Origin of the sequence: Streptomyces endocoffeicus (assembly GCF_016741935.1) — a bacterium.
GTDB classification, from domain to species: Bacteria; Actinomycetota; Actinomycetes; order Streptomycetales; family Streptomycetaceae; genus Streptomyces; species Streptomyces endocoffeicus.
The window spans coordinates 57,672-173,014 of record NZ_JAERRG010000013.1; the positions used below are offsets into that span (position 1 = coordinate 57,672).

Genomic DNA, 115,343 nt, shown 5'->3' on the forward strand with positions numbered 1-115,343 from the left:
TCTCCTACCGGCTGGGCCTGCGCACCTTCTCCGCCGACGAGAGCCGCACCGTCCTGGACACCACCGACGCCTTCCACCTGCCGCCGCTGCCCGGCTTCGGCTACCTCAAGGTCGACACCACGGCGTACGAGCGGTTCAAGGCCGGGTACGTCTCCGGCCCGTACCGGGGCCCGGTACCGCGCACCGTGGAGGACACCGGGCCCGCCGTCCACCCGTATCCCGCGTACAACACGCTCGCCGGGCCGGAGGAGTCCGCGACCGCCGGGGACGACGCGCCCGGCGTGGGCAAGCGCACCCGGGACCCCGGGCCGACCGTGATGTCCGTGATGGTCGACCGGATCAGGGGCGCCGCCGACCCGGCGCGCCGCATCTGGCTGCCGCCGCTGCCCGCCGCGCTCGCGCTGGACGCCGTGGCGGGGCCGGTGGAGGTCGACGCGGCCCGCGGTATGCAGTTCGCCCGGCGCCCGGGGACGATGCGGGTGCCGCTGGGGCTGCTGGACGACCCCGGGCGGCAGTGGCAGGGGCAGTGGGTCCTCGACCTCACCCTCGCCGGCGGTCACGCCGCCGTGATCGGCGGCCCGCAGTCCGGCAAGACCACGCTGTTGCGCTCCCTCGCGCTCTCGCTCGCCCTCACCCACACCCCGCGTGAGGTCGGGATCTACGGTCTCGACCTGGTCGGCGGCGGTCTGCAGGCGCTCGCCGCGCTGCCGCACGTCGGTGGCGTCGCCGGGCGGGCCGACCGGGAGCGGGCCACCCGCACGGTCGAGGAGGTGCGCGGCATGCTGGACGCCCGCGAGGAGCTCTTCCGCGAGCACGGCATCGACTCGATGGAGCGGCTGCGGGCCCTGCGCGCCGCCGGATCCCTGCCCGAGTTGGCGTCCACCGACATCGTGCTGCTCATCGACGGGTTCGGGGCGCTGCGCGACGACTTCGAGTCCCTGGACGACGCCGTGGGCGACCTGCTCAAGCGCGGCGGCGGGTACGGCATCCACGTGGTGGCCGCGATGCTGCGCTGGAACGACGTGCGCATCGGCCACCAGTCCACCTTCGGCACCCATATCGAGCTGCGGCTGAACGACGCGGGCGACAGCAGCGTCGACCGCAGGCTCGCCGAGACCCTCACCCCCGACGACGCCGGGCGCGCCCTGACCGACCGCAAGCTGTTCGCGCAGACCGCCCTCCCGCGTCTGGACGGCCGCGCCGCCACCGCCGATCTGGGCGCTGCCGTCGAGCAGACGGCCCGGTCCATCGGCGCGGCCTGGCCGGGGGAGACGGCGCAGCGGGTGCGGGTGCTGCCCGCGCGGCTGCCCGCCCGGTCGCTGCCGTCGGCCACGTCCCAGCCGCGCCGGGTGCCGATCGGGGTCGACCAGACCGCGCTCGCGCCGGTGCTGCTCGACCTGTTCGACCGCGACCAGCATCTGCTGATCCTCGGGGACAACGAGTGCGGCAAGACCAATCTGCTGCGGCTGATCGCCGAGGGCCTGGCCGCGCGCCACTCCGACGAGGAGCTGGTCTTCGGGATCATGGATCCGCGGCGCGGGCTGCGCGAGGTGGTGCCCGAGGCGTACCAGGGCGGCTATGCGTACAACTCCCGGATCTGCGAGGGGCTCGCCGCGGGCATCGCGGGCGAGCTGGCCAAGCGCATGCCGGACGAGACCACCGGGGCCCCACCGCCCTCGGCGGGCCCGGCGTACGACGGGCCCCGCATCGTCATCCTCGTCGACGACTACGACATCCTCACCACCGCGGGGCAGCAGCCGCTTCAGCCCTTCCTGCCGTATGTGCCGCACGCGCCCGACATCGGGCTGCACTTCGTGATCACCCGGCGAGTGGCGGGCAGCTCCCGGGCCCTGTACGAGCCGTTCCTGATGACCCTGCGGGAGAGCGGCACATCGGCCCTGGTGATGACGGGCGACCGGATGGAGGGCCAGCTGTTCCCGGGCGTGTACGCGTCCGTACAGCCGCCCGGACGCGGGCTGCTGGTCCGGCGCGGTGAGCCCGACCGCCTGATCCAGACGGGCTGGGTGGAGCGGGAGCGGAACCCGGAGGAGGACGGCCGATGACCAAGGACGTGATCGCGCTCACCGAGCGGATGCCCGACGTCTGGAGCCTCGTCGCCGGGCTGTTCGCCGGGGGTCCCGACCTCGATGTGCGCTCGGCCGGCGAGGGCGCGGTGATCCAGATGTGCGACGAGGCGGGCCGCCCGCTGGTGTCCGTGGAGGCGCCGCAACTGGTGCGGGTCGCGGGCGAGGCGGCGCGGCTGCTGGGCCCCGAGGCCGGGGGCACCGGCGTGCCCGTGTGGTGGACCGAGGCCAGGGCCGCCACCGGAGTGGAGCGTGCCGAGCTGCTGGCGGCGTCCTTCGCCCGGCGTCTCGCCCGGCTGTGCGGCGGCTCGGTCTGGCCGCCGGAGGCTGCGGCTGACCCCGAGGCCGTACAGCCCGGTGCCGGTGCCGGTGCCGGTGCCGGTGCCGCGTCCGCCGCCCCGGCCGCGGCCCAGCCCGCCGTCGACGTGCTCACCGAGCGTACGGCGGTGGTGCTCCAGGACCGGCCCGTGGTGGCCATGACGGCCTGGCTGTCGGACGCGATCCGGGCCGCCGCCGCGAGCGACCGCGCCGTCCAGATCGTGACCCCCGCGACCTCCCGACTCAGCCTGCCCACGCGCCTGTCGCTCACCGGGCTGCCGTCCCGCTGGGTGGTGCGCGACGAGGAGGGCGGTGGCTACTACGACGGGCTGTCGGGCGCCCTGCTGCGCTGGCACGACGGGGGGTTCACCCCGGTAGAGGCGGAACCGGAGCGGACCCCGGTGGCCCGGGCCTTCCTCGAGGGCGCGGAGGGCGCGGAGGGCACCGGGGGCACCGGGGGCACCGGGGGCACCGGTGAGCGTCAACTCACCCTGTCCTTCCGTACGGTGCACGCGGCGGAGGAGCGGCTCGTCCTCGGCGGGCCGCTCGAGGCGGCCTGGACCGCCGTCACCGGCGGGCCACCCGAGGGCTGGAGCACCGCCGAGCCCGTCAATCTGCCCTGGTCGTGCGAGGCGCTGACGGCCCTTGCCCGCGACCGTGCCCCGGAGAGCACCTGGGTGGTCGCGGTGGGCCGTGCCGACCGGCCCGCGATCGCCACGCTGCGCGTGGCGCGGACCGCCCGGGGCGTCGAACAGGACGTGACGCTGGCCTTCGGCTACGGCCCCGGCGAGAAGCCGCCGCTGGACGTCCTGCCCGATCTCGCGGCCACGCTGGTGACCGAGCACCGGCTCCAGTCGCTGCTGGTCCAACTGCGGGCCGCCCGCCGCGACCTGAGCCTGCCCGCCCGCTTCGAACCGCCCGCCGTCCCGGTCGGCTTCGCGCTCGGAGCCGACGAGGCGCAGGAAGTCGGCCTCACCTTCGCCCGGCGCACACCGCTGCCCGCCCGGCCCGTGCCGCTGGGGCCCGAGGCCCGTCCGGGCTTCTACTATCCGCTCGGGGACGGGGGTTCGCCCTCGAGCTGGGCGCTGTTCGAGCAGCTCATGCGCCATCTGAGGCAGCCGGACTGAGGCGCCGCCGGGCACCCGAGGCGTACCCGTGCGCGCCTTACTTTGTCCTGAGACAGGAGAAAGTCGGAGCCAATTGCGACGCAAGTTCTTCCCACTCCCGACAACCGCTGCTACGTTCCCCGTGAAAGCCCGGCCACATGGATGCCGATGACGGCGGGAGGGGCAGCGTGAGGCGCATGACGGCACGACCGGCGAACGCGCATCAGGCGCGATTGCTTCGCCTGCTGCGCGACGGCGGCCCCAACTCCCGTGCTCAGCTGGGCGATGAGATCGACCTGTCGCGTTCGAAGCTGGCCGTGGAGATCGACCGGCTGCTGGAGACGGGGCTGGTGGTCGCGGACGGGCTGGCGGCCTCGCGGGGCGGCCGGCGTTCGCACAACATCCGGCTCGCGCCCGGGCTGCGGCTGCTCGGTGTGGACATCGGCGCCACCTCCGTGGACGTCGCCGTGACCAATGCCGAACTGGAGATTCTCGGCCACCTCAACCAGCCCATGGATGTGCGCGAAGGGCCCGTCGCGGTCTTCGAGCAGGTGCTGGACATGGCCGCGAAGCTCCGGGCGTCCGGGGTGGCCGAGGGGTTCGACGGGGCGGGCATCGGAGTGCCCGGCCCGGTGCGGTTCCCCGAGGGCGTGCCCGTGGCGCCGCCGATCATGCCGGGTTGGGACGGCTTCCCGGTACGGGAGGCGCTCAGCCAGGAGCTCGGCTGCCCGGTCATGGTCGACAACGATGTGAACCTCATGGCGATGGGCGAGCAGCACGCGGGAGTCGCCCGTTCCGTCAAGGACTTCCTCTGCGTGAAGATCGGCACCGGTATCGGCTGCGGGATCGTCGTCGGCGGTGAGGTCTACCGCGGGACGACGGGCAGCGCGGGCGACATCGGCCACATCCAGGCCGAACCCGACGGCCGCCCCTGCGCCTGCGGCAACCACGGCTGTCTGGAGGCGTACTTCGGCGGTGCGGCGCTGGCCCGTGACGCCGAGGAGGCCGCCCGTGACGGCCGGTCCCCCGAACTCGCCGCCCGGCTGGAGGAAGTGGGCAGCCTCGCCGCTACCGACGTCGCCGCGGCGGCCTCGGCCGGCGACGCGACCGCGCTCGACCTCATCAGGGACGGCGGCACCCGTACGGGCCAGGTCATCGCCGGGCTCGTCAGCTTCTTCAACCCCGGTCTGGTGGTCATCGGCGGCGGTGTCACCGGGCTCGGCCATACGCTGCTCGCCGCCATACGGACCCAGGTCTACCGCCAGTCCCTGCCCCTGGCCACCGGCAACCTCCCCATCGTGCTGGGCGAACTCGGCCCGGCCGCCGGGGTCACCGGCGCCGCCCGCCTGATCAGCGACCACCTCTTCTCACCGGCCTGACCGCTTGATGGCCACGACCGCCTGACCGCCTGACCGCATGACCGCCTGACCCCGCCCGGCCACGGCGGGCCGTACCTCGGCACAGCGCAGCAGCAGCAGCACGGCATCAGCACCGCACCGCATCGCACCGCCCCTCGGCGTACGCCACGTCGAGGCACGAGCCGCACCACCGAGCCGCACTACCGGCACCACCGAGCCGCACCACCGGCACCCCACACCCACCGGGGCCGCGCCGCTACCCCGTCGCGCCCCGCCACCCCATCACGGCACCACCACATCACCGCCACGTCGCGCACCCGCACGCCCAGCGCCCCGCACACCCAAGCGTTCCGCACGCCCAGCGACCGCACCGCATACGAGCGACCGCACCGCATACGAGCGACCCCGCCGAGGAGGCCCGCCATGGCACCGGCACCACCCGACCCGCGCCCACTCCTCACCATGTCCGCGATCACCAAGTCCTTCCCCGGCGTACGGGCCCTGGACGGCGTCGACCTCGATGTCGAAGCGGGCGAAGTGCACTGTCTGCTCGGCCAGAACGGCGCGGGCAAGTCCACCCTCATCAAGGTGGTCGCCGGGGCGCATCAGCCCGACAGCGGCGAGATCCTCTGGCGCGGCGAACCGGTCGCCCTCAAATCGCCCATCGCCGCCATGCGCCTCGGCATCGCCACCATCTACCAGGAACTCGACCTGGTGGAGGGGCTGTCCGTCGCCGAGAACGTCTTCCTCGGCCATGAGATGGCCACCGGCGGATTCGTCCGCTCCGGCGCGGCCCGCACCGCCACCGCCGCCCTCCTCACCCGGCTCGGGCACCCCGAGATCGACCCGGGGCGGCTGGTGGGGGACCTCTCCGCGGCCGGGCAGCAGATCGTCTCGATGGCCCGCGCGCTCTCCCATGACGTCCAGCTGATCGTGATGGACGAGCCGTCCGCGGCCCTCGACCCGGACGAGGTGGACAACCTCTTCCGCATCGTCGGCGATCTCACCGCCGCCGGGGTCGCCGTCGTGTACATCTCGCACCGGCTGGAGGAGATCCGCCGGATCGGCGACCGCGTCACCGTGCTCAAGGACGGCCGCGCCGCGGCCCGCGGGCTGCCCGCGCGCACCACCCCGACCCGCGAGGTCGTGGCGCTGATGACGGGCCGGGACGTGGAGTACGCGTTCCCGCGCCGCACCTCGCCGCCTCCGGCCGCCGCCGCCACGCCGGTGCTGCGGCTGGAGAACCTCGGCAGGGCGGGGGAGTTCGAGCCGATCGACCTCGAGGTGGCGCCCGGCGAGATCGTCGGGCTGGCCGGGCTCGTCGGCTCCGGGCGGTCCGAGATCCTGGAGACCGTCTACGGCGCCCGCCGCCCCACCTCGGGCCGGGTCGTGGTGGACGGCCGCCCGCTGCGCCCCGGCAGTGTGACCGCCGCCGTGCGCGCCGGGCTCGGTCTCGCCCCCGAGGAGCGCAAGGCGCAGGCGCTGCTGATGCTGGAGTCCGTCACCCGCAATGTCTCGGTCTCCTCGCTGACCCGCTTCTCCCGCGCCGGATGGGTGGACCGCGGCGCGGAGCGGGCGGCGGCCCGCCGGTGCGTCCGCGATCTGTCGCTGCACCCCGACGACCCGGAGCGGCCGGTGCGCACCCTGTCCGGCGGCAACCAGCAGAAGGCCGTACTGGCCCGCTGGCTGCTGCGCGGCTGCCGGGTGCTGCTGCTGGACGAGCCGACGCGCGGGGTGGACGTCGGCGCCCGCGCCGAGCTGTACGCCGTGATCCGCCGACTCGCCGACGACGGCATGGCCGTCCTCCTCGTCTCCAGCGAACTGCCCGAAGTCCTGGGCCTCGCCGACCGGGTGCTGGTGCTCCGCGAGGGCCGTGTCGTCCATACGGCGCCCGCGCGGGAGCTGGACGAGCACCGCGTCCTCGATCTCGTCATGGAAGGGAGCCCGTCGTGAATTCACCCGGGAGCAGGCCGGCGTCCCCGCCTCCGGCCGACCCCGCCCCGGTACCGGGCGCGGGCGCCACGCTGACGGCCGGTCCGGTCGGCAAACCGCCGGCCGGCCGTACCGACACCGATCCGCTGAGCAGGCTGCGGCGCCTGGCCGACCTGCGCAACCTCTCCCTCGTCGGGGTGCTGGCGGTGCTGATCGCCGTCGGCGGCTTCACCAAGCCCGATGAGTTCCTCAGCACCGACAACCTCCAGCTCGTGCTCACCCAGGCGTCCGTCATCGGCGTCGTCACCGTCGGCGTGACCTTCGTCATCACCAGCGGCGGCATCGATCTGTCGGTCGGCGCGATGGTCGCGCTGGCCTCGGTGTGGGCCACCACGCTCGCCACCCAGGACTACGGGCTCGGCGGCATCCTGCTGTGCGCGGTCCTGGTGGGACTCGGCTGCGGACTGGTCAACGGGGTGCTCATCGCGTACGGCGGGATGGTCCCGTTCATCGCCACGCTGGCGATGCTCGCCTCGGCCCGCGGTCTCGCCCTGCAGATCAGCGACGGCAAGACCCAGGTCGTCACCGTCAACCAGGTCCTGGACCTCGGGCTCCCGGACGCCTATGTCCTCGGCATACCGCCGCTGGTGATCATCTTCGCCGCGGTGACCGTGGTGGGCTGGCTGGTGCTCAACCGCACCACCTTCGGCCGGCGCACGGTCGCCATCGGCGGCAACGCGGAGGCGGCCCGGCTCGCGGGCATCGACGTCAAACGGCAGCGGCTGCTGCTGTATCTGCTCTCCGGACTGTGCTGCGGTGTCGCCGCCTTCATGCTGGTCGTCCTCACCGGCTCCGGCCAGAACACCAACGGCAACCTCTACGAACTCGACGCCATCGCCGCCGCGATCATCGGTGGCACGCTGCTCAGCGGCGGCCGCGGCACCATCACCGGCTCCGTCCTCGGCGTCCTCGTCTTCACCACCATCACCAATCTGTTCGCCCTGAACAACCTTCAGAGCGATGTCCAGCAGATCGCCAAGGGCGCGATCATCGTCGCCGCCGTCCTGGTACAGAAGGGTCGTTCGACGCCATGAGGTATGCCAAGAGCTCCTCCGCCACCACCAGTCGCAGAAACCTCCTCCTGGGCACCGCCGCGGCGGGCGCGATGTTCGCCGCCGGATGCACCAGCAACGAGAACAACGACGACGGCGACAACGCCAAGCAGGCCGCGAACACCGCCAATGACAAGCCCGGTAAGGCGGTCACCATCGGCTTCGCCGGGCCCCAGGCCGACCACGGCTGGCTCAACGCCATCAACGAGCAGGCAAAGCGGCGCGCCAAGGAGTACAAGGACGTCACCCTGGAGGCCACCGAGGGCTCCAACGACACCGCCCAGCAGATCGGCCAGATCGAGACCCTCATCAACAAGAAGGTCGATGTCCTGGTCATCCTGCCCGCCGACGGTAAGGCGCTCACCCAGGTCGGGCTGAAGGCCATGCGGGCGGGCATCCCGGTGGTCAACCTCGACCGGATCTTCGCCTCCCCGCAGGCGTACCGCTGCTGGATCGGCGGCGACAACTACGGCATGGGCCTCAACGCCGGGCGCTACATCGGCGAGCAGCTCAAGGGCAAGAAGAACGCCAAGGTCATCGAGCTGGCCGGGATCGACAACCTGGAGCTGACCCGGCAGCGCACCGAGGGCTTCAACGACGGTCTGAAGAACTACCCCAACATCAAGAAGGTCGGCCGCCAGGCCGCGGAGTTCACGGTCGAGTCGGGCCAGGCGAAGATGGCCCAGCTGCTCCAGGCCCACTCCGACTTCGACGCCCTGTGGAACCACGACGACGACCAGGGCGTCGGCGCCGAGCGCGCCATCAAGCAGGCCGGGCGCGATGACTTCCTCATGGTCGGCGGCGCGGGTGCCAAGCACGCCATGGATGCCATCAAGGCCGACAACAGCGTGCTGAAGGCCACCGTGCTCTACCCGCCCACCATGGCCGCCTCCGCCATCGACCTCGCCCGCGCACTCGGCCAGGGCAAGGGCGTCGGCGGTCTCGCGGAGCTGGAGATCCCGGCTTCTCTCACTCTCTACTCCGCCGTCGTCACCAAGGACAACGTGGACGAATACCTCCCCACGGGATTCAGCTGAGCCCGATAGAGGGCCAGACCCCCCACCTCGCGTCGGTTTGCGATCGTCAGAAGGAGTCCCATGGAAAATCCTGAAGCGAAGACACTCGGCGTCGGCATGGTCGGCTACGCCTTCATGGGCGCGGCCCACTCCCAGGGCTGGCGCACCGTCGGCCGTGTCTTCGACCTCCCCGCCCGCCCCGCGATGACCGCCGTCTGCGGGCGCGACGCGGACGCCGTACGGGCCGCCGCTGACCGGCACGGCTGGGCCGCCGCCGAAACCGACTGGCGGGCACTGATCGCCCGGGACGATGTGCAGGTGGTCGACGTCTGCACCCCCGGCGACAGCCATGCCGAGATCGCCATCGCGGCCCTGGAGGCGGGCAAGCACGTGCTGTGCGAGAAGCCGCTCGCCAACTCCGTGGCCGAGGCGGAGGCCATGGTGGAGGCGGCGCGGCGGGCGCGGGAGCGCGGTCAGGTGGCGATGGTGGGCTTCAACTACCGCCGCGCGCCCGCGATCGCGTACGCCCGCCGGATGGTGGCGGACGGGCGGATCGGCGTGCTGCGCCACGTCCGGGTCACCTATCTCCAGGACTGGATCGTCGACCCGGAGTTCCCCCTGGTGTGGCGGCTGCGGCGGGAGTACGCGGGCTCCGGCGCCCTCGGCGACCTGGGCTCGCACATCGTCGACCTGGCGCAGCATCTGGCGGGGGAGCGGCTGATCGGCGTCTCGGCGCTCACCGAGACGTTCATCCGGGAGCGGCCGCTGCCCGCCGGCGCGGTGGCCGGGCTCGGCGGCGCCGGGGCGGGCGGGGCGGCGCGCGGACCGGTGACGGTCGATGACGCGGCGCTGTTCACCGGGCGGTTCGGCTCCGGTGCGGTGGCGTCGTTCGAGGCCAGCAGGTTCGCCGCGGGCCGTAAGAACTCGCTCAGGATCGAGCTCAACGGCGATCGCGGTTCGCTCGCCTTCGATCTGGAACGCCTCAATGAGCTGTCCTTCCACGACCACACCGAGCCCGCCGTCGACTCCGGCTTCCGCCGGATCCTGGTGACCGAGCCCGAGCACCCCTACCTCGAGGGGTGGTGGCCGCCGGGCCACGCCCTCGGCTATGAGCACACCTTCGTCCACCAGGCGCGGGACATGGTGTTCGCGATCGCCGACGGAACCGGCCCCGAGCCGTCCTTCGAGGACGGGCTGCAGGTGCAGCGGGTGCTGGCCGCCGTGGAGGAGAGCGCGGAGAAGAACTGCGTCTACACCCCCGTACCCGTCTGAGGAGGAGGCCGGAATGCCCAGACCCTTCACGCTCTTCACCGGCCAGTGGGCCGACCTTCCCCTGGAGGAGGTCTGCCGGCTGGCCCGTGACTTCGGTTACGACGGCCTGGAACTCGCCTGCTGGGGAGACCACTTCGAGGTGGACCGGGCGCTCGGCGAGTCCGGTTATCTGGACGGGCGGCGCGAGCTGCTGGAGAAGTACGGCCTCAAGTGCTGGGCCGTCTCCAACCACCTGGTCGGCCAGGCCGTGTGCGACTCGCCCATCGACGAGCGCCACAAGGCCATCCTGCCCGCCCGGATCTGGGGCGACGGCGACGCGGAGGGCGTCCGGCGGCGGGCCGCCGCCGAGATGGCGGACACCGCGCGCGCCGCGGCCGCCTTCGGGGTGCGCACCGTCATCGGCTTCACCGGCTCCTCCATCTGGCATCTGGTGGCGATGTTCCCGCCGGTGGTGCCGGGGATGATCGAGCGGGGCTACGAGGACTTCGCCGAGCGCTGGAACCCGGTCCTCGACGTCTTCGACGCCGAGGGGGTGCGCTTCGCCCACGAGGTGCACCCCAGCGAGATCGCCTATGACTACTGGACCACCCACCAGGCCCTGGAGGCCGTCGGCCACCGCCCCGCCTTCGGGCTCAACTTCGACCCCAGCCACTTCGTCTGGCAGGACCTGGACCCGGTGGGCTTCCTGTGGGACTTCCGGGACCGGATCTACCACGTGGACTGCAAGGAGGCCCGGAAGCGGCTGGACGGCCGCAACGGCCGCCTCGGCTCCCATCTGCCCTGGGGCGATCCCCGCCGCGGCTGGGACTTCGTCTCCGCCGGCCATGGCGATGTGCCGTGGGAGGACGTGTTCCGGATGCTCCGCTCGATCGGATACGACGGTCCGGTGTCGGTCGAGTGGGAGGACGCCGGGATGGACCGGCTCACCGGCGCCCCGGAGGCGCTGGCCCGGCTGAAGCACTTCGACTTCGACCCGCCGACGGCGTCGTTCGACGCGGCCTTCGGCGGCGGCGACAAGTAGCGACGAGGACCCGCCCGAAGGCCCCTGGGTGGGGGACCGCACACCGCGCCCCCACCCAGCTTTGTCCTGCCTGTGGATGAAGCGGCAGCTGTTTTGCGTCAAAGGGGTTTCCGGACCGGACAAACCCCGCTACGGTCCTTGAGATGTACCGGTCACATAGGGGCCCCTCGCCCCGGACCGGTCATCCCGGCGCGACGGCGCGCGCCTGTGCCAGTCACGGCGGCCTGACGGCCCGCCCGTACCCCCCTCTTTTCACGGAGGATCAGCGTGCACAGGAAAAGGCTTCGACTGCGCGGGCCCCTCGCGCTCGTCACGAGCGCACTGCTCGTCGGCGCGGGGCTCGCCTTCACCGCTCCGCCGGCGGGCGCGGATCAACCCGCCCCGGCAGCCGAGCAGTTCCAGCAGGTCACCCTCGCCAAGGGCGTGGAGGAGACCGGTGAGCCCATGACGCTCGCCGTGCTCCCCGACCGCTCCGTGCTGCACACCTCGCGCGACGGCACCCTGTGGCTGACCGACGCCACGGGCGAGACCAAGGTGTCCGGCAAGCTGCCCGTCTACTCGCACGACGAAGAAGGGCTGCAGGGCGTCGGCATCGACCCCGGCTTCGCCGACAACCGCGCCATCTACCTCTACTACGCGCCCCCGCTCGACACGCCCGCCGGTGACGCCCCCAACGAGGGCACGGCCGCCGACTTCGCCAAGTTCGACGGCGTCAACCGTCTCTCCCGCTTCACCCTCGACGCCGACGGCACCCTGAACACCGGCAGTGAGAAGAAGGTCCTGGACGTCCCCGCGTCCCGCGGCATCTGCTGCCATGTGGGCGGAGACATCGACTTCGACGCCGACGGCAACCTGTACCTGTCCACCGGCGACGACAGCAACCCGTTCGCCTCCGACGGCTTCACCCCCATCGACGAGCGGGAGAACCGCAACCCCGCCTATGACGCCCGGCGCTCCGCGGGCAACAGCAACGACCTGCGCGGCAAGGTCCTCCGCATCAAGGTGGCCGACGACGGCTCGTACACCGTCCCGGACGGCAACCTCTTCGCGCCCGGCACCGAGAAGACCCGGCCCGAGATCTACGCGATGGGCTTCCGCAACCCGTTCCGGATCAGTGTCGACAAGCCGACCGGCACGGTCTACGTCGGCGACTACGGACCGGACGCCGGTGCCGCCAATCCCGAGCGCGGACCGGGCGGCGCCGTCGAGTTCGCCCGGGTGACCAAGGCCGGCAACTACGGCTGGCCGTACTGCATCGCCGACAACAAGCCGTACCGCGACTACGACTTCGCCACCGGCACCTCCGGCCCGGCCTTCGACTGCGCCGCGCCCAAGAACACCTCGCGGTACAACACCGGGCTCACCGATCTGCCGCCCGCCCAGCCCGCCTGGATCCCGTACGACAACGACTCCGTGCCCGAGTTCGGCTCCGGCTCCGAGTCGCCCATGGCCGGGCCGGTCTACCGCTACGACGCCTCGCTCGACTCCCCGGTGAAGTTCCCCGAGTCCTACAACGGGAACTTCTTCGCGGGGGAGTTCGGCCGCCAGTGGATCAAGCGGATCGAGCAGGGCGCCGACGGGGCCGTGCAGAAGATCAACGACTTCCCGTGGTCCGGCACCCAGGTCATGGACACGGCCTTCGGCCCGGACGGCGCGCTGTACGTCCTCGACTACGGCCTCGGCTACTTCAACGGTGACGAGCACTCCGCGCTCTACCGGATCGAGAACGCCACCGACGGCCACTCGCCCATCGCCGAGGCCAGCGCCGACCGCACCTCCGGCAAGGCGCCCATGAAGGTCGCCTTCTCCTCGGCGGGCACCTCGGACGCCGACGGCGACACCCTCACCTACAACTGGGACTTCGGCGACGGAACGACCTCCGCCGCCACCAACCCCACCCATACGTACAAGAAGAACGGCACCTTCACCGCGACCCTCACCGTCAAGGACCCCACCGGCCGCTCCGCCAGCGCCAATGTGCACCTCACGGTCGGCAACACCGCGCCCAAGGTGACGCTGCAACTGCCCGGCGACGGCCAGCTGTTCACCTTCGGCGACGAGATCCCGTTCAAGGTCAAGGTGACCGACCCGGAGGACGGCACCGTCGACTGCGCCAAGGTCAAGGTCACCTACATTCTCGGCCATGACAGCCACGGCCACCCCGTCACCACGGCGAACGGCTGCTCCGGCACCATCAAGACCAACGCCGACGGGGAGCACGACCCCAACGCCAACATCTTCGGGGTCTTCGACGCCGAGTACACCGACGGCGGCGGTGGCGGCCAGCCGCCGCTGACCACCCACGACCAGTCCATCGTCCAGCCCAAGCACCGGCAGGCCGAGCACTACGACGACAGCCAGGGCGTCTCGGTGATCAACCACACCCCGGCCAACGGCGGCAAGACGGTCGGCAACATCGAGAACGGGGACTGGATCTCCTTCAAGCCGTATGTGCTGGGCAACGCCAAGGACTTCACGGCACGGGTCTCCTCGGCGGGCGCCGGCGGCACGCTGGAGATCCGCAGCGGCTCCCCGACCGGGCGGCTGCTCGGCACCGTCACCGTGCCGGTGACCGGCGACTGGGAGACCTTCCAGGACGTCAAGACGACACTGACGAAGCCCCCGACCGGCACCACCACGCTGTCCCTCGTCTTCAAGGGCGGTGCGGGAGCGCTCTTCGACGTGGACGACTTCACGATCGGCACCGGCTGACGAGCGAGGCGCTGACGCGCTGACGATCGGGTCCCGGGGCGGCGGCCGTACGCGGCCGCCGCCCCGGGCCCGGGAGGAAGGAGCACGACGGATATGCACCCGCACACCTCTCCGCATTCCAGATCCGACTCCAGATCCGACTCCGGAACCCGCTCCCGGTGGGGGGCGCGGCTCGCCGCCGCCGGGGCCACGCTGCTGCTCGCCCTGACCGCCCTGCCCGCCGCCGCGTCCGGGGCCGCCACATCCGGCGCCGCCGACGACCGGGTCCTGGTCTTCTCCAAGACGGCCGGCTTCCGCCACGACTCGATCCCCGACGGCATCGCCGCCATCAAGGAACTCGGCACGCAGAGCGGCTTCGCCGTCGACGCCACCGAGGACGGCGCCGCCTTCACCCCCGACAACCTCGCCCGCTACGACGCCGTCGTCTTCCTCTCCACGACCGGCGACGTCCTCGACACCGCCCAGCAGTCCGCGTTCGAGGGCTATGTGCGGGCGGGCGGCGGCTACGTCGGCGTCCACGCGGCGGCCGACACCGAATACGACTGGCCCTTCTACGAGGGCCTGGCCGGGGCGTACTTCCAGTCCCACCCCGCGATCCAGCAGGCCACCGTGGACGTCGAGGACCGGGGCAACCCCGCGACCGCGCATCTGGCGCCGACGTGGGAGCGGACGGATGAGTGGTACAACTACCGCACCAACCCGAGGGAGCGGGTGAAGGTCCTCGCCACACTCGACGAATCCTCGTACCAGGGCGGCGCGATGGGGGAGGACCACCCCATCTCGTGGTGCCAGGAGTACCGGGGCGGCCGCGCCTTCTACACCGGCTTCGGCCACACCAAGGAGTCCTACGCCGACCCCGCCTTCCGGCAGCACCTGCTCGGCGGCCTCCGCTACGCCACCGGCGCCGCCCACGCCGACTGCCGCCCGGAGCAGGGCTACCGCCCGCTCTTCGACGGCACCTCGACGGACGGCTGGAAGCAGGCGGGCCCCGGGAGCTTCACCCTCGACACCGCGTCCGGGACCCTCACCTCGACCGGCGGCATGGGCATGCTCTGGTACGGGGCCCGTGAGCTGGGCTCGTACTCGCTCAAGCTGGACTGGAAGATGGCGGGCGACGACAACTCCGGCGTCTTCGTCGGCTTCCCGGCCTCCGACGACCCCTGGTCGGCGGTCAACAACGGCTACGAGGTGCAGATCGACGCCACGGACACCCCCGATCACACCACCGGCTCGGTCTACGGCTTCCAGTCCGCGGACCTCGCCAAGCGGGACGCGGCGCTGAACCCGCCGGGGGAGTGGAACACCTACGAGATCCGTGTGCAGGGCGAACGGCTGCGGATCTGGCTCAACGGCGTGAAGATCAACGACTTCACCAACCGGGACCCGGCGCGCAGCCTGCGGCAGGGCTACGTCGGCATCCAGAACCACGGGGAGGGGGACGAGGTCTCCTTCCGCGACATCCGCGTCAAGGACCTGCCGGCGAAGGGCGGCGGCCACCACCAGCGCCACCACGACGGCTAGGCGCCCCCGAATCGCCGTCCCGACGGCCCGAGGGGAGCCGTGGGGACGGCGTGGCGGCGGGCAGGAGTACGCCGCCTCCTCCCGCCGCCACCCCCACCACCTGTCCAGCGCCGGCACCCCGACGGCCCCGGGTCACCCACCCGGCGGCTCCCGGCCGCCCCGCCCCGGCCCCGACTCCCGGGCGCGGGGCGGCCTTGGCCACGCCCGCCCGACCACAACACCCCCGCGCCACGACCGGACCGGCGCCGCCAACTCGGATCCGCGCCACCCCGAACCATCTGCGCAACCCACGCCCAGCCCCCGGGAGGCAGCCAGTGACCACCCGTCCCGACGACATCACCCCACTCCGCGACGCACCCCGTACGGGGGTCTGGCTCATCGGCGCCCGCGGTTCCGTCGCCACCACCGCCGTGGCGGGCTGTGCCGCCGTCGCCGGGGGGCTGCAGCCGGCGACCGGAATGGTCACCGAGACCGCGGCGTTCGCGGACAGCGGCCTGCCCGCGCTCGCCGGCCTCGTCTTCGGCGGCCATGACACCGCCGCCACCCCGCTGCCCAAGCGGGCCGAGGCGCTGGCCGCCGACGGGGTGCTGCCGCATGGGCTGCCCGCCGCCGTACGCGGCGAACTCGCCGCCGCCGACGCGGCCGTCCGTCCGGGCGGGCCACAGCCCGGCGACGGCCGTGGCGAGGAGGAGCTGATCGCCGCCTTCGCGGCCGACCTCACCGAGTTCGTCCGTACGCACGAGCTCGCCCGCGCCGTCGTCGTCAACGTCGCCTCCACCGAAGCCGCCCCGGAGGACGCCGGGACGCTGCCGCCCAGCTCCCTCTACGCGGCCGCCGCACTGCGCGCCGGATGCCCGTACGTCAACTTCACGCCCTCCACCGGGCTCCACCACCCCCGCGTGCGCGAGCGGGCCGAGCGCTCCGGGCTGCCGTACGCGGGGCGCGACGGCAAGACCGGGCAGACGCTGCTGCGGTCCGTCCTCGCGCCGATGTTCGCCCAGCGGGCGCTGGCCGTACGGAGCTGGTCCGGTACGAACCTCCTCGGCGGCGGCGACGGCGCCGCCCTCGCCGACCCGGGCGCCGCGGCGGCCAAGAACGCGGGGAAGGCGCGGGTCCTCTCCGACACCCTCGGCGAACTCCCCGACGGCGAGCTGCACATCGACAACGTGCCCGCGCTCGGCGACTGGAAGACCGCCTGGGACCACGTCTCCTTCGAGGGCTTCCTCGGCTCGCGGATGGTCCTGCAGACCATCTGGCAGGGCTGCGACTCGGCCCTCGCCGCACCGCTCGTCCTCGATCTGGCCCGGCTGACCGCCCGCGCCCATGAGGTCGGCCTCACCGGGCCGCTCCCCGAACTCGGCTTCTACTTCAAGGACCCGGACGGCGGCCCGGCGGCCCTCGCCGACCAGTACGCGGCGCTCATCGGCTTCGCCGGGCGGCTGCGGGGCCGGTCGTGACGGGGGCCACGAGCACGTGGGGGAAGTGGGGGGACTGGGCCGAACTGCTCAGGATCTCGGCCCTGTTCACCGTGCCCGGTGACGCCCTGGCGGGCGCGGCCGCGGCCCGGCGCGGCCCCAACCGGGGCACGGCGCTCGCCGTCTGCGCCTCGCTGTGCCTGTACGAGGCGGGCATGGCGCTCAACGACTGGGCCGACCGGGACATCGACGCCGTGGAGCGCCCCGGCCGCCCGCTGCCTTCGGGCCGTATCGCCCCCGCCGCGGCGCTGACCGCCGCGACCGGGCTGACCGCCGCCGGGCTCCTGTGCGCCGCCGCCGCGGGCCGCCCGGCCCTCGCCACGGCGACGGCCCTGGCGGGCACGGTATGGGCGTACGACCTGGGGCTGAAGAACACGCCCGCGGGCCCGCCCGCCATGGCCGCCGCCCGCGCGCTGGACCTCCTCCTCGGCGCCACGGCCTCCGCCGGGCACATCCGCCCCGCCCTCCGCCCGGCCGCCCTCCTGGGCGCCCACACCCTCGCGGTGACCACGGTCTCCCGCCGCGAGGCGACCGGCGGCTCCTCGACGGCCCCCCTCGGCGCCCTCGCGGTGGGAGCGGCGATCGCCTGGTCCACCACCAGACGCCCGGCCCCCGCTTCGGGGCTCGGCCCTGAAGCGGGCCGCGCGGTGGCGGCCAAGGCCGCCGCGTCCGCCCCGGCTGCCGCCCCCGGGGCCGTGGCCCAGGTGCTCGCCCAGGTGCGGGGCAAGGGCGTAGCCGCGCGGCGCGGCGCCCCGGCGGCGCGACTCGTCGCGGCGGCTGCGGCCGCCACCGGAGACGCCGCCCCGCCGGGCGGCACGCGGGCCGGGGCCGCGGTGCCCCGGCACGGCGGGGCCGGCCCCTCGCGCGGCGCGGCGGTCAGCCGCTTCGCGGGTGTTGCCCTCGCGGGCGGGTACGTGGCCACGGTCGCCCGGCCGTTGGCGCATGCCGCGCTCAACCCGTCCCCGTACCTCCTCCAGCGTGCCGTCGGCAGCGGCATCCGCGCGATGATCCCGCTTCAGGCCGTGCTCGCCTCCCGCGCCGGGGCGCACCGTACGGCCGCGGGGCTGCTCGCGCTGATGCCCGTCGCCCGCCGGCTGTCGAGAAAGGTCAGCGCGACATGAGCCGCACCGGCGACCCCAGCCGCCCCACCCCGGAATCCCTCCGCTTCGCCTACGGCACCAACGGTCTGACCGACCTCCGCCTGAGCGACGCCCTCGCGCTCCTCGCCGACCTCGGCTACGACGGCGTCTCGCTGACCCTCGACCATATGCACCTCGACCCGCTCGCCCCGGACCTCGCCGCCCGTACCCGCCGCGTCGCCCGCGACCTCGAGCGGCTCGGTCTCGGTGTCGCGATCGAGACCGGTGCCCGGTATGTGCTCGACGCCCGGCGCAAGCATCACCCCACCCTGCTCGACCCGGACCCCGAGGCCCGTGGCGCCCGGGTCGATCTGCTGCTGCGGGCCGTGCGGGTGGCCGGGGACCTCGGGGCCCCGGCCGTGCACTGCTTCAGCGGGGTGCTGCCGCCCGGTGAGTCCGGGGAGACGGCGTGGCGGCGGCTGGCGGACGCCCTCGGGCCGGTGGTAGTGGCCGCCGGGGCGGTGGGCGTCTCCCTCGCGATCGAGCCGGAGCCGGGGCATCTCCTCGCCGACCTCGCCGGTTTTCACCGGCTGCGCACGGCGCTCGGCGATCCGGCCGCCCTCGGCCTCACCCTCGACATCGGCCACTGCCAGTGCCTGGAACCCGACCCGCCCGCCGAGTGCGTCCGCGCGGCGGCGCCCTGGGTGCGGCATGCGCAGATCGAGGACATGCGGCGCGGAGTGCATGAGCATCTGCCGTTCGGCGAGGGGGAGATCGACTTCCCGCCGGTGCTGGCGGCGCTGCGCGCGGCGGGGTACCGGGGTCTCGTCGGCGTCGAGCTGCCCCGTCACTCCCACGCCGGTCCCGAACTGGCCCGCGCCTCCCTGCGGTTCCTCAAGGACGCCGAACGGGCCGCGAGCGAGGGAGGCGTCCGATGCTGACCGTGACCGAGCTCCGCGCCGCCGTGGAGCGGCGCCTGGACGAGGCGGGACGCGCCTGGCTGGACGGCGCGCTGACGGACGCGGCGAAATCCGGGCCGCGCCCGGACGCTCCCGGCCCCGCCCGCTGGGAGCTGGACTTCGCCTCCGCGGGCCGCCACGTCCGTAACCCCCGGCCCGCCGCCGCCGACCTGACCCCCCACGACCTCCCCGACACCCCCCACGACCTCCCCGACGCCGCCCGCATCCTCATCCTCCACGCCGCGCGCGCGGACGCGCCGACCGTCGCGAGGCTGTACGCGCACGGCACGGGCGCCGAGCGCCGGGCCGTTCTGCGGGCGCTTCCGCATCTCGGGCTGTTCGCCGGGGCCGACGCCGTGCCGCTCGTCGAGGACGCCCTGCGGACCAATGACACCCGGCTCGTGGCCGCCGCCGTCGGGCCGTACGCCGCTCGGCATCTCTCGCCGCACAGCTGGCGGCAGGCCGTGCTCAAGTGCCTGTTCACGGGCGTGCCCCTCACCGCCGTCGCCGACTGGGAACGGCGGGCGCACGGGGACGGCGAGCTGGGCCGCATGCTCGGCGACTACGCCCAAGAGCGCACCGCCGCCGGGCGCCCCGTGCCCGGCGATCTCGACCGCGTACTGGCCATGACCCGCGCCCTGCCCGGCGCGCCCCGCGCCCTGACCCGCGAGGAGTCCTGATGCGCATCTTCGATCCCCACATCCATATGACCTCCCGCACCACCGACGACTACGAGGCCATGTACGCCGCGGGGGTGCGCGCCCTCGTCGAGCCGTCCTTCTGGCTCGGGCAGCCCCGCACCTCGCCCGCCAGCTTCTACGACTACTTCGACTCCCTCCTCGGCTGGGAGCCCTTCCGGGCCGCCCAGCACGGGATCGCCCACCACTGCACCCTCGCGCTCAACCCCAAGGAGGCCAACGACCCGCGCTGCACCCCGGTCCTGGACGAGCTGCCGCGCTATCTCGTCAAGGACGGCGTCGTGGCCGTGGGCGAGATCGGCTATGACTCGATGACCCCCGCCGAGGACACCGCCCTCGCCACCCAGCTGCAGCTCGCCGCCGACCACGGGCTGCCCGCCCTCGTCCACACCCCGCACCGCGACAAGCTGGCCGGACTGCGCCGCACCCTCGACGTCGTCGGGGAGTCCGCGCTGCCCCCGGACCGCGTCCTCGTCGACCACCTCAACGAGACCACCGTCAAGGAGGCCAAGGACAGCGGCTGCTGGCTGGGCTTCTCGGTCTACCCCGACACCAAGATGGACGAGGAGCGGATGGTCGCGATCCTGCGCGCGTACGGGCCCGAGAAGGTCCTGGTCAACTCGGCCGCCGACTGGGGGAGAAGCGACCCGCTCAAGACCCGCGCGGTCGGCGAGCTGATGCGCGCCGAGGGGTTCACCGAGGACGACGTCGACCTCGTGCTGTGGCGCAACCCGGTGGCGTTCTACGGGCTCAGCGGCCGCCTGGACCTGGACCTCGACATCGACGACACCACGGCCACCGCCACCCACGAGGGCAACTCCATCCTGCGCGGCGGCGCCCCGGCCGCCGCGCCGACGGAACGGTGAGGAGGACCCCATGCGCTTCCGCCACCCCGACGGCTCCACCGTCCACCTCGCCTACTGCACCAACGTCCACCCCGCCGAAGACCTCGACGGCGTCGTGGAGCAGCTCCGGCTGCACTGCGAACCGGTCCGCCGCCGCCTCGGCCGCGACCGGCTCGGCATCGGCCTGTGGCTGGCCCGCGACGCCGCCCGCACCCTGAGCGCCGACCCCGCCGAACTGCGCAGGCTGCGCACCGCGCTGGACACCCGCGGTCTGGAGGTGGTCACCCTCAACGGCTTCCCGTACGAGGGGTTCGGCGCCCAGGAGGTCAAGTACCGGGTCTACAAGCCCGACTGGACCGATCCGGAGCGGCTGGAGCACACCACCCATCTGGCCCGGCTGCTGGCCGCGCTGCTCCCGGACGACATCACCGACGGCTCCGTCTCCACCCTGCCGCTCGCCTGGCGCGCCCCCTTCGACGCCGACGCCGCCCGCGCCGCCCGCCGCCACCTCACCACCCTCGCCCAGCGGCTCGACGCCATCCAGGAGCTCACCGGCCGGTCCGTCCGCATCGGCCTGGAGCCCGAGCCGGGCTGCACCGTGGAGACCACCGCGCAGGCCATCGAGGCGCTCACCGCGCCCGGCGGCCCGCCCCTGGACCGCATCGGCGTCTGCCTGGACACCTGCCATCTGGCGACGCAGTTCGAGGATCCGCACACGGCCGTCGACGCGCTCACCGCCGCCGGGGTCCCGGTGGTCAAGGCGCAGCTGTCCGCCGCGCTGCACGCCGAGGACCCGGGGCGGCCCGCCGTACGGGAGGCCCTCGCGGCCTTCGCCGAGCCCCGCTTCCTCCACCAGACCCGCACCCGGGCCCCCGAGGGCGGCGTCACCGGCACCGACGACCTCGACCAGGCGCTCGCCGGCGGTCTCGCGGACACCGCGCCCTGGCGGTCCCACTTCCACGTCCCGCTGCACGCCCCGCCCGAGCCCCCGCTGACCTCCACCCTCCCGGTGCTCGCCGACGCCCTGGCCCGTCTCGTCGGCGGGCCCGCCCCGCTGACCCGCCACCTCGAAGTGGAGACCTACACCTGGCAGGCGCTCCCGCCCGAGCTGCGCCCCCGCACCCGCGACCGGCTCGCCGACGGCATCGCCGCCGAACTCGCCCTCGCCCGCGACCTGCTGACCGACCTCGGCCTCAAGGAGCTGCCATGAGCGACCCGAGCCACCGGAGCGACCCGAGCCACCGGAGCGACAGGGGCGACAGGGGCGACAGGGGCGACCGGACCGGCCCCACCCCCCTCCTCGTCCTCGACGTCGTCGGGCTCACCCCCCGGCTGCTGGACCACATGCCCCGCCTCAAGGCCCTCGCCCGCTCCGGCTCCCGCGCCGCGCTGGGCACCGTGCTGCCCGCCGTCACCTGCGCCGCCCAGTCGACGTTCCTCACCGGCACCACCCCCGCCGAGCACGGCATCGTCGGCAACGGCTGGTACTTCCGCGAGATGGGCGAGGTGCTGCTGTGGCGGCAGCACAACGGCCTGGTAGGCGGCGACAAGCTGTGGGACGCCGCCCGCCGGGCCCACCCGGGCTACACCGTGGCCAACATCTGCTGGTGGTACGCGATGGGCTCGGACACCGACATCACCGTCACCCCGCGCCCCGTCTACTACGCCGACGGCCGCAAGGAGCCGGACTGCTACACCCGGCCCCCCGCGCTGCACGACGAACTCACCGCGGAGCTCGGCACCTTCCCCCTCTTCCACTTCTGGGGGCCGGGCGCCGATCTGGTCTCCTCGCAGTGGATCATCGACGCCACCCGCCACATCCTGCGCACCAGCCCCACCGATCTGGTGCTCACCTACCTTCCGCACCTGGACTACGACCTCCAGCGGTACGGCCCCGACGACCCCCGCGCCCACTCCGCCGCCGCCGAGCTCGACACCGCCCTCGGCCCGCTGCTCGACGACGCCACCGCCCGCGGCCGCACCGTCGTGGCGCTGTCCGAGTACGGCATCACCCCGGTGTCCCGGCCGGTGGACATCAACCGGGCGCTGCGCCGGGCCGGACTGCTGGAGGTGCACACCCAGGACGGCATGGAGTACCTCGACCCCGGCGCCTCCCGCGCCTTCGCGGTCGCCGACCACCAGCTCGCCCATGTGTATGTGCGCCGCGCGGAGGACCTGGACGCCACCCGCGCCGCCCTGGCCGGACTGCCCGGTATCGCCGAACTCCTCGACGACGAGGGCAAGAAGGCCCACGGCCTGGACCATCCCCGCTCCGGGGAGCTGGTCGCGGTGGCCGCGCCGGACGCCTGGTTCACGTACTACTACTGGCTCGACGACGCCCGCGCCCCCGACTTCGCCCAGCTGGTGGAGATCCACCGCAAGCCCGGCTATGACCCGGCCGAGCTGTTCATGGACCCCAAGGACCCCTATGTGCGGGTGCGGGCCGCCACCGCGCTGGCCCGCAAGAAGACGGGGATGCGCTACCGCATGGCCGTCGTCCCGCTCGATCCGTCCCCGGTGCGCGGCAGCCACGGCCGCCTCCCGGACCGCGAGGAGGACGGCCCCGTCCTCCTCTGCTCCCAGCCCGGCGTGGTGAGCGGACAGGTGGCCGCCACCGACGTCAAGAACCTGCTCCTCCGCCTCGCCGGTCTGACGAACGCAACCGAAGGAGACACCCTGTGAAGAGGGCCCAGGACAACCCCGAACTCGCCGAGACCCTCCGCCGCCGCAGATTCCTCGGCGTCGCCGCGGGTGCCACGGCCGCCGGACTGCTCGGCACCGGCACCGCCGCGGCCGCCCAGACGGGCGGCAACACCGCCGCGTCGGCCCAGAACGGCCGGGGCGGCCCGCTGGTGCCCCGCGGCCACCTCGGCATCCAGCTCTACACCCTCCGCGACCAGGTGCAGTCCATCGGCTTCGCCGGTGTCTTCGAGGAACTGGCCCGGTACGGCTACGACCAGGTGGAGTTCGCCGGCTACACCCAGGGCACCGGCGACATCACCCTCAAGCAGCTCAAGCGGCTGATGCGGGACAACGGGCTGCGCGGTATCGGCAGCCACGTCGGCTACTACTCCGACGACCCGAAGGCGTACACCTTCGCCACCAACCTCACCCAGGTGCTCGACGACGCCGAGGCGCTCGGCCTGCCGCATGTGGGCACCGCCTCCGGGCCCTGGCGCTACGGCTCCACGGTCGACGGCTGGAAGCGCTGCGCGGAGGAGTTCAACACCTACGGCGCGGCGGCCAAGGCGCGCGGGATGAAGTTCTACCAGCACAACCACGCCGAGGAGTTCTCCTTCGCCACCGACCGGCCGGACGTCCGCCTCTACGATGTGCTGCTCGCCGAGACCGATCCCGAGCTGGTCCATCTGGAGATGGACATCTACTGGGCGTATGTGGCCCAGTACCGGTTCGGCAAGAAGGCCGACGGCTCCCCGGCGCCCTTCGAGCCGCTGACCTACGTCCTGCGGGCCCCGCACCGCTATCCGCTCTTCCACGTCAAGGACGGGGAGCACGACGAAACCGTCCCCGACGGCTACCGGATGGTGGACGTCGGGGACGGTGACATCGACTACCGCCGCTTCCTGAGCGCGGTCGGCAAGACCCATGGCGGGCGGCGTGACCACCACTGGATGGTGGAGCACGACCAGCCCGCCGATTCGCTCACCACCGCCCGCCGCTCCGCCCGCTATCTGCGGTCGTTGCGTTGCGGCGGACGGGGCTGAGCGAGGGTCCCCCGCGGAGCTAGACGACCTCGCGGCTGATCGGCTGCGGGTTCGGGGCGATGCCCCGGATCCGCGGCCGGCCGGGCTGCCGCAGCAGCAGGGCCACCGCGGCCGCCAGCATGGAGATGCCGCCGGCGAGCGCGTACGCGCCGTCGTAGCCCCAGGAGTCGACCACCATCGAGCCGAGGCCGCCGCCGAACAGCCCGCTGACCAGCTTTCCGCTGTACACCAGGCCGTAGTTGGTGGCGTTGTAGTTCTCCCCGAAGTAGTCCGGGGTCAGCGCCGCGAACATCGGGTAGAAGGCGCCGCCGCCGAACCCGGAGAGGAAGGCGAAGAAGAGGAACAGCACCTCGTTGTGGATGTTACCGGCCCAGATCACCCCGAACTGGGCGAGGCCCAGCACCACGATGACGAACACCAGCGTCGTCTTCCGCCCCCACAGGTCCGAGAGCCAGCCGACCACCCCGCGTCCGACACCGTTGACGACGGACATGATGCCCATGGACGAGGCCGCCACCAGCGGGCCGAAGCCCACCTCCTTGGCGTAGTCGACCTGGAAGGAGATCCCGAAGATGGACACTCCCGCGGTGAGCACCAGGGACACCCACATCAGCGGCAGCATCCCGGACTTGATGGCCTCCTTGGGCGTGTACTGCCGCACCGCCGGCGGGTTCTTCGCCAGGCTCGCCGCGCTCTTGGCGTTGCCGGCGTAGCTCAGCGGGTCGATGTCGGCGGGCCACCAGTTCTTCGGCGGGTCCTTGAAGAACCAGGCGCAGATCGCCACGGCGATCAGCACATAGACCCCGATGAGGTCCAGGACCTCGTCGAAGTTCCCGGTGTCGAACCAGTAGTTGAAGATGAAGATGAACGGCAGCGCGCCGTAGGCGAACCCTCCGTTGACGAACCCCGTCTTCGCCCCGCGCCGCTCCGGGAACCACTTGCCCACCATGTTGATGCAGGTGGCGTAGACGAACCCGGAGCCGAGACCCCCGACGACACCGAAGCCGACGATCGCCGCGAAGACGTTGTCGAGGTGGGAGAGGGCCAGGAACCCGATCAGACAGAGCCCCGACCCCAGGTACATCGCCTTGCGGGCGGTCAGGATCCCCTTCTCCCGCAGCCATCCGGCCGGGAAGGCGATGCCCGCCTGGAAGAACACCCAGACGCTGAGGATCCAGAAGGTGTTGCTCTGGGTCCAGCCGTGCGCCTCCGAGAGCGTGTCCTCCGCCGAGCCGTACGCGTACTCGGACACGCTGATGGCCATCATCGCGATCCACGGCAGATAGACCATCAGCTTCCGGCTGTGGCCCAGGATGTCGCGGTCGGTCTCGCCGATGCGATACGTACGTCCCTTGCTGTCCTGCACTTCACGGAAGGGGAGGACCCCTTCCGGCTGTTCTGCTGTGCTCATGTCGTCCCCTTGGCTTCGAAGGAACCCGGCCAGCGCCCCCTGTCCAAACTCTTCGTGCTCCGGGAAACGGGGGTGGCTTAAGTGAGCAACCCCGCCGACCTGGCCCACCGGTACTTGGCACCCAGGACGGCCACCGGCTTCTCGGTGGTGTACGGATAGGCCACGACCCCGCGCTCGAAGAGGTACGCGCACGCCTCCTCGACCTCGGTGTCGCCCGCGAGCGAGGCCACCACCGGTTTGGCGATGCCCCGGGCGCGGAACTCCTCGACGACCCGCGCGGTCAGCTCGGCGAACACCATCGGCGGGGTGACGATGGTGTGCCAGTAGCCCAGGACCAGGGCGTGGATCCGCGGATCCTCCAGGCCCAGCCGGATGGTCGCCTCGTAGGTGGACGGCGGTTCGCCGCCGGTGATGTCCACCGGGTTCCCGGCCGCGCCGAACGGCGGGATGAAGCGGCGGAAGGCGGCGTCCAGGTCGTCCGGGATCTCCATCAGGGACAGCCCGTTGTCGACGATCGCGTCCGACAGCAGCACGCCCGAGCCCCCGGCGCCGGTGATGATGACGACGTTGTCACCCTGGGGTGCTGGCAGCACGGGCAGCGCCCGCGCGTACTCCAGCATCTCGTTGAGGCCCGGCGCCCGGATCACCCCGGCCTGCCGCAGGATGTCGTCGTAGACCGCGTCGTCCCCGGCCAGCGCGCCGGTGTGGGACCCGGCCGCCTTGGCACCCGCGGCCGTACGGCCCGCCTTGAGGACCACCACCGGCTTCCTGGGGACGGTGGCCCGCGCCGCCTCCACGAAGGCCCGGCCGTCCTTGAGGTCCTCCAGGTGCATCGCGATGCACTGGGTGCGGTCGTCCTCACCGAACCAGGTGAGCAGGTCGTCCTCGTCCAGGTCCGACTTGTTGCCGAGGCCGACGATGGCCGAGACCCCGGTCTTGGTCGTCCGGGCGAAGCCGAGGATGGCCATCCCGATGCCACCGGACTGCGAGGTGAGCGCCACCGGCCCCTTGACGTCGTACGGGGTGCAGAAGGTGGCGCACAGGTCCTGCCAGGTGGAGTAGTAGCCGTAGATGTTGGGCCCCAGCAGCCGCACCCCGTGCTCCTCGGCGATGGCCACGATCCGGTCCTGGAGCTCGTGCTCACCGGTCTCGGCGAAGCCGGACGGGATCAGCACCGCGTTCGGGATGCCCTTGCGGCCGACCTCCTCCAGCGCGGCGGGCACGAACTTCGCGGGGATCGCGAAGACCGCCACATCCACCTCGCCGGGGACGTCCGTGACGGTCTTGTACGCCTTGCGGCCCAGGATGTCGTCGGCCTTGGGGTTCACCGGGTGGATCTCGCCGGGGAAGCCGCCGTCGATGAGGTTGCGCATCACCGAATTGCCGATCTTCCCCTGCTCGTTGGAGGCGCCCACCACCGCCACCGAGCGCGGCTGCATCAGCCGGCGCATCGAGCCCAGGATCTCCTCGCGCGAGTAGCGGCGGCGCGTCCGCGGGGCCGGATCCCCGATCAGCAGCCGCACATCGGCGGCGAGCACCCCGCTCGCGGTGGCGAACACCGGGTTGAGATCGACCTCGGTGATCTCGGGGAAGTCCGCCACCAGCCGGGAGACCCGCACGATCAGATCGGCGAGCGCCGCGCGGTCCACCGCCTCGCCACCGCGCACCCCGCGCAGCACCTCGGCGGCGCGGATCCCGTCCAGCATCGACAGCGCCTCGTCCTCGGTGGCCGGGGCCAGCCGGAAGGTGATGTCCTTCAACACCTCCACCAGCACCCCGCCGAGCCCGAACGCCACCACCTTCCCGAAGGTGGGGTCGGTGACGGCGCCGACGATGACCTCCTGCCCGCCGTCCGGGACCATCTGCTGCACCTGGACGCCCTGGATCCGGGCCTTCGCGTCATAGCCACGGGCGTTGTCGACGATCGTGGTGAACGCGCTCCGCACCTCGGCGCAGGACGCCAGCCCCACCCGGACCCCGCCCGCGTCGGTCTTGTGCAGGATGTCCGGGGACACGATCTTGAGGACGACGGGGAAGCCGATCCGGTCGGCGAGCGCCACCGCCTCGTCCGCGGTCTCCGCGAGCCCCTCGGCCGGGGTCGGGATACCGTACGCGTCGGTGATCCGTTTCCCCTCGGGGGCGGTCAGCGCCGTGCGCCCCTCGGCGCGGGCGGCGTCCAGCACCGCCCGCACGGCATCGTTGTCATACGTCACCGTCAGATCACTCCGTTCGTCTTGAGCAGCCGCACTTCCTCGTCGCCGAGCCCCAGCTCCCCGACGTACACCTCTTCGTTGTGCTCACCCAGCAGCGGGGAGCGCTCGACCCGGACCGGGGAGTCGGAGAGCTTCAGCGGGGAGCCGACCGTGGTGAAGGCGCCGCGCTCGGGGTGGTCGACCTCGACGATCATCTCGTTGGCCGCGAGCGACGCGTCCTCGACGATCTCCTTGGTGGAAAGGATCGGCCCGCACGGGATGTTGTGCGCCGTGAGCTGCTCCAGCACCTCCCACTTCGGCAGCGTGCTGGACCACTCCTCGATCAGCTGGAACATCTTCGCCAGCTTCGGCAGCCGCGCCTCGGGGGCGGCCCACTCCGGGTCCTCGGCCAGCTCGGGGCGGCCGATCAGCCGGGTGATCGGCTCCCAGCCGACCGGCTGCACGATGACGTAGACGTAGTCGTTGGGGCCGCCGGGCGCGCACTTGACCGCCCAGCCGGGCTGGCCGCCGCCGCTGGCGTTGCCACTGCGCGGCACCTCGTCGGCCTCAGACGTGTTTTCCGCGTTTGGGTACTCCGCCAGCGGACCGTGCGTCAGCCGCTGCTGGTCGCGCAGCTTCACCCGGCACAGATTGAGCACCGCGTGCTGCATCGCCACATTGACCCGCTGGCCGCGTCCGGTGTGGGTGCGCTGGTAGAGCGCGGCGAGGATGCCCGCCACACAGTGCACCCCGGTGCCGGAGTCGCCGATCTGGGCGCCGGTGGCCAGCGGCGGACCGTCCTCGAAGCCGGTCGTGGACATCGAGCCGCCCATGGCCTGCGCGACCACCTCGTACGCCTTGAACTTGGTGTACGGGCCGTCGCCGAACCCCTTGATCGAGGCGTAGACCAGCCGGGGGTTGATCTCCTGGATGCGCTCCCAGGAGAACCCCATGCGGTCCACCGCGCCCGGACCGAAGTTCTCCACCAGGACGTCGCTGCGGCTGATCAGCTCGGTCAGCAGCTCCTTGCCGCGCTCGGTCTTGGTGTTCAGCGTGATGCTCCGCTTGTTGCAGTTGAGCATCGTGAAGTAGAGCGAGTCCACGTCCGGGAGGTCGCGCAGCTGCTTGCGGGTGATGTCGCCGGTGACGTTCTCCAGCTTGATCACATCCGCGCCGAGCCAGGCGAGCAGCTGAGTGGCGGAGGGACCGGACTGCACATGCGTCATGTCGAGGACGCGAATGCCCGACAGAGCCTGATTGGCCTCGAGAGCCTGGGACATGGTGGCGCCTCCCTACTTGTACATGGTCTGGTTCATGGTTCCGGGGGCATACGCGTCCGGGTCCACCCAGACGTTGATCAGCGACGGCTTGCCGGACTCCCGGGCGCGGCGCAGCGCCGGGCCGATGTCCGCCGGGTCACGGACCTCCTCGCCGTGGCCGCCGAGCATCCGCGCGAACTGGTCGTAGGGCACATCGCCGAGAGTGTTGCCGACCCGCTCGCGCTCCTCGCCGTACTTGGCCTTCTGGCCGTAACGGATCTGGTTCATCGAGGAGTTGTTGCCGACGATGCCGACGAACGGCAGGTCGAAGCGGACCAGCGTCTCGAAGTCCCAGCCGGTCAGGGAGAACGCGCCGTCGCCGAAGAGCGCCACCACCTCCTTGTCGGGGCGGGCCTGCTTGGCGGCCATCACGAACGGCACCCCGACGCCGAGCGTCCCCAGCGGACCCGGGTCCATCCAGTGGCCCGGCGACTTGGGCTGGACCACCTGGCCGGAGAAGGTGACGATGTCGCCGCCGTCGCCGATGTAGATCGAGTCCTCGGTGAGGAAGTCGTTGATCTCGCTGACCAGGCGGTAGGGGTGGATGGGGGAGGTGTCGGAGCGGAGGTTGGGCAGCCGCTTCTCGATCGCCACCTGCTCGGCGGCGCGCAGCTCGTCCAGCCACTCCTTGCGCTTGCCCGCGCCCCCGTTGATGCGGCCGGAGGCGGCCTGGGTGACGGCGGCGAGGACCAGCCCGGCGTCGCCCACGATGCCGAGGTCGATGTCCCGGTTCTTGCCGACCGTGCGGTAGTCGAGGTCGATCTGGACCACGGTGGCGTCGGGGGAGAGCCGCTTGCCGTAGCCCATCCGGAAGTCGAAGGGCGTGCCGACGATGACGATGAGGTCGGCGCCTGCGAAGGCGTAGCGGCGGGAGAGCTGGAAGTGGTGCGGATCGCCGGGTGGCAGGGTGCCGCGCCCCGCGCCGTTCATGTACGCGGGCACATTGAGGGTGCGCACCAGCTCGGTGGCCGCGCCGGTGGCCCGGGTGGTCCACACCTGGCTGCCCAGCAGGATCGCCGGCTTCTCGGCCTGGACCAGCAGATCGGCCAGCTTCTGGACGGACTCGGGGTCGCCTGCGTTGCGGGTGGAGGCGCGGTACTGCCCGGCCCGCGGGACACGCGCCTTGTCCACCGGCACCTTGGCGTCCAGTACGTCGCGCGGGATCTCCAGGAAGGAGGGGCCGGGGGCGCCGTGGAAGCACTCGCGGAAGGCCATGGAGACCATGTCGGCGGCGCGGGCGGTGTCCGGGACGGTGGCGGCGAACTTGGTGATCGGCGCCATCATGTCCACATGTGGAAGGTCTTGCAGGGAGCCCATCTTGTGCTGGTTGTGGGCGCCCTGGCCGCCGATGAGCAGCATGGGTGACTCGGCGCGGAAGGCGTTGGCGACGCCGGTGACCGCGTCGGTGGTGCCGGGGCCGGCGGTGACGACGGCGCAGCCGGGCTTGCCGGTGATCCGGGCGTAGCCGTCGGCGGCGTGGGCGGCGACCTGTTCGTGGCGCACGTCGATGACATCGATGCCCTCGTCGACGCAGCCGTCGTAGATGTCGATGATGTGGCCGCCGCAGAGGGTGTAGATGACGTCGACACCTTCTGCCTTGAGTGCTTTGGCGACCAAGTGCCCGCCGGAGATGAGGTCCTGGCTGTCGTCGGGCATGGCGAATCGCGTCCCTTCGTAGGGGTTGGTGCGGCCTCGCGGATGTCGTGCGTGGATTGCATACAGTCGACGTTATCCTGTATGAACTTTGTTATCCCACCATCGGCCGAGCGATGTCCAGGGGGCGTGCGCCACTCGTTCGAACCAGCGCTGGATCAGGCGCTGTTGACGGGCCAACAGGGAGTCGGCAATGGACCTGTACGAACATCAGGCACGGGAACTCCTCCATGACAGCGGTGTCTTGGTGCCCCGGGCGGAGGTCGTGGACACGGCCGAAGCCGCCCGCGCGGCCGCCGAACGGCTCGGCGGACGCGTCGTCATCAAGGCCCAGGTGAAGACCGGAGGCCGGGGCAAGGCGGGCGGGGTGAAGCTCGCCGACGACCCGGCCGCTGCCGAACTGACCGCACGCCGGATCCTCGGCATGGACATCAAGGGCCACACCGTCCACCGGGTGATGGTCGCCGAACCCGTCGAGGTGGCGCGGGAGATGTACCTCGGCTTCGCCCTGGACCGGGCCGCGGGCCGCTTCCTCGCCATCGCCTCCGCCGAGGGCGGTGTGGAGATCGAGGAGGTCGCGGCGCGCCGCCCCGAGGCGGTGGCCCGGATCGCCGTCGACCCGGCCGAGGGGGTGACCGAGGCCAAGGCCGCCGAGATCGCCGTCGCCGGGGGACTGCCGGGCGAGACGACCGAGACCATCCGCCGGCTGTGGACCGTCCTGACCGCGCACGACGCCCTCCTCGTCGAGGTCAACCCGCTGGTGGTGATCCACGACGGCGCGATCGTGGCCCTGGACGGAAAGGTCACCCTGGACGACAACGCCCGCTTCCGGCAGCCGTCATGGGACGCCGCCGAGGACCGCGCCCGGGACCCGCTGGAGGCCCGGGCCGCGGCCGCCGGGCTCGGCTATGTGAAGCTGGACGGCCAGGTGGGCGTCATCGGCAACGGCGCCGGCCTGGTGATGTCCACGCTGGACGTCGTCGCGGGCTGCGGCGCCCGCCCCGCCGACTTCCTCGACATCGGCGGCGGCGCCTCGGCCCAGGTGATGGCCGACGGTCTCTCCCTCGTCCTCGACGACCCGGATGTGCGCTCCGTCCTGGTCAACGTCTTCGGCGGCATCACCGCCTGTGACGCGGTGGCCGACGGCATCGTGCGCGCCCTGGACACCGTGACCCTCACCAAACCGCTCGTGGTCCGGCTCGACGGCAACAACGCCGCACGTGGTCGGGCCATCCTTGGCAAATTGGCTCATCCACTCGTCTACCAGGCCGACACCATGGACGGCGCCGCCGCGCGCGCCGCCGAACTCGCCGCGTCCGCTACCACCGCCGGGTCTGACACGTCCGCCGGGTCTGACACGTCCGCCGCGTCCGACACGACCGCCGCATAAGGGGGCTCCTCGCATGGCCATCTTCCTCACCAAGGACAGCAAGGTCATCGTCCAGGGCATGACCGGCGCGGAAGGCATGAAGCACACCCGGCGGATGCTCGCCGCGGGCGCCGATGTCGTCGGCGGCGTCAATCCGCGCAAGGCCGGGACCCGGGTCGACATCGACGCCCGTACGGTCCCCGTCTTCGGCTCCGTACGCGAGGCCATGGACACCACCGGCGCCGATGTGAGCGTCGTCTTCGTCCCGCCGCCCCACGCCAAGGCGGCCGTCACCGAGGCCGCCGACGCCCGGATCCCGCTCGCCGTCGTCATCACCGAGGGCATCCCGGTCCATGACGCGGTCGCCTTCCAGGCGTACGCCCGGGCCCGCGCCACCAGGGTCATCGGCCCGAATTGCCCCGGGCTGATCTCCCCGGGGCAGTCCAACGCCGGGATCATCCCCGCCGACATCACCAAGCCGGGCCGGATCGGGCTGGTGTCCAAGTCCGGCACCCTCACCTACCAACTCATGTACGAGCTGCGCGACATCGGCTTCTCGACCTGCGTGGGCATCGGCGGCGACCCGGTCATCGGCACCACCCACATCGACGCCCTCGCCGCCTTCGAGGACGACCCCGACACCGACCTGATCGTGATGATCGGGGAGATCGGCGGCGACGCGGAGGAGCGTGCCGCGCGGTACATCGCCGACCGCGTCACCAAACCGGTCGTCGGCTACATCGCGGGCTTCACCGCCCCCGAGGGCAGGACGATGGGCCACGCGGGCGCCATCGTCTCCGGCTCCTCGGGCACCGCGGCGGCCAAGAAGGCGGCGCTGGAGGCTGCGGGCGTGAGCGTGGGAGCGACCCCCACCGAGACCGCCGGGCTGGTATTGGCCCGTCTGGCCGAAACACCCGGCAACCTCGCGTGATGTAAGCCATACCCGGTCCGCGACCGGGGCACGGTCACGCTCCGTGCCACTACCTTCCTCCCCGTACGCACACCCATGCCGTACGGGCGTCGTACGCACACCCACCCATGCCGTACGGGCGTCCCTGCCGTACGGACCGCCACATCCCGCCCCGCCTGTGCAACGAGAGCGGAGATCACCGATGGCACCCACCCTCACCCTCAAGCCCGGAACCGCCTGGAGCGACGCCTGGCAGCGCTGTCTGGCCGTCGCCCCCGAGGCGTTCCAGGACGACCGAGTCCTCAACCTCTGGGACGGCACCTGGCACCGCGACGGCCGGGCTCTCCCCGCCACCACCCCCGTGGACGGCACCCCCATCGCGGGCCCGCCACGACTGGACGCCACCACCGCCCACCAGGCCGTACGCGCCTCCCTCGACCAGCACCGCCGCTGGCGCCACATCGCACTCCCCGAGCGCCGGGCGCGGGTGTCCGCCACCCTCGACGCGCTCTGCGAGCACCGCGAGCTGCTCGCCCTGCTCCTGGTCTGGGAGATCGGCAAGCCCTGGCGGCTGGCCCAGGCCGATGTGGACCGGGCCATCGACGGCGTCCGCTGGTACGTCGACGAGATCGACCGCATGGCCGAGGGCCGCACCCCGCTGCCCGGCCCGGTCTCCAACATCGCCAGCTGGAACTACCCGATGAGCGTCCTCGCCCACGCCATGCTCGTCCAGGCGCTGGCCGGCAACGCCGTCATCGCCAAGACACCCACCGACGGCGGACTGTCCTGCCTCACCCTCGCCTGCGCGCTCGCCGCCCGCGAGGGCATCCCGGTCACCCTCCTCAGCGGCAGCGGCGGCGAGCTCTCCGAGGCCCTCGTCCGCTCGCCCGAGATCGGCTGCGTATCCTTCGTCGGCGGCCGCGACACCGGCGCCCGGGTCGCCACCGCTGTCGCCGACCTCGGCAAGCGCCACATCCTCGAGCAGGAGGGCCTCAACGCCTGGGGCATCTGGAACTTCACCGACTGGGACGCCCTCGCCCCGCTGATCCGCAAGACCTTCGACTACGGCAAGCAGCGCTGCACCGCCTATCCGCGCTTCGTCGTCCAGCGCTCGTCCTTCGACGCCTTCCTCTCCGTCTACCTCCCCGCGGTGCGCTCCATCCGCGTCGGCCACCCCCTCGCGGTGGGGAACCCCTCCGACAACCTCCCCGACCTGGACTTCGGCCCCCTGATCAACGCGGCCAAGGCCAAGGAGCTCGCCGACCAGGTGGCCGAGGCCATCGACCGCGGCGCCGTCCCCCTCCACCGCGGCGACCTCGCCGACGGCCACTTCCTCCCCGGCCAGGACCTCTCCGCCTACGCGGCCCCCGTCACCCTCCTCAACCCGCCCTCGACCTCCCCGCTCCACCACGCCGAGCCCTTCGGACCGGTCGACACCCTCGTCCTGGTCGACACCGAGGCCGAACTGCTCGCCGCCATGAACGCCAGCAACGGCGCCCTCGTCGCCACCCTCTCCTGCGACGACCCCGCCACCTACGACCGCCTGGCCCCCCAGATCCGCGCCTTCAAGACCGGCCACGGCAAGCCCCGCTCCCGCGGCGACCGCGACGAGCTCTTCGGCGGCTTCGGCGCCTCCTGGCGCGGCGCCTTCGTCGGCGGCGACCTCCTGATCCGCGCCGTCACCGAGGGCCCGGACCCCGAACGCCTCCCCGGCAACTTCCCCGACTACCACCTGATGCCCGCCTGACCACCCTCCGTGCCCACCCCCGCGTCCCCCCAGGTCGGCGCGGGGGCGGGCGCCCGGCATACGCAGGTGAAACGCACTCCGAAACCTTGGTATCGTGGTCCATGTCGCCGCGGCCGAGCCGCGGAGCGCACCTGGTCCGGGTGGCGGAATGGCAGACGCGCTAGCTTGAGGTGCTAGTGCCCTTTATCGGGCGTGGGGGTTCAAGTCCCCCCTCGGACACCAGCAAACCAGCAAGAACGGCCCCTCATCAGGGGCTTTCTTCATTTCTGGGCAGTGGCGTGACCAACCACGTGACCAACGGCCCAGCGAATCCCCAGGTCAGACCAGGGACGACAGGCCGAGTCGGCCCGCGCCGGAGGCGGCCAGTCGGCGCGCTCCGTCCTTACGAGAGTGGCCGTACCGGGCCATGGTGTAGCCCGGCGAGTGGTGCCGGACGTTGGCGGAGACCTCTACGGGGTTCTCCCCGGCCTCCAGATCGTTCGTGACTTTGCTGTGCCGCCAGTCGTGAATGCGGAAGTCCTCTGGCAGCTTTAAACGGGTACGCAGAGTGCGCCAGCGTGCCGAGACCTTCTCAGGGTCCTGCGGCCCGCCAGCCTCGCCCCGGTACAGCTTGAAGTCGTCACGGGCGAACACAAGGTCATGGTCCACCCACGCGGAGCCGAGCCGTTCACGCTCCGCGTCCTGGCGCTGCTTCTGCCACTTCAGGACGGTCATCACGGACTGATCCACATAGATGACGGCGTTGTCGTCGCCATCCTTGGTCAGCTTCCGCAGACGGTAGGCGTTGCCCTCCTCGACCACGACCCAGCCCAGTTCGATGGCCCCCTCTTCCCAGCGGATGAGGGACCACTTCATGCCCAGGGCCTCACTGCGCCGGACACCCGTGGCCGCGTAGACGGTCCACAGCGGAGCGTCCCGAAGACAGTGGTGGGTCAGACCTCCGTCACAGGCCCGGTTGCCACACGGCTCCCACACCGTTCCCAGGAACCGGCCCGTCTGGTCGTCGTCCAGCGTCGGGTACTGAATCTGGAGAACGAGGAAGCGAGCGCGCCCACAGTCGTCCCGGCCGAGCGGCCAGGCCTCCGGCTGGTTGCTGACGCCCAGGCTGCCCGGCCGGTGAAGCGGCCGACCCCTTCCCGCCGATTCAACAATCCCTTCCGCGATCGCCTCTAACCAACCAAAGAAAGCGCCCCGACCGGAGTCATCCGGCCGGGGCACGCGCATTTCTCAGACCAGTAGCGAGGCAGGCATAACCATTCGCGCACGGTCATTTAGGTCGTGAGCAGCGTGGTTCTTCAGGTGCGGTTTGATTAGCTGAAGCATGCTTTGCATTCGCTGATCAGCCCTCCCTGATTGGACTAGCGGGTAATCGTCAAGTGCGCTGTGCCAAGTAGCGCATGCTGCCTCAACATGCCCGATGGCGATTTGTCGTTCCGCCAGAATGGCGCGTTCCTTGACGCGAGTGCGCCGATAAACGTCATACCTCAATCGGTCTGACTGCTTCATTGCTTCGACTGCACCAGTCACATCACCAAGTTCAAAGCGAACCTGGCTGGTGTGATAATTCAAGGCCGCCGGATCATACGATCCAAATGCTTTCTGCTGAGACTCGGCCTTGTCCATAGCGATTTCGGCTTCCCGAAGGTACATGAGAGCCTTGGCCTTTTCGCCAATCTGTGCAGAAGCGTGTGCCTGTTGGCCAGCAAGAAATGCCCGCATCCTGGGACCGGCCTTGGGGGATGCGGCAGCAGCTGCATCGGCAAGCCGCATCGCGGCCCTGCCATGCCCTAGATCAACTGCCTGAACGCTCATCCCTCGCAGCGTGGTGCAGTAGGTTAGGTGATCCTCTGAGGCTCCAGCCAACTCCAAGGCCTTCAAGTAATACTGCTGAGCCAGTCCGTGCACCCCTTCATCCACGGCCATATAGCCGGTGAGGTAACACAGATCCGAAGCAGCCGACATCATCGCTTTACAGACTTCTTCTGTGGCATCGGCCCGAAGGTACGGAGCCACCGTATTGACAAGGAATGCTGCGGCCATGGGGCGTGCGTGTCGGCCACCGAACTGATCATCAAGCTCTGAGATCCGTTCGGTCATAGCCACAACCGTATGGACATCAGGCATCCCTATGCGCTGCACCTGCCCTGTCTGAATGGCTTCCAAGCGGCCTACAACGTCCGGCCAGTTGGGCACAGTCAACGCGACAGAGAAGAGGCTCACGCCAAGGATGCTGCGGCGCGAGGGGTCCATGTCCTGCCTCCCCAAGTCGATCAACGCCTCAACGGTACCCAGGCGTGCGTTCGACTCGTCGGCAGGCAGGGGAAACCCTGCCTCAGCGTGCGTGATCGGTCGGCCCAGCTTCCGAGCGAACGCCTCCAGGATCAGCGGCCGGGCAGCCTCTTTGGGCATGTGCCCCTGAAGCCACTGATGGGCAGACGGCTCCCGGTACTTCTGTGGCGTTCCGCGTTCGGTGCCGATGCGGTTGACCTCCTGGACGAGTTGCCGCAGCGTCCACCTGGTCTCTCGGAACAGCCGTTCCAGGCCCTCGTTCGGCTCCCGCTCACTCACTCGGCGCTCAACTCCTCAGCTAAAGCAGGCGCTTAAAGCTCTTAAAAACCGCCGCTCTTGCCACGGTACCGCGATGCGTAGCGGAGCGGTTGCCTAGAGCGAGCAGGACCCCCGCGACCGTGCGACCGGTCCGGGGGCGTGGTCAACGCTGTAGAGGAGCGTCAACATGAGAGAGCGTATCGCCCGATCCATGGAACGGTGGCTGTGGAGGTTATTCCCCGCCTCTGGCCGCCATCGGACAGTCGATGCCTCCAAGCCCACACCGGCCCCGGCCTGTGTGGCCGTACCGTTCCCGACCTGTGTGCCTACCTGTCAGGAAGACTCGCCCACGCTTCAGCTCCCGCGCATCCCGGCCGGAGAACGCTTCCCGATCGCATGGGACACCGACCCTGTGCCGTTGTACGTCCTCCGGAGCGAGCAGCAGCGAGCGCTGGGGGCAGTGCGGTGAGTGGGAACACGCCTCCGGCCCAGCCGCAGGAGACGCAGCAGGGTTCCAGCCAGCGCCCGACTCCTGACGATTTGGAGCAGCGCGCGGAGACCTTGAAAAAGGAGATCGACAAGCACCTTGGGCAGGGGAGGCACGTTCGATGAGGTCATGTCCAGTGTGCGCCAGCCTCAAGCAGCAGAAGGCTGACGCCATCGAAGCCCGTGACTATCGGCTTGCCGCTGATCTCGAGCTGAAGATCCGGCACCACCCGGACGGTCACAAGATGCCTCCGTTCGGGCCTCGCTGGGGGTGGATCGCATGACCGAGCCGACGCCGTACAAGGGCCCTCAGCCGGGCCAGGAAGCCTACGACGCTGCCGCAGAGCGCACGGGCATCCTCCAAGCCATTTGTGACGTCGATGAACTCGCCTTCGACCACCGCATGCCGGGCCCGCTCGTTGCGTTCCTCCGCCCCGAGAAGGGTGGACAGGAGTGGGCGACTGACTCCGGGAACGTGAAGTTCCCTGAGGAAGCGAAATCGCACACCCATCACGAAGGCCCCTGACTCCACCCGTCAGGCGTGGCGGCTTCCGTCTGACGATTGGGTAAGACCCCGCCCCGATCATTCGCAACAGGGTCGGGACGGTTAGCAAGTGCCGTGCACTACTCCAACCAGGGAGGGAACACTGCAATGACAGCAGTAGCGAATGACCAGAGGACCGGCCGGTCACTGGTCAGTGAAGAGCTGTTCGGCAGCCTCGCTCACTTCGTGACCACCCACAACGCGCAGACCCCGGAGCGCGCCGAGCGCATCACCGACCAGGCGGTTGCGTTCCTCGCGACCGTAGCCACCGCCACCGTGCCCATGGTCCCGTCGGATGACGTGGACCTCGGCTTACACGCGTTCATCCTGCACACCAAGGAGTACGTGGAGTTCTGCCGCGAGCACGCCGGGCGCTTCCTGCACCACAATCCCGCCCCCGGTGGTGGCGGGCGCACCCTGGAAGCGGTCACAACCAGCGCGCACGCCATGAAGGCAGCGGGCTTCATGGTCTTCGATGACCTGTGGACCGTGAACGGCGAGAATGCCGCGCAGTGCGATTCCGACTGCGGACGGCCGTACGGACAGGCGGAGTAACCTCCCGCTGATGATGTGAGACAGGGCCGACCCCCGGCATAGGCCGAGGGTCGGCCCGCGCTCTTGGAGAGGACCTGAATTCATGGCCGACGCAGCGCCGTACGAGATCCCCACCAGCGTCTTAGAGACGCTGGCGCCCTCAGCGAGGCGGCTCGTACTCAACCGGCGCGGATCAACGGTTTGGGAGGTCGAGACGCAGCAGGGCCGGTATGCCGTCAAGCTCGGCTATCCAATCAAAGCAACAAGCGAATGGGAGGCCCAGGAGTGGACTGCCCTGGCCCCCGGCCGTGAGGGCGCGATCTTGCAGCACCTCAACCGGGACCACGTCAGTTATGGCGACTGGGACCAGGGCACCTGGAACGTCCAGCCGTGGCACCCGGGCGACAGCCTGTACGACCTTTGGCAGCCGCACCGCGCCGAAGGGGCCTCATCAGAGCCCGACCTAGGTGAAGCGCTGTCGTGTGCGGAAGCCGTAGCCGCGTTGCACGCCACAGGGTGGGCGCACGGGGACATCCAGCCCGCGCACCTGATCATCAGCGATGAGGGAACAGCGCTCATTGATCTCGCACTGGCCCAGGGCGGAGACATCCCCGCCGCGTACGACTTCAGCTATCGGGGCTGTCTCGTCCACTACGAGAGCCCCGAGATCTCCCGGAGCGTGCTGGAGACCGGTACGGCCACCCCGACCATGACAGCGGACGTCTACGCCCTTGGTGCCTCGCTCTTCATCAGCGCTGCCGGACAGCGCCACGTCGCGTATCCCGACGACGCCAGCCGCAAGGATCAGCGGCAAGCCATCGTGGACGGACCGCACCGCCCGGTGAACGTGCCCGGAGTGCTCGGCAAGCTCATCGAAGTCATGCTCAGCCCCGATCCGGCCGACCGGCCCACGAGTGCCGAAGTCTGTAAGGAACTGAGCAGCAGGCGCTGAGCCCCCTTGATCGCCCCGCGCATCTGACCTACCCCGGGACGGATGGGCGGGGCTCACTGCTGTTCAGGCTGCGTTGGTCACGTGACCAACGCATGACCAACAGCGGCCAGGAACGGGCAGAAACACCAGGTGAGCATGACCAACCCTCACGGGCCCGAAAGAGGCCAGAAGGGGATGTCTTCGCAGGTCAGCTAACTAATGGGCTGGTGCCCGAGTGGAGAGTTCAAGTCCCCCCTCGGACACGTTCTTACGTACACGGATGATGCGAGTTGTGACTCAACGGTCACGACCCGCTTCTTCATGTTGTAGGTGAGGGTGAGGCCGAAAGCCTGGTAGAGAGGGGCTTTGCGGTCGGCGGGGGCGGTGAGAAGCCGGTCGGTGAGGTCACCGAGGTCTTTGACCATGCCGTGGATCTATTCGTCGGTGAGGACGGTGCGCCGGGCGGCGTTGGCGGCGATGAGCTGTTGCTGTGCGGCGGATTTGTCGGCCTCGGCCTGGCTGATCCATGCGGCGACGGTTGCGGGGTTGGCTCCGGCGTCGAGTGCTGCGTGGTATTGGTTCAGCCGCCGGTCGCAGTCGGCGATGGTGCGGCGGGCGGCCTTGAGGCCGGGCAAGGCGGGGCCGTGGTTGAAGGTGCCCTGCATCTTGCGGTCGCACAGGGAGCAGCGGATGAGTCCGGGCAGGGCGTAGGTGCGTGGTGTGGTGCGGGGCTGCGTTCTGCGGGGTGGTGCTGGCGGCGGTCATGTCTCCCGGCTTGGGCGCGGGTGAAGGTGGTCTTGCTGATCAGGGGTTCGTGGACGGGCTTGGCGGACCAGACGTGGGTTGACCGGTCCCGGGTGAGCGAGGCTGGTGCGCGGGCGACATCGCCAGGGTCGCCCGCGCACCGCGCGCTCAGTCCTTTTCCTGGAACAGCTCCCTGGCTCGGGCCGTGACCAGCGGGCCGGCCTTCACCACGCTGCCCGCGTCGAAGGGCGGCTGCGGGTCGTACTCCACCATCAGCTGCATGGCCTGCGCTGTCACCTGGTCGGTGAGCAGCTCTGCCAAGCGCAGAGCCATGTCGATCCCGGAGGAGACGCCAGCGGCAATGATGGTCCGCTGCTCCAGGTGCTCGACCACTCGGGTGGAGGCCGGAACGGCACCGAGCTCGGTCAGCTTGTCCATGAAGGCCCAGTGCGTGGTCGCTTCGAGACCGGGCAGCAGTCCTGCGGCCGCCAGGAGCAGAGATCCGGTGCAGACCGAGGTGGTGAAGCGGCTGGTGGCGTGGACCGACCGCAGCCAGTCGAGCAGGACCTTGTCCTCCAGCAAGTCGAGAACGCCGATCCCACCGGGCACGATGACCACATCCGGCGCGACGACCTCGTCGAAGGTCTTGTCGACGGTCAGGCCGAGGTAGCCGTTTTCGGTCCGGACCTCTCCACGCTGATGGCCCACGAAGGTCACCGTGGTGTCAGGCAGTCGCTGCAACGTTTCGTAGGGCCCCACTGCGTCCAGGGCGGTGAGGCGAGGGAATAAGACGACGGCGATGTTCATTTGGGGATTCTTTCGTGTTCGGCCGGATCGATGTCGGCAGCTGTCAGGTGACGTACTCGAAGGCCCGGAACTGGCGCGGGGCAACGCTTGTCCCGCGGTCGCAGGGGCTGCGAGCGCGCGAGAGGACAAAGTTGTACGATGCGCTTCGTAGTACGACGGGGACCGTACCACGAATGGGCTAGGTAGAGTTGACGTCATGCGAACGCTGCCTCATCCCGCGACGGAAGCGGTCCGGCTTGACACGGTCCTCGCCGCGCTCGCCGACCCCTTGCGCCGACGCATCGTGCGTCAGCTTTCCGAAGGGGACGAGGCGCAAGCTTGTGGTGCGTTCGACCTGCCGGTCACCAAATCGACGTCGACCCATCACTTCCGGGTGCTCCGCGAGGCGGGCGTCATCACGCAGTACTACCGCGGCAACAAGATCCTCAACCAGATGCGTGCAGACGACTTGGAAGCCCGCTTCCCGGGCCTGTTGCAAGCGATCCTGGCCGCAGAGTAGGTGACGAGTCAGGGATCGGTGCAAGGGTGCCGGCGCAAGGCGGATTCCGCCGCCGGTCCGGATGCGCACCGGCCGGGGTGACGCCTGGACCGGTTCGGGCCGGTACTCGGGCCGTGTGCTGGTGGGTGCGACGACGACGCGTTCGGCCGGCGGACGGGCCGGTTGATGACCGAGCGGTCTTTCCGCGCTCGCGACGCGACCTCTGTGATCGTCGTGTCGGAGGAGCGGGCCAACACGATCGCGTCCCGCGTGCACTCCTCCGAATACCGCCTCGACTACTGACTGCCCACCTGGCACTACTTCCTCTGGAACCTCACGTCCCCGTGGCGGCCTTTCCGTCGAGAACACCCATGCTCAGACCTCCTCGTCCGTAGCGTTCTTGGCCGCATTGATGAGGTGCGTGACAGTGGCGACGTCGAAGTACTCTTCGATTCGCGTGATCTTCCGGTCGTTGACCGCGATGTACATCGCCGCGTCGAGCCCCACCTGTTCCCCGTCGGGCAACTGCCCCCGCAGGACGTGCTGTTGGAAGACACCGGCGCCGACATCGGCCCGCCGGGTAACGTCGAAGCGCATGCCGTGAATGGCTCCACCGAGCAAGCCCAGTACGACGAGATTGTCCTCGAGCCCCTGATCGCCGGCGCCGTCGTTGTGCCAGATCGCGACGTCCGAGGCGTAGATGCCGCGGACGGCGTCGACGTCGCCGCGCTCCACAGCTCGGAAGAAGTTGTCGACGACGGTGATGTTCGTACTGCTTTCAGGCATGAGTGTCTCCAGGAGATGGACCCAGGGATGGGCGAATTGTGTGTCAGCAGGCAATGGCCGGTGCGCGACCAGCGAAGACGGCGGACTCAGTCCCCCATGGCCGCGAGGATGAGATCGAGCACGGATTGGTCGGGGCAGGGTGGGACCGGTGCCTCAGCCAGCGAGCCGAGGATTTCGCAGGCTTCGTCGACGCGATTGGCGTGGATGGGAGGGCTGTGGCCGGTGAGAACGACGCTCGGGTCGAGCCTCTGGAGCGTGGTGACATTGGCGGCGAAGCGGCACGGGTCCGCCATGCTGACCCAAGGCGCCAGGCCGTGGATCCCGAACAGGGTCATCCCGTCGCGCCAGGCCTGCTGGTCGAGTTCGCGGACGTCCTGCGTCAGCGCACTGCCTGGTGTTCCGGGGATGGCGGTGGCGAACGTGTCGGTGGCCCACATCATTCGGCTACGCGTATCGAAGACGGACAATGTGGACGGTGAGTCGAAGATCGGCGGCCGGAGCACGGCCAGTTGCCGGTCGCCGATGTCGACGGTGTCTCCGTCGGCCACCCACCTGCAGCGGTGCAGCGGGAAATCGTAGACACAGCTGAACCGTTCGACCAGTGCCCAGCTGCACAGCAGTGTCGCGTTGGGACAACGCGCCATAACCGTTTCCAGGTTGCCCGTGTGGTCGGCGTCCTCGTGCGAGACGAACACCCAGCGAACGTCCTCCGGCTCCACAATGGAGAAGACGTCGTCGAGCCACTGCCGGCGGTTGCGAGGCGAGCCGGTGTCGATGATGACGGGCTCCTGGCCGGTCAGCACGGCGGAGTTGATGGGAACGCAGAGGGGCTGGCCGAGCGCGAACTGTACGTCCTGGATGAGGTGCACATCCGGTCCGATGCGCTGGAACGGGTGGTGCTCGAACCTGAGTTCTTCGGCAGGCATCGTTGCCTCCTGATCTGCGGAACGATCCCTCAAACCGTCGGCGCGACCTCGGTCATCAGGGTCTCCATCTTCCCGATGAGCTCCTTGACCGAGCGGAAGACCGGCTTCATCTCGATCACGCTGACCCCGGCGTCGCGATACTCCCGGCACCGTGCGGCGATCTCGTCCGGTGTGCCGACCAGGTTGCGGACCGGCAAGTGGTCGCCGAAGGCGTTCTCCAGGGTGCCCCGGCAGGCCGCCCGCGCTGCCGCGGCGGTGTCGTCCATGCGCCAGAACAGGTCGAGTACGCACTCCGGTGGCCGGTGCCCCGATTCGGCGAGCGCGGCCAGGCCGCCGGCGACCTCATCGGGGGTGGCGTGGTTGGGCAGCCACAAGTGGCCGCCCCGGGCCGTACGCCGCAATGCGGCGGGCGAGTTACCGGCGATCAGGATCGGCGGCCCCCCGGCCTGTGCCGGCTTGGGGAATACCTCGATGTCCTTGAAGTGGACCAACTCCCCATCGTAGGAAGCGCGGTCGTCGGTCCAAATGCGCCTGAGCGCCGCGAGTTGCTCGTCGGCGAGCCGGCCACGTTTTGTCACGTCCACGCCGAGCGCGGCCATCTCCACCGTGGCATTGCGGGAGAGCGCTTTGAGGACCTGCGGGTCACGGTCGGTGCCGGACAGCCCGACACCGATTCCCAGGAGCATCCGCCCGCCGGAGAGCTGGTCGAGCGTGGCGATCTGTTTGGCCGCGAGGATGGTCTCGCGCACCGGCAGCAGCATGACGCTGGTCAGCAGCCGGATCGTGGAGGTGATCCCGGCGACGTAGCCGAACGTGGTGAGCGGCTCGAACACGGTTCGACGGTCATTTCGGCCATCGTCGTCCTCGGCACCGCAGCCGAGCCACACGCCATCGAAGACGATGTGGTCCTGCATCGACACGGCCCAGAACCCGAGTTCCTCGGCGGCCTGGGCGACATCGCGGATCGCGGCAGTGTCCCCGACGCGGTTGGACTGTGGTAGTGCCACTGCGAATTTCACGGTCTCGTCCTCCAAGTTGTGGATTGGCAAAGAGAATCGTTCAGTTCTGCGGCAGCCAGGACGGAGTCATGCCGCTCGCACGCAGCACGTGGTCACGGGAGCGCTCCGCGTCGGCCCGGAGCCGGGCGAGGTCGACCCCGACGAGCTTGCCGGCCCGCTTGCGGATCTCGCCGCGGACGATCACCGTGTCGACATTGGCCGTGTCGGCACTGGTCACCACGGTGGCGACGGGGTCGACCAAGGGCATCGTGTTGATGTCATCCGCCCGGATCAAGACGATGTCCGCGTCCTTACCGGGAGCCAGGGTCCCGATGCGATCGGCCAGTCCACAGGCCTGGGCACCGGCACGTGTCGCGAAGCCGAGCACGTCCGCATGGGTGAGTGCCGGCGCGAATGCGACATCGACATCGTCGCCGAACGAGGAGATGCGGCCCTGGGCGAGCGCGGTCCGCATCTGGGTGAACATATCGCCGGGGACCGAGGTGGCGACGTCGATGCTCAGCGAGGGCGTCACCCCTTGCTCCAGCATTCGCGTGATCGGTGGATGGCCGTGCCCCATGAGCATCTCGACGTACGGAGCGACCGAGGCGGAACCACCGGTGCGTTTGATCATCGCGAGCTCGTCGTCGGTACTGGTGTTGGCGTGGACGTAGGTGGTGTCCGGGCCGAGCAACCCCGCGCGGTCGAGCTCGGCGATCGCCTGTCCGTGCACGCCCGTGATCCGCATCCCGACGTGGACGGAGATCCTGGCTTCCAACTCGCGAGCAAGCCGCCAGTCATGCACGCACACCTCGGGGCGGCTCACTCCTGGCCCGCGGACGGCAAGGGCGAAGGTAAGGAGATCGTCCTCCGATGAGAAGTACTGCTCGCGGATACGGCGGGCGTCCGCTGGATGGCCGAGTTCGCTGTAGGCCCACCACTCGCCACCCGCCGGCGTCCCGTGGGCGTACATCGCACGGATACCGGCCGCGCGCAACGCTGTGATGCCGGCGTCCGCGTGCTCGGGCGTGTTGTTGCAATGCGACCAGTCCACGATCGTGGTGATGCCCGCGTTGAGGGCCTCGAGCGCGCCGAGCAGGTTCCCGGTGTAGACGTCCTCGGAGCGGTAGGCGGGGCCGATGGCACCGATCACCTGGGCGAGGTATCCGTCCAGCGTGCACGCCGGCAGTACGCCGCGCAGCACGGTCTCCCACATGTGCCGATGGGTGTCGACGAACCCCGGGACGACGACAGTTCCCGCGGCGTCGAGGGTTTCCGCGTCTGTCACGGGGAGATCCGGACCGATCTGAGCGATCTTCCCGTCCTCGACGAGTACGTCAGCGCGGGGCAGATCGCCCAGTGCCGGGTCGAGGGTCAGGACGAATCCGTTCTTGAGCAGCAGTCTTGACGGCATTGTTCAGCCTCCGTTGTTCGGTGTGCAGAGGGGCAACAGGGTTCCGGCGTCGGCCGATCGCCGCTGAAGCGTTCTGCCACAGCTGGATTTGTTTATAATAACTAGCTAGTAGCATGTCAATGATACTTTCGAAAATAGCTCCGCGGCGAGCACAGGGGGTATCCAGGGCGGCACGGGGACGGGGCGGGCGCCACGGTGGCTCCCCAGTCCGGGGTGACCCGGGCGTCACCACCGGCTACGGGCCGGAGCCGCTCGTTTGACAGACCCGGCTGGTAAGGGGCAGTTCGCGCATGTTCGATCGCAGAGCTGTGGAGTACGGACCGACGCCCAAGCTCAGCGCCGCACCCAGGTCCATCGGTGTGTCAACGTCCAGTCGGGCGCCGGGAACGTTGGCGATGATGAGTTCGTGGGCCCCCGTGACAGCGTGCTGGGTGCGGGAGGCACCCTCGAAGCGAGGCAGGAGCATGCGCGGTGTGCTCGCTGTCAAGATCGTGGTGCCAGAGCCTGTGTGGTCGGTGAGGAAGGCTCGGGGGTGATGCCGCGCGTCAGTCAAGACCCGCATGAGTTCCTCAGACCGCAGGGCCGGTAGGTCCGCGGTCAAGACCGCCACGGGGCCCGCTGTGGCGCTGATCGCAGCGTGGGCGGCGCCACGGTGGACAGCGGCGTTGAGGCCACGGACAGGGGTGTCGTCGGCGACCTTCGCTCCGGCCCGGGCAGCCAGAACGTGTGCCTCGCTGTCGGCCGTCACGACGATGACCTGTCGCACCAGCGGGGTATGCGAGATCGCGTCCAGGGTGTCCAAGTAAAAGGCCCGCGCCCATTCCGCCCGGCTCGCACCAGCCCAGATCGCCAGGCGGCTCTTGCCCAGGGCGAACGGTTTGACCGGTAGCAGCACGGTCCAGCGGGTGCTGTCAGTGTGGGGCACGATCACCCTTCCAGGACGGGCAGCAGCTCGGGCAGGTGCCCGTCGGACGCCGCCGCGGCCCGCTGCCGTTCCTCCGGCACCTCGCCGTACAGCGTCGTACGCGGCCTCGCGGGCCGGCCGGCCGCCCCCGCCACCGCGATCAGGTCCCGCACCGACTTGTAGGAGCCGTAGGAGGAGCCCGCCATCCGGGAGATGGTCTCCTCCATGAGGGTGCCGCCCAGGTCGTTGGCGCCGGAGCGGAGCATCTCCGCCGCGCCCTGGGTGCCCAGCTTCACCCAGCTCGTCTGGATGTTGGGGATGTGCGGGTGCAACAGCAGCCGCGCCATCGCCGTAACCGCCCGGTTGTCCCGCATCGTCGGGCCCGGGCGGGCGATGCCCGCCAGGTAGACCGGCGCGTTGGTGTGGATGAAGGGCAGGGTCACGAACTCCGTGAAACCGCCGGTGCGTCGCTGGACACCGGCCAGCGTGCGCAGGTGGCCGAGCCAGTGGCGGGGCTGGTCGACATGGCCGTACATCATCGTCGACGACGAGCGGATGCCCAGCTCGTGCGCCGTCGTGACCACCTCGATCCAGGTGGCCGTGGGCAGTTTCCCCTTGGTCAGGACCCAGCGGACCTCGTCGTCGAGGATCTCCGCCGCCGTGCCGGGGATGGAGTCCAGGCCCGCCTCCTTGGCGGCGCTCAGCCACTCGCGGACGGACATCCCGGTGCGGGTCGCGCCGTTGATGACCTCCATCGGGGAGAAGGCGTGCACATGCATCCCCGGCACGCGCTCCTTGACCGCCCTGGCGATGTCGAAGTACGCCGTGCCCGGCAGGTCCGGGTGGATGCCGCCCTGCATGCACACCTCCACCGCGCCCACGTCCCAGGCCTGCTGGGCGCGGTCGGCGACCTGGTCCAGGGAGAGGGTGTAGGCGTCGGCGTCGGTGCGGCGCTGGGCGAAGGCGCAGAAGCGGCAGCCGGTGTAGCAGACATTGGTGAAGTTGATGTTGCGCGTGACGATATACGTGACGTCGTCGCCGGCCACCGACTTGCGCACTTCGTCCGCCACCTGGCACAGCGCGTCCAGCGCCGGGCCGTCCGCGTGCAGCAGGGCCAGGGCCTCGGCGTCGGTGAGCCGGGTGGGGTCGTCGGCCGCCGTCGCCAGGGCCTGGCGGACGTCGGTGTCGATGCGCTCGGGGACCATGCCGGGGGCGGCCGCGGCGCGCAGTTCGGCCCAGTCGCCGTAGACCTCGTCGAAGTCGTCGCGGCGGTCGGAGGTGCGGCCCTCGGTGTCGATCGCGGTGTGCAGATCCGTACGGCCGGAGGGCACGAACACCTCCTCCGGCTCCTGCCAGGGGTGGCCCTCGACCACCGCGTCCGGGCGGGCGAGGCCGGTCTGCGCGTCGGCCAGGGCACTCACGTGCGGGCGCAGCCGCGGGTCCAGCCAGGGCTCGCCGCGCCGCACGAACTCCGGGTAGACGCACAGGCGTTCACGCAGCTCGAAGCCGGCCGCCGCGGACCTCGCCGCCAGCTCCTCGATCTGCGGCCAGGGCCGCTCGGGGTTGACGTGGTCGATGGTCAGCGGGGAGACCCCGCCCCAGTCGTCGATGCCGGCGCCGATCAGCCGCTCGTACTCGGCGTCGACGAGGTTGGGCGGGGCCTGTAGGCATGCGCTCGGGCCCATGATGTGCCGGGCGACGGCCACCGTGGCCACCAGCTCGTCCAGTTCGGCGTCCGGCATGCCGCGCATCGCGGTGCCGGGCTTGGCGCGGAAGTTCTGGATGATCAGTTCCTGCACGCCGTGGTACGCCCGCGCCACCTTGCGCAGCGCGAACAGCGACTCCGCCCGCTCCTCGCAGGTCTCCCCGATGCCGATGAGGATGCCGGTGGTGAAGGGGACGGAGGAGCGGCCCGCGTCCTCCAGCACCCGCAGCCGGACGGCCGGTTCCTTGTCCGGGGAGCCGTGGTGCGGGCCGCCGGGCTCGGACCACAGCCGGGTCGCGGTCGTCTCCAGCATCATGCCCATCGAGGGCGCGACCGGCTTCAGGCGCTGGAAGTCCGTCCACGACATGACGCCCGGGTTGAGGTGGGGGAGCAGGCCCGTCTCCTCCAGGATGCGGACGGAGATGGCGCGGACGTAGGCGATGGTGTCGTCGTAGCCGTGCGCGTCGAGCCACTCGCGCGCCTCCGGCCAGCGCTCCTCGGGCTTGTCGCCGAGGGTGATCAGGGCTTCCTTGCAACCGAGGGCGGCGCCCTCGCGGGCGGTGTCGAGGACCTCGTCCGGCGACATGAACATCCCGTGCCCAGCGCGGCGCAGCTTGCCGGGCACGGTGACGAAGGTGCAGTAATGGCACTTGTCCCGGCACAGCCGGGTCAGCGGGATGAAGACGCTCTTCGAGTACGTGATCACGCCGGGGCGGCCCGCCGCGTCGAGGCCCGCGTCGCGGACCCGGGCGGCGGACTCCGCGAGGCCGGTGAGGGCCTCGCCGCGCGCCTGGAGCAGGACGGCGGCCTCGGTGACGTCCAGGGCGACGCCGTCCCGGGCGCGTTTGAGAGCGCGACGCATGGAGTTCTCGGTGAGGACCACTGGTATTTCTCCAGATTGCGATCATGTCTGCTGTGAAGGGCCCTGGCCGCGGGCGGGCTGTCCAGCTGTGCCGCGGACGACCTGGATGTCCAGCTCGACGCGGATGGTGGTGCCGATGGCCGCGACGCGGTGGGCGAGCGTCTTCTGCCAGGTGAGAGCACATACGGGTGGGCGTCCACGTCGAGGAGGTCCCGGCAGAGCAGATTGACCGGCGTGGTTTCAGGCGTTTAGGGGGCCCGGTCGTGCTGAGGTATTTCCCCGTGGCGTCACCGAATGATCTGGCGGTCTGCCAGGTGCGTCTCCTGACGGAGTTGCCTTTTGACAATCTTTCCGGTGGCGTTCTTTGGCAGATCGTCGACGAAGACAACCGACCTCGGCTTCTTGAACGAAGCGAGGTGCGCTTTGCAGAGCTCGACGAGCTCAGCTGCGCCCAGTGTTTGGTCCGCTACGACGAAAGCGACGACGGACTCTCCCCACTCGCTGTCCGGAACTCCGACAACCGCGACTTCACGCACTGCCGGATGGGTGAGCAGGACCTCTTCGACCTCGCGCGGATAGACATTGGATCCGCCCGTGATGATGACGTCCTTCGCACGGTCGGTCAGGTAGAGGTACCCGTCATCCGGGTCGAGATGACCGATGTCACCGGTGTGCAGCCAACCGTCCACGAGAGTCTCCGCGGTGGCTTTCGGGTTCTTCCAGTAGCCGTTCATGACCACGGCGCCCCGGACGATGACCTCACCGTCACTTCCATCGGGGACGGGAGAACCGTTCTGCGCGACGATGCGGAGGTCTATTCCGCCGAAGGGGCGGCCACAGGAGCCGGGGTGAGCGAGGGCGTCCCCAGGGGGCATCACCGTGATGGTCATGGGAGCCTCTCCCTGACCGTACATCTGGGTGATGATGGGTCCGAAAGCGTTCACCGCGGCGCGCAAGTCCTCCTGGTAGAGGGGGGCGCCGCCGACGACGATGCTCCGCAGGCCCGACAAGTCGTACGTTGCGAACTGAGGGTCGCGCACGATCCTGTTCAACATGGTCGGCGCGAGGAACGCCGCGTGTGTGATCTTGTGCCTCTCGATCTGCCCGAGATAGTCGCCCGGCGAGAAGCTGCCGGAAGGCGAGATCACGTTCGTCGCCCCGCGGCCGATCGCGGGGAGGAGGTAGAGGCCGCTGCCGTGGGTGAGCGGGGCAGCGTGCAGGAAGGAACTGCCGGGAGCAACCGGATCTATATCGGCGTGGTAGGTGGCGGTCATCGCAGCCAGGTTGCGGTGACTCAACGTGGCACCCTTGGGCCTGCCGGTGGTGCCGGAGGTGTAGAACAGCCATGCTGAGTCCGCGTCGTCGACGGCCGCCATGTCGAGCGGCCGAGCGGCGGGTACGGCTGAATACGCGGTGCCCGCGTTCGTCCCCTCGGCGGCCTCGGCGGCCGTGGCGGCCGGGGCGCGAATGATCCGGACCTGCGGCGGAAGCGTGTCCGCCGCGGCGGAAGTCTCCGCCGAGACGAGGATCGCCGCGGCGCCGCTTTGCTCCACCACGTAGGCGATCTCGTCGGGGTGGAGGTGCCAGTTCAGCGGGACCGCGACGAATCCGCCCCAGAAACACGCCCAGAGCATCTCGACGAGTTCGGGCCGGTTGGGCAGGAGCAGCGCGACCCGATCACCGGGTCGCAGACCGAGCCGGCGCAATCCGGCCGCCACTCTCGCTACCCGATCGACAAGTTCGGGGTAACTGGTCCTGCGGCCCCCGAAGACGAGGGCGTCGGCGCCGCCGGCGCGGCGGCTGCCGTCGACGAGCAGGTGGGCGACGTTCAAGGCGTTCTCCGTGGTTTCCCTGTGTGATAGCTGAATGGATCGCCGTCAGGCCGGCGAGCCGTCAGGCCGGCGAGCCCTCAGGCCGGCGAGCCCTCAGGCTCGAGGGCTCGCCCAGAGCAGTCAGCTCGACGAGATAACTGGCAATTTCGCCCTGAAGGCGGAGAGCGGCTGAACGGGTGACGGAGCCGATCTCACCACTGCCCGTGGTGCGGGCCGTCGGGGAAGTCGGTGACGACAGATCCTTCAGGAATGTCGTCGACATCGCGGGGACCGCGGAACTCCCGGGACATCTCGTATGCGATCTCCCGCGCGATCCGGCCACCGCGCATCTCGAAGCAGTGAACGAGGCGCATGCTCACCCGGTCACCGGGCTTGAACCCGAGGTTCGGCATTCCGTCCCCGACCACGGTGAGGTCGCAGATCTGGTCGTCGAAGACGTAGTCCTCGGTGGCGAAGCGGCGAAGCGTCGTGGTCCGGTTGAAATGCACTGTCTCGAAAATCGCCAGGTAGGCTTCTTTCACGGTGGCAGCGTCTTTGTACACCTGACCACGGAACGGTGCTTCCCAAACGATGTCATCGGTGTAAAGCGCGATCGCTTTGTCGACACTTTCCGGGTTCTCGTTGTGGAAATGTGCCTCGACGACCCGGAGATTGTGCGCAATGAGCTCCTCGCGGCTCAGAGTCGATACATCGACCTTGAGAAGGTTGTCGGTGTCGGCGGTGTGTTCGCTCGTCGTCATGGTCTTTCCTCCTTGCGATGCGGTGTGGGCAGTTCAGCGATCGGCGGTGAAGACCTGACGGATCTCGCCGATGCCTTCGACCCAGCTACGGAGTTCCTCGCCGGGCTGGAGGTAACGCTGCGGTTGACGGGCGAGGCCGACTCCCGCGGGTGTGCCGGTGAAGATCAGATCGCCGGGATAGAGGGTCACGCCCTGCGACAGCGATGAGATCAGCTCCGGCACGTCGAAGATCAGGTCACTGGTGCGGCCTCGCTGGACCACGTCGCCGTCGATCGCGCAGCCGAGCTCGAGGTCGTCCGGATCGGACAGCTCGTCCGGCGTGACCATCCACGGGCCGACCGGTGCGAAACCCGCGTACGACTTGCCGAAGCTGAACTGCGGTGCGGGTCCCTGCAGTTGAGAGATTCGTTCCGAGATGTCCTGTCCGACGGCGAGTCCCGCAACGCTGCCCCAGGCTTCGGCCTTACCGACCCCCCTGGTCTCCCGCCCGATCACGACGACGAGTTCCACTTCCCAGTCCGTGTTCCCGCCGGCTGGAAGCGTGACGGTCGTGTCGGGTCCGGTCAGCGACGACTGGAACTTGGTGAAGACCGGGGGCAGTCGGTCCGGGAGGTCGAACCCGGACTCCGCGGCGTGGTCGCGGTAGTTCAGGCCGATCGCGAAGATCTGCCGAGGCTCCGGGGAGGGGGCTCCCAGGCGCGACCGATGGAGTGTCAGGACGCTGTCCGTGGGGTTCACAGTGGCTGCCCAGTCGACGAACACGTCCCAGACGCCGTAGACCGAAGCGGGGTTGGACCCGAACTTGCCCTTGCTGGCCGATTCGACGTCGATGCCCGTGGTGTCGTTCAGGACGATGGTCGCTCGGCCATCGTGGTTGGCGAAACGCATGGATCTCCGATCATTTGGTGCCGGTGCCGACGGTGTCGGCCCCGGTTGGACCGTGGGGAAGCAGAACCGGCCGTCCGCGTACGCCACGCTCGGCCGCGGCGAACGCCTGTGCTACCTCTCCCAGGGAGTAGGTGGCGTGGACAGGCGTTGGCCGAAGGCTGCCGTCCCCGAAACCGGGGGCGAGTTCGCGCAGCCGGGCGGTTGCCGACGCCGGAGTCAGTCGGCCGGTGTTCAGGCCGAGCAGGTGCAGTTCCTTGCGGTAGAAATCCAGCAGATCGATGGCGGCGACTGAGTCCTGCGGCGGGCTGCTGAGCAGGCAGATCTTGCCGCGCGCACCCATGGCGCGGGTGATGTCCGCCGTCAGGGGGCCACCCACGACGTCGACGGCGGATGTGGCGCCTGTCGGTCCTGCGGCGTCCACAAGACGATCTCCCAGCGACAGATCAGCGTCGATCACCCTGTCGATTCCGGCGGCAACTGCCAGGCTGAGTTCGTCGGCCCCTTTGACGACGCCGATCACGCGTCGTGCGCCGAGCCAGCGGGCCATATCAGCGGCGGCCGCTCCGACTCCTCCCACGGCACCGGTCACGATCACCGTCGACTCGCGTCCGACCGGACCAGCCAGCCGTAGCGCGGCAGCGGCAGTGAGGTAGGACAGCGCGGAGGCCGCGGCCTCGGCGAATGACAGCCCTGCCGGCATCGGGGTCACCGCTGTTCTCGACGTCGCGAGGTACTGGGCGTAGGCGCCGTCGCAGGACAGGCCGATCTCGCCACCCGCTCCCCAGACGGAACGGCCCCGGAGCTCGCGCGTGCCCGCGACGACAACGCCGGCGAAGGCTCGCCCGAGAACGCGGGGGAACGGCCCCGGCAGGATTCCGCGGCAGGCGAGTGCGTCGCTTCGATTCACCGCGGCGGCACGAACTTCGATCAGTACTTGGTCCGGACCGTCGATGCTCGGTACCGGGATGTCCTCGACCTGGAGCAACGCCGGCTCCATCGAGGAAACCGCTCTGACTCCGAGCATCACACCGGCGCGCGTCCCGGCCGAGGGAGCCTGGTCCGCACCGGAAGCACGGGCGGCCTGCCGTCTCATCGTCAACTGCTTCTCCCGTCGTTGGGAGAGCGGCGGCTCCGCTCTACTAATATATTCATATGCTTCGCATGCAGGCATGTCAATGTGATTTTCGAAAGTTACGGCGGGTCTGTCACCGCTGGGTGAGCCGGGTGGCGCTCGCGGGCGACGGGCCGGCCGCCGGGCCCGGGAACTGCTCCAGCGCCGGTACGAAGTCGCCGGAGGGCAGGCCGTGCGGGTGGAGCGGCGGCGGCACCTCGCTGATCTTGGGGGACTCGCGGCACCGGGGCGGCAGGATCGCCGGGGAGAACCGTTGACCCGCGACCTGGACGTAGGTGCCGGTTGCGCGGCCAACCACACGTGATGGCCCGCCGAGGGGTGCGCCGGGTCCTCGGCGGACAGGCGAGCCTGAGTGCGGCGACGCGGGAACGTGCTTATGTGTCCCCATTTAGTCGATATGCGCTAGGGTTTCGAAAGTTGCCGCAGCTTGCCCATAAGCCGGGTAAAATGATGGACCATGGCGAAAGAAGGTCGATCGGCGACACGCGCGGCCGCTGTGCATCAGAGGCTGAGGGACGACATCCTAGGGGGACGGTTCCGCCCTGGTGAACGTCTGAAGTTCCAGCAGATTTGTGAGGATTACAAAACCTCCGTAGGTGCCGCGCGCGAGGCACTGACCCGACTGGCATCAGAGGGACTCGTCCGCTCGCAGCCCAATTTTGGCTACATGGTGACACCGCTGTCCCTCGAAGATCTCGAGGATCTCACGGCCGCACGCGTGGAGCTGGAGTGCATGGCTCTGCGCATGTCGATCGAGAAGGGTGACCGGCAGTGGGAGGCCAACGCGGTCGCCGCGCATCACTTGCTTGCCCGGACCCCCTTCACCTCATCTGAACAGCCCGGCCGCCCAACGGACGAGTGGGCGCGAGTTCACACCGAGTTCCATTTCGCCCTGATCGCAGGGTGCCCGAACCGACGCATACTGCAGATGGCCCGGAGTCTTCGCGAGGAGGCGGGCCTCTATCAGCTGTGGTCGGTTTCACTCCAGCGGAAACCGGACCGCGATGGTGCGGCCGAACACCGGGCACTCCTCGAGGCGAGCGTCGACCGGGATGCCGAGCGCGCCGCACTCCTGCTCCGCGAGCACCTCCAGCACACGGCACGACTGCTGCAAGCAGACGGCCTTCATGAGCTGCACGCCCCACCCGAGGAATGACAGGTCGCGGACGGGGACTCATTCAGCGCCTCCGGTGTCCGTTTGGCGCGGGTGCCTTCGACGTTCTTCGGCAGCAGTTCGTGGCCGAGGGCTTCACCGACGTGCTTGGCCCGTAGCGGCCCGGTCGCGTGGTGGAAAGCGGCGAGGACGCGGGGGTAGTCCGGGTGCTCGGGCAGGTCCGGCGCGACGGCCGGGAGCCGGTCGGCGAGACCGGTGACGGTCTTGCGGGTGATCGTGAGGTGCTCCAGGTGGGCAGGCAGGTCACTGAACAGGAGCTGGGCACGCTGCCGGACAACGTCGAGGTGCACCCCTGGGCGCCGCAGCTGGACGTGCTGGGGCAGGCCGACCTCGTTGTCACCCACGCCGGGGCCGGCGGTCAGGCGGAGGGTCATCAGGGTGACGGCGCGGTGGGAAGGCACGAGAGGGTCATAGCCGTGTGGCTGTGCGGACCAGCCCCGCGAGGGCGAGGGAGCGGCTGTGCGCGGGCCACGCGATGTGAGTGACGACGGGGGGTGCGTCGGTCAGGGGGACGGCGGTGTGCTCGGCCCATAGCCAGGCGCGGGCGGAGTCGGGGAAGACGGCCACGGTGCGTCCGAGGGCGATCAGCTGGGCCAGCTGCGTCTGATCGTGGATCTCGGGGCCCGGACCGGGTGGGTAGGTGCCGTTACGGGACCAACGGGCGAGCGGAAGATCGGGAATGTCGCTGACGTCGGCCAGGGACAGAGTCTTGTGCGCGGCGAGGGGGTGCTCGGCGGGCAGGATGGCGATCTGCCCCTCGGTCATCAGTTCCTCGCTGTCGAACCCAGTGAGGGAGTTGAACGGCTTGTGCATGAGCGCCACGTCAGCCCGGCCATCGCGCAGCATCTCTTCCTGCTCGCAGGTACCGCTCGGCAGCACGTCGATCTCGGCGGCGTCCGGCTCGGCCGCGTAGGCGTCGAGGAGCTTGTGCAGCAACTCGTGGGACGAGGCGGCCTTCACCGCCAGCACCAGGCGGTTGCGGGGGCCTCTCGGGTCGTCAGCGCCACCGGCGCGGCGGGCGCGGCGGGCGGCGGCGGTGATCGCGTCGAGGGCCGCGCGGCCCTCGTACAGCAGCATCTCCCCGGCGCCGGTCAGGGCGACTCCGCGACGGTTGCGTGTCAGCAGGGAGACACCGAGGCGCCGCTCGAGCCGCTGGATCGCCCGGGACAGCGGTGGCTGTGCCATGCCGAGGCGCTCGGCGGCACGGCCGAAGTGCAGTTCCTCGGCCACGGCCAGGAAGTACCTCAGCTCGCGGGTCTCCAAGATGTCCATGGCGACAGCGTACTCCGGTGATACCTTCCGGGTATCACCGGGCGCTGTGTCGGTATTGGATGCGCCGCCGGTCGGCGAGCGAACATCAACGGCACGGGCGAAGCGAGATCCGCGCCGGTAGCCGGCGCGGACGAGGTGCCGTCGACGAGCGGCGGACCATGTGACACGCAGCCCATGAAGTATCCGGCTCAGCAGGAAAGACACAGCCATGAACACACTCTCCGCGTCACTCCCCGGCGGCACCTGGCCCCTGGGCGATCTGACCGTCACCCGCTTCGGCTACGGCGCCATGCAGCTCGCCGGCCCTGGGGTCATGGGCCCGCCTGCCGACCGCGACGGCGCGCTCACCATCCTGCGTGAGGCCGCCGACCTCGGGGTCACCCACATCGACACCTCCGGCGCCTACGGGCCGCGCGTCACCAATCAGCTGATCCGTGAAGCACTGCACCCCTACCCCGAATCGCTGCACATCGTGACCAAGGTCGGCGCGGTCCGCGATGAGCAGGGCGGCTGGCCCCCTGCCCGGCAGCCTGAGGACCTGCGCCGCGCCGTCCACGAGAACCTCGAGGACCTCGGCGTCGAGGTGCTTGATGTGGTCAACCTCCGGCTCGGCGACGCCCAGGGCCCTCGGTCCGGCTCGCTCGCCGAGCCCTTCGAGGCTCTTGTCGAACTCCAGCAGCAAGGCCTGATCCGGCATCTGGGAGTGAGCAACGCGACGGCGGAACAGGTCGCCGAGGCGCAGGCGATCGCGCCGATCGTGTGTGTGCAGAACATGTACAACCTCGCCTACCGCCAGGACGACGAGCTGATCGACGACCTCAGTGCCAAGGGCGTCGCCTACGTGCCGTACTTCCCGCTCGGCGGCTTCACTCCGCTGCAGTCCACGGCGCTTTCTGCCGTGGCCACCCGGCTGGAGGCGACGCCGATGTCGGTCGCTCTGGCCTGGCTGCTGCGCCGGTCGCCGAACATCCTGCTCATTCCCGGCACCTCGTCAGTGGTACACCTGCGCGAGAACGCCGCCGGTACGGGAGTCTCGCTCTCCGACGAGGACCTCGCCGAGTTGGACAAGATCGGCCGCTAGGGCCTGCTCCGGGTGAGATCACCCGGTGAGGCAGAGCCGCGGATCCAGAGCAGGGAGCCGCGGAACTTCATGCCGGCCGGGACGGCGGTGACCGGGGCTGCGGCGCACTGGCGGCGTCCACGAGCATGTCGACGGCGTCGTGGCGGGCCCGTTCCACGGCGGATTCCACGCTGACCAGGGCTGAGGTCGACCTGCCCGCGCGCTGCGGCCTCGACATCACGCCGCCCGTCAGCGAGCCGAGGACGCCTGGATCACCACCGGCAGTCACGGCTCGATCAACGCCCATTCGCCATCCGTCGTGACGCCCGCTCGGGCTTCATCCGAGGCCGCGCCTCGGCCAAGACAGCAAGGACCTCCCCCATGCCCTCGACCACGCCCCGAAACCACGTGGCCCGCTTCACCGTGGGCGCGGCGTCCGCCGCGTTGCTCGTCACCGCCGGCGCGATCACGCCCCCAAGCGCGTCCGCCGCCCCCGAGCGCGTATCGGGCTTCACTCGACACACGATCACGCAGAAGGTCTCACTCACCGGCAGTGGACCGGCCGACCAGACGCTGAGCGCCGTGGAATACCAACCGACCCACGCCCGCGTGAAGGGCATTCAGGTGATGATCCCGGGCGTCACCTACGACCATCGGTACTTCGATCTCAAGACGGACCGCGGCTGGATCTCGCAGGCACGCGAGGCGGCCGAGGACGGCTGGATCACCGTCGCCGTGGACCGCCTCGGAACCGGCAACTCCAGCAGCCCGGCCGCGGACAAGCTGAACGGCACGACCCACTCCGCCACCATCCATCAACTGATCACCAAGCTGAGGACCGCCCACAAAGGGCTGCCGGTCGCACTGGTCGGCCACTCCATGGGAAGCGCGGTCGCCCTCCAGGAAGCCGCGTCCTACAAGGACGTCAACGCTGTCGTCGTCACCGGATTCATGCACCATGCCGGCTCCGGCGGACTGCTGTTCAACGCCGCGATGCACCCCGCCGCCGAAGACGCCGCCTTCGCCGGCCGCGCGATACCGGACGGCTCCCTCACCACCCGGGACGGCATGCGCCAGCTGCTCTACTGGCCGTTCAACGCCGACCTGAGCACCGTGAAGGCCGACGATGCGGTCAAACAGATCGCCACCGTCGGGGAGTTCACCTCCTTCTCGGACGAGCAGAGCAACGACACGTACGGCAAGAAGGTCGACGTTCCCGTCCTGTCGCTCGTGGGCCAGCACGATGGCCTGTTCTTCGACCCCACCGACCTGAGCAAGACCCTCACAGCGGAGACCGCCGCCTACCCGGCCAGCCCCGCCGTCGACGTGAAGTCCATTCCCGGAGCCGGTCACGACCTGGCCCTCCAGCGCAACGCCGACAGCACCACCAACACCATCGACAAGTGGCTGTCCCGCAAGCTCTAGGAACACGCAACCCGGGCCCCAGCAAGACCAGGGACGGCACGGGACGATGCGCCGGCCCCGATCGGTTGGCTGTGCGATCGGCGATCGGCGCACGGCGCGGTCAGTCACCGGCCGCGCTGAGCCGCAGGCTCCCCGCGAAGTCGATCCGGGCCAACTCGGCACGGGAGGTGATGCCCAGCTTGTCGTAGACCTTGGCCAGGTGGTGGCCGACCGTGCGTGGGCTGATCAGCAGATGTGCCGCGATCTCCCGATTGGTCAGACGCTTCGCCGCCAGTCGCGCGACCCGCAGTTCCTGCGTGGTCAACCCGGCCTCGTCGGTCCGGCTGGGCACGAGACGGCGCCGCGGGCTTTCGGTCAGTGCGTGCTCGGACAACGCCCGCGCCCGCAGTGGTTCCGCACCCAGGCGGTCGAAGATCTCGGCTGCGCCGGCAAGCTGGATCCGGGCGTCGGCCCGGCGGCGCGCCCGCCGCAGCCACTCCCCGTAGAGCAGCCGGGTACGGGCGTACTCGAACGGATAGTCCGCCGCACCCGCCACGTCGAGGGCCGCTTGGTACGAGGTCTCTGCCGCCGGGCCGCCGAGCACGAGGGCGCGGAGACGATGGGCAGTGGTACGGGCCCACGTCGCACCCGTGCGCTGTGCCCACGTCTCCACCATGGCCACCTGGGGTTCGACGACGTCGGCGTTCCCCAACTGCACCGCCGACTCGACGGTGTCCATGGCGGCCAACAGCGCACAGGTAGGGTGAGCGGCCTCGTGTTCGGGCTCGGCGAGCGGCATCAGGTGACTCAGCGCGTCCTGTGGACGACCGTCGAACAGCGCCGCGCGGCCGCGGTGCAAGTACGCCGATGCGCTGAGTCCCCGCACCCCGCGTGGGACCGAGACCCGCAGGATCTGGGTGGTGTGCTCGTCGACGGTGCGGTGATCGCCCCGGGCGGCGGCCAGTGCTCCGAGGGAGACGCGGCACTGCGTGGCCAGGTGATCCGCCCCGACCTCCTTGGCCAGCCGCAGCCCGTCGGCCGCCGCGGTCTCGGCGGCTTCCCACCGACCCGCGGCGATGTCGAGGACCGCGGTCTGGGCGAGCACCAGCGCCAGCGCGGTGAGTTCGTGCCGACGCCGCAGGTGTACGGCCTGCTCGCGCAGCACGTCGAGCAGCGAGCCCTCTATCCCCCAGGCCTGGGCCAGCGGTACGGGTGGCAGCAGCTCCCACGCGGCCGTACCGAGCCGACTGACCGTGCCGCCGGCCATCTCCGGGGCGGTCGGGGTGACCTCGCCGGTCTGGTCGTAGCAGGACCACCAGACCCTCAGCACGGGCAACAGCTCCGACAGGGCGGGATCACCGTCGGTGTCCACGGCGAGTAGCCGCTGCAGTGCCTCCTGCTGGAGGTCGGGCCGACCGGCCGACCACGCGGCGCGGACCGCCACGGTGCCGAGCTCCACCGCGCCGCGAGCGCCAGGGACGACAGCCATGTCGCAGACCAGGTAGCGGTGGGCACGCTCGGGCACGCCGTGGGCGAACTCGAGGATCCCGCGCAACCCGCCGCTCAGCCGGGCGACGAGAAGCTCGCCGCCCAGGCGCTCGGCGTCGTCCAGCAGCTGCCGCGCCGCCTCCGCGTCGCCCGCGTCCCATGCGGCGCGGGCGGCAGCGGCCAGGCGGCGCGCGGCCGCGGCCGGTTCGGGGGACAGCTCGGCCGCCCGCCGCAGTGTGCGAGCCGCTATCGGCCCCGCACTACGCTGCAGGCACTGCTCGGCGGCTTGCTCCAGCAACGTGGCGACGTCCTCGTCCACCGTGTCGGCGGCGGCGGCCAGATGCCAGGCCCGTTCCGCGGTGGCATCCCTCGGCAGGGCGACGGCCAACGCCCGGTGCGCGGCCTGCCGGTCCAGGAAGGGGGCGCCATCGTAGACCGCCGCCCGGATCAGCGGGTGGCGGAACTCCAGCCGGGCCCCGGTGGCACGGATCAGACCGGAGCGCAGGACCTCGTCCCAGGTGGGCGTGTCGACGCCCCAGTCGGCCCCGGCACGGTGCACGACATGGCGGTCGCCCCGGTCCTCGGCGGCGGCCAGCAGCAACAACGCCCGGGCCGGCGGCGTCATGGCCATGGCCCGGGAGCCGAACGCCCGCCGCAGCCGTGGCCCGACCGGCGTCAGATCCCCGGATCGCCCGAGCGGCGCGTCGCCATCGGGCTCGTGATCGATGGCGGGCAGCTCGTGCAGCGCCAACGGGTTGCCCCCGGCTGCCCGGATCGTACGATCGACGAGCGCCCCGTCGGCCCCCGGGGCGGCCGCGACCAGGAGCCGCCGGGCGTCGTCGTCGGCCAGCCCCACGACCTCCAGTGCCGGCAGTCCTTCCCACGGCCCCGAGGCAGGGTCCTCGTGTCCGGTGAGCAGCACCGCGACCGGATCGGTCGCCACTCGCCGGGCGAGGAAGCCCAGGCAGTGCACGGTCGCCTCGTCGACCCACTGGGCGTCGTCCACCGCGACAAGCACCGGTCGCTCCCGGGCAAGATCGCTGACCAGTGACAACACGGCCGCGCCGATGAGGAATCGGTTGGTCGTGTCCCGGCTCAATCCCAGCGCGCCGCGCAACGCCGCAGCCTGTGGAGCGGCGAGCCTCTCCAGTCGGTCCCTCACCGGCCACAGCAGCTCGTGCAGTGCCGCGAACGCGAGCCCCGCTTCCATCCGGGAGCCCCGGCACCGCAGCACCGTCGCGTCGGACGCGGCCTCGACGGCGTGCTCGAGCAGGGCGGTCTTGCCGATACCCGGCTCGCCCCACAGCACGAGCCCGGAGCCCGAGCCGTCCGCGGCCCGATCCAGCAACCTGTCGAGGGCCGCGGTCTCGGCGTGCCGCCCGAACAGCTCCATGTCCCACCCCAGAATGTCGTGCCAGGCCGCGGTGGTGCGACCGTTTCGAGGCTATAGGCCAATTCTGCCGCTGTGGCCGACCGGTTGAGCGGCCCATCCGGCGGGGACCGCGGCAGGGTTCGTCCGCCAACCTCGCAGCGACCCCCATCCGGACCACGTGCCGGTGCGGTGCGAGCCGCGACCGATACGGCGACCGATTCGCGACCTCGGGCGGCCGACGTAGGTTCGTGCCCGGCTGAAGAGGCCTGAAGCCCATAACCCGATGAGAAGCGCGAGGACGTGAATGGCCTTGCGTTCCGCAGAAGACCGAGATTGATGCTGCATCACTACATCGGTCAATTTATCATTGTCTCTCCAGGAGTTCGCATGCGCATCGGATTCTCGCTTCCGCAGTACGGCGCGATGGCTCAAGAGCTCAGCAGGCTCGCCGACTTCGCCCGACAGGCCGAGGAGCTCGGAGCCGACAGCCTATGGGGTGGGTGACCGCGTGCTGGCCGCGGTGAATCCGACCGTGGGCTACGGAGGCATGGACACGATTCCGTGGCAGCTGCACACCATGCTTGACCCGTTCGTGGCGCTGGGTGTTGCCGCGAGCGTCACCGAACGAGCGCTGCTGGGCACCTCCACGCTCATCGCACCCTGGTATTCCCCGCTGCTCCTCGCCCGGTCGCTGACCGGTGTCGACGTGGTGAGCGGGGGACGTCTCATACCCGGCCTCGGCACCGGCTGGTCGCCCGAGGAGTACCAGGGCGTGGGCGTTCCCTGGAAGGAGCGGGGCGCGAGGCTGGACGAGTGTCTGGACGTGCTGGAGGCGGTGTGGACCACCGAGCCCGTCGCGCGATACGACGGCAGGCACTACGCCTTCCCCGCCGCCCACATCGGACTCAAGCCGGTCCAGCGCCCTCGGCCTCCGGTCTATCTGTCCGGCTTCGCCCCGGCGTCCCAACGCCGGGCGGCCCGTCGCGCGCACCCCGGGATTCGACCACGCCGTCCACAACAGCCGCCTGATCGCCCGAGTCGAACAGGCCTCGCGCACCGGTCTCCGGCAGTGAAGGCGTGGCACCACGCCCGGGCCGTGACCGATAGGGCGACCGATCCGCGAGCGCGGGCAGCCGGTCTAGGTTTCGACATACCGGAAGGCCCCTGAAGGCCCTTGAAGGCCCACTACCCCGACCTGGGAGTCGTTGATGATTTCTGTCCTCTGTCACCATGGCGCCGGCGGCGCTTCGCGGCAGGCTCACGACGTATGACCACGTCCGCGCGCGCTGCCGTTCTCGAAGCGCGGGACGGGCCGTTCGAATTCCGTGACATCGAGGTCGAGGACCCGCGACCCGACGAGGTACTCGTTCGCATGGTCGCGACCGGAATTTGCGCGACCGATGCTCATGTGCGGGCGCAGCGCATGGCGACGCCGCTACCGGTGGTGCTGGGGCACGAGGGCGCGGGAGTCGTCGAACGTGTGGGGGCCGCTGTCACCACCGTCGAGGCCGGTGACCACGTCGTCCTGTCCTACCACTCGTGTGGCCGCTGCAAGCCGTGCATGTCCGCTCACGCGGCCTACTGCGACAACGTCTGGGCAGCCAACTTCGCAGGTGCCCGCCTGGATGGCTCGAACGGCCTGCACGTTGCCCACGGTGCTGAGCCACACGGTCACTTCTTCGGCCAGTCCTCATTCTCCACCTACGCTCTGACCCACCAACGGAACACGATCAAGGTCCCCCGTGATCTGCCCCTCGACGTCATGGCTCCGTTGGGGTGCGGGCTGCAGACGGGCGCGGGGGCCGTACTCAAGGCCCTCGCTGTTCCGCCGGGGGCGTCCTTCGCCGTGTTCGGCGTAGGCGCGGTGGGCTTGGCAGCGGTCATGGCGGCTCGCGTCGCGGGTGCTACCACGATCGTCGCCGTCGACGTCGACGCCGGCCGGCTCGAGCTCGCCCGCGATCTCGGAGCGACGCACCTCGTCAACCCCGGCCAGGCCGAGGACCTCACCGGCACGCTCCGCGCCATCGAGGCGCGCGGCCTGGAGTACGTCCTCGATACGAGCGGCCGCACGGAGAACCTCGACGCCGGGGTCGGAGCCTTGGCACCGCTGGGCCGATTCGGCTTCGTGGCGTTCCACGAAGGCACCGGCGCCATGATCGACGCCGGCCGGCTCACGGCCGGCCAGTCGTTGCAGGGCATCATCCAGGGAGACGCCGTCTCCTCGCTACTGATCAACGATCTCGCCCAGCTCTACCGAGCGGGCCGGTTCCCGATCGACCGATTGCTCTCCTTCTACGACTTCTCCGATATCAACACCGCGTTCGAAGACGCGGGCTCGGGCCACGCCACCAAGGCGATCCTTCGCTTCACATCACCGGGATAGCCCACCCGTTCAACAGATTTTCCACAGCAGAGAGGCATCTCGTCGATGTGCCAGAGCAGTCAGAAACCCATCAGCGTTGACCACACCTCGAGCTTCTACGCGATCGACCACTATGGCTTCCCCCGAGCGGGGGCGGACGACCCGGCCGACCCCGAGGGGTATTACCCCCCTTACTTCCAGAGCGAGCACTTCCAGAAGTACGGCTACCACGTCGAAGAATTGCGCGACGGCTTCTATTGGGTCACCAGCGCCGGCTACGACGCCGCATTCGTGGTGACCGAGCGGGGCGTGGTCGCGATCGACGCACCGCCGACGCTGGGCGAGAACATGCTGGCGGCGATCGAGGACGTCACCGACCAACCGGTGACCCACGTGATCTACAGCCACTGGCACGCCGATCACATCGGCGCGGCTTCCGTGTTCGGTCCCGACGTCGAGATCGTCGCCCACCGCATCACCAAGGATCTCCTGGAGCGCTTTCCCGACCCGAAGCGGCCCCTGCCGACGACGACATTCGAGGACGACCTCGTCCTCGAAGTCGGCGGAGTGAGCCTGCAGCTCTCCTACAAGGGCGAGAACCACTGCCCGGGCAACATCTTCATCTACGCACCACAGCAGAAGGTGCTCACTGCCGTGGACATCCTGAGTCCGGGCAGCGTGACCTTCATGCACTGCGACGCCTCGCAGAACATCTCCGGCTGGTACGAGGCGCATGCGCAGATTCTCGACTACGACTTCGACTTCTTCGTCGGCGGACATCACATGCATTACGGCACCTACGAGCAGGTGAAACTGTGCGTGGAGTACTTCGCCGACGTGCTCGAGGGGGCGACCGCGGCGGTCGAGCGATTCAGCCGCTCGGACGCGCTCGTCGACATCGTGACCAGCACCGGCTGGAACAGGATGTTCGTCGGCACCGAGAACTGGATCAACTCGATGGCGAACTACACCACCCGGCACGTCCTGGAGAAGACGACCAGCAACGGCCAGCTCTGGTGGGAGCGGCTGGCAGGCGCCACCACCCAGACCAAGTACCACGCGTACACCGTGCTGGAGTCGATCCGGCTGGAACGGCCGCGCCCGGACTACCGCCTGCGGGGCGAGAATCCCCCGGTCTTCCTGACCTGACGCCGTCCTGAACAGTACGACCAGACGAGCATACGTACACGGATGATGCGGGTTGTGACTCAGCGGTCACGACCCGCTTCTTCATGTTGTAGGTGCAGGCCCGTTCCGCGAAGGTACTCGCTGAAGACGCGGGCCACGATGGGCGCGGTTTCGGGGTCGCCTGGCGCACTGCTGCTGGGGAGCTTGGGGTGGTAGCGGCTGGTGTCATGGCATGGCCGCTTCGTGTGCGCGCGTTCACGGCCTCGTCTTCCGATGGGATCGGGGGTAGCGGCAGCGTTCGGTCCCGGCTTGCCGCTCCCGGCGGGCGCACAACGGTGGTGACGACGACGGTGCCGCCCGACACATGGCGGTCGGCGCGCTGGGCGGGTGCGGAGGTAGGTGCGGTGCTCCGCACCGATTCACGGTTGGACATGGCGTCGTGCCCCTTCCACTCCCGCGCGTCAGGTGTGACGCACAACACAGGTGCCCTGTTGTGAACCCGCGTAATGGCTCCGCTCCTGCGGCCTCTCTCTCGTCACCAAGCGCCGTCGGAAGCGCAGGCGTGCCGGCACCTTCGGGAGGGGCCTCTACTCATGGACGGTCAGATGGATCAGCGCATGGCGCTGTTGCTGCTGACGGGCGGTATCACTGTGTATATCGCCTTTGAGCATCCTTCGTTCGGTACGGCCCTCTTGGTCGGGGTGGGTGTGGTGACGCTGCTGCACCTTCTCCTCAGAGATCGCTGATCCACGCAAGCGGTCACGTGCCTGGAGATCCCGAGTGTGGACGCCAATTAAAGATTCTTCATGTTCGATTTCTGTCGGCTCTGTACGGGCCTTGGTCCTGCTCACTGCCGCCGAGCCGGAGGTGGGCCATCGCGCATGGCGGTCCATGGGGCGATCCGCGGGATGAGGTTGTCGGCCTACCACGGACAGGACAAGACAGGATGTCGCGTGGCAACGGCACCATGGCTCATGCATTCTCGGATGATCCGATGGTCAACAGGCGGCAGGTCCAATTCGAGGAAGGGAGTAGGCCGGTAAAACTCCGCCACAGCAGCGTAAAATGGCCTATATTATGTAAAATCATCTCATTTAATTTGACAACTTTGCAGTGGCGGCCCAGGATGGCGGAGTAATGGTGGGACCTTGTCTGGAGGGTCGATGGCTTTGGTGAACAGGAGGAAAAGGCCGCCTACGGCCCAGGAGGCGGTGGTCGCAGAGATTAGGCGGGCGATTCTCGGTGGCGATATGCCTCCTGGTGTCCAGATCTTTCAGGATGAACTGGCCTCACAGTTTGGAGTCAGCCGTGTCCCGGTGAGGGACGCGCTGCGTCTTCTGCAGGGTGAAGGGCTCATCAGCTATGCCCCGCACGCCGGCTACCATGTCGCGCAATTGGATGTTGAGCAACTCCTGGAGATTCAGAACGTCCGTGAGATCCTTGAGACCGAGGCGCTGTCGGTAGGGGTTCCCCGCATTGCGGATGAAACCGTCGAAACCATGAGCGCGGCATTCGATGAAATGGCGCGGTGTGAGGCTGACGGCGACCTCGCATCGTGGGTGGAGGCGCACCGGGCGTTTCATTTCGTATTGTTCGAGGCCGCGGCCATGCCGCATCTGATGCGCATTCTCGGTCGGGTCTGGGACGCTTCAGATCTCTACCGATCCCATTACATGCACGCCGATACGGCGCAGCAGCGGGCGCATGCCGAGCACCATGCGATCCTGGAGGCGGCGCGGGCTCGGGACCTGGAGGCGTTGCTGACGCTCATGCGCGGGCATCGGCAGTCGACTGTCGCCGCGATCCACCGGTCCGTGACGGGCGAGTCGAAGCCTGAAGCGGACAGCAACCCGTGACGCCGAGCTGACGCACGCCCGGCCTTCGCCTGGCAGCGGTGCCGTCGACCGGTCCGGTCGGTTGTCGGCGGCCCTCCCTCTTGTGCCATAGGCCCAGGTCCCGCTTGTGCCATAGGCCCAGGTCCCGCCCCTCGCGTCAGCGGCGGAGGACGGCACCCCGCCGAGGCGGCGGTGTCTGCTCGCTCCGGCCGGTGACGAGTGGCATGCCGTCGACGACGACAGCCGAGATGCCGGGCAGGTCGCCCAGGGCGAAGGACTCGAGACCGTCCCGGGCGCGCGACCCCTGGATCGGCCCGAGAACGATCAGGTCGCCGGGCTGTCCCGGCTGAATCATGCCGCCCGGGATGCCGTGATGGTGGGTCACGTTGCCGGTTGCGGCGGCGACGGCGATCTCGGGCGCCAGGCCGCAGACACTGGCGAGGTAACAGATGTTGCGGAGCATGCCGCGAGGGATGACACCGGTGCCGCCGGGAGTGTCCGTTCCGAGGGTGAGGCGGTGCAGCGCGTTGGTGGCTACGAGGTGGTCGATGGTGATTTTCGTCGCCCGGTAGTTCATTGAGCTGCAAATCTCGACCGCGGCCTCCGGCAGGTCGTCGATCACACCGCGGATCTCATCGTCCGGCATCGGGATCGGTCCGCCGGAGATGTGGGCGATGACATCGGGGCCGACGGCTGTGACGACCTCATAGCCGGCGACTCGGCTCGAACCCGAGCGGGAAACCCCGCCGGAGTGCATCTTGACGACCATGCCGCGCTCGTGGGCCCATGTCATGTACTGGACGGCCTCGCCGTCGTCCAGGCGTGACCAGTCGTAGAAGATGAACTTCAGCTGCCGGATGTCCGCCTCGACCATGCGGTCGAAGTCCGTCTCCCGCAGGCCGGGAATCAGCAGTAGCGTCCCGGCGCGCACCTTGACGCCGGACGGCCGGTATTCACCGATGGTCCGGCGGCACACAGTGGCGAGCCCGAGCACGAGGTCGGGTGACAGCTCGTCAAAGGGCAGCCCGGGAACGTGAAGTTCTCCGGCCGAGACCATGGTCGTCGTACCGCCCTGAAGGTAGTTGTGCACCCATCCGGTGGAGTTCTGTGCCGGTGTCCACTCGCCGACCGTGGGGTGCACATGCCCGTCCACGAGTCCCGGGATGACCGTCTGCCGTTGTGCGTCGACGATCAGGTCGGGCCGCGCGCCCTCGTCGCCGAGCGCGACGATCACTCCCTCCTCGATGAGTACCGATGTGTCGTGGAGCGGCGGCGTGGACAGGTCGCCGGTCACGAGCGTCCCGATGTTGGTCACCAATGTGGTCGTCATACGTTTCTCCATCTTGCTTGCTGCGGCCATCTCGTAGAATGTATACGTGATACGAAGCGGGTGGAAGGCGATGCGAGGAGCTCGTATGACGATTCGGGTACGGCAACTGATCGCCGGGCAGTGGCGCGACGGTGGCGGGGCGGCGGCGACATCGCGCAATCCGGCACGGCCGGAGGAGGTGGTGGCCGACGTCGCAGTCGCCACGGAGCAGGACCTCGGCGTGGCGGTGGAAGCCGCGGTGGCGGCCTGGGAGGGCTGGCGGCGGACGTCCATCCACGAGCGCGCGGAGGTCCTGAGGACCGCGGCCGGCATGCTGGCCGCTCGGGCCGAGATGTACGGCGCGGAACTCACCCGGGAAGAGGGCAAGACTCTCGTCGAGGGCGTGAGCGAGGTGCGGCGGGCGGCCGAGATCCTCCGATTCCACGCCGGCGAGGCGGATCGGGACTCCGGCGAGGTCTACGCCTCGCCCCGTCGAGGCGAGTCGATCTTCGTGACGCGTCGTCCGCTGGGTGTGGTCGCGATCATCACGCCGTGGAACTTCCCGATCGCCATCCCGGCGTGGAAGATCGCTCCGGCGCTGATTCACGGCAATGCCGTCGTGTGGAAACCGGCGAGCCTCGTTCCGCTGCTGGCCATGCGGTTCGCGGAGACCCTGGTCGAGGCGGGGCTGCCCGAGGGCGTGCTGTCCCTGCTCGTCGGGCCGGGACCGCTCGGCACACGGCTCGCCGAGCATCCGGGCGTGGCGGCGCTGAGCTTCACCGGCTCGACGCAGGTCGGCACCCGCCTGATGGAGACGTGTGCCCGGCTGCGCAGGCCGGTGCAGACCGAGATGGGCGGCAAGAACGCCGCGGTCGTACTGGCCGACGCGGATCTCGACCATGCCGCGGAGCAGATCGTGCTCGGAGCCATGCGTTCGACCGGCCAGAAGTGCACCGCGACGTCACGGCTGATCGTCGAGGCCAAGGTCGAGGACCAACTGCTGGAGCGCATCTGTACCCGGGTGCGGCAGCTGCAGGTCGGGGACGGGCTGCGGGAGGGCGTCGACATGGGCCCGGCGTCGTCGTCGGGTGCCCGAGCATCCATCCTCGCTGACATCGAGCACGCCAGGGCGGGTGGAGCCCAGGCCCTGACCGGGGGCGTGTCCTACGGAGACGCGGAACGGATCGACGGCTATTTCGTCCCGCCGACCGTGCTGCGGCTTACTGGCCCTGACCTTCCGGTGTGGCGCGACGAGGTCTTCGGCCCCGTCCTCAGCGTGGTCAGCACCGCGGACCGCGGGGAAGCACTGCGCCTGGCGAACGACAGCGCGTTCGGCCTCTCCGGGGCTGTCTTCACCAACGACCTGGACTACGTCCTGGGCGCCATCGACGACTTCCACGTCGGCATGCTGCACGTGAACTCCGAAACCGCCGGTGCCGACCCCCATGTCCCCTTCGGCGGCGTCAAGGACAGCGGCTACGGCCCCAAGGAGCAGGGCCGAGCCTCGCGTGACTTCTTCACCCACACTACGACCGTGTACCTGCGGGCCGGCTGACCCGCTGTGCCCGGGTATCACGGAGAGGACCATGACCATGACCATGACTCAGGACGGCACGGTGGCCCGGCGGTTCCTCGAAGCTTTCGCGGCGCTGGGCGTCAGAAAGATCTTCGGACTCCCAGGGGTGCACAACCTCGCGTTCTGGCGCGACTGGGAACCCGGACTCCCTGACATCGTCGGTGTGCGGCACGAACAGACAACCGTCTATGCCGCGGACGGCCTCGCCCGCGCCACCGGCGGGCTGGGCGTGGCACTGACGACGACCGGGCCCGGCGCGGCGAACGCGGTCGGGGCCTTCGGCGAGGCCGCGGCCTCCGGATCTCCCCTCGTCCTCGTCGCGAGCGAGATTTCCAGCGCTCTCGCCAAGCCGGGGACCGTCCGTGGTGTCCTGCACGAATCGCGCGACCAGGCGGCCCTCTTCGAACCGCTGGCCAAGGCGGTGTTCCGGCCGCGTACCGCCGCGGACTCGGTCATTGCCCTCCACGACGCCGTCGCGACCGCTCTCGCCTGGCCGCGTGGACCGGTGTATGTAGACGTGCCGACCGATGTGCTGTCGGCACAGGCTCCGGCGACCCGCATCCTGCCGCAGGAACAGCGGCGCGGCGCGCCCAGCGCCGCGGAGCTTGCGCGACTCATGCAGGCGCTGGCGCAGTCCGAACAGGTGGTGATCTGGGCAGGAGGCGGCGTCGTCCAGTCCGGGGCCCAGGAGGCGTTGGCGCGACTCGCCGAGCGATTGCGCGCACCCGTCGTCACCACGTACACCGCCCGTGGTGTTCTGCCCGCCGACCACCCGTGTGCGATCGGCCTGCCGCCACACGAGCCGGAGGTCGCCGACCTGGTGGCACGGGCCGACCTGCTGCTGGCCGTCGGCACCGACTTCGACGGCATGATGACACGGCACTGGCGCATGCCCCTGCCTCGCACGCTTGCCGTGATCGACTGCTCTGCCGAAGAGCTGACCAAGAACTACCAGCCCGACGTGTGCGTGTTGGGAGATGCCCGCGAGACACTGTCCGCGGTCCTCGAACAGATGGACTCGCCCGCCGGCAGGCCGGACTCGTCTGCCGAACGGTGGGGAGAGCCGGTACGCAACCTTCGGGATGAGGTGTGGACCCGGCTCGCCGAGGACCCGCGCAGCGCGGAGGCCGTCAGGTTCCTGCGCTCTGTCGAGGCCGCGGTCGGTGATGACACGGTCGTCGTCTGCGACATGGCCGTACCCGGGTACTGGTACGGCGGATACGGCAGAGTCACCCGCCCTCGGCGTCTTCAGTACCCCGTCGGCTGGGGCACACTCGGCTACGCACTGCCCGCGGCCGTCGGACCCGCCGCGACCGGTGAGCGGGTGCTCGCCATCTGCGGCGACGGCGGCATCATGTTCGGCCTCGGTGAACTGGCCACCCTCGCGCAGGAACAACTTCCGGTCACCGTGCTGGTCGTCGACGACGGCGGCTACGGCATGCTCCGCTACGACCAGGAGGTCGCGGGCGACCCCATCAGAGGGGTGGCGCTGACCGGTCCGCGGTGGAGCCCGCTCGGGGAAGCGTTCGGGATCGAAACCGTCGAGGTCGACGGAGTCGGCAGCCAACTGGAGAAGGCGCTGCGGCAGGCGCTCGACGCTCGCGCTCCCCGGCTGGTGGTCGCACGTGCCAGGCTCACCCCTCCGCGAACCACCTCCCCACGGTGGTTCGAATGACCACGCCACAACGGCCTACCGGTCGCCGACGACCGGTTCCGTACCACCCCAGGACGCATGGGCGGCGGACCGGGCTCGTCGACGAACCGATCCGCACCCGGTGCCGCATGCCCACCGCGATCGAGAGGTCGCCGATGGGGCCCTGACCCAGCTTGGTATCATGGATACAAAGTCCATGTAACCGCTGTCTGGGATGAAGGCCGAGGATGACCGGCAAAGAGCCACGCGTCTTTGTACGACCGCCGACCGCTCAGGCAGCGGTTCTGGCTGAGCTCCGCCTGGCGATCCTCCACGGTGAACTGGCCCCGGGTACACCGATCCTCCAGGAAGCTGTCGCCGAGGAGTTCGGTGTGAGCCGAGTGCCGGTCCGCGAGGCGCTGAAGATCCTTGAGGGCGAGGGGCGTGTCCAGTACCTGCCCCAGCGCGGCTATTCGGTCACGAAACTTGCCATCGAGGATCTTCGGGAGATCTACCGCGTCCGGCAGTTGCTGGAAGTCGAAGCGGTGCGAACCGGCGTGGCGCGTCTGACCGGTGCGGACATCCTGGCGATGTCGAAGCTGGTGCGGGCCATGGACGAGGCCGCCGACGCGGGAGACCTGGTGGCACTGACCACCCTGAATCGACAGTTCCACTTCCGGTTGATCGAGGCATCGAACCGTGAGTGGCTCATCAGCATCATTCGGCAGCTGTGGGATTCCACGGACCCCTACCGCTCCGTCTACTTCGCCGAATCCGCCAATCGGAAGACGATCCAGCGCGAGCACCGGGCGATCCTCAAGGCCACTCGTCAGCGGGATGCGGACCTGCTCATCCAGCTGCTGGACGAACACCGCCAACACGCCGTCGGTGTGCTGACGCGAGCCCTGGAGGAATCTGAATGAGCCGCCTGCAGCGATTGGATGAGCTCGGCCTCGCCCTGCCTGCGCCGATGCCGTCCGTCGGTGACTATCTCCCGGCACGGCAGCACGACGGTCTGCTCTGGGTGTCCGGCCACACGGGCAGAGGTCCTGACGGCTTGAGGGTGCGCGGTGTCGTCGGGGACGACGTCGATGTGGACACGGCGCGAGCAGAGGCGCGGCGGGCCGCGCTGAACGTCATCGCCACCGTGCACGCCGCCGTGGGGATCGACACCGTGCGGGCGGTCGTGCACCTGCGCGGCTACGTAAGGGCGGCGGGAGGCTTTACCCAGCATCCGCAGGTGGTGGACGCCGCGTCGGAGCTGCTCGCCGCGGTGTTCGGCGACGTGGGCCGCCACGCGCGTGCGGCGGTCGGGGCCGGCTCACTGCCCGGGGGCGCCTGCGTCGAACTGGAAGCCGTGTTCGCCGTCGACCGCTGACCCCGTCGAGCGCCCTCGCCCCGGGATCGCCCCGCCCCGCCCCCGGCCCGCGGAGCTGGGACGGGGGCGGGGCGACCGGACTGACCAGCCGCCCGAACCGTGGAGTCAGCGCCTGCGGCGGCGCGCCGCGCGGAACAGTACGACGGCGGCCAGCCCGATCGCGGCGGCGCCGTACACCACACGGAGCGTGCGCGGCGACAGGCCGGTCAAGGTCGCGAGATCCAGATTCCCCGACCCGGCCGGCGGCGCGTCCACCGCGGAGTCGGTGTCACGCCCCGGCGCGGTGATCTCCACGCTGAGACGCCTGGCGAACTCGTCCACGATGTGGCGACTGACCTGTTCGAGCACGCCACGGCCGAACTGGGCGACCCGACCGGTGATCTCCAGGTCGGTCGTGACCTCTGCGAGCGTTGCCGCCCCGTCCGGGCGGGCGGTGAGGCTGATGGTCGCCGCCGCGGAGCCCTGGCCGCGCACGTCGCGCGCCTGTGCCCGGACTGTCATCTGGTGCTGGTCGTCGTCGCGGTCGAGGATCTGCGCGGTGCCTTGGTATTCCGCGGTGATCGGGCCGACTTTGATCTGGACAGCACCCGAGTACATCTGGTCGCCGGTCTGATCGTGAAGTGTCGCGCCGGGCATGCACGGCACGATGCGCGGCACGTCGCCGAGCACCTTCCATGCGTCGTCGACGTGCGCCGGCACGTGAAATGTGTGCTGAAGTCGCATGCTGGTCCTCCGAGCCTGGGCGGTCAGTAGTAGGCGGCGAGCCCGGTCAGGGCGTCGCCGAGCACGAGTGTGGATCTTCTTGGCGCCGAGAACGCCGTGCGGACGATGACAGGTGCCGCACGCCCGTTTCCCCGAGGCCGGCCTGCTGACGGGTGACCGCCTCTACATCCTTGAGCTGGGCGGGGGAGGGGCGTCAGCGAAGCCAGAAGGGTCTCCGGGCGACTGTTTTTCGCCGTCATAGGTATTCCCTTCCGGAGACGGGAGGTCCTATGGTCGCGTATACATTACCCAGGATACGCACGGAGGCAGCGTGATCAGCAAGGGAGTCGGGCTGTTCCCCACCGAGCCCGTCACGGTGATGCGGGAGTACACACAGCTCGCTGAATCGCTCGGATACGACAACGTCTGGTTCGGCGACTCGCAGAACATCTGGCGGGAGTCCTCAACCACCATGGGCGCGGCCGCGGTCGGCACCGAACGCATTGTCTTCGGCACCGGCGTGACGAACGCCGTCACCCGGCACCGGTCGTTGCTGGCGTCGACCTGGGCGAGTCTCGCGGAGTTCACCGGCGGCCGCGTTGCGCTGGGCATCGGGACCGGAGACTCGTCACTGCGCACGATGGGTCTGAAGCCCCTGAAGCTCGCCGAGCTCGAAGGGGCGATCGCGGAGCTGAGGGCACTGTTCCGTGGCGAGTCGGTGAAAGAAGCCCACAGCGGCGCGGACTTCCACCTCAACTACGTCCGGGAACCGATGCACGTCCCCATCTACATCGCGGCATCGGCGCCGAAGATTCTCAAACTGGCCGGCCGCGTCGCCGACGGCGTCCTGGTCCTCGTCGGCACGGCACCCCACTTCATCGAGGCCGCCCTCGCCACGATTGAGGAGGGAGCCCGCGAATCCGGCCGCCAACTCTCCGACCTGCACATTGTGCTCTGGACGCCGACGGCGATCTCCACCGACGCGGTGGAGGCCCGCGACCTGGTCAGAGCTCATGTCGCCCGGGTCTGCATACGTCCGCTGCCCGCTGAGGTGGACCCGGCGCTGCAGACGGCGATCGACCGGATCCGTGACACCTACGACTACTACCACCACATGGACACCGAGGCGGACCACGCCGACCTGGTTCCCGACGAGCTCGTCGACCTGTTCGCCCTCGCCGGCACGCCGCAGGAGTGCAGCGAGGGCGTCGCCCGCATCGCGAAGCTCGGTGTCGACCAAGTGTCGATCGTGCCCTTCGTCCGCCCGGGTGAGAGCCGCGCCGACACCATCCGAACCTTCGCGAAGATCGTCGACTCGCTCTGACCGGTGAAGGGGACCAGCCGTGACCAGCCACACGTCGCCGCGCTTCCCGCCCCCCGGGGCGGATGTCCCGGGTGCTCCGCCGCCGCTGCGCCGCGAGGGGGCTCTCGCCGGGACGACGACGGACATGCCCGCCGACGAGGGCACCGGCCCCTTGCCCACGATCCGCTTCTGGAATTCGAGACTCGCCGCCACCACGCTGACCTCCCTGGTCGCAGTGGCAGTGGTGGTCGCCGCGCGCCGTGCCGCCCGCCGAGGGCAGCGTGACGGCTCTATCCATCGTTGACCCGGCTCACCGAGGAAACCGAAACATGGTCAAGATCTGTTGGGCTCGCCGCGTGCTTGCCCTGTTCATCAGCTCGGCTCTGCTCACACTCGCCGCCTGCGGCGGTGGAACCTCCGGCAAGGGCGCGGGCGACGGCCGCGCCAAGGTCCGCATCGCCGTGACCGGCGCGGACAGCCTGCCCTTCATGGCCGTCCTGCAGCTGGCCATCGACAAGGGCTGGTTCAAGAAGGAGGGGCTGGACGTCTCACTGTTCTCCGGGGGAGGCGGCGGCAACACGCTGCGCGTCGTCACCAGCGGGGACGCCGACCTCGCCATCTCCGGAAGCTCCTCGGTCGTGCTCGCTGCCGAGAAACCGGCCGCGAACCTGAAGATCGTGGGCTCGTGGTTCCAGGTCAATGACTTCTACTGGATCAGCGCCAACCGCAACGCCGGCCTCAAGAACGCCTCCCTCGGCTTCTCCAGCGCCGGATCGGCCACCGAGCTCGTGCTCAAGGCGCTGCAGAAGCGTCGACCGGGCGAGAACATCAAGTCCGTCGCTGTCGGCGGGATGGGTGACAACTGGGCCGCCGCCCGGGCAGGCAAGATCACTGGCGGCTGGGCGATGCATCCCTTCGTGACGCAGAAGCAGCAGGACGGGGCACGGGTGCTCGTCGCCTCGCGCGATGTCATCGGCGACCACCCTGCCGACCTGGTCGCGGTCAACCGTGATTTCGCGTCCGACAACGCTCCGGCGCTCAAGGCATTCTTCCGCGCGGCCCAGAAGGCACTCACTTACGTGGCGCAGCAGCCCGACACCGCGGCGAAGGACCTCGCCCCGCTCATCAAGGTGGATGCGAAGACCGTGGCCAAGGCGCTCAAGGAGACCCCGGAACTGCGGCGGGCGTACTCACTCAAGCCCGACCCGAAGGCGCTGCGCAACCTGTCGGACCTCATGGAACAAGCCGGGGAGATCTCCCAGCCAGTCGACTGGGCACACGTCCTGGACCAGCAGTACCTGCCCCACAACGCCCGCGCCGCCTTCTGAGGACCGGCGTGCCCCGAGACGGAAGGAAGGGCGCAACCATGGGCCAACCCGGAATCAAGATCAGCGACCTGGCGGTGCGCTTCGACACGCCTGCGGGTGACACCGTGACGGCGGTAGAGGGCATCAACCACGAGATCGAGGCGCACAAGTTCGTCTCGATCGTCGGACCCAGCGGATGCGGCAAGTCGACACTGCTGAACGTCGTCGCCGGACTGCAGCGGCCGACGAGCGGTTCGGTGGAGATCGAGGGCGCCCCCGTGACGGGACCCAACCGCCGCATCGGGCTGGTCTTCCAGGAGGACTCGACCCTTCCCTGGAAGACCGTGGAGGAGAACGTCGCCTTCGGAATGCACATTCAGTCCGTGCCGAAGGAGCAGCAGCGCCGACGCACCCGGGAGATGATCGACCTCGTCGGGCTCAACGGGTTCCAGAAGGTCCACCCCCCGATGCTGTCGGGCGGCATGCGTCAGCGGGTGGCGCTTGCCCGGACGCTGGCTCAGCAGCCGTCCGTGCTGCTCATGGACGAACCGTTCGCCGCCCTCGACCAGCAGACCCGGCTGTTGCTGGGTGCGGAGCTGCGCCGTATCTGGCGGCAGACGAAGCAGACGGTGCTGTTCGTGACGCATGACCTCTCTGAAGCGATCCTCATGTCCCAGCAGGTGTGGGTGATGTCCTACCGGCCCGGCCGGATCATCGACGTCGTCGACGTCGACCTGCCCGACGAACGCGACACGTCGGTGGTGTCCACGCACGAGTTCAACGAGTTGCAGAACCGGATCTGGGCGTCCCTTCAGCAGGAAGCCATGCGGGGCTTCGTCGCGGAGGCGACTGCGTCATGACCAAGACAACCGTGCAAGCCGCGCCGGGAGCGCAACGGCCGCCGAACGGAGGCAGCCGCCGCATCGTCACCCCGCGCACCCGCATCGGCAGGCGCGTACCGGGTACGGGCCTGATCAGCACGGCCTCCACGCTCGGGCTGCTCCTGCTGGCGGGCCTTGTGTGGCAGCTGGGATCGATTGCGCAGTGGTGGTCGGTGGCCACCCTGCCGCCCTTCACACAGGTGCGGTCCGAACTGCTCCGGCTCCTTGGGACCGGCGAGTTCTGGGACGACACCGGCCGGACCGGGATGGAGATCGTCCTGTCCCTCGTCGCCGGCACGCTTCTCGGACTGCTGGCCGGCATCCTGTTCTGGAAGATGCCGATCGTCGGCCGCATCCTCGAGCCGTACCTCGTCTCCTTCTACGCGGTCCCCCTGGTGCTGTTCTACCCGGTGATGATCGTGATCACCGGCATCACCCCGTGGTCGGTGATCATCCTCGCGACCGTGATGGCCGCGATCCCCATGGCACTCAACACCTGGGTGGGACTGGCGACGCTCCGGCCCGTGTACCTCAAGCTGGCCCGCTCACTGGGGTGCACACGCCGTCAGACGATGCTGCAGGTGGCCCTGCCCGGAGCGGCCCCGTACATCGTCGCCGGACTGCGATTGGCCGCCGGCTACGCGCTGATCGGCGCCATCGCGATGGAGTTCACGACGGCGTCGGCCGGGCTCGGATTCCGCATCCGCTACCTCTACGAGTCCTTCGAAACACCCACCATGTTCGCCTACGTCCTCGCCGTCCTCGGGCTGTCGTTCCTGCTCACACTGCTCCTCGCGCTCGCCGAGAAGCGCATGCTCAAGGGGAGGAATGAGCGATGACCACCGTTGCCATGCCGCTGAAACGACAGAAGCGGCGGCCCTCAGTAGCCATCGGTTCCGTCCTCGTGCTCGTCGTCGCCTGCGCGGGGTGGTGGATCGCCTCGCGTATCAGCTTCGTCATCCCGGATCCGTCCTCGACGACACGGGCACTGTTCAGCAATCTCGGCGATCCGGACTACCAGCGAGACATGCGTGTCACAGCGATCGCCGTCGCCTGGGCCTTCGCGCTGGGGACACTGATCGGCGCACTGCTGGGCCTTGTCCTCGGGCTTTCCAGGACGGCCCGCCTGCTCTTCGAACCGCTCGTGATCGGCCTCAACGGCATGCCGAAGATCGTGCTGTACCCCATGTTGCTGCCCGTCTTCCACCTCGGCTACGGCTCGAAGGTGGTGATGGGCGTGCTGTTCTCCCTCTTCCCTGTCCTGATCAACGTGGCCGCGGGCGTACGCGACGTCCCGGAGGTCTATTGGAAGCTCTCGCGGTCGCTGAACGCCTCGCGATGGCAGACCCTGACCGCCATCGTGATCCCGGCTATCCGCCGCCCGCTGCTGACCGGCATCCGGCTGGCGGTGAGCCTCGCGACCGTCGGCGTGGTCCTCTCGGAGTTCTTCGCCACCCAGAACGGACTGGGCCGGACCGTGTTGCGGGCGTACGGAACCGGCGACTACGCCGACATGATGGCGACCATCCTGTTGCTGATCTCGGTGTCCTTCACCCTGTCCCTGGCGCTGTGGCGCCTGGAACGGAAGACGCGATGACCACTTCCGCACCCCTCATGGGCGCCACCGTGCCCCGTCGCGAAGACGAGCGCTTCCTCACCGGACGTGGCGCCTTCGTCGCCGATCTCACCGGCCCCGGCACCTGGCACGCGGTGTTCGTCCGCTCTTCATACGCCGCAGCGCGGATCCGCGCGGTGGAGACGGCCGCCGCACGCCGTCTGCCCGGTGTACTGGCCGTGCTGACCGGCGAGGACCTCGCCGGCCGGCTCGGTCCGCTGGGGTCCTTGCACAAGCCGCAGCCGGCGTTCGTCGAAGCCTTCTCGTTCCACTCCGCGGAGATCGACCTGCCCTGCCTGGCCATCGAACGGGTGCACTACGTCGGGGAACCACTGGCCGTAGTCGTGGCGGAGAGCCGCGCCATCGCCGAGGACGCCGCTGAACTCGTCGACATCGCCTACGAGCGGGACGAGCCGGTCGCCGACGCACGCACGGCGCTGTCCGCGACCGCACCACGGGTGCACCCCGAGCTCCCTGACAACGTGGCCGCGTCGCTGCAAGCCGGTTTCGGAGACGTCGACGCGGCCCGGCGGCGCGCCGCCCACGTGGTGCGCAACACCTTCCGCATCGGCCGGCACTCCGGCATCCCGCTGGAGTGCCGGGGAGTGCTGTCCCGCTGGGACCAGGCCCGGCAGCGGGTCGAGGTGTGGACGTCCACGCAGGTACCGCACTTCGTCCGCACCGCGATCACCACGGCGACCGGCTGGCCCACGCACCAGGTCCGCGTTCGCACGCCCGACGTCGGCGGCGGCTTCGGCCCCAAGGCGAACGTCTACGCGGAGGAGGTCGTCGTCGCCTACCTGGCACGGCTGCTGAACCGGGAGGTCGCCTGGATCGAGGACCGCGCGGAACACTTCCAGGCCACCGCCCAGGGACGCGACCAGGAGCTGGAGGCGGAACTCGCGGTCGACTCCGACGGCCGGATCCTGTCCTGGTCGGTCGACTACGTCGTCGATGTGGGCGCCGGCAGCCTCTGGGTGGCGGGCATCATCGCCAACACCGCGTTGCATCTGCTCGGGGCCTACCGCATCCCCCACTACCGCGTGTCGGGACGGGCCGTCTACACCAACAAGACCATCGTCGCCCAGTATCGCGGCGCCGGACGCCCGGAGGCGTGCTTCGCGCTGGAGCGCAGTCTCGACGCCGCCGCTGACGCCGCCGGGCTGCCACCGGAGGAGATCCGGCGCCGTAACATCCTGCGCGCCGAGGACCTGCCGCACGAGGTCCCCCTGCCGTACCGCGACGGCGTACCGATCACCTACGATGGCGCGGACTTCGGCCGGTGCCTGGATGCCTGCCTGAAGCTCCTGCCGGCCGAGACGGTCACGGACTTGGCCGCGGACTACCCTGACCTGCTGCTCGGCCACGGCATATCCACCTATGTCGAGGCGACCGGGCGCGGGCCGTACGAAAGCGGGCGGGCGCGCCTCCTGCCTGGCGGCACCTTCGAGATAGCGGCGGGATCCGCCTCCGCCGGCCAGTCGCACGAAACGACCTTCGCCCAGGTGGCGGCGCAGACACTCGGGGTGCCGTTCGACGCCGTCAGGGTCCGCAATGGGGACACCGACGCCGTCGCCTACGGCATCGGATCGTTCGCCAGCCGCTCCGCGGTGGTCGGCGGTTCCGCCGTGTACACCGCTTGCCGGCGGCTTCGGGAGCGGGGGCGCGAGCTCGCCGCCGAACTGCTCGACGTGCGGCCCGACGACGTCGACGCGGTCGACGGGGGATTCAGCTCGTCCGACGGCCGCGACATCGGCTGGGAACGGCTCGCGACTGAACTCGCGCCGGGCGGGGGCCTCGCCGACCACCAGCCGCTGGATCAGACGAGCACATTCTCCCCGCCCACTGTGACCTGGACCATGGGCGCGCACGCCGCCGTCGTCGGTATCGACCCGGGCACCGGCATCGTACGAGTGCTGCGCTACGCGGTCGCCCATGAAGGCGGAGACGAGATCAACCCGGCCGTGGTGGAAGGGCAGGTGCGCGGCGGAGTCGCCCAGGGCATCGGCGGCACCCTCCTCGAAGAGTTCGCCTATTCCGCCGAAGGACAGCCGCAGACCACGACGTTCGCCGAGTACCTGCTGCCCGGCACCTTCGAGGTGCCGCCGACGGCAGTGGCGCACCTGCATGGCCCGGCCGACCTGAATCCACTGGGCGTCAAAGGCGTCGGCGAGAGCGGCACCATCGCGGTCTACTCCACCGTGGCCGCGGCGGTGGAGGACGCCGCGTCGTCAGCGGCCGGGCGGATCACCACAACTCCGATCCGCCCCAGTACGGTCCTCGCGCTGCTGACCGAGACGGAAGGGGAAGCCTCGTGAAGCCGGCCCCGTTCGCCTACGTGCGCGCGACCTCCGTCGCCGACACCCTGGCCGTCCTCGACTCCGATCCGCAGGTAAAACTGCTGGCCGGCGGGCAGAGCCTGCTGGCCGTGATGAACCTCCGCCTGGCCCGCCCGTCCCGGATCCTCGACATCGGACAGCTGCGCGAACTGGACCGCGTCTTCGACGACGACGACTCGATTCTCATCGGCGCGCTCCGCACACACCGGCGCGTGGAGACCGACCCGCTCATCCGCGCCCGCGTACCGCTGCTCGCCGAAGCGGCCCGGCACATCGGCCATGTCGCGATCCGCAACCGAGGCACTCTGGGTGGCAGCCTCGCCCACGCCGACCCGGCGGGCGAACTGCCGGCCGCGATGGTCGCTCTCGGCGCCACCCTGTACGTCGAGTCCCATACCCGCGCCCGCCGCGAGATCGCTGCCGAGGACTTCTTCACCTCTTTGTTCACCACGGCGCTCGAACCGTCGGACATGCTGACCTGGATCAGGGTCCCGGCATCGCACCCCACCACCGGGTGGGGATTCACCGAAGTGGCGCGTCGGCACGGCGACTTCGCGCTTGCCGGGGCGGCGGCCCAGATCACCCTCGCCGCGGACGGTGTCGTCACTCGAGCCCGCGCTGTGCTGTTCGGCGTGGCCGACCGCCCGGTCCTGGTGACCGCCGTGGAGCAGACCGTGGGGAACAGACCGGACCCCAGCACCTGGCGGCAGGTCGCGCGGGAGGCCGCCGCCGCCCTGGAGCCGGCGGACGAGCCCGAGTACCAGCGGCATCTCGCCGTCACCAGCCTGACCCGGGCCTTCACTCAGGCCGCCGACCGCTCCCGCGCGGCGCACCATCGAGGAACGCAGTCATGAATGACGTACGCATCGACATCGAGGTGAACGGCATCCGCTACGAACGGACCGTTGACGCCCGCACATCGCTCGCCGACTTCCTCCGCGAGCAGATCGGACTCACCGGCACGCACTTGGGCTGCGAGCACGGCGTCTGCGGTGCCTGCACCGTGCTCGTCGACGGGCGCAGCGTGCGCTCCTGCCTGAGTCTGGCCGCGCAGGCCGGCGGAACGACCGTGCGCACGGTAGAAGGGCTCGGCGATGGCGACGGCCTGAGCCCCTTGCAGCAGGCTATGTCCCGTCATCACGGACTGCAGTGCGGCTTCTGCACCCCCGGATTCGTCGTGGCGGCGACCGAGCTGCTCGAGAACAGTGCCGAACTCGACGACCATGACGTCCGCGAGGCCCTGTCCGGCAATGTCTGCCGGTGCACCGGCTACCACGGCATCGTGGCCGCGGTCCTCGAAGTCGCCCGCGAACGGCAGCCGGCGACCGGTAAGGCGGCAGAGTGAGCCCCGACATCCAACGCGGGCCCGGATCGCCGTCGTCATCGGGCAGGTCGGGCCCGGCGTGCGGAAAACCGTCGGCGCGGAGGGGGGGACCGCCGTGCGTGACATTCTCGACGCGCTGGCGACGTGGTACGCCACACGGCAGCCCTTCGGTCTGGCCACGGTGGTCGACACCTTCCGCAGCGCACCTCGTCCGCCCGGTGCGGCGATGGCGGTCTCCCTCGAGGGCGAGGTGGTCGGCAGCGTGTCCGGCGGCTGTGTCGAAGGGGCGGTCTACGAACTGGCCCGTGAAGTGATCTCCTCCGGGCGACCGGTCCTCGAGCGATACGGTGTGGCCGACGATGACGCATTCGCGGTAGGCCTCACCTGTGGCGGAAGGCTTTTGACATCTTCGTCGCACCAATCTGCCGGCGAACGTTTTCGCCGGCGCGGTGACCAGGATCGGCAAGTACCTCGGCTACCACGTGACCGTATGCGACGCTCGCCCCACCTTCGCCACCGCGAAACGCTTCCCTGACGCGGACGAGGTCGTCGTCCAGTGGCCGCACAAATTCCTCGCCAACACCGAGGTGGACAGGGACACCGTGGTATGCGTGCTCACCCACGACCCCAAGTTCGACGTGCCCCTTCTGGAAGCAGCGCTGCGAACCAGAGCAGCGTATGTGGGTGCGATGGGCTCCCGACGCACCCATCACGACCGGATACAGCGGCTGCGTGAGGCCGGCATGACCGCAGCAGGGATCAACCGGCTGCGCTCACCGATCGCAGCAACACGCCATCAGCTTGTGACTGCCGTACGACAGCGGCCACACGGCGGAGTCCTATACCAGAAAGGCAGGGCAGCATGACCAGTTACAAGATCGCCGTGATCGGTGGCACCGGACCCCAGGGCAGGGGCCTGGCCTACCGGTTCGCCAAGGCAGGCCACACCGTGGTCGTCGGCTCGCGGGCATCGGAGAGAGCCGAGCAGACGGCAACCGACATCGCGACACGGATCGATGACACCGCACAGATCAGCGGGGCGGACAATGTCACCGCCGCGGGCTCCGCGGATGTCGTGCTGCTCGCGGTGCCGTACGAGGGTCATGCCGCACTGGTCGAATCACTGTGGGCCCAGTTGGCGGACAAGGTGGTGATCAGCTGTGTGAACCCGATCCGATTCGACGCGCGTGGCCCCTACGGCCTGCGCGTCGGCGACGGCAGTGCTGCCGAAGAAGCACAGCGCATCGTCACCGACGCCCGCCTGGTGGGCGCGTTCCATCACTTGTCCGCCGTGAGCCTCTGGAGTGAGGCCGAGCTACTCGATCACGAGGACGTCTTGGTCTGCGGCGACAACAGCCAGGCCACGGACGTGGCCGTCCACCTGGCACGCGCGATCACCGGCCGAGATGGCATCAACGCCGGCGCGCTGAGACTCGCCCGCCACCTGGAACCGCTTACCGCCACGTTGATCAGCATCAACAAGCGCTACAAGATCCGCTCCGGTATACGCATCGTCGGCCTGGAACACAAAGTATGACCGCCGTTCAGCCCTCATTCCTCCCATTGGTCGAGGAGAACATCGGCCAGGTCAGTGGTGGGTTCGCCGGCTGCTCCGTCGCGGAGGGCTTGTTCGGCCCAGATGATCTTGCCGCGGGCGGTGTAGCGGGTGCCCCAGCGCTGGGCGAACTGGGCGACGAGGAACAGGCCGCGGCCGCCCTCGTCGGTGGTGGCCGCCCGGCGCAGGTGCGGGGAGGTGCTGGAGCTGTCGGTCACCTCGCAGACCAGGGTGTCGTGGTCATACAGCAAGCGGATCCGGATGGGTTGGGTTCCGTAGCGGATGGCGTTGGTGACCAGTTCGCTGACGATCAGCTCGGTGGTGAAGGCGGCCTGGTCCAGGCCCCAGGTTGCCAGCTGGTGGGCGACGTTGTCGCGCACACGGGAGACGGCCGCCGGAGTGGAGGGCACATCCCAGCCGGCGACTTGGCTGGGGTCCAGCAGCCGGGTGCGGGCGATGAGCAGGGCGACGTCGTCGGTGGGGCGCTCGGGCAGCAGGAGGTCGAAGACCGTTTGGCAGGTCTCTTCCGGGGTGAGGTCCGGGTGGGTCAGGGCGTCTTGCAGGAGACCCAGGCCGGTGTCCAGGTCGCGGTGGCGATTATTGATCAGCCCGTCGGTGAACAGAGCCAGCCGACTGCCCGCGGGCAGCCGCAGTACAGCGGATTCGAACGGGAGGCTGCCCCCTACGCCCAGGGGCGGGGAGACGGGGGTGTCGGGAAGGGCGACGGTGCCGTCGGGCAGGGCCAGGGCGGGACCCAGGTGGCCGGCCCGGGCGATGGCGCACACCCCGGAGACCGGGTCGTAGATGGCGTACAGGCAGGTGGCGCCGGTGATGCCTTCGCTCTCGTCAGCGGCCTCGGAGGTATCGACCTGGGCGACCAGCTCGTCCAGATGGGCCAGCAGCTCGTCCGGGGCCAGGTCCAGGGCGGAGAAGGTGTGCACGGCGGTACGCAGCCGTCCCATGGTGGCCGCCGCGTGCACCCCGTGCCCGACGACATCACCGACGACCAGAGCCACCCGGAAGCCCGGCAGCGGGATGACGTCGAACCAGTCTCCGCCGACCCCGGCCTGCGCCGGCAGATACCGGTGGGCAATCTCCACAGCGGACTGTTCCGGCAGCCCCCGCGGCAGCAGGCTTTGCTGCAGTGTCACGGCCATGGTGTGCTCGCGGGTGTAGCGGCGAGCGTTGTCAACCGCCACTGCCGCCCGCGCGGCCAGCTCCTTGGCACACGACAGATCTTCCTCATCGAACGCTCCCGTGCTCTCCAGGCGCCAGAAGCTGGCCAGCCCCAGTACCACGCCTCGAGCCCGCAGCGGCACGGTGATCAGCGTGCGGATGCCGTACTCCAGGACCCGCAGGGCCCGCTCCGGATCATGGGCACGCCAGCCGCCCGCAACGCTCAGATCAGTCTCAAGGATCGCCTGGCCGCTCGCTACGCTCTCCGCCATCGGTGTGGTGGGCGCGAATCGGATCAGTTCGCCCACCGGGTAGAGCGGCGAGTCCTCACGGATGCGGCTGACGGCCGTGCGGTGCATCTCAGTGGTCCTCTCGGGCTCCGCTCCGACCAGCACTGGCTCCGCCAGATCGACAGTGACGACGTCGGCGAAGCGGGGGACCGCCACCTCGGCGAGCTCCTCGGCGGTGCGCACCACATCGAGCGTCGTGCCGACTCCCACTCCGGCGTCGTAGAGGAGTTTCAAGCGGTCCCGTGCCGCTTCCGCCTGGCCGGTCAGGGCCCGCAGCTCGGTGGTGTCCCGCAGCGTAACCGCACTTCCGCCCGGCCCGCCGTAGGGAGCGGTCGGACGTGCGTTCATCGCCAGCAGACGATCCCCGACCAGGTGCACCTCGTCGGTTGCCGCGCGTTCGGAGATCAGCAACTCGGTCATGCGCGGGTCCAGGCCCAGGCTCGCGACCGGGCGCCGCTCCGCGTCGTCGGGCAGATCCAGCAGTCTCCGCGCCTCGTCGTTGGCCAGCAATAGCCGCCTGTCGCTGCCGACGATCAGCACCCCCTCCTTCACCGAATGCAGGACCGCGTCGTGGTGCTCGTACATCCGCGTGATTTCGGCGGGGCCGAGGCCACGGGTCTGACGCAGCAGCCGACGGCTGAGCACGGCCGCTCCGCCGGTGGTGATGATCACCGCGCTGACGGTTGCGCCCAACAAGACCGGCAAGTCCGCAGTGACCCTCTCGCCGATGTGCCTGATCGTGAATCCTGCGGTGACCGCGCCGACCACCGAGCCATCGGGTTCTTTGAGAGGAACGATGAATCGGACCTGAGGGCCGAGAAACCCTGTCTTCTTCTCTCGTACGGTTCGCCCGGCCAGCACTGGAGCCATGTCGGCAGTGCTGCGCGTGCCGATGCGGTACTTCAGGGGATGCGTCAAGATGATCCCATGACGAGTCAGGACGCTGACGAAGTCCACGTGGGAGCCCTTCCTGGCCTCCTCGGCCCACGGCTGCAGCACCGCGGACGGATCACGGGACTTCATTGCTTCCACGATTCCCGGAGAGCTGGCAAAGCCTCGCGCGACAGCGAGTGAGCGAGCGTCGGCCTCGCGGGTATCCGCGCGGTGGATCTCGATCATGAGCGCGACAAAGGCGCCGACGGCCAGCACTACCACGACCGCTACCTGGAGTACGAACATCTGACCGACGACGCTGTGGATGCTCAGCGCCGAACGTACACCCATGAGCCGATTGCGGACCGACCTGCCCAACGGCCGACCACTCGGCGATGGTCCGGGACCTGGAATTCCTGACATATGGTTATTTTACTGATACATAAGGATAGTCGATTGATTTGCGACAGGACCGGCCGGGCTGTGTGCTCGATCGCTTTGGCGAGGATCAGGGTGACGACGGTCCGCAGGCTCATCGCCTGCCTCCTTCGTTGTCGTACAGGTAGAAACCGCGCCCCGACTTCCGGCCGAGCAAGCGAGCCTCGATCATGCGCATGAGCAGAGGGGGTGTCGCATACAGCGGCTCCTTGTACTCGGCGTACAGGGAGGAGGCGATGGCGCCGAGGGTGTCGAGCCCGATCAGGTCGGCCAGTCGCAGCGGACCCATCGGGTGCGCACAGCCCAGCACCATGCCGGCGTCGATGTCCTCCGCCGTCGCTGTGCCGGTTTCGACCATGCGGATGGCGGAGAGCAGGTACGGAACCAGCAGGGCGTTGACGATGAAACCGGCGCGGTCCTGGGCGCGGACGGCCTGCTTCCGCAGTGCGTCCTGGACGAACTCCGTGCTGCGGGCGATGACATGCGTGCCCGTCAGGAGCGATGGGACGATTTCGACCAGCCCCAGCACTGGAACGGGGTTGAAGAAGTGGATACCGATGACCTGCTGCGGGCGGGTCGTGGCCATGGCCAGCTTCATGATGGGGATCGAGGAGGTGTTGGACGCCAGGATCGCGTCCTCCCGTGCCACGATCTTGTCCAGGGTCCCGAACACCGCTGTCTTGAGATGTTCGTCCTCGACGATGGCCTCGATCACCACATCGCGGTCGGCCAGTGCGTCGAGATCGCTGGTAACGCGGATGCGGCCGAGGGAGTCGTCACGTTCCTTCTCGCCGATCTTCCCGCTGCGCAAGGCGCGGTCGAGCGAGACCGTGATACGCCGCCGGCCGGCCGCCGCGGCTTCCGGGCTGACCTCGCGTACCACGACGTCGAGGTGGGCGCGGGCGCAGACCTCGGCGATCCCGGCTCCCATCAGGCCCGAGCCGACCACGCCGATGCCGCGGATGTCCGGAGGAGAGGTCATGGGTGACTCCAATTCGGGGTCCTCATTGACAGTCAACGGAAGGCAGGGACCCCGGTGAGGGCACTGCCGATGACGAGTGTGTGGACCTCACCGGTGCCCTCGTAGGTGAGGACCGACTCGAGGTTGTTGGCGTGGCGGATCACCGGGTACTCCAGGGTGATGCCGTTGGCGCCGAGGACGGTGCGGCACTGCCGGGCGATCTCCAGTGCCTCGCGGACGCTGTTGAGCTTGCCGAGACTGATCCGTTCCGGGGTGATCTGGCCGGAGTCTTTGAGACGTCCCAGATGGAGGGCGAGCAGCATGCCCTTGCCGAGTTCGAGTGTCATGTCGGCCAGCTTCTGCTGGGTGAGCTGGAAGCCGGCCAGAGGACGGTTGAAGACGGTGCGGTCCGCGGCGTATGCGATCGCGGTCTCCAGGCAGTCCCGGGCGGCACCCAGGGCACCGCAGACGATGCCGAACCGGGCCTCGTTGAGGCAACCGAGCGGGCCCGAGAGCCCGCGGGCGCCTGGGAGCATCGCGTCGGCGGGCAGGCGGACGTCCTCCAGGACGAGCTCACTCGTCACCGAGGCGCGAAGGGAGACCTTGTGCTTGATGTCGTTCGTGGTGAAGCCGGGGGTGCCGGCGGGGACGAGGAAACCACGGACACCGTCGTCGGCGCGGGCCCAGACGACAGCGACGTCGGCGACCGAGCCGTTGGTGATCCACATCTTGGTGCCGTTGAGGACCCAGTCCGAGCCCTGCCGCTTGGCTTGCGTGCGCATGGCGCCCGGATCGGAGCCGGCATCCGGCTCGGTCAGGCCGAAACAGCCGATGAACCGGCCGGCGGCCATTTCGGGCAGCCACTGCCGCTTCTGCTCCTCTGAGCCGTATTTCCAGATCGCGTACATCGCCAGTGAGCCCTGGACGGAGACGAGGCTGCGCAGGCCGGAGTCGACAGCCTCCAGCTCCAGGCAGGCCAGGCCGTAGGAGACAGCGCTGGTCCCGGTACAGCCGTAGCCCTGCAGATGCATGCCGAGAACACCCAGCTCACCCAGCTTGTGGGCGAGCTCGCGAGCGGGGATGGCGCCCTGCTCGAACCACTCGGCGATATGCGGGCGAAGTTCACGGTCACCCATGGCGCGGACGGTGTCGCGGATGTCGCGTTCCTCTTCGCTGAGAAGAGTGTCGATTCCGAACAGGTCAAAGGGATGGAGGGGGCGAGTTGCCATCGGGGTCTCCTGGCGGCTGACAACAGCACGCGGCTGAGGCTAGTATGTGTATATCGGATCATGGATTCTGGATCCAATCTGGATCGTAGCTGGACGCCCCATGCTTGCCAAGACGTGAGAGGAAAGCCGCATGCCGTCTGAACACCCGGTGCCCGAAGCGGCCCTTGAGGGGATTGTCGTGGCCGACTTCGGCCGGGTACTCGCGGCCCCGTATCTGACGATGCTGCTCGCCGACCTTGGCGCCGAGGTCATCAAGATTGAGCGGCCCGGCAGCGGCGATGACACCCGGGCCTGGGGCCCGCCCTATGCGGACGGGGAAGCGACCTACTTCCTGGGCGTCAACCGCAACAAGCGCTCTGTCGTCCTGGATCTCACCGACGAGCGGGACCGCCGGACCGCCCAGGAGATCAGCGCCCGTGCGGACGTGCTCGTGGAGAACTTCCGGCCGGGCGCGATGGCCCGCCTCGGCCTCGGCTATGAGGAGCTTCGGGCGCTCAACCCAGGGTTGGTGTACTGCTCGGTAACTGGGTTCGGTGCGGGCGGAGGCGCTGCGCTTCCCGGCTACGACCTGCTGGTGCAGGCGATGGGCGGTCTGATGAGCGTGACCGGTGAACCGGACGGCCAAGGCACCAAGGCCGGCGTCGCGCTGGTGGATGTCATCACCGGTCTGCACGCGGGGATGGGTGTTCTCGCCGCACTGCGCCATCGGGAGCGCACCGGCGAAGGGCAGCGGGTGGAGGTCTCGCTGCTCAGCTCCCTTCTGTCAGCGCTGACCAACCAGGCGTCAGCATTCGTGGCCGGCGGCGTGGTACCGCGGGCCATGGGCAACCGTCATCCGTCGATCGCACCTTACGAGGTGGTGGAAGCCGAGGACCGTCCGCTGGTGCTCGCCGTGGGCAACGATCGTCAGTTCGCCGCGCTGTGCGCTGAGTTGGGGTTCCCCGAGCTCGCCGAGGACTCCCGGTTCGCTACGAATCCGGCGCGTGTGGCCCACCGTGGCGAACTCCTCGCCACGCTCGATGGCCCGCTGCGCACGCGGCCTGCCGACGCGTGGTTCGAGGCGCTCACCGCCGTCGGCGTGCCGTGCGGTCCGATCAACGACCTGGCAGCGGCGTTCGCATTCGCTGACCGTCTGGGCCTTCAGGCCCGGGCCCGGATCGATGATCCGGCCCGCGACCACTCGGTCGAGCAGGTCGCCAACCCCATCCGCCTCAGCGCGACGCCCGCCGCCTACCGCAGCGCACCGCCGCGTCTCGGTGAGCACACCGGAGAGGTCATGGCCGAGCTGGGCATTCCGTGCCCCAAGAGCGCCTCGACCTAGGATGAACGCGCCCGGCAGATCCGCTGCCCCGTCGCTGAGGAGAGCCCACGTCATGAACAGCCCTGTGCGGAGGCGGCGCCCACAGACCGCCCAGCAGTTCGTGCTGGGCGAACTGCGCGGGGCGATCACAAGTGGGCAGTTGAAGCCGGGCATGCCCATCCGGCAGGACTCGCTCGCCGAGCAGCTCGGTGTCAGTCGTGTCCCCTTGCGCGAGGCACTGAGGATCCTCGAGGCTGAGGCCTTGGTCGTCCACAAGGCGCACCGCGGCTACTTCGTCGCCGAACTCTCACTGGCCGACCTGCGTGAGGTCTACCGCATCAGGGAGGTCCTGGAGACGGAAGCCGTGCGGCAGGCATCCGGGCGCCCGGACAAACTGCCCCTCGCGACCCTGGAGACGGCCCAGCACGAGGTCGAAAAGGCAGCCGGCACAGGGGACGTGTCCGCTATGGCGGCGGCCAACCGCCGCTTCCACTTCGCTCTGTACGAGGCGGCCGGGATGCCGCGCTTGACCCGGCTCATCGCCACACTCTGGGACGCCACGGACGCATACCGCTCGCTCTACTATGTCGCGGCCGACAACCGTGACCATGTGGTGCGGGAGCACCGCGCGATCCTGGACGCGCTTCGGGGCGGCGAGACCAACGCGGCAGCGCGCCTTCTTGACGAGCATCGCATGCATGCGATCGAAGCTCTGGAGGACATGCTCCAGCAGGACTGACGCTCTGCGACCGCGTTCCTTCGGGGAGTTCCTGGAGGTAGAAGTCGATGGCGTCCTGGGCGCGGTAGGCGGCGACGGCCGGGTCGGCGACGGATGGCGGGCAACCGAGTCGGCTCCGTCCGGGCGCGGCCCAGTGGTCCGGGACGGAGTCGACCCATGGTGCGGCGCGGTCAGGCGTTGTTGTGGCCGCCCGCCCACACGGCAGGGGTCCGCTGCGCCCAGGGAGCGGCCTGTTCCAGCTGTCCGGCGAGGCGGAAGAGGACGTCCTCGCGTCCGTATCCCGCGGCGAACTGGATGCCGATCGGGAGTCCGGTGGCGGGGTCGGTCTCCAGGGGGACGGACATGGCCGGGGTGCCCGCGACGTTGAACGCGGCGGTGAAGGGCGAGCGGTGGAAGAGTTGCTTGAGCCAGCCGAGACCGTCGGTCCCTTCGGCGCCCTCGGCGTAGGTGCCCAGGCGGACGGGCAGTTCGGGCAGGGTCGGGGTGAGCAGTACGTCGTAGTCGGCGAAGTACTGGCCGATCGCGCGCGCGACGCTGTTGCGCATCGCGAGCGCGTGGACGAACTCGGCCCCGCTGACCCGCTGTCCGTAGGCGTAACTGGCCAGCATCTCGGGTTCGACAGTGGTGGAGTCGATGGGGCGCCCGAAGGCCGCGGCGAAGCCGTCGATCCATGTCACCAGATTGGTGCTCCACAGGCGGGCATTGGCCAGGATGAAGTCCTCCCAGCCGACGCCTAGTTCGACCTGGACCTCCTCCACCCGGTGCCCCAGGGACTCGGCGAGCCGTGCGGAGCGGAGTGTGGCGTCGACGACGGTGCCGTCGACAGCCCGACCGCCCCACGGTCGGGTGAGCAGGCCGATCCTGAGGCTGCCCGGGGAGCGGGTGATCTCCTGCGTGTAGGGCCGCTCCGGCTGCTGGGCGAAATAGGGGTCGCCGGGCTCAGGGCCTTGGACGAGGTCCAGCAGCGCGGCGCTGTCGCGTACCGAGCGGCTGAGGGCGCCGTGGACGGCGAGGCCGTTGAACACCTCGTCCGCGTCGGGGCCCATGGACACCCGGCCGCGGGTCGGCTTCAGTCCGAACAGACCGTTACTGGCGGCGGGGACACGGATGGACCCGGCCGCGTCGGTGGCATGCGCGATCGGGACGATGCCCGCGGCGACGGCGGCTCCCGAGCCGCCGCTGGAGCCGCCAGGAGTACGGGCCGGGTCCCAGGGATTGCGGGTGGCGCCGTACAGGACGCCTTCCGTGGTGGTGCTGTACGCGAACTCCGGAGTCGCCGTGCGGCCGAGCGTCACCAGCCCGGCGCGACGGAAACGCGTCATGAGCGATGAGTCGGCTTCGGCGACGTTTCCCGCGGCGATACGGCTGCCCAGCTCCACCCGCTGGCCGGCCATCGCGACGGCGAGGTCCTTGATCAGGAAGGGCACCCCCGCCAGTGGCGTACTGCCCGGAGTCGGCGTGTCCTGTGCGGGCCAGGTCTCGACGACGGCGTTGATCCGCGGATTCACCACGTCGGACGCCAGCTGGGCGGTCGAGGCGAGTTCCGCGGGAGTCACTTCGCCGCGAGCGACCAGGTCGGCCAGGCCGACGCCGTCGTAGTCCACGTACTCGGAGAGCTGCATTTTCGTTCTTTCGGGAGAGGGATTGACACCGCTTGGCGGTACCGATCGGTATTGAGTGATACCGATCGGTATCACATGGGACTGTTCGGTACCGTAACATTGGCGTCAGGGCGATGCAACGTCCCACCGGACCGATGAGGGGCCGCATGGCGGGCATGGACAGAGTCAGCAGGCAGAGCAGGGTGGCGAAGTTGCCGCCCCGGGAGCGGATCCTCGACGCGGCGGAGGAGCTCTTCTCGCGTGAGGGGATCAAGGCGGTGGGCGTCCAGGCGATCGCCAGCCGGGCCGAGACCACCAAGATGGCGCTCTACCGCCATTTCGCGACCAAGGACGCGCTGGTCGAGGAATGGCTCCGGATCGTCGCGGCCGACTACACCGCCGCGTTCGACCAGTTGGAGACCGCGCACCCGGATGATCCCCGGGCACAGATAGTGGGACTGGCCCGGTTCATCGCCGACGGACTTCCCGAGATCTCCCATCGGGGTTGTCCGTTCATCAACTCCATCGCGGAGCTGCCCGACCGCGCCCACCCGGCGCGCCGGCTGATCGAAGCCCACAAGGCCGGCCAGGTGCGCCGGATCACCGGCCTGTGCGCTCGGGCCGGGCTGCCCGATCCGGACGAGGCGGCCGCGGAGATCACCTTCGCGCTTGAAGGAGCCCAGGTAAGCGCCCAGAACGGAAGCATCGAGCACGTGGGTGAGCGGCTCATGAGGATCGTCGAGGCCGTCCTGGACCGCCACTCGGCCCTCAAGGCCGCTCCGTAAAGGATCACACCGCGACGTCTCCCGGCCGGGGGCGGTCAGGACCGCAGGGCGTCGGCGATCCATGTGGTCATGACCGGCATGATCTGGTCGAGCTTGTTGAGGGCGCAGTGGCTGCCGCCGGGAATGAGCTCGACCTGTGTATTCGGCCGGCCGTTGAACACCGTTGTGTCCGCGATCGGGACGTGCACGTCCGCGTCGCCGTTGATCACCACCATCGGGCAGTTGTCCTGCGTGGTCAGCAACTCATCGAGGGCGAAGGACTCGAAGGCGGGGATGAGGACGTCCGGGTCCGGCTTGGTGGTGAAGCCGGCCGCGTTGCCGAAAATGTCGGCCATGCCGAACAGCAGGCTCTTGGCGTGTTCGGGTCCGAACGTGGGGCTGGTCACCGGGCCGCCCAGGACGACGGCCGCGTCGGCGTCGCCGCGCAGGCCGGTGTGGGCGACATCGACATCGGATTCACCCTCACCGTCGACCGGCACCTCCCCTCACCCGAAGTGCTGCACAGCACCCCGCTCCGCGCGGAACAGCGGATCTACGCGTTGCTGCCGGCCAGCCACCCCCTCGCCACCACCCCCGGCATCGACCCCCGCGACCTGTCCGATGACCCGCTGCACCTGCCACGCCGCGAAGACAACCCCGCGATCTACGACCTGATCCTCGAAACGCTCGCCGATCACGGCGTCCTCGCACCCAGCCGAGCTCCGACCGTCGACAGCCTCGCCGCTGTCGTCCAGGAGATCGCCGCCGGAAACGGCTGGACGATCGTCACCTCCGGCCCCGATCAGCACCCCGTCCCCGGAACCGTCGCCCAGCCCCTGGCCGTCACCGTACGTCACCAGATACATCTCGAAGCGATCTGGCACAAAGGCGCCAACCAGACCGCCGTCCGAGCCCTCATCAGCCAACTCGCGCGCGCCGGCCGACACAGCGACAGGCAACTCCGAGCGGACAGACCGCACCGCGGGTAGCGTCCTCGGGCCCCGGCCGGGCTGTGCCGAAGTGTGGGTGGTCCGGTGTGGCACCGAGTTCCCTCGGTCGAGGTGCTGAGTGCCATGCTTACGGCTGGTCGTCTCCCAATGTCTTCTCGATCTTCTGCACGACGCGCCACAGGGGAGCGTTCCGCGGCGCCACCATGACGATCACGTCGTCCTCCGGCGCGGGCGCGGTGCCGCTCTCCGCTGCGCCGTTCTCCGTGCCGCTCTCCGTGGTGCCGCCGACGCTGCCCCATGTCTGCCGGACGAATGCCAGCGACTGATCCACCGCCTTCGCGGCATCGCCGTGCCCCCCGCCTCGCAGCCAGGTCCGCAGCCCGTTGTTGTGGGCGGCGACGACGGCCGCGGCCTGCACCTCCGCCCGAAGTGCTCCGTTGCTGTCACCCCCGTAGCATCCCCGGAGGTGGTGGGCCAGGGTCCGCTCGTAACGGTGCACCACGGACAGTTCGTAGCCGCGCAGGCTGGGCACTTCGCGGGTGAGTCGATAGCGCTGTACGGAGAACTCGGGGTTCGCGGCGTACATCCGCATGACGAGACGGGCCGCGTCGCAGACGACGTCGAGCGGTTCGCCGTCGGTGCTCGTCGCGAGGAAGGCGCTCATCTCTGTCAGGCAGCGCTCGTGATCGGGGAAGACGACGTCTTCCTTGGACGGGAAGTAGCGGAAGAACGACCGGCGTCCCACTCCGGCCCGCGCCACGATGTCGTCCACGGTGGTCCGCTCGAAGCCGTGCTCCAGGAAGAGCTGGAACGCGGCCTCGATGAGCGCCTCGCGCATGGGTGTTTTGCCGGACGGTCCCGGCCCGTTGGCCGCCGCTGTCGCCCTGCCTTCGTCGCGTCGTACGTCCGTCATGGAGGGAACGTAGCATCAGCGCCGGCAGGGATGGCACTGAGTACCTTTACGGAAGGTACTCAGTGCCATATCCTCATTCCGGTACTCCGCTGCGGCAGCGCAGACGTCCAGGAACCGTGAGGAGAGCCGGCGTGAGCTTGAGGATCGTTGTCTGTGTGAAGTACGTGCCCGATGCCACCGGCGACCGGCACTTCGCCGAAGACCTGACGGTGGACCGGGACGATGTGGACGGTCTGTTGTCGGAGCTGGACGAGTACGCGGTCGAGCAGGCCCTGCGGATCGCCGACGAGGCCGATGACGCCGAGATCACCGTGCTGACCGTCGGCCCGGAGGACGCCAAGGACGCGCTGCGCAAGGCGTTGTCGATGGGTGCTGACAAGGCCGTGCACGTCGAGGACGACGATCTGCACGGCACCGACGCGCTGGGCACGTCGCTGGTGCTGGCGAAGGCGGTGGAGAAGACCGGCTACGACCTGGTGGTGTGCGGGATGGCCTCCACCGACGGCACGATGGGTGTGCTGCCGGCGATGCTGGCCGAGCGGCTCGGGGTGCCGCAGGTGTCGCTGCTGTCGGAGGTGTCGGTGGCGGACGGGACCGTGACGGGGCGCCGTGACGGGGACACCGCGACCGAGCAGCTTCAGGCGCGGCTTCCGGCGGTCGTCTCGGTCACCGACCAGTCGGGCGAGGCCCGTTATCCGTCGTTCAAGGGCATCATGGCGGCGAAGAAGAAGCCGGTGACGTCCTGGGACCTGGAGGACCTGGAGATCGAGTCGGACGAGGTCGGTCTCGAGGGTGCCTGGACCGCTGTGGACGGTGCCACCGAGCGTCCGGCCCGCACCGCGGGCACGATCGTCAAGGACGAGGGCGAGGGCGGTAAGCAGCTCGCCGAGTTCCTGGCCGGTCAGAAGTTCATCTGACCGGTTCCCGCCGCCCGTCCCAGATCTTTCGCATTTCGCAGGAGAGCGATTCCCATGGCTGAAGTCCTTGTCTACGTCGACCACGTGGACGGTGCCGTCCGCAAGCCCACCCTGGAGCTGCTGACCCTGGCCCGCCGTATCGGTGAGCCCGTCGCCGTCTCCCTCGGCTCCGGTGCCGAGAACACCGCGTCCGTCCTCGCCGAGCACGGTGCGGTGCGGGTGCTGACCGCGGACGCGCCGGAGTTCGCCGACTACCTTGTCGTCCCGAAGGTGGACGCGGTCCAGGCCGCGTACGAGGCCGTGTCGCCGTCCGCCGTGCTGTTCCCGTCTTCCGCGGAGGGCAAGGAGGTCGCGGCCCGGCTGGCGGTGCGTATCGGGTCGGGCATCATCACCGACGCCGTGGACCTGGAGGCGGGGGAGGAGGGTCCGGTGGCGACGCAGTCGGTGTTCGCCGCCGCCTTCACCACCAAGTCCCGGGTCAGCAGGGGCACTCCGGTGATCACGGTGAAGCCGAATTCGGCGGCGGTGGAGGCCGCCCCGGCCGCGGGCGCGGTCGAGGCGCTTGAGGTGTCCTTCTCGGAGCGGGCCACGGGGACGAAGGTGGTGGCGCGTACGCCGCGTGAGTCGACGGGTCGTCCGGAACTGACCGAGGCGGCGATCGTGGTCTCCGGTGGGCGTGGTGTGGGCGGCGCGGAGAACTTTCCCGTCGTCGAGGCGCTCGCCGACTCCCTCGGTGCGGCCGTCGGCGCTTCGCGTGCGGCGGTGGACGCGGGCTGGTACCCGCACACCAACCAGGTGGGCCAGACCGGCAAGTCCGTCTCGCCGCAGCTCTACATCGCGGCGGGTATCTCGGGTGCGATCCAGCACCGGGCCGGTATGCAGACCTCGAAGACCATCGTGGCCGTCAACAAGGACGCCGAGGCCCCGATCTTCGACCTGGTCGACTATGGCGTGGTCGGCGACCTCTTCGAGGTCGTCCCGCAGCTGACCGAGGAGGTCAAGGCCCGCAAGGGCTGACGGAGCTCCAAGCCGGGGGTGGTCTCGACGACGAGGGTGAGGCCCTGGCCGCCGAGCTCCCCCAGGCGCGGTACTGCCACCTCGATGTCACCGGCGAAACGCGATGGCAGTCCGTCGTCCGCGCGGTCGAGGACACCCTCGGCCCGGTGGACGTCCTGGTCAACAACGCGGGGATCATCCACCGTGGCAGTGTGGAAGAACAGTCTCCCGAGCACTTCCGGCAGATCCTCGACGTCAACCTGGTGGGCGCCTTCCTCGGCATGCACACGGTCCTCCCCGGTATGCGCGAGCGCGGCCACGGCGCGGTCGTCAACGTCTCCTCCGCCACCGGTATGACGGGCTTCGCCGGCAGCGTCGGCTATGTGGCGAGCAAGTGGGGCGTGCGAGGGATGACCAAGGCCGCCGCGCTCGACATGGCGGGCACCGGGGTGCGCGTCAACTCCGTCCACCCGGGCGTCATCCGCACACCGATGGGCGAGGCGGCCTCCCCCGACCTCTTCGCCCACCAGCCGGTACCCCGCATCGGGGAGCCTGAGGAGGTCACCCGCATGGTGCTCTTCCTCGCGAGCGACGACGCCTCGTACACCACGGGCGGGGAGTTCCTCATCGACGGCGGCCAGACCATCGGCCACTGGCCGGTGGCGGGGGATCAGGCGTAGATCCGGGAGTAGAGTTCCTCGATCTCCTCGGCGGTGGGTACCACGGGGTTGTTGGCGGGTGAGCCGGAAGCGAGGGCCTGCTCGGCCATGAGGGGCGTCAGGCGGTTCCAGGTGTCCTGGTCGATGCCGTGGTCGCGGGGCGTGGGTACGGCCAGGTCGCGGCAGAGGCCGCCGAGCGCGTCGACCAGCTTGTCGGCGGCCGCGGTGTCGCCGTCCGCGGTGGTCGCGGCTCCCAGGGCGCGGGCGCAGTCGGCGTACCGGCCGGGCGCCGCGTGCACGGAGAAGGCGGTCACCGTGGGGAAGAGCATGGCGTTCGACAGGCCGTGGGCGATGTGGAAGTGGGCGCCGACCGGGCGGCTCATGCCGTGCACGAGGGCGACGCTGGAGTTCGAGAACGCGATACCGGCCTGGGTCGCGGCGAGCATCATGGCCGCACGCGCCTCGGTGTCCCCGCCGTCGTCGTAGGCGCGGCGGAGATGGCGGCCGATCGCCTGGATCGCGATGAGCGCGAGGCTGTCGGAGAAGGGGTTGGCCTTGCGGCTCACGTACGCCTCGACGGCGTGGGTGAGTGCGTCGATGCCGGTGTCGGCGGTCAGCCGGGGTGGCATCGACATGGTCAGTTCGGCGTCGACCACGGCGGCGAGCGGCAGGAACGCCGGGCCCGGGCAGAGCATCTTCTCGTCCGTGGCGCTGTCGGTGATGACGGTGAACTGGGTTGCTTCCGATCCGCTGCCGGCGGTGGTGGGGACCGCGATCACCGGCAGCGCGGGCCCGAGGTTCACCCGCGGGGCCTTGTAGTCGCGCATGTGACCGCCCTGGACTCCGAGCAGGGCGAGGGCCTTGGCGGTGTCCATCGGGCTGCCGCCGCCGAAGCCGATCACCGAGTCCGCCCGGTGGTCGTGCAACGCCTTCAGGCCCGAGGCCAGGGAGTCGGTCGTCGGGTCGGGCACGGTGCCGGAGAACAGCCGCGGGTGCAGTCCGGCCTTCCGCAGTGTTGTCTTCAGACGTTCCGCCGCGCCCGTCCCGGCCAGGAACGCGTCCGTCACCAGGAGCGGGCGGCTCAGCCCCAGGCCCGTGATGACGTCGCCCAACTCGTCGGCGGCACCGGGGCCGACGCGCATGATCCGTGGCAGGGACAGACTGGCAACCATGGAGAACCTCTCAACGATGGGAGGAAGGGGGCTGGGTGCTCCGGCCGGGGCTGTTCGACTGTGACGCCCGCGAGGGTGTGCGTTCAATCGCCAATGGCGCAGATGTGATGTGCGGAAATGCAGATACGCTGGTCCCGTGCACTCCGCTCCCCGCCCAGCCGCCGAGGATCCGGCCCCGCTTCCGCAGGCGGACCGCGGCAGGCTTGATCCGCGCAGGCTGCGCGCGGACGATCTTCGCTACCTGCTCGCGGTCGCCCGTACGGGGCGTCTGGTGGCCGCGGCCGACGCACTCGGCGTGGACCACACCACCGTGTCCCGCCGCATCACCGCCCTGGAGAAGAGCCTCGGCCTCCGGCTGATGGAACGCGGCTCCGAAGGCTGGGCCCTGACGGACGCCGGTAAGGCCGTCTCGGAGAGCGCACGCGCGATCGAGGACGCCCTGACCCGCGTCGTCGACGCGGTGTCCGGTCGGGACACACCGTCGCTTCACGGCACCGTGCGGGTGAACGCCCCGGACGGCTTCGGCACCGTCTTCGCCACGCCCGCCCTGGCCCGGGTACGCCGACGCCATCCCGGGCTGCGGGCTGAGCTCATCACGGCGACGCGGCAGTTGACCATGCACCCGTCCGGCTTCGATCTCGCCCTGGCCATCGGCCGGACGCCGGGGAGCCGTCTGGTCACCGAGCACCTCACCGACTACGCATTGGGGCTGTACGCCGGCGACGAGTACCTCGCCCGGTGCGGAGCCCCCAAGGCCCTCGCCGACCTGCGGGAACACGCGCTGATCTTCTACATCGAGTCGATGCTCCAGGTCGGCGACCTGGACATCGAACGCCATCTGCCCGGAGTCACCCCCGCGTTCTCCTCCACGAACGTCTTCGCTCAGCTCGAAGCCACCCGCGTGGGGGCCGGCATCGGCGTGCTGCCGGCCTTCCTCGCCAACCGGACCCGGCTCCGGCGGCTGCTGACCGACGAGGTCGACATCCGGCTGCCGATCACACTGGCCGTGCGGCGGGAAGCGGTCACCCATCCCGCCGTACGGGCCGTGCGCGACGCCCTGCATCAAGAGGTCGCCGACCGCGCCGCGGAACTGCTTCCCGAATAGCCCGGCCTGGAATAGCCCGGCCTGAATAGCTCAGCCGGATTCCCCGGCCGCGCCGGCTCGCCGGTCGCCAGCCGCCAGCCGCTTTCCCAGCGCATCCATTCCCAGCACACCTGTTGACGTTGCCCCTGAGGGCAAGGCTTAGCGTCCAGCCATTCCGCTGAGGCACACGCCGGAAGGTCGCCCCTGTGTATGGACAACGTCACGGCCTCCACCGCACTCCCCAAAACCGCACCGCACCGACACACGTCATGGTCGCCCTGGTCGCCTTGTTCGGGACTTCCTACGTCGGCGACCGGCTGATGGGCAAGGGCGTCAGCTCCCGGGTCCATCGGGGCATCATCCCGGGAGCGGCTCTGCTGATATGCGGTCTGTCCATGCTGTGTCTGCCCTGGATCGGAGCCCCAGGGCTCGTGGTCGCCGTCGTCTCGGTCGGGTACGGAGTGGGCACCGTGGTCTTCCCGCTGCTGAACGCGGCCGTCTCGGAGATCTGTCCCAAGGAGCAGTTGGCCGGGACGCTCGGGGTGTTCCTGGCCGTCATGAATTCCGGCGGCATCGTGGGACCGTACCTGGCCGGCCGGATCGTCGACACGACGTCCTCCCCGGCCTTCGGCTACGCACTGACCTTCCAGATTCTCGGCGCGGTCACGGTGGTCGGCGCGATCACCGCACTGCTCACCGTGAACCCGCCCCGGGATGCCCGGCGGGTGATGGCCGCCCGGGCGGCGCTTGACCTTGCCCCCGAGGGCAAGGTCTAGCGTAAGACGAGGTGAACGGCATGAAGATCAGTGAGCCGGCCCGTCGGGCCGACGTGACGACCAAGCCGGCTCAGGACCTGCTGGGCGTGTTCGTATCACCATTTACGTGAAAGGTTATCCATGTACGTCCCCGAACACTTCGTGCCCGACGAGGCGTCGATCCGTGACCTGCTGACCAACCACGGCGCGTCCGACCTGATCACCCCGACCCCGCAGGGCCTCCTCGCCACCCTGCTGCCCTTCGAGTACGACCCGGACGCCGGGGAACACGGGGCCCTCATCGGGCACATGGCACGCGGCAACGACCAGTGGCGCCAGCCGGTCCAGGGCGAGGCCATGGTGATCGTCCGCGGGCCCGAGGCGTATGTGACGCCGTCGTGGTACCCGACCAAGGAGGAGCACCACCGCGTGGTGCCGACCTGGAACTACATGATCGCCCACGTGTACGGACAGTTCGTCGTACACGACGATCCCGTCTGGATCGAGGCGCAGATCCGCCGCCTGACCGACCGGCACGAGACCGGCAACGCCGAGCCCTGGTCCGTCGACCAGGCCCCGGCCAAGTTCGTCGAGCGGCAGCTGCGCGCCGTCGTCGGCGTCGAGGTGGTCATCAGCCGCGTCGAGGCCAAGTTCAAGCTCAGCCAGAACCAGCCGCGGGAGAACGTCGAGGGTGTCATCGCGGGCCTCGAGGCCCGCGGACGGGCCGACGACGACGCCGTCGCCGCGGCGGTACGTGCCCACAACCCGCACGGCACCGCCTCCTGATCACCGCCGCACGACGCCTCATGCCCCGCGCCGGCACCGGATGCCGACGCGGGGCCCGAGAGGACCCCTGATGACCACAGCCAACACCGACGTCGAACTCGACCTCGTGGTGGCTCGTCGTACCGACGAGGCCCACGCGGTCGTCTCCCTCGAACTGCGACGGCCCGACGGCGCCCCGCTTCCCTCCTGGACCCCCGGCGCCCACGTCGACCTGATCCTCGAGAACGGCCTCGTACGCCAGTACTCCCTGTGCTCCACCCCCCACGACCCGCACGCGTGGCGCATCGGCATCCTGCACGTGCGTGACGGCCGCGGCGGCTCCCGCCACATCCACGGCACCCTGCACGAAGGCACGGCCCTCCGGGTGCGCGGACCGCGCAACAACTTCCCCCTCCTCCCCGCCGAGCGCCACGTGTTCATCGCCGGCGGCATCGGCATCACGCCGATCCTCCCCATGCTGGAGGAGGCCGAACGGCAGGGGTCGGACTGGGAGCTGGTCTACGGCGGGCGCTCGCGGGAGTCGATGGCCTTCCGCGAGGAGCTCCTGAAGCGCTACCCGGACCGGGTCCGCCTCCACCCGCAGGACCAGCACGGCATGCTCGACCTCGACGCGCTCCTCGGCACCCCCCGGCCGGAAACCCTGGTCTACTGCTGCGGTCCCGAGGGCCTCCTCGGAGCCGTCGAGGACCGTTGCACCGCCTGGCCGGACGGCACCCTGCACCTGGAGCGGTTCATCGTCAGGGAACAGCCGGCCCCGCTCCGGACCGAAACGTTCGAGGCCGAGCTGGCGAAGTCGGGCATCACGGTGACCGTACCGCCGGACAGGTCGATACTCGAAGTCGTCGAGGCAGCCGGAGTCAAGGTCCCCACTTCCTGCCGGGAGGGCATCTGCGGCACCTGCGAGACAGACGTCCTGGCGGGCGTCGTGGACCACCGCGACTCCGTCCTCACCCCCGAGGAGCAGGCCGCTCACGACACGATGATGGTCTGTGTCTCCCGCGCGGCGTGCCCGCGGCTGGTGCTGAGTCTCTGAAGGCCGCCGTGTTACTGACGCCTCAAGGCTCGATCGGCGCCCTCGGCTCCACCGGGGGCTACGCCTACCTCACCCGCGAGCAACGCGCTCGCATCACGGAGATCGCGGTGCGGGCCGCCGATGGCGTGCCGGTCATGGCGGGCATCGGCGCATTGCGGACCTCGCAGGTCCTTGCCCTGGCCGAGGACGCCCAAAAGGTGGGCGTCTCCGCAGTCCTGCTCGCCCCGATGAGCTATCAGCCCCTCACCGAGGACGAGGTATTCGGCCTATACGAGGATCCCTGGCGTCTCCGACGATCCGGCCCGGGCCACGGCCCGCGTCAACGCCTTGCGATCGCTGATCCCCGAGACGGTCACCATCGGCGTGAGCGGCGACTGGACGGCCGCCGACGGGCTGAACGCCGGGTGCGACGCCTGGTACTCCGTCATCGGCGGGCTCTTCCCGCGGACCGCCCTGGCCCTCATCCGCGCCGCTCAGGCCGGTGATGCGGCAGGGGCGACAGCCCTGTCCAACCAGCTGGAGCCGCTGTGGGCGCTGTTCCGCCGGCACGGCAGTCTGCGGGTCATGTCCGCCGCCGCCCACCACCTCGGCCTGATCGAAGAGCCGAACCTGCCGCTTCCCCTGCGCGGGCCGGCCCCGGAGGCCCGCCGCGAGGTCAGTGCGGCGCTGGACGCCGTCGGGCTCACCGCCTGAACCGGTCTCCGGTTGCTGAGTGAGTAAACGAACCGACGGTATGTGTGGGAAATTCTTATCAGATTCCTTGCTCCACGCTGTCACCACACTGGCTATGCGTTGTAGTGCGCGGTTCTAGGGTTTTGGCATTCGCGGACGCCAGAACTCGGCGGTCCGTTCGCCGATTGGCGGTTGCCGCCCACTTTCCCTGGAGGACCCTTATGAACGCCAAGATCCGCGCGCTTGCCGCCGTCCCGGCCATCGCCCTCGTACTCTCGCTCTCCGCCTGCGGCGGCTCGGACTCGAAGGACGACGCGAAGGACACGGCGGCCGAATCCGCCGCCCCGGCCGGGGACGCCGCGGCCGCGGGTGGTGCCGCGGGTGGCGAGGCGGGCGGTGGTGACGACGACGGAAAGGTGGAGCCACCCCTGACCGGGGAGATCAAGTCCAAGGCCGAGAAGGCGGCGGTGGCCGCGCACCCCGGCACCGTCCTGAAGTCGGAAGAGGACCAGGAGAACCCCGGTCTCTACGCGGTCGAGGTGAAGAAGGCCGACGGCACATCGATAGAGGTCTACCTCGACAAGAGCTTCAAGGTCGTCAAGACCAAGGAGGAGGGCACCGAGGAAAACGAAGGCTGACCACCTCGGGAAAGCCTTATCGGTGTCATCAACCCTTGAGCGGTTCCGGTGATTTCGCCACCCGGCGGATCCGAGGTCTGTGACCCTGTCGACATGCGTGTCTTGCTCATCGAGGACGACGACCGGGTGGCCGGACCGGTGGTGGAGGGGCTGAACCGCTTCGGGTTCACCGTGGACCACGCCCGTACCGGCGCCGACGGCCTGGCCGCCGCCGCCGGAGCGGAGATGGTACTGCTGGATTTGGGGCTCCCCGACATGGACGGCATCGACGTCTGCCGGGCCCTCAGAGCCCGCTCCCAGATTCCCATCATCATGATCACCGCACGGAGCGACGAGGTCGACCGCGTGCTCGGCCTGGAACTCGGTGCGGATGACTACCTCTCCAAGCCCTTCGGCGTACGGGAGTTGGTCGCCCGCATCAGGGCCGTCACCCGGCGCGCCCGGCCCACCGCCCCGGGCATCGACCAGGCGACCCCGGACGTCAGCCGGACCGCACCGGACCCGGTGGGCGGATTCGCTTCGGGACATGCCGCCGGACCTCAGCACCTGGGGCCGCTCACCATCGACCGCCGGGCCCGCCAGGTGACGCTTCACCAGGAATCGGTCGCACTGGCCCCCAAGGAGTTCGACCTGCTCGCCTACCTCGCCGAGGATCCGGGCGCGGTCTACTCCCGCCAGCAGATCCTCGACACCGTATGGGAAGCCAACTTCTTCGGCCCCACCAAGACCCTCGATGTGCACGTAGCCGGGGTGCGCCGCAAACTCGGCGACTCCTCCTGGATCGACAACATCCGTGGCGTCGGTTACCGCCTCACCCTGCCCCCCGAAGCGCCCGGTGCCACCTCACCGGAGAGCCTGGGAGAAACCCGGTGACACACCGCCTCCTCCTCAGCTACCTCAGCCTGACACTGCTGGTGCTGCTGTGCCTCGAAGTGCCGTTCGGGTATGTGTACGCCAGTGAGCGGATGTCCCGCTTCTCCCATACCGGCCGACAGGGCGCGGTCATGCTGGCCGAGGTGCTGGAGGAGAACGTCGAGGAGGACGCCGCCTCCGACGTACCTCAGCTGGCGGCGAGGTTCGCACGCGGCACCGACAGCCATGTGATCGTCGTGGACCGCACCGGAAAGGTGCTGACGGATTCTCGCGGCACCCTCTCCACCGGAACGGACCTCTCCGCCGATCCGGACATCGCCGGCGCACTGCGCAACCGATCCACCACGGGCACCCGCCAGGATCCCGTGCTGGACGGCGAAGCCCTCTCCGTCACCATGCCGGGAAGTTCCGGAACCACCGTCCGCTGTGCCGTACGCGTCACCTACCCCCTGGCCACGGTCAACCAGAAGATCCATGACGCCTGGCTGGTGCTGGCCGCCGCCGGGGTCGGCGTCCTGGCCGCCGTCGCCCTGATCGCGCTCGCCCTCGCCCGCTGGATCACCCGCCCGGTCCGGGCCCTGGAACGTGCCACCACCCAACTCGCCAACGGCACCCTCACGGATCCGCCCGCCACCGACCTCGGCCCACCCGAGCTCCGACGGCTCGCCTCCTCCTTCACCCACACCGCCTCCCGACTCCAGCATCTGCTGCGCGCCCAGGAGGCGTTCGCCTCCGAAGCCTCCCACCAGCTGAAGACGCCCCTGACCTCACTGCGTCTGCGACTGGAGAACTTCGAGCCCTACCTCGACCCCCGCGCCCGGGGCAGCCTCGACGAGGCCGTAGGCGAGGTGGAACGGCTCGGCCGCATGGTGCAAGGCCTGCTCGCCCTCGCACGGCTGGAGAGCTCCGCCACCACCCCCGAACCCACCGACCTGGACACCGTCGTCGCCGATCGGGCGGCCATGTGGACCGCCTTCGCCGCCGAACACCTCGTCGACATCGCGGTCTTGGGCCCCAGCGTCGGCCAGGTGTGGGCGATCCCCGGCGCTCTGGAGCAGATCATCGACAACCTGCTCTCCAACGCGCTGCGGATCTCACCCCCCGGATCCGTCATCACCCTCGCGAAAACCCCGGTGGGCGAGGATCCCCGCGCCCCGGCGGACATCGCACTGCATGTGATGGACCAAGGCCCCGGCATGAGCGAGAGCGAACGGCGACGCGCGTTCGACCGCTTCTGGCGCGCCGCGGACGCCTACCACGACGGCACCGGACTGGGCCTGCCCATAGTCCAGCAGCTCACCCGCGCCGGCGGCGGCGACATCGCCCTGGACGCCGCGCCCGGCGGCGGCCTGGACGCCATCGTCCGCCTGAAAACGGCCGACACCCGCCGCCCACCCACGGCCGCCCGCGCCCGGCACGATGCCACGCCACCCGCACGGATGGGCTGAGGAGGGGAGGCCGGTGGTGGCCATCCCCTCCTCGGCGTGTGCGGTCAGCGCAGGCGCAGGGCCTCGCGGACGGTGGTGAACAGGTCGGTCTGGTTGGTCACACCGAGGACGCGGTACGCCTCGGGCCCCTGGGCGGCGATGCGCACCTGGGTGCCGGTGTGCTCCTGGGACTGACCCGGGGTGTTGGTGGAGTAGTTGACCTTGAGCTGCTGGCCCTCATCGGTGACGAGGGTGGAGGACAGACCGGGCGGGGTGGCCTCCAGCGGCACGATCTGGCTGGTGTGGCCGTGGTCGGCGGTGGTGACCACGAGGGTGTCCGGGTGCTTGGCGGCGTAGTCGCGGGCCACCTTCACCGCGCGGTCGAAGGCGGCGGTCTCGCCGATCTGGCCGCACGGGTCGGCCGCGTGGTCCTGCTTGTCGATGGAGGCGCCCTCGACCTGGAGGAAGAAGCCGTTCTTGGAGTGCTTCTGCTTGGCCTCCAGCAGCTGGATCGCCTTGGTGGCGGAGTCGGCCAGGCTCGGCGTGGCCGCCGGGCGGCTGGAGTTGGAGGTCACACACCGCTGAGGGGCCGTTCCGCCGACCGCGGCCGCCTTGCCGGTCCATTCCACCGGAACGTTGCCGGAGGCGAACAGGCCCAGCACGGGCTTGCCGGGCTTGGCGTTCTTCATGCCCGCGTCGTCGGTGACGACCTGGTAGCCGAGCTTCTGCGCCTGCTCGGTGACGGTCATGCCCTTGAACGCGCCGTCGGTGACCTTCTGGTCGAACCGCGCCTTGCCGCCGCCGAGGAGGACGTCGACCTTGTGGTTCACGGACTGTTCGGCGATCGAGCCGGGGCCGCCCGCGGCGATCGTGTCGGCGGGGCACTTGGCCATGTCGGCCGGGCCCTGGCAGGAGCGGTCGGTGGCGTGGGAGGCGAGCACCGCGGGGGTGGCGTCGGTGAGCTCGGAGGTGGTGACGCTGCCGGTGGCGTACCCGTTCTTCTGCGCGAGCTCCAGGACCGTCGGGACCGCCTTGTCGGTGCCCGGCGTCTTGGAGATGCGTCCGTTGACGGTCTTCTGGCCGGTCGCCCAGCCGGTGCCGCTGGCGGCGGAGTCGGTGACGTAGTCCGGGGTGCCGTCGGCGTGGACCGCGTAGGTGGTGTAGGCGCCGGTGAGCGGGAACTTGTCCAGGTTCAGCCGGCCGTCGGCCCCGACCGTGTAGTCACGGGCCAGCGTCATCTCCGAGTCACCCATGCCGTCGCCGATCAGCAGGATGACGTTCTTCGCCTTCCCGCCCTCGATGGCGCTCCGGGCCTGCTCCTTGCTGTCGAAGGCGCCGGCGGTGGTGGTGGCGGCCACGGCGGCGGCGGCGAGAACCGTGGCGGTGGCGAGGGTGAGGTGACGACGGGAGGGTCTGTGCATGGGGTGCAACTCCTTGAAGCGTGCGGAGACAGGTGCTGATGCCAACGGACCCCAAACCATCAGCTATTGGTGAACCGGTGGGAAAGCCTTGGCCCCGTTTTTATTTCCACCGCATGGCGCGGACGGGGGTGCCCCGGGCCCGGCCGATCCGGCCCCAACTAACTTGCGTGCTGTCTAACAAGTTTATAGGCTGCTCCTCATCCTGAAGGAGGTTTTGATGATCGAGATGGATGAGCGGGCCCTCGACGCGCTGCTGGCCGAGGACCCCGGTGGCCCCGTGGTGATGCTGAACCTGCTGCGGTTCCGCCCGGACGGTGGCCGCGAGAGCTACCAGCGCTACATCGATGCGCTGGGCCCGGAGATCCACGGGCGGTACGGACTGCGGGTGGAGTACCTGGGGGACGGCGGTCGTGCCCTGGTCGCCGAGGACGGGCAGGCATGGGACACGGTGCTCCTGGTGCGCTACCCCAGCCGCCGGGCGTTCGCCGACATGGCCCGCGACCCCGACTATCGGGCGGTGGCCCACCTCCGCACCGAGGCGCTGGTGGAATCGGTCCTGCAGCCCACCGTGCCGCTCCAGGGCGGGGTGAGCTGATGCCCGCGGTCTTCGTACACGGCAATCCCGAGACGGCGGCCGTCTGGGATCTGCTGATCGCCGAACTGGAGGCCGCCGGTGCGGCTCCGGCCGACCTGATCCGGCTGTCCCCGCCCGGGTTCGGCGCACCGCTGCCGGACGGGTTCGGGGCGACCGTCAGGGAGTATCGCGACTGGCTGATCGGCGAGCTGACCCGCTTCTCCGAGCCCGTCGACCTGGTGGGCCACGACTGGGGCGGCGGACACGTCCTCAACGCGGTGATGAGCCGCCCGGAGCTCGTACGCAGCTGGGTCAGCGACACGATCGGGGTCTACGACCCCGAGTACGTCTGGCATGAGCTCGCCCAGCGATGGCAGACCCCGGGCGCCGGCGAGGCCGATGTGGCCGCGCGTTTCGGCGCGCCCCTCGAGCGGCGGATCGCGACGCTCGTCGAGCGGGGGATGGGCCAGGCGGTGGCCGAGCGGGTCGCCCAGGGCCAGAACGAGGCGATGGGCCGGGCCGTGATCGCGCTCTACACCTCCGCCACCCGACCGGTGATGACCGAACTCGGCCGGGACCTGGAGAACGCGGCCCGGCGGCCGGGGCTATTGGTGCTCGCCACCGAGGACCACGTGGTCGGGACCGTCGAGCAGCGACGCCGCGGCGCGCGCCGGGCCGGTGCCCGGGTGGAGGTCCTCGACGGTCTTGGCCACTGGTGGATGACCCATGACCCGCGCCGTGGTGCCGAGGTCCTCACCCGCTTCTGGGCGTCACTGGACCAGGGGTAGCCGCGCGGACGTGGCTGCCACGCTGCGGCGAGCACATCCGCGCAGCGGCGGCCGGTGGGCGCCTATCGCGTTGAGGGAAGTGATCCAGATGGCTATGTTCGGCCCCATGGCGGACGACGAAGGCACACGTGCGGCACGGTTGGTGGACGCCCAGGCGAAGGCCGTGCGGCTCTTCGCGGAGATCGAGGAGCGCGGGCTGGTGGCGCCCGGGGAGGGGGAGCGGGCGGTCAGCGACCGGATCCGGGACCTGGCGAACGAGATGTTCGGTACGACCCGGCACTGGCACAAGCGGATCGTGCGCTCGGGGCCGAACACCCTCCTGCCGTACCGGGAGAATCCACCGGACCGGGTGATCGGTACGGACGACATCGTGTTCGCCGACTTCGGGCCGATCTTCGAAGAGTACGAGGCCGACTTCGGAAGGACGTTCGTCCTCGGCGACGACCCGGTCAAGCACCGGCTGCGGGACGATCTGCCCAGGGTGTTCGCCGCCGGGAAGACCTTCTTCGAGGGCGACCCGGAGATCACCGGCGAGCGGCTGCACACCGAGGTCGGCCGCCTGGCCACCGAGGCCGGCTGGGAGCTGGGCGGCTGGCACGCGGGACATCTGGTCGGGGAGTTCCCGCACGAGACGATCGACGGCGCGGACATGGAGTCGTACGTCACGCCCGCCAATGGCACACCACTGCGGCGCACCGACAAGACCGGACGCCGCTGCCACTGGATTCTGGAGATCCACCTCATCGACCGGGAGCGGGGGTTCGGCGGGTTCCACGAGGAACTGCTCACCTTGTGACCGGTCCCCGGCGGCGCGCCGGGCGTAAGGGTCCCTCGCTTCCCACGGAGGCCGTGCATGCTGCTGCGTCAGCTGGAGTACCTCGTCGCGCTCGCCAGGGAGCGGCACTTCGCCCGCGCGGCGGCCTCCTGCTACGTCTCGCAGCCGTCGCTGTCCGCCGCGATACGCCGGCTGGAACACGAACTGGACGTACCGATCGTGCGGCGGGGGCGGCGCTTCGAGGGGCTGACCCCGGAGGGCGAGCTGGTGCTGGCGTGGGCACACCGCATCCTGGCCGAGCGGGACGCGCTGCTCCAGGAACTCTCGGCCCTGCGCGGCGGCCTGACCGGCACCCTGCGGCTGGGTGTCATCCCGACCGCGCTGCCCGCCGCGTCCCTGCTGACCACCCCGTTCTGCGAACGCCATCCGCGGGCCCGGGTCAGTGTCGAGTCGCTGTCGTCGGCCGACATCACCCATGGGCTGACCGAGTTCGAACTCGACGCCGCGATGACCTACCTCGACGACGACACCCTGCGCGGCGTCCGCCGCCAGACCCTCTACGAGGAACGCTACGTCCTGCTCACCCCGCTGGACGGTCCGCTGGCCGGCGCGCGGAAGGCGCGGTGGTCGCAGGCCGCGTCCCTGCCCCTGTGCCTGCTGGTCCCGCGGATGCGCAACCGCCGCATCATGAACGAGTACTTCGCGGCCGACGGCGCCACCGCCACGCCCGCGATCGAGTCGGACAGCGTGGCGGGGCTGTACGCACACCTCCGCGGCGGGCGCTGGTCCAGTGTGATCTCACACGCCTGGCTGCGCATGTTCGGCGTGCCCGCCGGGATGCGGGTCGTGCCGCTGGACGGCCCCGTACGCGGGCCCCGGGTCGGCCTGGTCACCGGCCAGGACGATCCCCCGTCCGTGCTCGCCGAGGCGCTGCTGACGGTGGCCCGGGAGGCGGGGGTGCGGGACGCGCTGGACGAGTTGCTCCACTCCTACCTCGGGGGGCGCGGCTGAAGGAGCGGCTGATAGAAGCGGGCTATGCCGCCATAGCGAGGATCGCTTTGACCGGGGCGAATGACCCCGAGGATGGTGAAGTGCACCAGGCAGCAACGGAGTTGAGGAGCCGCGACCATGGCCAAGGTGCTCTGCGTCCTGTACGACGACCCCACCGACGGATACCCGACCTCCTACGCCCGCGATGACCTCCCGCCGATCGGCCACTACCCGGGCGGCCAGACCGCGCCCACTCCCGAGGCGACCGACTTCACCCCGGGCCACCTCCTCGGCAGCGTCTCCGGCGAACTCGGCCTGCGCCACTTCCTGGAGCGGGCCGGGCACACCCTCGTCGTCACCTCCGACAAGGACGGCGACGGCTCGGTCTTCGACCGGGAGCTGCCGGACGCCGATGTGGTGATCTCGCAGCCGTTCTGGCCCGCCTACCTCACCGCCGACCGCATCGCCACCGCCAGGAACCTCAAGCTGGCGATCACCGCGGGCATCGGCTCCGACCACGTCGACCTCGACGCGGCGATCGCCCACGGGGTGACCGTCGCAGAGGTGACGTACTCCAACAGCATCAGCGTCGCCGAGCACGTGGTGATGATGACGCTGTCCCTGGTCCGCAACTACCTGCCCGCACACCAGGTGGTTCTCGACGGCGGCTGGAACATCGCCGACTGCGTGACCCGTTCGTACGATCTCGAAGGCATGCACGTCGGCACGGTCGCCGCGGGACGCATCGGGCTGGCGGTACTGCGCCGCCTCGCGCCCTTCGATGTGAAGCTCCACTACACGGACCGGCACCGGCTGCCGCGGGAGGTGGAGGAGGAGCTGGGGCTCACCTTCCATCCGACCACCGCCGACATGGTTCCGCACTGCGACGTCGTCACGATCAACGCACCACTCCACCCGGACACCGAGGGCCTCTTCGGCGACGAGCTGCTCGCCACGATGAAGCGCGGCGCCTACCTCATCAACACCGCGCGAGCGCGGATCGCCGACCGCGACGCCATCGACCGCGCCCTGCGCGACGGGCGGCTGGCCGGGTACGCGGGCGACGTCTGGTACCCGCAGCCCGCCCCCGCCGACCACCCCTGGCGGACCATGCCCCACCACGGCATGACCCCGCACATCTCCGGCTCCTCCCTCTCCGCACAGGCCCGCTACGCGGCCGGCACCCGCGAGATCCTGGAGTCCTGGCTCACGGGCCGCCCGATCCGCGAGGAGTACCTGATCGTCGACGGGGGCGCCCTGGCCGGGGCAGGAGCCCACTCCTACTCGGTCACCACCTGATTTCGTGTCAGCGGCGTGGCGCGGGACGTCGGCCCGGTGGCTGGGCGGGCTCGGGGAGGGCGGTGGGCGGCTCGAGGGGGCGGGTCTGCGGGGCGCCCTCGGCGAGGGTGATGACCTCGCCGCCGTGGCTGATCCGGACGGGGTCGCCTTGCCGCAGCGCATAGGTGACCTGCTGACCCGTGATGTCGACCCGCAGACAGCTCTGCCGGACCCGCAGCGAGAAGGCCAGCCGGTGGAGGCTCTCGGGAAGCCGGGGTGCGAAGTACAGGACGTCCCCGTAGTCGCGCAGGCCGCCGAAGCCGGCCACCAGCCCGATCCAGGTGCCCGCGAGGGAGGCGATGTGGAGGCCGTCGCGGGTGTTCTTCTCCAGGTCGGCCAGGTCCATCAGCGCGGCCTCGCCCAAGTAGTCGTAGGCCAGGCGCAGATGGCCCACTTCGGCAGCCATCACACACTGCACACAGGCCGACAGCGAGGAGTCCCGGACGGTCAGCGGCTCGTAGTAGGCGAAGTTCCGCGCCTTCTGGTCGCGTTCGAAGGCATCGCCGCACAGGAACATCGCCAGCACCAGGTCCGCCTGCTTGACCACCTGTTTCCGGTACAGGTCGAAGTACGGGAAGTGCAGCATCAGCGGATAGTGCTCGGGTGGTGTGCCCTTGAAGTCCCATACGTCGAGCCCGGTGTAGCCCGCCGACTGCTCGTGGAGGCCCAGCGCGTCGACGTACGGCACGGACATCGCCCTGGCGGCATCACGCCATGCGGCGGTCTCCGCCTCGTCGACACCGAGCGCCGCGGCCTCCGCCGCGTGGCGCTCGGCCACCTCCGCCGCGGCCCGCAGATTCGCCCGGGCCATGAGGTTGGTGTACGCGTTGTCGTTCGCGAGCGCGCTGTACTCGTCGGGGCCGGTGACGCCGTCGATGTGGAAGCGGCCCCCGGAGTCGTGATGACCGAGGGAATGCCACAGCCGGGCCGTCTCCACCAGCAGTTCCAGCCCGGTCCGCCGCTCGAAGTCCGTGTCGCCGGAGGCCCGGATGTAGCGCATGACGGCCGCCGCGATGTCCGCGTTGATGTGGAAGGCCGCGGTTCCGGCGGGCCAGTACCCGGAGCACTCCGCGCCGTCGATCGTGCGCCACGGGAAGGCCGCACCCCGCAGTCCGAGCTGCCGGGCGCGCTCCCGCGCCGCGGGCAGGGTGTTCTGCCGCCAGTGCAGGGCCTCGGCGACGCAGTTCGGCGAGGCGTAGGTGAGCAGTGGCAGCACGAACGCCTCGGTGTCCCAGAAGGCGTGTCCGTCGTAGCCGGAGCCGGTCAGGCCCTTGGCCGGGATCGCCCGCTGTTCGGCCCGGGTGCCCGCCTGCAGTACGTGGAAGAGGGCGAAGCGCACGGCCTGCTGGATCTCCGCGTCGCCGTCGACCTCGATATCGGAGTGGTGCCAGAAGCCGTCGAGGAACTCGCGCTGCTGATCGACCAGGCCCTGCCAGCCGGTGTTGCGCGCACCGCTGAGCGCGGCCTCGACCTGGTCCCGGACGGCCGGCAGCGAACGGAATCCGGACCAGCCGTACGCCACGAACTTCTCGATGCGCAGCCGCTCGCCGGGGTCGAGCACGGCGGTGACGGTCACGCGGCCCACGTCATCGGTGGCCTCGCCGGCGGTCCGGGTGGATCCGGGGCCCCGCACCACATGGTCGGCGGCGGCCGCGATCCGCTGCCCGCTCACCGCCGTCCGGTGCACCAGGCGCAGCCGCAGGTCGAGCGCGAAGTTCTCCTCGGGCAGCAGGCATGACTCCAGAGCGGCGCCGACCCGGGGATCGCCGCTGAGCGTGGGCAGTTGCTCATTGGCGACGAGCTCCGACTGCACGACCACGTTCGTCCGGTCGTCCAGCGGCTCCACTTCGTAGGCGACCGCGGCGATGGCACGCTGGCTGAAGGAGATCATCCTGGTGGAGCGCACCCGGACCGTCTTGCCGACCGGCGAGGTCCACTCGCAGACGCGGTGGAGCAGCCCGGTACGCAGATCGAGCACCCGTTCATGGGAGCGCAACCGCCCGTAGCGCAGGTCGAACGGTTCGTCGTCGACCAGCAGCCGGATGAGCTTGCCGTTGGTCACGTTGATGACCGTCTGGCCGGACTCGGGGAATCCGTAACCGCCCTCCGCGTACGGCAGCGGATGCTGCTCGTGCACACCGTTGAGATAGCTGCCGGGCAGGGCGTGCGGCTCGCCCTCGTCGAGGTTGCCGCGCCAGCCGACATGCCCGTTGGACACCGAGAAGACGGATTCGCTCTGGGCCAGTACGTCCAGGTTGAGCTCGGTCTCCCGCAGAGACCACGGTTCGACGGCATAGGCATGGTGGCTGATCACTTGCGACCCTCCAGCAGCTCGTAGAGGTCCGATGCCACGCCGCGCGCTGTGTCCGGGATGCCCAACTTCGCCGTATTGACGATTCTACCGGCTCTGCCGGCTCTGCCGGCTCTACTGGCTCTCCTGGCTCTCCCGGCGATGTCAGCCGCGCGCCGCGGCGGGCTCAACGGCCGCCCTGGGAGAGCGCGCGGATCGCGCGCGGCGTGGCCGTGAACGGCGTGGTCCTGAACTCCGGATGTCTGCCCTCGAGGCGGGAGAGATGGTCGAGCAGAATGCCCTCGCGCAGGGCCCATGGGCAGATGGTGAGTCGTTTCACCGCCATGACCTCCATGGCGACCTCCGCGACGATGGCACCGGCCAGGCATTGACGCGCCCTGGAGGCGGAGATTCCGGGCAGCTTCGCCCGCTGTCCGTCCGTTCTGACCGCGAGCCGTGACACCCAGGGCACCAGCTCCTTACGGCTGAGACCGTGGACCGCGGGCAGACCGTTGCCGGGCTGCGGGGTTCCGGCGAGGCGGGCCAGCTGGGTGAACGTCCTGGACGTGGCGACGCAGGAGAGGGGCGTCGGCTGTGCGCGCAGTTCGGCGGTGCCCTGGCCGAGGGCGGAGCGTACGTGCCGGCGCAACGCCTTGACGTCCCGCTTCCTCACCGGCGTGGCATCGGGCAGATGGTGGCGGGTGAGCCGGTCGGCTCCCAGCGGCAGGGAGACGGCGAGGGCGGGGTCCGTGCCGCTTCCGCAGGCGAGCTCCACGGAGCCACCGCCGATGTCGAGGAGCAGTATCCGCCCC

At 69.9% G+C, this 115,343-nt stretch carries 100 protein-coding genes, 1 tRNA gene and 5 pseudogenes (2 of these 106 cut by a window edge); 71 read left to right on the top strand and 35 right to left on the bottom strand.

The genetic code is table 11. From position 1 onward, the window contains the following. From eccCa to JK364_RS28950, 3 genes are all read left to right on the top strand, one after another. Positions 1–2,063, top strand: the 3' portion of a protein-coding gene (gene eccCa / locus JK364_RS28940) for a type VII secretion protein EccCa (RefSeq protein WP_201854276.1). Its footprint begins 1,957 nt before the window's first position; 2,063 of the gene's 4,020 nt are visible here — the last part of the coding sequence; its start codon lies beyond the left edge, outside the window; it ends in the stop codon at positions 2,061–2,063. After that, entirely contained in the window at positions 2,060–3,529 is a 1,470-nt protein-coding gene (locus tag JK364_RS28945) for a DUF6177 family protein (protein ID WP_201854277.1), read from the top strand. The genes eccCa and JK364_RS28945 overlap by 4 nt, the downstream gene beginning before the upstream one ends. A gap of 176 nt (positions 3,530–3,705) precedes the next feature. Beyond that, complete coding sequence (locus JK364_RS28950) at positions 3,706–4,887, top strand: ROK family transcriptional regulator (protein ID WP_201854278.1); 1,182 nt, start codon at positions 3,706–3,708, stop codon at positions 4,885–4,887. Here the strand turns inward: JK364_RS28950 and JK364_RS57110 are convergent. After that, complete coding sequence (locus JK364_RS57110; RefSeq protein ID WP_269146308.1) at positions 4,876–5,010, bottom strand: hypothetical protein; 135 nt, start codon at positions 5,008–5,010, stop codon at positions 4,876–4,878. The genes JK364_RS28950 and JK364_RS57110 overlap by 12 nt on opposite strands. Positions 5,011–5,289: 279 nt before the next feature. On the opposite strand from JK364_RS57110, the gene JK364_RS28955 reads away from it, so the two are divergent. The 15 genes from JK364_RS28955 to JK364_RS29025 all read left to right on the top strand — a co-directional run bounded on the left by JK364_RS28955 (position 5,290) and on the right by JK364_RS29025 (position 24,233). Next, positions 5,290–6,819, top strand: coding sequence for a sugar ABC transporter ATP-binding protein (locus JK364_RS28955; protein ID WP_201854279.1), 1,530 nt, complete (start codon positions 5,290–5,292; stop codon positions 6,817–6,819). Next, positions 6,816–7,892: an ABC transporter permease gene (locus JK364_RS28960; RefSeq protein WP_372462006.1), complete on the top strand. Its 1,077-nt coding sequence runs from the start codon at positions 6,816–6,818 to the stop codon at positions 7,890–7,892. Before JK364_RS28955 ends, JK364_RS28960 begins: the two co-directional genes overlap by 4 nt. Next, positions 7,889–8,947: a substrate-binding domain-containing protein gene (locus tag JK364_RS28965; protein WP_201854280.1), complete on the top strand. Its 1,059-nt coding sequence runs from the start codon at positions 7,889–7,891 to the stop codon at positions 8,945–8,947. Before JK364_RS28960 ends, JK364_RS28965 begins: the two co-directional genes overlap by 4 nt. A gap of 60 nt (positions 8,948–9,007) precedes the next feature. Continuing rightward, entirely contained in the window at positions 9,008–10,198 is a 1,191-nt protein-coding gene (locus JK364_RS28970) for a Gfo/Idh/MocA family protein (RefSeq protein ID WP_201854281.1), read from the top strand. Positions 10,199–10,211: 13 nt separating this feature from the next. Further along, positions 10,212–11,219, top strand: a complete 1,008-nt coding sequence (locus tag JK364_RS28975) for a sugar phosphate isomerase/epimerase family protein (protein ID WP_201854282.1) — start codon at positions 10,212–10,214, stop codon at positions 11,217–11,219. A gap of 267 nt (positions 11,220–11,486) precedes the next feature. After that, positions 11,487–13,931, top strand: coding sequence for a carbohydrate-binding protein (locus tag JK364_RS28980; RefSeq protein ID WP_201854283.1), 2,445 nt, complete (start codon positions 11,487–11,489; stop codon positions 13,929–13,931). 93 nt (positions 13,932–14,024) lie between these two features. Next, positions 14,025–15,452 carry a ThuA domain-containing protein gene (locus JK364_RS28985; RefSeq protein ID WP_201854284.1) on the top strand — a complete coding sequence of 476 codons (1,428 nt, stop codon included), beginning with the start codon at positions 14,025–14,027 and terminating at the stop codon, positions 15,450–15,452. 314 nt (positions 15,453–15,766) lie between these two features. Beyond that, entirely contained in the window at positions 15,767–16,909 is a 1,143-nt protein-coding gene (locus tag JK364_RS28990) for an inositol-3-phosphate synthase (protein ID WP_201854285.1), read from the top strand. Then, complete coding sequence (locus JK364_RS28995; protein ID WP_201854286.1) at positions 16,906–18,048, top strand: SCO3242 family prenyltransferase; 1,143 nt, start codon at positions 16,906–16,908, stop codon at positions 18,046–18,048. The genes JK364_RS28990 and JK364_RS28995 overlap by 4 nt, the downstream gene beginning before the upstream one ends. After that, positions 18,045–18,947, top strand: a complete 903-nt coding sequence (locus tag JK364_RS29000) for a sugar phosphate isomerase/epimerase family protein (protein WP_201854287.1) — start codon at positions 18,045–18,047, stop codon at positions 18,945–18,947. Before JK364_RS28995 ends, JK364_RS29000 begins: the two co-directional genes overlap by 4 nt. Beyond that, complete coding sequence (locus JK364_RS29005) at positions 18,941–19,645, top strand: EboA domain-containing protein (RefSeq protein WP_201854288.1); 705 nt, start codon at positions 18,941–18,943, stop codon at positions 19,643–19,645. Before JK364_RS29000 ends, JK364_RS29005 begins: the two co-directional genes overlap by 7 nt. Beyond that, on the top strand, positions 19,645–20,529 hold the full coding sequence (locus tag JK364_RS29010) for a TatD family hydrolase (protein ID WP_201854289.1): 885 nt from the start codon (positions 19,645–19,647) through the stop codon (positions 20,527–20,529). The genes JK364_RS29005 and JK364_RS29010 overlap by 1 nt, the downstream gene beginning before the upstream one ends. A gap of 10 nt (positions 20,530–20,539) precedes the next feature. Next, positions 20,540–21,718, top strand: a complete 1,179-nt coding sequence (eboE, locus tag JK364_RS29015) for a metabolite traffic protein EboE (RefSeq protein ID WP_201854290.1) — start codon at positions 20,540–20,542, stop codon at positions 21,716–21,718. After that, a complete protein-coding gene (locus JK364_RS29020; protein ID WP_201854291.1) occupies positions 21,715–23,190 on the top strand; it encodes an alkaline phosphatase family protein in 1,476 nt (491 codons plus the stop codon). The genes eboE and JK364_RS29020 overlap by 4 nt, the downstream gene beginning before the upstream one ends. After that, positions 23,187–24,233, top strand: coding sequence for a sugar phosphate isomerase/epimerase family protein (locus JK364_RS29025; RefSeq protein WP_201854292.1), 1,047 nt, complete (start codon positions 23,187–23,189; stop codon positions 24,231–24,233). The genes JK364_RS29020 and JK364_RS29025 overlap by 4 nt, the downstream gene beginning before the upstream one ends. A gap of 19 nt (positions 24,234–24,252) precedes the next feature. Here the strand turns inward: JK364_RS29025 and JK364_RS29030 are convergent, their stop codons facing one another. From JK364_RS29030 to JK364_RS29045, 4 genes are all read right to left on the bottom strand, one after another. Further along, complete coding sequence (locus JK364_RS29030) at positions 24,253–25,644, bottom strand: OFA family MFS transporter (protein ID WP_201854293.1); 1,392 nt, start codon at positions 25,642–25,644, stop codon at positions 24,253–24,255. Between the two features lie 77 nt (positions 25,645–25,721). Then, positions 25,722–27,857: an acetate--CoA ligase family protein gene (locus JK364_RS29035; protein ID WP_201854294.1), complete on the bottom strand. Its 2,136-nt coding sequence runs from the start codon at positions 27,855–27,857 to the stop codon at positions 25,722–25,724. A 2-nt stretch (positions 27,858–27,859) separates the two neighbouring features. Continuing rightward, complete coding sequence (gene frc / locus JK364_RS29040) at positions 27,860–29,116, bottom strand: formyl-CoA transferase (RefSeq protein WP_201854295.1); 1,257 nt, start codon at positions 29,114–29,116, stop codon at positions 27,860–27,862. Between the two features lie 12 nt (positions 29,117–29,128). Next, positions 29,129–30,811, bottom strand: a complete 1,683-nt coding sequence (locus JK364_RS29045; RefSeq protein WP_201854296.1) for a thiamine pyrophosphate-binding protein — start codon at positions 30,809–30,811, stop codon at positions 29,129–29,131. Positions 30,812–30,995: 184 nt separating this feature from the next. Between JK364_RS29045 and sucC the strand changes: the two are divergent. The 4 genes and pseudogenes from sucC to JK364_RS29065 form a co-directional block, all read left to right on the top strand. Beyond that, positions 30,996–32,198 (top strand): annotated as a pseudogene (sucC, locus tag JK364_RS29050) (ADP-forming succinate--CoA ligase subunit beta); the annotation flags it as partial. Between the two features lie 13 nt (positions 32,199–32,211). Then, positions 32,212–33,108, top strand: a complete 897-nt coding sequence (gene sucD, locus JK364_RS29055; protein ID WP_201854297.1) for a succinate--CoA ligase subunit alpha — start codon at positions 32,212–32,214, stop codon at positions 33,106–33,108. A gap of 181 nt (positions 33,109–33,289) precedes the next feature. Then, entirely contained in the window at positions 33,290–34,834 is a 1,545-nt protein-coding gene (locus JK364_RS29060) for an aldehyde dehydrogenase family protein (protein ID WP_201854298.1), read from the top strand. A 134-nt stretch (positions 34,835–34,968) separates the two neighbouring features. Further along, positions 34,969–35,056: transfer RNA gene (locus JK364_RS29065), tRNA-Leu, on the top strand. Between the two features lie 96 nt (positions 35,057–35,152). Here JK364_RS29065 and JK364_RS29070 read toward each other — a convergent pair. Continuing rightward, complete coding sequence (locus JK364_RS29070; protein ID WP_230992668.1) at positions 35,153–36,058, bottom strand: tyrosine-type recombinase/integrase; 906 nt, start codon at positions 36,056–36,058, stop codon at positions 35,153–35,155. A gap of 3 nt (positions 36,059–36,061) precedes the next feature. Further along, positions 36,062–37,402 (bottom strand): NsdA family TPR-like regulatory protein, encoded by a 1,341-nt coding sequence (locus tag JK364_RS29075; RefSeq protein WP_201854300.1) that lies wholly within the window; start codon positions 37,400–37,402, stop codon positions 36,062–36,064. 745 nt (positions 37,403–38,147) lie between these two features. On the opposite strand from JK364_RS29075, the gene JK364_RS29080 reads away from it, so the two are divergent. From JK364_RS29080 to JK364_RS29090, 3 genes are all read left to right on the top strand, one after another. Then, positions 38,148–38,393: a hypothetical protein gene (locus JK364_RS29080; protein ID WP_201854301.1), complete on the top strand. Its 246-nt coding sequence runs from the start codon at positions 38,148–38,150 to the stop codon at positions 38,391–38,393. Between the two features lie 126 nt (positions 38,394–38,519). After that, positions 38,520–38,966, top strand: coding sequence for a glycine-rich domain-containing protein (locus JK364_RS29085; protein WP_201854302.1), 447 nt, complete (start codon positions 38,520–38,522; stop codon positions 38,964–38,966). An 82-nt stretch (positions 38,967–39,048) separates the two neighbouring features. Then, positions 39,049–39,897 (top strand): protein kinase domain-containing protein, encoded by an 849-nt coding sequence (locus JK364_RS29090; RefSeq protein WP_201854303.1) that lies wholly within the window; start codon positions 39,049–39,051, stop codon positions 39,895–39,897. 413 nt (positions 39,898–40,310) lie between these two features. On the opposite strand, the gene JK364_RS29095 is transcribed toward JK364_RS29090, so the two are convergent. Next, positions 40,311–40,541 carry a hypothetical protein gene (locus tag JK364_RS29095; protein ID WP_201854304.1) on the bottom strand — a complete coding sequence of 77 codons (231 nt, stop codon included), beginning with the start codon at positions 40,539–40,541 and terminating at the stop codon, positions 40,311–40,313. 247 nt (positions 40,542–40,788) lie between these two features. After that, complete coding sequence (locus JK364_RS29100; RefSeq protein WP_201854305.1) at positions 40,789–41,427, bottom strand: DJ-1/PfpI family protein; 639 nt, start codon at positions 41,425–41,427, stop codon at positions 40,789–40,791. 196 nt (positions 41,428–41,623) lie between these two features. On the opposite strand from JK364_RS29100, the gene JK364_RS29105 reads away from it, so the two are divergent. After that, a complete protein-coding gene (locus tag JK364_RS29105; protein ID WP_201854306.1) occupies positions 41,624–41,926 on the top strand; it encodes an ArsR/SmtB family transcription factor in 303 nt (100 codons plus the stop codon). Between the two features lie 354 nt (positions 41,927–42,280). Here the strand turns inward: JK364_RS29105 and JK364_RS29110 are convergent, their stop codons facing one another. From JK364_RS29110 to JK364_RS29160, 11 genes and pseudogenes are all read right to left on the bottom strand, one after another. After that, on the bottom strand, positions 42,281–42,691 hold the full coding sequence (locus JK364_RS29110; RefSeq protein ID WP_201854307.1) for a nuclear transport factor 2 family protein: 411 nt from the start codon (positions 42,689–42,691) through the stop codon (positions 42,281–42,283). Positions 42,692–42,777: 86 nt separating this feature from the next. Continuing rightward, entirely contained in the window at positions 42,778–43,617 is an 840-nt protein-coding gene (locus tag JK364_RS29115) for an oxygen-binding di-iron domain-containing protein (protein WP_201854308.1), read from the bottom strand. Between the two features lie 29 nt (positions 43,618–43,646). Then, a complete protein-coding gene (locus tag JK364_RS29120; RefSeq protein ID WP_201854309.1) occupies positions 43,647–44,636 on the bottom strand; it encodes a TIGR03619 family F420-dependent LLM class oxidoreductase in 990 nt (329 codons plus the stop codon). Positions 44,637–44,676: 40 nt separating this feature from the next. Further along, positions 44,677–46,029 (bottom strand): amidohydrolase family protein, encoded by a 1,353-nt coding sequence (locus JK364_RS29125; protein WP_201854310.1) that lies wholly within the window; start codon positions 46,027–46,029, stop codon positions 44,677–44,679. A 235-nt stretch (positions 46,030–46,264) separates the two neighbouring features. After that, positions 46,265–46,954, bottom strand: coding sequence for a 2-phospho-L-lactate guanylyltransferase (gene cofC, locus JK364_RS29130; RefSeq protein ID WP_201854311.1), 690 nt, complete (start codon positions 46,952–46,954; stop codon positions 46,265–46,267). Between the two features lie 2 nt (positions 46,955–46,956). Beyond that, positions 46,957–49,527 carry a bifunctional FO biosynthesis protein CofGH gene (locus tag JK364_RS29135; RefSeq protein ID WP_307841420.1) on the bottom strand — a complete coding sequence of 857 codons (2,571 nt, stop codon included), beginning with the start codon at positions 49,525–49,527 and terminating at the stop codon, positions 46,957–46,959. A 260-nt stretch (positions 49,528–49,787) separates the two neighbouring features. Then, positions 49,788–51,332, bottom strand: a complete 1,545-nt coding sequence (locus JK364_RS29140) for a class I adenylate-forming enzyme family protein (RefSeq protein ID WP_201854313.1) — start codon at positions 51,330–51,332, stop codon at positions 49,788–49,790. Positions 51,333–51,523: 191 nt separating this feature from the next. Then, positions 51,524–52,072, bottom strand: a complete 549-nt coding sequence (locus JK364_RS29145; protein ID WP_201854314.1) for a nuclear transport factor 2 family protein — start codon at positions 52,070–52,072, stop codon at positions 51,524–51,526. A 33-nt stretch (positions 52,073–52,105) separates the two neighbouring features. Then, the gene (locus tag JK364_RS29150; RefSeq protein ID WP_201854315.1) at positions 52,106–52,960 is read right to left on the bottom strand and encodes a fumarylacetoacetate hydrolase family protein; all 855 of its coding nucleotides are present in this window, start codon (positions 52,958–52,960) and stop codon (positions 52,106–52,108) included. A gap of 10 nt (positions 52,961–52,970) precedes the next feature. Beyond that, a complete protein-coding gene (locus JK364_RS29155; protein ID WP_201854316.1) occupies positions 52,971–53,945 on the bottom strand; it encodes a quinone oxidoreductase family protein in 975 nt (324 codons plus the stop codon). 223 nt (positions 53,946–54,168) lie between these two features. Continuing rightward, positions 54,169–54,348: pseudogene (locus JK364_RS29160) on the bottom strand (IS256 family transposase); the annotation flags it as partial. Between the two features lie 201 nt (positions 54,349–54,549). On the opposite strand from JK364_RS29160, the gene JK364_RS29165 reads away from it, so the two are divergent. Next, positions 54,550–55,248 (top strand): GntR family transcriptional regulator, encoded by a 699-nt coding sequence (locus JK364_RS29165; RefSeq protein ID WP_201854317.1) that lies wholly within the window; start codon positions 54,550–54,552, stop codon positions 55,246–55,248. Here JK364_RS29165 and JK364_RS57630 read toward each other — a convergent pair. Then, the gene (locus JK364_RS57630) at positions 55,218–55,520 is read right to left on the bottom strand and encodes a hypothetical protein (RefSeq protein ID WP_372462010.1); all 303 of its coding nucleotides are present in this window, start codon (positions 55,518–55,520) and stop codon (positions 55,218–55,220) included. The two genes, JK364_RS29165 and JK364_RS57630, sit on opposite strands and share 31 nt — an antisense overlap. Between JK364_RS57630 and JK364_RS29175 the strand changes: the two are divergent. Next, a pseudogene (locus JK364_RS29175) lies at positions 55,440–55,637 on the top strand (hypothetical protein); the annotation flags it as partial. The gene JK364_RS57630 and the pseudogene JK364_RS29175 overlap by 81 nt on opposite strands. A gap of 37 nt (positions 55,638–55,674) precedes the next feature. On the opposite strand, the gene JK364_RS29180 reads toward JK364_RS29175, so the two are convergent. Next, positions 55,675–56,538 carry a LysR family transcriptional regulator gene (locus tag JK364_RS29180; RefSeq protein ID WP_201854318.1) on the bottom strand — a complete coding sequence of 288 codons (864 nt, stop codon included), beginning with the start codon at positions 56,536–56,538 and terminating at the stop codon, positions 55,675–55,677. A 208-nt stretch (positions 56,539–56,746) separates the two neighbouring features. Between JK364_RS29180 and JK364_RS29185 the strand changes: the two genes are divergently transcribed. Next, positions 56,747–57,619, top strand: a complete 873-nt coding sequence (locus JK364_RS29185) for an aldo/keto reductase family oxidoreductase (RefSeq protein ID WP_201854319.1) — start codon at positions 56,747–56,749, stop codon at positions 57,617–57,619. A gap of 360 nt (positions 57,620–57,979) precedes the next feature. Beyond that, complete coding sequence (locus JK364_RS29190; RefSeq protein WP_201854320.1) at positions 57,980–59,023, top strand: alpha/beta hydrolase; 1,044 nt, start codon at positions 57,980–57,982, stop codon at positions 59,021–59,023. 100 nt (positions 59,024–59,123) lie between these two features. Here the strand turns inward: JK364_RS29190 and JK364_RS29195 are convergent, their stop codons facing one another. Further along, positions 59,124–61,883 (bottom strand): helix-turn-helix transcriptional regulator, encoded by a 2,760-nt coding sequence (locus tag JK364_RS29195; RefSeq protein ID WP_201854321.1) that lies wholly within the window; start codon positions 61,881–61,883, stop codon positions 59,124–59,126. Between the two features lie 475 nt (positions 61,884–62,358). On the opposite strand from JK364_RS29195, the gene JK364_RS29200 reads away from it, so the two are divergent. The 5 genes from JK364_RS29200 to JK364_RS29220 all read left to right on the top strand — a co-directional run bounded on the left by JK364_RS29200 (position 62,359) and on the right by JK364_RS29220 (position 67,208). Continuing rightward, entirely contained in the window at positions 62,359–63,030 is a 672-nt protein-coding gene (locus JK364_RS29200; protein WP_307841413.1) for an LLM class flavin-dependent oxidoreductase, read from the top strand. Between the two features lie 99 nt (positions 63,031–63,129). Further along, positions 63,130–64,245 (top strand): NAD(P)-dependent alcohol dehydrogenase, encoded by a 1,116-nt coding sequence (locus JK364_RS29205; RefSeq protein ID WP_201854322.1) that lies wholly within the window; start codon positions 63,130–63,132, stop codon positions 64,243–64,245. Between the two features lie 45 nt (positions 64,246–64,290). Then, positions 64,291–65,373, top strand: coding sequence for an MBL fold metallo-hydrolase (locus tag JK364_RS29210; protein ID WP_201854323.1), 1,083 nt, complete (start codon positions 64,291–64,293; stop codon positions 65,371–65,373). Between the two features lie 572 nt (positions 65,374–65,945). Further along, a complete protein-coding gene (locus tag JK364_RS29215) occupies positions 65,946–66,098 on the top strand; it encodes a hypothetical protein (RefSeq protein ID WP_201854324.1) in 153 nt (50 codons plus the stop codon). A gap of 465 nt (positions 66,099–66,563) precedes the next feature. Further along, the gene (locus tag JK364_RS29220) at positions 66,564–67,208 is read left to right on the top strand and encodes a GntR family transcriptional regulator (RefSeq protein ID WP_201854325.1); all 645 of its coding nucleotides are present in this window, start codon (positions 66,564–66,566) and stop codon (positions 67,206–67,208) included. 136 nt (positions 67,209–67,344) lie between these two features. Here JK364_RS29220 and JK364_RS29225 read toward each other — a convergent pair whose 3' ends face one another. Further along, positions 67,345–68,517 (bottom strand): amidohydrolase family protein, encoded by a 1,173-nt coding sequence (locus JK364_RS29225; RefSeq protein WP_201854326.1) that lies wholly within the window; start codon positions 68,515–68,517, stop codon positions 67,345–67,347. Positions 68,518–68,602: 85 nt separating this feature from the next. Between JK364_RS29225 and JK364_RS29230 the strand changes: the two genes are divergently transcribed. The 4 genes from JK364_RS29230 (at position 68,603) to JK364_RS29245 (ending at position 73,083) form a co-directional block, all read left to right on the top strand. After that, the gene (locus JK364_RS29230; RefSeq protein WP_230992670.1) at positions 68,603–70,051 is read left to right on the top strand and encodes an aldehyde dehydrogenase family protein; all 1,449 of its coding nucleotides are present in this window, start codon (positions 68,603–68,605) and stop codon (positions 70,049–70,051) included. Between the two features lie 31 nt (positions 70,052–70,082). Then, entirely contained in the window at positions 70,083–71,747 is a 1,665-nt protein-coding gene (locus JK364_RS29235; protein ID WP_230992671.1) for a thiamine pyrophosphate-binding protein, read from the top strand. A gap of 206 nt (positions 71,748–71,953) precedes the next feature. Further along, on the top strand, positions 71,954–72,628 hold the full coding sequence (locus JK364_RS29240; RefSeq protein WP_201854329.1) for a GntR family transcriptional regulator: 675 nt from the start codon (positions 71,954–71,956) through the stop codon (positions 72,626–72,628). Continuing rightward, on the top strand, positions 72,625–73,083 hold the full coding sequence (locus JK364_RS29245; RefSeq protein WP_201854330.1) for a RidA family protein: 459 nt from the start codon (positions 72,625–72,627) through the stop codon (positions 73,081–73,083). The genes JK364_RS29240 and JK364_RS29245 overlap by 4 nt, the downstream gene beginning before the upstream one ends. A 105-nt stretch (positions 73,084–73,188) precedes the next feature. On the opposite strand, the gene JK364_RS29250 is transcribed toward JK364_RS29245, so the two are convergent. Further along, positions 73,189–73,806 carry an SRPBCC family protein gene (locus JK364_RS29250; RefSeq protein ID WP_201854331.1) on the bottom strand — a complete coding sequence of 206 codons (618 nt, stop codon included), beginning with the start codon at positions 73,804–73,806 and terminating at the stop codon, positions 73,189–73,191. A 310-nt stretch (positions 73,807–74,116) separates the two neighbouring features. On the opposite strand from JK364_RS29250, the gene JK364_RS29255 reads away from it, so the two are divergent. From JK364_RS29255 to npdG, 11 genes and pseudogenes are all read left to right on the top strand, one after another. Beyond that, complete coding sequence (locus tag JK364_RS29255; RefSeq protein ID WP_201854332.1) at positions 74,117–75,109, top strand: LLM class flavin-dependent oxidoreductase; 993 nt, start codon at positions 74,117–74,119, stop codon at positions 75,107–75,109. A 19-nt stretch (positions 75,110–75,128) separates the two neighbouring features. Next, on the top strand, positions 75,129–75,392 hold the full coding sequence (locus JK364_RS29260) for a hypothetical protein (protein ID WP_201854333.1): 264 nt from the start codon (positions 75,129–75,131) through the stop codon (positions 75,390–75,392). 25 nt (positions 75,393–75,417) lie between these two features. Continuing rightward, positions 75,418–76,416 (top strand): ABC transporter substrate-binding protein, encoded by a 999-nt coding sequence (locus JK364_RS29265; protein WP_201854334.1) that lies wholly within the window; start codon positions 75,418–75,420, stop codon positions 76,414–76,416. Between the two features lie 38 nt (positions 76,417–76,454). Next, the gene (locus tag JK364_RS29270) at positions 76,455–77,255 is read left to right on the top strand and encodes an ABC transporter ATP-binding protein (RefSeq protein ID WP_201854335.1); all 801 of its coding nucleotides are present in this window, start codon (positions 76,455–76,457) and stop codon (positions 77,253–77,255) included. Further along, positions 77,252–78,115, top strand: a complete 864-nt coding sequence (locus JK364_RS29275; protein ID WP_201854336.1) for an ABC transporter permease — start codon at positions 77,252–77,254, stop codon at positions 78,113–78,115. Before JK364_RS29270 ends, JK364_RS29275 begins: the two co-directional genes overlap by 4 nt. After that, positions 78,112–78,873 carry an ABC transporter permease gene (locus JK364_RS29280; RefSeq protein WP_201854337.1) on the top strand — a complete coding sequence of 254 codons (762 nt, stop codon included), beginning with the start codon at positions 78,112–78,114 and terminating at the stop codon, positions 78,871–78,873. The genes JK364_RS29275 and JK364_RS29280 overlap by 4 nt, the downstream gene beginning before the upstream one ends. Further along, positions 78,870–81,209, top strand: a complete 2,340-nt coding sequence (locus tag JK364_RS29285) for a xanthine dehydrogenase family protein molybdopterin-binding subunit (RefSeq protein ID WP_201854338.1) — start codon at positions 78,870–78,872, stop codon at positions 81,207–81,209. The genes JK364_RS29280 and JK364_RS29285 overlap by 4 nt, the downstream gene beginning before the upstream one ends. Next, positions 81,206–82,084, top strand: coding sequence for an FAD binding domain-containing protein (locus JK364_RS57635; protein WP_201854339.1), 879 nt, complete (start codon positions 81,206–81,208; stop codon positions 82,082–82,084). The genes JK364_RS29285 and JK364_RS57635 overlap by 4 nt, the downstream gene beginning before the upstream one ends. Continuing rightward, the gene (locus JK364_RS29295) at positions 82,081–82,575 is read left to right on the top strand and encodes a (2Fe-2S)-binding protein (protein ID WP_201854340.1); all 495 of its coding nucleotides are present in this window, start codon (positions 82,081–82,083) and stop codon (positions 82,573–82,575) included. Before JK364_RS57635 ends, JK364_RS29295 begins: the two co-directional genes overlap by 4 nt. Positions 82,576–82,669: 94 nt before the next feature. After that, positions 82,670–83,336 (top strand): annotated as a pseudogene (locus JK364_RS29300) (XdhC family protein); the annotation flags it as partial. An 80-nt stretch (positions 83,337–83,416) separates the two neighbouring features. Further along, complete coding sequence (gene npdG, locus JK364_RS29305; protein WP_201854341.1) at positions 83,417–84,091, top strand: NADPH-dependent F420 reductase; 675 nt, start codon at positions 83,417–83,419, stop codon at positions 84,089–84,091. 14 nt (positions 84,092–84,105) lie between these two features. Here the strand turns inward: npdG and JK364_RS29310 are convergent, their stop codons facing one another. From JK364_RS29310 to JK364_RS29320, 3 genes are all read right to left on the bottom strand, one after another. After that, positions 84,106–86,871: a SpoIIE family protein phosphatase gene (locus tag JK364_RS29310; protein WP_201854342.1), complete on the bottom strand. Its 2,766-nt coding sequence runs from the start codon at positions 86,869–86,871 to the stop codon at positions 84,106–84,108. Between the two features lie 109 nt (positions 86,872–86,980). Continuing rightward, positions 86,981–87,868, bottom strand: coding sequence for a 3-hydroxybutyryl-CoA dehydrogenase (locus JK364_RS29315; RefSeq protein ID WP_201854343.1), 888 nt, complete (start codon positions 87,866–87,868; stop codon positions 86,981–86,983). A 32-nt stretch (positions 87,869–87,900) separates the two neighbouring features. Beyond that, the gene (locus JK364_RS29320) at positions 87,901–89,076 is read right to left on the bottom strand and encodes an acyl-CoA dehydrogenase family protein (protein WP_201854344.1); all 1,176 of its coding nucleotides are present in this window, start codon (positions 89,074–89,076) and stop codon (positions 87,901–87,903) included. A gap of 130 nt (positions 89,077–89,206) precedes the next feature. On the opposite strand from JK364_RS29320, the gene JK364_RS29325 reads away from it, so the two are divergent. After that, the gene (locus JK364_RS29325) at positions 89,207–90,397 is read left to right on the top strand and encodes a CaiB/BaiF CoA transferase family protein (RefSeq protein WP_201854345.1); all 1,191 of its coding nucleotides are present in this window, start codon (positions 89,207–89,209) and stop codon (positions 90,395–90,397) included. A gap of 52 nt (positions 90,398–90,449) precedes the next feature. Continuing rightward, on the top strand, positions 90,450–91,115 hold the full coding sequence (locus tag JK364_RS29330) for a GntR family transcriptional regulator (protein WP_201854346.1): 666 nt from the start codon (positions 90,450–90,452) through the stop codon (positions 91,113–91,115). A 170-nt stretch (positions 91,116–91,285) separates the two neighbouring features. Here the strand turns inward: JK364_RS29330 and JK364_RS29335 are convergent, their stop codons facing one another. Beyond that, a complete protein-coding gene (locus JK364_RS29335) occupies positions 91,286–92,737 on the bottom strand; it encodes an amidase (protein WP_201854347.1) in 1,452 nt (483 codons plus the stop codon). A gap of 155 nt (positions 92,738–92,892) precedes the next feature. On the opposite strand from JK364_RS29335, the gene JK364_RS29340 reads away from it, so the two are divergent. Continuing rightward, complete coding sequence (locus JK364_RS29340; protein WP_201854481.1) at positions 92,893–93,501, top strand: TetR/AcrR family transcriptional regulator; 609 nt, start codon at positions 92,893–92,895, stop codon at positions 93,499–93,501. A gap of 35 nt (positions 93,502–93,536) precedes the next feature. Here the strand turns inward: JK364_RS29340 and JK364_RS57640 are convergent, their stop codons facing one another. Next, positions 93,537–93,980, bottom strand: a complete 444-nt coding sequence (locus JK364_RS57640; RefSeq protein ID WP_307841415.1) for an alpha/beta fold hydrolase — start codon at positions 93,978–93,980, stop codon at positions 93,537–93,539. 15 nt (positions 93,981–93,995) lie between these two features. Here JK364_RS57640 and JK364_RS57645 point away from each other — a divergent pair, with 15 nt between their 5' ends. Continuing rightward, positions 93,996–94,469: a LysR substrate-binding domain-containing protein gene (locus JK364_RS57645; protein WP_307841416.1), complete on the top strand. Its 474-nt coding sequence runs from the start codon at positions 93,996–93,998 to the stop codon at positions 94,467–94,469. An 88-nt stretch (positions 94,470–94,557) separates the two neighbouring features. Here JK364_RS57645 and JK364_RS29355 read toward each other — a convergent pair whose 3' ends face one another. Continuing rightward, positions 94,558–95,268 (bottom strand): TetR family transcriptional regulator, encoded by a 711-nt coding sequence (locus JK364_RS29355; RefSeq protein ID WP_230992703.1) that lies wholly within the window; start codon positions 95,266–95,268, stop codon positions 94,558–94,560. A gap of 206 nt (positions 95,269–95,474) precedes the next feature. On the opposite strand from JK364_RS29355, the gene JK364_RS29360 reads away from it, so the two are divergent. The 3 genes from JK364_RS29360 to JK364_RS29370 are packed head-to-tail and all read left to right on the top strand — an operon-like array spanning position 95,475 to position 97,936. After that, positions 95,475–96,260 carry an electron transfer flavoprotein subunit beta/FixA family protein gene (locus JK364_RS29360; RefSeq protein WP_201854351.1) on the top strand — a complete coding sequence of 262 codons (786 nt, stop codon included), beginning with the start codon at positions 95,475–95,477 and terminating at the stop codon, positions 96,258–96,260. 54 nt (positions 96,261–96,314) lie between these two features. Next, complete coding sequence (locus JK364_RS29365) at positions 96,315–97,277, top strand: electron transfer flavoprotein subunit alpha/FixB family protein (protein WP_201854352.1); 963 nt, start codon at positions 96,315–96,317, stop codon at positions 97,275–97,277. Continuing rightward, entirely contained in the window at positions 97,274–97,936 is a 663-nt protein-coding gene (locus JK364_RS29370; protein ID WP_201854482.1) for an SDR family oxidoreductase, read from the top strand. Before JK364_RS29365 ends, JK364_RS29370 begins: the two co-directional genes overlap by 4 nt. Here JK364_RS29370 and JK364_RS29375 read toward each other — a convergent pair. Further along, positions 97,927–99,087 carry an iron-containing alcohol dehydrogenase gene (locus JK364_RS29375; RefSeq protein ID WP_201854353.1) on the bottom strand — a complete coding sequence of 387 codons (1,161 nt, stop codon included), beginning with the start codon at positions 99,085–99,087 and terminating at the stop codon, positions 97,927–97,929. The genes JK364_RS29370 and JK364_RS29375 overlap by 10 nt on opposite strands. Positions 99,088–99,223: 136 nt before the next feature. On the opposite strand from JK364_RS29375, the gene JK364_RS29380 reads away from it, so the two are divergent. From JK364_RS29380 to JK364_RS29415, 9 genes and pseudogenes are all read left to right on the top strand, one after another. Further along, positions 99,224–100,192, top strand: a complete 969-nt coding sequence (locus JK364_RS29380) for a LysR family transcriptional regulator (RefSeq protein ID WP_201854354.1) — start codon at positions 99,224–99,226, stop codon at positions 100,190–100,192. 248 nt (positions 100,193–100,440) lie between these two features. Beyond that, a complete protein-coding gene (locus JK364_RS29385; protein ID WP_201854355.1) occupies positions 100,441–100,947 on the top strand; it encodes an MFS transporter in 507 nt (168 codons plus the stop codon). A gap of 120 nt (positions 100,948–101,067) precedes the next feature. After that, the gene (locus tag JK364_RS29390; RefSeq protein ID WP_201854356.1) at positions 101,068–101,712 is read left to right on the top strand and encodes an FMN-binding negative transcriptional regulator; all 645 of its coding nucleotides are present in this window, start codon (positions 101,068–101,070) and stop codon (positions 101,710–101,712) included. A 70-nt stretch (positions 101,713–101,782) separates the two neighbouring features. Further along, a complete protein-coding gene (locus JK364_RS29395) occupies positions 101,783–102,745 on the top strand; it encodes a PDR/VanB family oxidoreductase (protein ID WP_201854357.1) in 963 nt (320 codons plus the stop codon). A gap of 8 nt (positions 102,746–102,753) precedes the next feature. Beyond that, a pseudogene (locus tag JK364_RS55600) lies at positions 102,754–102,921 on the top strand (hypothetical protein); the annotation flags it as partial. Between the two features lie 151 nt (positions 102,922–103,072). After that, entirely contained in the window at positions 103,073–103,438 is a 366-nt protein-coding gene (locus JK364_RS55605; protein WP_230992674.1) for a dihydrodipicolinate synthase family protein, read from the top strand. A 200-nt stretch (positions 103,439–103,638) separates the two neighbouring features. Next, positions 103,639–104,055 carry a PepSY domain-containing protein gene (locus JK364_RS29405; RefSeq protein ID WP_201854358.1) on the top strand — a complete coding sequence of 139 codons (417 nt, stop codon included), beginning with the start codon at positions 103,639–103,641 and terminating at the stop codon, positions 104,053–104,055. Between the two features lie 93 nt (positions 104,056–104,148). Beyond that, positions 104,149–104,928, top strand: a complete 780-nt coding sequence (locus tag JK364_RS29410) for a response regulator transcription factor (protein ID WP_201854359.1) — start codon at positions 104,149–104,151, stop codon at positions 104,926–104,928. Next, positions 104,925–106,376, top strand: coding sequence for a sensor histidine kinase (locus tag JK364_RS29415; RefSeq protein ID WP_201854360.1), 1,452 nt, complete (start codon positions 104,925–104,927; stop codon positions 106,374–106,376). The genes JK364_RS29410 and JK364_RS29415 overlap by 4 nt, the downstream gene beginning before the upstream one ends. A gap of 44 nt (positions 106,377–106,420) precedes the next feature. On the opposite strand, the gene JK364_RS29420 is transcribed toward JK364_RS29415, so the two are convergent. Then, on the bottom strand, positions 106,421–107,776 hold the full coding sequence (locus JK364_RS29420; RefSeq protein ID WP_201854361.1) for an alkaline phosphatase: 1,356 nt from the start codon (positions 107,774–107,776) through the stop codon (positions 106,421–106,423). Between the two features lie 217 nt (positions 107,777–107,993). On the opposite strand from JK364_RS29420, the gene JK364_RS29425 reads away from it, so the two are divergent. The 5 genes from JK364_RS29425 to JK364_RS29445 all read left to right on the top strand — a co-directional run bounded on the left by JK364_RS29425 (position 107,994) and on the right by JK364_RS29445 (position 112,202). Continuing rightward, a complete protein-coding gene (locus JK364_RS29425) occupies positions 107,994–108,371 on the top strand; it encodes a DUF1330 domain-containing protein (protein WP_201854362.1) in 378 nt (125 codons plus the stop codon). After that, positions 108,371–109,138: an alpha/beta fold hydrolase gene (locus JK364_RS29430; RefSeq protein ID WP_201854363.1), complete on the top strand. Its 768-nt coding sequence runs from the start codon at positions 108,371–108,373 to the stop codon at positions 109,136–109,138. The genes JK364_RS29425 and JK364_RS29430 overlap by 1 nt, the downstream gene beginning before the upstream one ends. A 106-nt stretch (positions 109,139–109,244) precedes the next feature. Then, entirely contained in the window at positions 109,245–109,934 is a 690-nt protein-coding gene (locus tag JK364_RS29435; protein WP_201854364.1) for a M24 family metallopeptidase, read from the top strand. Between the two features lie 57 nt (positions 109,935–109,991). Then, positions 109,992–110,924, top strand: a complete 933-nt coding sequence (locus tag JK364_RS29440) for a LysR family transcriptional regulator (protein ID WP_201854365.1) — start codon at positions 109,992–109,994, stop codon at positions 110,922–110,924. 117 nt (positions 110,925–111,041) lie between these two features. Further along, entirely contained in the window at positions 111,042–112,202 is a 1,161-nt protein-coding gene (locus tag JK364_RS29445) for an NAD-dependent formate dehydrogenase (RefSeq protein WP_201854366.1), read from the top strand. A gap of 7 nt (positions 112,203–112,209) precedes the next feature. Here the strand turns inward: JK364_RS29445 and JK364_RS29450 are convergent, their stop codons facing one another. Together JK364_RS29450 and JK364_RS29455 are read right to left on the bottom strand one after the other, a co-directional pair. Then, positions 112,210–114,555 carry a glycoside hydrolase family 65 protein gene (locus JK364_RS29450; RefSeq protein WP_201854367.1) on the bottom strand — a complete coding sequence of 782 codons (2,346 nt, stop codon included), beginning with the start codon at positions 114,553–114,555 and terminating at the stop codon, positions 112,210–112,212. 163 nt (positions 114,556–114,718) lie between these two features. Beyond that, positions 114,719–115,343, bottom strand: the 3' portion of a protein-coding gene (locus tag JK364_RS29455) for a Ppx/GppA phosphatase family protein (RefSeq protein ID WP_307841417.1). 371 nt of this gene lie beyond the right edge of the window; only the last 625 of its 996 coding nucleotides appear in the window; the start codon falls outside the window, past its right edge; its stop codon occupies positions 114,719–114,721.

Bases quoted from the DNA above. Each gene is read 5' to 3' on its own strand.
- JK364_RS28945 (WP_201854277.1), top strand. From the start codon at position 2,060: ATGACCAAGGACGTGATCGCGCTCACCGAGCGGATGCCCGACGTCTGG.
- JK364_RS28950 (WP_201854278.1), top strand. From the start codon at position 3,706: ATGACGGCACGACCGGCGAACGCGCATCAGGCGCGATTGCTTCGCCTG.
- JK364_RS57110 (WP_269146308.1), bottom strand. From the start codon at position 5,010: ATGCGGTGCGGTGCTGATGCCGTGCTGCTGCTGCTGCGCTGTGCCGAG.
- JK364_RS28955 (WP_201854279.1), top strand. From the start codon at position 5,290: ATGGCACCGGCACCACCCGACCCGCGCCCACTCCTCACCATGTCCGCG.
- JK364_RS28965 (WP_201854280.1), top strand. From the start codon at position 7,889: ATGAGGTATGCCAAGAGCTCCTCCGCCACCACCAGTCGCAGAAACCTC.
- JK364_RS28970 (WP_201854281.1), top strand. From the start codon at position 9,008: ATGGAAAATCCTGAAGCGAAGACACTCGGCGTCGGCATGGTCGGCTAC.
- JK364_RS28975 (WP_201854282.1), top strand. From the start codon at position 10,212: ATGCCCAGACCCTTCACGCTCTTCACCGGCCAGTGGGCCGACCTTCCC.
- JK364_RS28985 (WP_201854284.1), top strand. From the start codon at position 14,025: ATGCACCCGCACACCTCTCCGCATTCCAGATCCGACTCCAGATCCGAC.
- JK364_RS29000 (WP_201854287.1), top strand. From the start codon at position 18,045: ATGAGCCGCACCGGCGACCCCAGCCGCCCCACCCCGGAATCCCTCCGC.
- JK364_RS29005 (WP_201854288.1), top strand. From the start codon at position 18,941: ATGCTGACCGTGACCGAGCTCCGCGCCGCCGTGGAGCGGCGCCTGGAC.
- JK364_RS29010 (WP_201854289.1), top strand. From the start codon at position 19,645: ATGCGCATCTTCGATCCCCACATCCATATGACCTCCCGCACCACCGAC.
- eboE (WP_201854290.1), top strand. From the start codon at position 20,540: ATGCGCTTCCGCCACCCCGACGGCTCCACCGTCCACCTCGCCTACTGC.
- JK364_RS29020 (WP_201854291.1), top strand. From the start codon at position 21,715: ATGAGCGACCCGAGCCACCGGAGCGACCCGAGCCACCGGAGCGACAGG.
- JK364_RS29030 (WP_201854293.1), bottom strand. From the start codon at position 25,644: ATGAGCACAGCAGAACAGCCGGAAGGGGTCCTCCCCTTCCGTGAAGTG.
- frc (WP_201854295.1), bottom strand. From the start codon at position 29,116: ATGTCCCAGGCTCTCGAGGCCAATCAGGCTCTGTCGGGCATTCGCGTC.
- JK364_RS29045 (WP_201854296.1), bottom strand. From the start codon at position 30,811: ATGCCCGACGACAGCCAGGACCTCATCTCCGGCGGGCACTTGGTCGCC.
- sucD (WP_201854297.1), top strand. From the start codon at position 32,212: ATGGCCATCTTCCTCACCAAGGACAGCAAGGTCATCGTCCAGGGCATG.
- JK364_RS29060 (WP_201854298.1), top strand. From the start codon at position 33,290: ATGGCACCCACCCTCACCCTCAAGCCCGGAACCGCCTGGAGCGACGCC.
- JK364_RS29070 (WP_230992668.1), bottom strand. From the start codon at position 36,058: ATGCGCGTGCCCCGGCCGGATGACTCCGGTCGGGGCGCTTTCTTTGGT.
- JK364_RS29080 (WP_201854301.1), top strand. From the start codon at position 38,148: ATGACCGAGCCGACGCCGTACAAGGGCCCTCAGCCGGGCCAGGAAGCC.
- JK364_RS29085 (WP_201854302.1), top strand. From the start codon at position 38,520: ATGACAGCAGTAGCGAATGACCAGAGGACCGGCCGGTCACTGGTCAGT.
- JK364_RS29090 (WP_201854303.1), top strand. From the start codon at position 39,049: ATGGCCGACGCAGCGCCGTACGAGATCCCCACCAGCGTCTTAGAGACG.
- JK364_RS29095 (WP_201854304.1), bottom strand. From the start codon at position 40,541: ATGCAGGGCACCTTCAACCACGGCCCCGCCTTGCCCGGCCTCAAGGCC.
- JK364_RS29100 (WP_201854305.1), bottom strand. From the start codon at position 41,427: ATGAACATCGCCGTCGTCTTATTCCCTCGCCTCACCGCCCTGGACGCA.
- JK364_RS29105 (WP_201854306.1), top strand. From the start codon at position 41,624: ATGCGAACGCTGCCTCATCCCGCGACGGAAGCGGTCCGGCTTGACACG.
- JK364_RS29110 (WP_201854307.1), bottom strand. From the start codon at position 42,691: ATGCCTGAAAGCAGTACGAACATCACCGTCGTCGACAACTTCTTCCGA.
- JK364_RS29115 (WP_201854308.1), bottom strand. From the start codon at position 43,617: ATGCCTGCCGAAGAACTCAGGTTCGAGCACCACCCGTTCCAGCGCATC.
- JK364_RS29125 (WP_201854310.1), bottom strand. From the start codon at position 46,029: ATGCCGTCAAGACTGCTGCTCAAGAACGGATTCGTCCTGACCCTCGAC.
- JK364_RS29145 (WP_201854314.1), bottom strand. From the start codon at position 52,072: ATGACGACGAGCGAACACACCGCCGACACCGACAACCTTCTCAAGGTC.
- JK364_RS29150 (WP_201854315.1), bottom strand. From the start codon at position 52,960: ATGCGTTTCGCCAACCACGATGGCCGAGCGACCATCGTCCTGAACGAC.
- JK364_RS29165 (WP_201854317.1), top strand. From the start codon at position 54,550: ATGGCGAAAGAAGGTCGATCGGCGACACGCGCGGCCGCTGTGCATCAG.
- JK364_RS29180 (WP_201854318.1), bottom strand. From the start codon at position 56,538: ATGGACATCTTGGAGACCCGCGAGCTGAGGTACTTCCTGGCCGTGGCC.
- JK364_RS29185 (WP_201854319.1), top strand. From the start codon at position 56,747: ATGAACACACTCTCCGCGTCACTCCCCGGCGGCACCTGGCCCCTGGGC.
- JK364_RS29190 (WP_201854320.1), top strand. From the start codon at position 57,980: ATGCCCTCGACCACGCCCCGAAACCACGTGGCCCGCTTCACCGTGGGC.
- JK364_RS29195 (WP_201854321.1), bottom strand. From the start codon at position 61,883: ATGGAGCTGTTCGGGCGGCACGCCGAGACCGCGGCCCTCGACAGGTTG.
- JK364_RS29205 (WP_201854322.1), top strand. From the start codon at position 63,130: ATGACCACGTCCGCGCGCGCTGCCGTTCTCGAAGCGCGGGACGGGCCG.
- JK364_RS29210 (WP_201854323.1), top strand. From the start codon at position 64,291: ATGTGCCAGAGCAGTCAGAAACCCATCAGCGTTGACCACACCTCGAGC.
- JK364_RS29215 (WP_201854324.1), top strand. From the start codon at position 65,946: ATGGACGGTCAGATGGATCAGCGCATGGCGCTGTTGCTGCTGACGGGC.
- JK364_RS29225 (WP_201854326.1), bottom strand. From the start codon at position 68,517: ATGACGACCACATTGGTGACCAACATCGGGACGCTCGTGACCGGCGAC.
- JK364_RS29230 (WP_230992670.1), top strand. From the start codon at position 68,603: ATGACGATTCGGGTACGGCAACTGATCGCCGGGCAGTGGCGCGACGGT.
- JK364_RS29235 (WP_230992671.1), top strand. From the start codon at position 70,083: ATGACCATGACCATGACTCAGGACGGCACGGTGGCCCGGCGGTTCCTC.
- JK364_RS29240 (WP_201854329.1), top strand. From the start codon at position 71,954: ATGACCGGCAAAGAGCCACGCGTCTTTGTACGACCGCCGACCGCTCAG.
- JK364_RS29245 (WP_201854330.1), top strand. From the start codon at position 72,625: ATGAGCCGCCTGCAGCGATTGGATGAGCTCGGCCTCGCCCTGCCTGCG.
- JK364_RS29250 (WP_201854331.1), bottom strand. From the start codon at position 73,806: ATGCGACTTCAGCACACATTTCACGTGCCGGCGCACGTCGACGACGCA.
- JK364_RS29265 (WP_201854334.1), top strand. From the start codon at position 75,418: ATGGTCAAGATCTGTTGGGCTCGCCGCGTGCTTGCCCTGTTCATCAGC.
- JK364_RS29270 (WP_201854335.1), top strand. From the start codon at position 76,455: ATGGGCCAACCCGGAATCAAGATCAGCGACCTGGCGGTGCGCTTCGAC.
- JK364_RS29275 (WP_201854336.1), top strand. From the start codon at position 77,252: ATGACCAAGACAACCGTGCAAGCCGCGCCGGGAGCGCAACGGCCGCCG.
- JK364_RS29280 (WP_201854337.1), top strand. From the start codon at position 78,112: ATGACCACCGTTGCCATGCCGCTGAAACGACAGAAGCGGCGGCCCTCA.
- JK364_RS29285 (WP_201854338.1), top strand. From the start codon at position 78,870: ATGACCACTTCCGCACCCCTCATGGGCGCCACCGTGCCCCGTCGCGAA.
- JK364_RS29295 (WP_201854340.1), top strand. From the start codon at position 82,081: ATGAATGACGTACGCATCGACATCGAGGTGAACGGCATCCGCTACGAA.
- npdG (WP_201854341.1), top strand. From the start codon at position 83,417: ATGACCAGTTACAAGATCGCCGTGATCGGTGGCACCGGACCCCAGGGC.
- JK364_RS29310 (WP_201854342.1), bottom strand. From the start codon at position 86,871: ATGTCAGGAATTCCAGGTCCCGGACCATCGCCGAGTGGTCGGCCGTTG.
- JK364_RS29315 (WP_201854343.1), bottom strand. From the start codon at position 87,868: ATGACCTCTCCTCCGGACATCCGCGGCATCGGCGTGGTCGGCTCGGGC.
- JK364_RS29320 (WP_201854344.1), bottom strand. From the start codon at position 89,076: ATGGCAACTCGCCCCCTCCATCCCTTTGACCTGTTCGGAATCGACACT.
- JK364_RS29325 (WP_201854345.1), top strand. From the start codon at position 89,207: ATGCCGTCTGAACACCCGGTGCCCGAAGCGGCCCTTGAGGGGATTGTC.
- JK364_RS29330 (WP_201854346.1), top strand. From the start codon at position 90,450: ATGAACAGCCCTGTGCGGAGGCGGCGCCCACAGACCGCCCAGCAGTTC.
- JK364_RS29335 (WP_201854347.1), bottom strand. From the start codon at position 92,737: ATGCAGCTCTCCGAGTACGTGGACTACGACGGCGTCGGCCTGGCCGAC.
- JK364_RS29340 (WP_201854481.1), top strand. From the start codon at position 92,893: ATGGACAGAGTCAGCAGGCAGAGCAGGGTGGCGAAGTTGCCGCCCCGG.
- JK364_RS29355 (WP_230992703.1), bottom strand. From the start codon at position 95,268: ATGCGCGAGGCGCTCATCGAGGCCGCGTTCCAGCTCTTCCTGGAGCAC.
- JK364_RS29365 (WP_201854352.1), top strand. From the start codon at position 96,315: ATGGCTGAAGTCCTTGTCTACGTCGACCACGTGGACGGTGCCGTCCGC.
- JK364_RS29375 (WP_201854353.1), bottom strand. From the start codon at position 99,087: ATGGTTGCCAGTCTGTCCCTGCCACGGATCATGCGCGTCGGCCCCGGT.
- JK364_RS29385 (WP_201854355.1), top strand. From the start codon at position 100,441: ATGGTCGCCCTGGTCGCCTTGTTCGGGACTTCCTACGTCGGCGACCGG.
- JK364_RS29390 (WP_201854356.1), top strand. From the start codon at position 101,068: ATGTACGTCCCCGAACACTTCGTGCCCGACGAGGCGTCGATCCGTGAC.
- JK364_RS29395 (WP_201854357.1), top strand. From the start codon at position 101,783: ATGACCACAGCCAACACCGACGTCGAACTCGACCTCGTGGTGGCTCGT.
- JK364_RS29405 (WP_201854358.1), top strand. From the start codon at position 103,639: ATGAACGCCAAGATCCGCGCGCTTGCCGCCGTCCCGGCCATCGCCCTC.
- JK364_RS29410 (WP_201854359.1), top strand. From the start codon at position 104,149: ATGCGTGTCTTGCTCATCGAGGACGACGACCGGGTGGCCGGACCGGTG.
- JK364_RS29420 (WP_201854361.1), bottom strand. From the start codon at position 107,776: ATGCACAGACCCTCCCGTCGTCACCTCACCCTCGCCACCGCCACGGTT.
- JK364_RS29425 (WP_201854362.1), top strand. From the start codon at position 107,994: ATGATCGAGATGGATGAGCGGGCCCTCGACGCGCTGCTGGCCGAGGAC.
- JK364_RS29430 (WP_201854363.1), top strand. From the start codon at position 108,371: ATGCCCGCGGTCTTCGTACACGGCAATCCCGAGACGGCGGCCGTCTGG.
- JK364_RS29435 (WP_201854364.1), top strand. From the start codon at position 109,245: ATGGCGGACGACGAAGGCACACGTGCGGCACGGTTGGTGGACGCCCAG.
- JK364_RS29440 (WP_201854365.1), top strand. From the start codon at position 109,992: ATGCTGCTGCGTCAGCTGGAGTACCTCGTCGCGCTCGCCAGGGAGCGG.
- JK364_RS29445 (WP_201854366.1), top strand. From the start codon at position 111,042: ATGGCCAAGGTGCTCTGCGTCCTGTACGACGACCCCACCGACGGATAC.